At 63.5% G+C, this 113032-nt stretch carries 106 protein-coding genes and 2 tRNA genes (2 of these 108 only partly in view); 47 read left to right on the forward strand and 61 right to left on the reverse strand.

Annotated features, from left to right (window positions below; all coding sequences use genetic code 11):
* On the reverse strand, positions 1–1151 hold the 5' portion of the coding sequence (locus IEW63_RS06260; protein WP_188635752.1) for a DUF1302 domain-containing protein. It extends 652 nt beyond the left edge of the window; 1151 of the gene's 1803 nt are visible here — the first part of the coding sequence; its start codon is at positions 1149–1151; its stop codon lies off the left edge, out of view.
* 478 nt (positions 1152–1629) lie between these two features.
* On the opposite strand from IEW63_RS06260, the gene IEW63_RS06265 reads away from it, so the two are divergent.
* Positions 1630–2679: a helix-turn-helix domain-containing protein gene (locus tag IEW63_RS06265; protein ID WP_188635753.1), complete on the forward strand. Its 1050-nt coding sequence runs from the start codon at positions 1630–1632 to the stop codon at positions 2677–2679.
* Between the two features lie 260 nt (positions 2680–2939).
* Here the strand turns inward: IEW63_RS06265 and IEW63_RS06270 are convergent, their stop codons facing one another.
* The 4 genes from IEW63_RS06270 to smc form a co-directional block, all read right to left on the reverse strand.
* On the reverse strand, positions 2940–3908 hold the full coding sequence (locus IEW63_RS06270) for a tRNA dihydrouridine synthase (protein ID WP_188635754.1): 969 nt from the start codon (positions 3906–3908) through the stop codon (positions 2940–2942).
* Positions 3905–6277: an NAD-dependent DNA ligase LigA gene (ligA, locus tag IEW63_RS06275; protein WP_188635755.1), complete on the reverse strand. Its 2373-nt coding sequence runs from the start codon at positions 6275–6277 to the stop codon at positions 3905–3907. Before ligA ends, IEW63_RS06270 begins: the two co-directional genes overlap by 4 nt.
* Before the next feature lie 377 nt (positions 6278–6654).
* Complete coding sequence (gene zipA / locus IEW63_RS06280) at positions 6655–7518, reverse strand: cell division protein ZipA (protein WP_188635756.1); 864 nt, start codon at positions 7516–7518, stop codon at positions 6655–6657.
* Positions 7519–7598: 80 nt separating this feature from the next.
* The gene (gene smc, locus IEW63_RS06285) at positions 7599–11102 is read right to left on the reverse strand and encodes a chromosome segregation protein SMC (protein WP_188635757.1); all 3504 of its coding nucleotides are present in this window, start codon (positions 11100–11102) and stop codon (positions 7599–7601) included.
* 239 nt (positions 11103–11341) lie between these two features.
* On the opposite strand from smc, the gene IEW63_RS06290 reads away from it, so the two are divergent.
* Complete coding sequence (locus tag IEW63_RS06290; protein WP_188635758.1) at positions 11342–12793, forward strand: SLC13 family permease; 1452 nt, start codon at positions 11342–11344, stop codon at positions 12791–12793.
* A 49-nt stretch (positions 12794–12842) separates the two neighbouring features.
* Here the strand turns inward: IEW63_RS06290 and IEW63_RS06295 are convergent, their stop codons facing one another.
* The 17 genes from IEW63_RS06295 to flhA form a co-directional block, all read right to left on the reverse strand.
* Positions 12843–14642, reverse strand: coding sequence for an ABCB family ABC transporter ATP-binding protein/permease (locus IEW63_RS06295; protein ID WP_229710367.1), 1800 nt, complete (start codon positions 14640–14642; stop codon positions 12843–12845).
* Between the two features lie 66 nt (positions 14643–14708).
* Positions 14709–16100 carry a hypothetical protein gene (locus tag IEW63_RS06300; RefSeq protein WP_188635759.1) on the reverse strand — a complete coding sequence of 464 codons (1392 nt, stop codon included), beginning with the start codon at positions 16098–16100 and terminating at the stop codon, positions 14709–14711.
* A gap of 162 nt (positions 16101–16262) precedes the next feature.
* Positions 16263–17042 carry a dienelactone hydrolase family protein gene (locus IEW63_RS06305; RefSeq protein ID WP_188635760.1) on the reverse strand — a complete coding sequence of 260 codons (780 nt, stop codon included), beginning with the start codon at positions 17040–17042 and terminating at the stop codon, positions 16263–16265.
* A 216-nt stretch (positions 17043–17258) separates the two neighbouring features.
* Complete coding sequence (locus IEW63_RS06310; RefSeq protein WP_188635761.1) at positions 17259–17657, reverse strand: DUF2802 domain-containing protein; 399 nt, start codon at positions 17655–17657, stop codon at positions 17259–17261.
* A 5-nt stretch (positions 17658–17662) separates the two neighbouring features.
* Positions 17663–18142, reverse strand: coding sequence for a chemotaxis protein CheW (locus IEW63_RS06315; protein ID WP_188635762.1), 480 nt, complete (start codon positions 18140–18142; stop codon positions 17663–17665).
* A gap of 63 nt (positions 18143–18205) precedes the next feature.
* Entirely contained in the window at positions 18206–18868 is a 663-nt protein-coding gene (locus IEW63_RS06320; RefSeq protein ID WP_188635763.1) for a CheW domain-containing protein, read from the reverse strand.
* 74 nt (positions 18869–18942) lie between these two features.
* A complete protein-coding gene (locus tag IEW63_RS06325; protein WP_188635764.1) occupies positions 18943–19737 on the reverse strand; it encodes a ParA family protein in 795 nt (264 codons plus the stop codon).
* 53 nt (positions 19738–19790) lie between these two features.
* Complete coding sequence (motD, locus tag IEW63_RS06330; protein WP_188635765.1) at positions 19791–20624, reverse strand: flagellar motor protein MotD; 834 nt, start codon at positions 20622–20624, stop codon at positions 19791–19793.
* A 3-nt stretch (positions 20625–20627) separates the two neighbouring features.
* A complete protein-coding gene (locus IEW63_RS06335) occupies positions 20628–21368 on the reverse strand; it encodes a flagellar motor protein (protein WP_188635766.1) in 741 nt (246 codons plus the stop codon).
* Positions 21368–22480 carry a protein-glutamate methylesterase/protein-glutamine glutaminase gene (locus IEW63_RS06340; RefSeq protein ID WP_188635767.1) on the reverse strand — a complete coding sequence of 371 codons (1113 nt, stop codon included), beginning with the start codon at positions 22478–22480 and terminating at the stop codon, positions 21368–21370. Before IEW63_RS06340 ends, IEW63_RS06335 begins: the two co-directional genes overlap by 1 nt.
* A 9-nt stretch (positions 22481–22489) precedes the next feature.
* A complete protein-coding gene (locus IEW63_RS06345) occupies positions 22490–24583 on the reverse strand; it encodes a chemotaxis protein CheA (protein ID WP_188635768.1) in 2094 nt (697 codons plus the stop codon).
* Between the two features lie 11 nt (positions 24584–24594).
* Complete coding sequence (locus IEW63_RS06350) at positions 24595–25392, reverse strand: protein phosphatase CheZ (RefSeq protein WP_188636063.1); 798 nt, start codon at positions 25390–25392, stop codon at positions 24595–24597.
* Positions 25393–25406: 14 nt separating this feature from the next.
* On the reverse strand, positions 25407–25784 hold the full coding sequence (locus tag IEW63_RS06355; protein ID WP_188635769.1) for a chemotaxis response regulator CheY: 378 nt from the start codon (positions 25782–25784) through the stop codon (positions 25407–25409).
* Between the two features lie 97 nt (positions 25785–25881).
* Positions 25882–26619 carry an RNA polymerase sigma factor FliA gene (locus IEW63_RS06360; RefSeq protein ID WP_188635770.1) on the reverse strand — a complete coding sequence of 246 codons (738 nt, stop codon included), beginning with the start codon at positions 26617–26619 and terminating at the stop codon, positions 25882–25884.
* Entirely contained in the window at positions 26619–27440 is an 822-nt protein-coding gene (locus IEW63_RS06365) for a MinD/ParA family protein (RefSeq protein ID WP_188635771.1), read from the reverse strand. Before IEW63_RS06365 ends, IEW63_RS06360 begins: the two co-directional genes overlap by 1 nt.
* 75 nt (positions 27441–27515) lie before the next feature.
* Positions 27516–28868, reverse strand: a complete 1353-nt coding sequence (gene flhF / locus IEW63_RS06370) for a flagellar biosynthesis GTPase FlhF (RefSeq protein ID WP_188635772.1) — start codon at positions 28866–28868, stop codon at positions 27516–27518.
* Between the two features lie 20 nt (positions 28869–28888).
* Positions 28889–31015, reverse strand: a complete 2127-nt coding sequence (gene flhA / locus IEW63_RS06375) for a flagellar biosynthesis protein FlhA (protein WP_188635773.1) — start codon at positions 31013–31015, stop codon at positions 28889–28891.
* A gap of 167 nt (positions 31016–31182) precedes the next feature.
* On the opposite strand from flhA, the gene IEW63_RS06380 reads away from it, so the two are divergent.
* The 3 genes from IEW63_RS06380 to IEW63_RS06390 all read left to right on the forward strand — a co-directional run bounded on the left by IEW63_RS06380 (position 31183) and on the right by IEW63_RS06390 (position 35994).
* The gene (locus IEW63_RS06380; protein WP_188635774.1) at positions 31183–32325 is read left to right on the forward strand and encodes a tetratricopeptide repeat protein; all 1143 of its coding nucleotides are present in this window, start codon (positions 31183–31185) and stop codon (positions 32323–32325) included.
* 8 nt (positions 32326–32333) lie between these two features.
* Entirely contained in the window at positions 32334–34643 is a 2310-nt protein-coding gene (locus tag IEW63_RS06385; RefSeq protein WP_188635775.1) for an EAL domain-containing protein, read from the forward strand.
* Positions 34644–34737: 94 nt separating this feature from the next.
* Positions 34738–35994, forward strand: a complete 1257-nt coding sequence (locus tag IEW63_RS06390; protein WP_188635776.1) for a cytochrome P450 — start codon at positions 34738–34740, stop codon at positions 35992–35994.
* On the opposite strand, the gene IEW63_RS06395 is transcribed toward IEW63_RS06390, so the two are convergent.
* The 3 genes from IEW63_RS06395 to msrB all read right to left on the reverse strand — a co-directional run bounded on the left by IEW63_RS06395 (position 35983) and on the right by msrB (position 37361).
* Positions 35983–36056, reverse strand: a tRNA-Gly gene (locus IEW63_RS06395). The two genes, IEW63_RS06390 and IEW63_RS06395, sit on opposite strands and share 12 nt — an antisense overlap.
* 13 nt (positions 36057–36069) lie before the next feature.
* Complete coding sequence (locus IEW63_RS06400; RefSeq protein WP_444542578.1) at positions 36070–36969, reverse strand: ATP-binding protein; 900 nt, start codon at positions 36967–36969, stop codon at positions 36070–36072.
* Entirely contained in the window at positions 36969–37361 is a 393-nt protein-coding gene (gene msrB, locus IEW63_RS06405) for a peptide-methionine (R)-S-oxide reductase MsrB (protein WP_188635778.1), read from the reverse strand. Before msrB ends, IEW63_RS06400 begins: the two co-directional genes overlap by 1 nt.
* A 120-nt stretch (positions 37362–37481) precedes the next feature.
* Between msrB and IEW63_RS06410 the strand changes: the two genes are divergently transcribed.
* The 3 genes from IEW63_RS06410 (at position 37482) to IEW63_RS06420 (ending at position 40328) form a co-directional block, all read left to right on the forward strand.
* Entirely contained in the window at positions 37482–38693 is a 1212-nt protein-coding gene (locus IEW63_RS06410) for a pyridoxal phosphate-dependent aminotransferase (protein WP_188635779.1), read from the forward strand.
* A 367-nt stretch (positions 38694–39060) separates the two neighbouring features.
* Positions 39061–39954 carry a protease HtpX gene (gene htpX, locus IEW63_RS06415; RefSeq protein ID WP_188635780.1) on the forward strand — a complete coding sequence of 298 codons (894 nt, stop codon included), beginning with the start codon at positions 39061–39063 and terminating at the stop codon, positions 39952–39954.
* A gap of 185 nt (positions 39955–40139) precedes the next feature.
* Positions 40140–40328, forward strand: coding sequence for a PA1571 family protein (locus IEW63_RS06420; protein ID WP_188635781.1), 189 nt, complete (start codon positions 40140–40142; stop codon positions 40326–40328).
* On the opposite strand, the gene pdxB is transcribed toward IEW63_RS06420, so the two are convergent.
* Positions 40311–41468: a 4-phosphoerythronate dehydrogenase PdxB gene (pdxB, locus tag IEW63_RS06425; protein ID WP_188635782.1), complete on the reverse strand. Its 1158-nt coding sequence runs from the start codon at positions 41466–41468 to the stop codon at positions 40311–40313. The genes IEW63_RS06420 and pdxB overlap by 18 nt on opposite strands.
* Positions 41469–41533: 65 nt before the next feature.
* Positions 41534–42073 (reverse strand): elongation factor P hydroxylase, encoded by a 540-nt coding sequence (locus IEW63_RS06430; protein WP_188635783.1) that lies wholly within the window; start codon positions 42071–42073, stop codon positions 41534–41536.
* A 64-nt stretch (positions 42074–42137) separates the two neighbouring features.
* On the opposite strand from IEW63_RS06430, the gene IEW63_RS06435 reads away from it, so the two are divergent.
* The gene (locus IEW63_RS06435) at positions 42138–43547 is read left to right on the forward strand and encodes an MATE family efflux transporter (RefSeq protein WP_188635784.1); all 1410 of its coding nucleotides are present in this window, start codon (positions 42138–42140) and stop codon (positions 43545–43547) included.
* Between the two features lie 48 nt (positions 43548–43595).
* Here IEW63_RS06435 and tusA read toward each other — a convergent pair whose 3' ends face one another.
* Entirely contained in the window at positions 43596–43841 is a 246-nt protein-coding gene (tusA, locus tag IEW63_RS06440; RefSeq protein ID WP_188635785.1) for a sulfurtransferase TusA, read from the reverse strand.
* A gap of 169 nt (positions 43842–44010) precedes the next feature.
* The gene (gene rlmM, locus IEW63_RS06445; RefSeq protein WP_188635786.1) at positions 44011–45087 is read right to left on the reverse strand and encodes a 23S rRNA (cytidine(2498)-2'-O)-methyltransferase RlmM; all 1077 of its coding nucleotides are present in this window, start codon (positions 45085–45087) and stop codon (positions 44011–44013) included.
* Positions 45088–45248: 161 nt separating this feature from the next.
* On the opposite strand from rlmM, the gene IEW63_RS06450 reads away from it, so the two are divergent.
* The 3 genes from IEW63_RS06450 (at position 45249) to IEW63_RS06460 (ending at position 48130) form a co-directional block, all read left to right on the forward strand.
* Entirely contained in the window at positions 45249–46187 is a 939-nt protein-coding gene (locus IEW63_RS06450; RefSeq protein ID WP_188635787.1) for a LysR family transcriptional regulator, read from the forward strand.
* Between the two features lie 230 nt (positions 46188–46417).
* Complete coding sequence (locus IEW63_RS06455) at positions 46418–47278, forward strand: alpha/beta hydrolase family protein (RefSeq protein WP_373288213.1); 861 nt, start codon at positions 46418–46420, stop codon at positions 47276–47278.
* A gap of 231 nt (positions 47279–47509) precedes the next feature.
* On the forward strand, positions 47510–48130 hold the full coding sequence (locus tag IEW63_RS06460; protein ID WP_188635788.1) for a QsdR family transcriptional regulator: 621 nt from the start codon (positions 47510–47512) through the stop codon (positions 48128–48130).
* Between the two features lie 25 nt (positions 48131–48155).
* Here the strand turns inward: IEW63_RS06460 and IEW63_RS06465 are convergent, their stop codons facing one another.
* The 6 genes from IEW63_RS06465 to apbC form a co-directional block, all read right to left on the reverse strand.
* Positions 48156–49751 (reverse strand): ATP-binding protein, encoded by a 1596-nt coding sequence (locus tag IEW63_RS06465; RefSeq protein WP_188635789.1) that lies wholly within the window; start codon positions 49749–49751, stop codon positions 48156–48158.
* The gene (locus IEW63_RS06470; protein WP_188635790.1) at positions 49748–50464 is read right to left on the reverse strand and encodes a response regulator; all 717 of its coding nucleotides are present in this window, start codon (positions 50462–50464) and stop codon (positions 49748–49750) included. Before IEW63_RS06470 ends, IEW63_RS06465 begins: the two co-directional genes overlap by 4 nt.
* A 98-nt stretch (positions 50465–50562) precedes the next feature.
* A complete protein-coding gene (locus IEW63_RS06475) occupies positions 50563–50742 on the reverse strand; it encodes a CsbD family protein (protein ID WP_188635791.1) in 180 nt (59 codons plus the stop codon).
* A 63-nt stretch (positions 50743–50805) separates the two neighbouring features.
* Complete coding sequence (locus IEW63_RS06480) at positions 50806–51234, reverse strand: universal stress protein (protein WP_188635792.1); 429 nt, start codon at positions 51232–51234, stop codon at positions 50806–50808.
* 144 nt (positions 51235–51378) lie between these two features.
* Positions 51379–51945, reverse strand: coding sequence for a dCTP deaminase (gene dcd, locus IEW63_RS06485; RefSeq protein ID WP_188635793.1), 567 nt, complete (start codon positions 51943–51945; stop codon positions 51379–51381).
* A gap of 126 nt (positions 51946–52071) precedes the next feature.
* Positions 52072–53163, reverse strand: coding sequence for an iron-sulfur cluster carrier protein ApbC (gene apbC / locus IEW63_RS06490; protein ID WP_188635794.1), 1092 nt, complete (start codon positions 53161–53163; stop codon positions 52072–52074).
* Between the two features lie 228 nt (positions 53164–53391).
* Between apbC and IEW63_RS06495 the strand changes: the two genes are divergently transcribed.
* The gene (locus tag IEW63_RS06495; RefSeq protein WP_188635795.1) at positions 53392–55092 is read left to right on the forward strand and encodes a methyl-accepting chemotaxis protein; all 1701 of its coding nucleotides are present in this window, start codon (positions 53392–53394) and stop codon (positions 55090–55092) included.
* On the opposite strand, the gene IEW63_RS06500 is transcribed toward IEW63_RS06495, so the two are convergent.
* On the reverse strand, positions 55080–55721 hold the full coding sequence (locus tag IEW63_RS06500) for an alpha/beta family hydrolase (protein WP_229710368.1): 642 nt from the start codon (positions 55719–55721) through the stop codon (positions 55080–55082). The genes IEW63_RS06495 and IEW63_RS06500 overlap by 13 nt on opposite strands.
* 415 nt (positions 55722–56136) lie before the next feature.
* Here IEW63_RS06500 and ccoN point away from each other — a divergent pair, with 415 nt between their 5' ends.
* From ccoN to IEW63_RS06565, 13 genes are all read left to right on the forward strand, one after another.
* Complete coding sequence (gene ccoN / locus IEW63_RS06505) at positions 56137–57564, forward strand: cytochrome-c oxidase, cbb3-type subunit I (RefSeq protein WP_188635796.1); 1428 nt, start codon at positions 56137–56139, stop codon at positions 57562–57564.
* Positions 57565–57576: 12 nt separating this feature from the next.
* Positions 57577–58188: a cytochrome-c oxidase, cbb3-type subunit II gene (ccoO, locus tag IEW63_RS06510; RefSeq protein ID WP_188635797.1), complete on the forward strand. Its 612-nt coding sequence runs from the start codon at positions 57577–57579 to the stop codon at positions 58186–58188.
* A gap of 6 nt (positions 58189–58194) precedes the next feature.
* Positions 58195–58383 carry a cbb3-type cytochrome oxidase subunit 3 gene (locus IEW63_RS06515; RefSeq protein ID WP_188635798.1) on the forward strand — a complete coding sequence of 63 codons (189 nt, stop codon included), beginning with the start codon at positions 58195–58197 and terminating at the stop codon, positions 58381–58383.
* Positions 58380–59267 carry a cytochrome-c oxidase, cbb3-type subunit III gene (gene ccoP / locus IEW63_RS06520; protein ID WP_188635799.1) on the forward strand — a complete coding sequence of 296 codons (888 nt, stop codon included), beginning with the start codon at positions 58380–58382 and terminating at the stop codon, positions 59265–59267. The genes IEW63_RS06515 and ccoP overlap by 4 nt, the downstream gene beginning before the upstream one ends.
* Before the next feature lie 138 nt (positions 59268–59405).
* Entirely contained in the window at positions 59406–60818 is a 1413-nt protein-coding gene (gene ccoG, locus IEW63_RS06525) for a cytochrome c oxidase accessory protein CcoG (RefSeq protein WP_188635800.1), read from the forward strand.
* A gap of 3 nt (positions 60819–60821) precedes the next feature.
* Positions 60822–61337 (forward strand): FixH family protein, encoded by a 516-nt coding sequence (locus tag IEW63_RS06530; RefSeq protein ID WP_188635801.1) that lies wholly within the window; start codon positions 60822–60824, stop codon positions 61335–61337.
* A 3-nt stretch (positions 61338–61340) separates the two neighbouring features.
* The gene (locus IEW63_RS06535) at positions 61341–63794 is read left to right on the forward strand and encodes a heavy metal translocating P-type ATPase (RefSeq protein WP_188635802.1); all 2454 of its coding nucleotides are present in this window, start codon (positions 61341–61343) and stop codon (positions 63792–63794) included.
* Positions 63791–64015: a cbb3-type cytochrome oxidase assembly protein CcoS gene (gene ccoS, locus IEW63_RS06540; RefSeq protein ID WP_188635803.1), complete on the forward strand. Its 225-nt coding sequence runs from the start codon at positions 63791–63793 to the stop codon at positions 64013–64015. The genes IEW63_RS06535 and ccoS overlap by 4 nt, the downstream gene beginning before the upstream one ends.
* A gap of 2 nt (positions 64016–64017) precedes the next feature.
* Complete coding sequence (locus tag IEW63_RS06545; RefSeq protein WP_188635804.1) at positions 64018–64746, forward strand: sulfite exporter TauE/SafE family protein; 729 nt, start codon at positions 64018–64020, stop codon at positions 64744–64746.
* 93 nt (positions 64747–64839) lie between these two features.
* On the forward strand, positions 64840–65568 hold the full coding sequence (gene fnr, locus IEW63_RS06550) for a fumarate/nitrate reduction transcriptional regulator Fnr (protein WP_188635805.1): 729 nt from the start codon (positions 64840–64842) through the stop codon (positions 65566–65568).
* Between the two features lie 22 nt (positions 65569–65590).
* On the forward strand, positions 65591–66136 hold the full coding sequence (locus IEW63_RS06555; protein ID WP_188635806.1) for an adenine phosphoribosyltransferase: 546 nt from the start codon (positions 65591–65593) through the stop codon (positions 66134–66136).
* A 4-nt stretch (positions 66137–66140) separates the two neighbouring features.
* Positions 66141–67340, forward strand: a complete 1200-nt coding sequence (locus IEW63_RS06560; protein ID WP_188635807.1) for an MFS transporter — start codon at positions 66141–66143, stop codon at positions 67338–67340.
* 85 nt (positions 67341–67425) lie between these two features.
* Entirely contained in the window at positions 67426–68070 is a 645-nt protein-coding gene (locus IEW63_RS06565; protein ID WP_188635808.1) for a response regulator, read from the forward strand.
* Here the strand turns inward: IEW63_RS06565 and IEW63_RS06570 are convergent.
* Positions 68060–69850, reverse strand: coding sequence for a hybrid sensor histidine kinase/response regulator (locus IEW63_RS06570; RefSeq protein ID WP_188635809.1), 1791 nt, complete (start codon positions 69848–69850; stop codon positions 68060–68062). The two genes, IEW63_RS06565 and IEW63_RS06570, sit on opposite strands and share 11 nt — an antisense overlap.
* 183 nt (positions 69851–70033) lie before the next feature.
* Between IEW63_RS06570 and curA the strand changes: the two genes are divergently transcribed.
* Together curA and glpK are read left to right on the forward strand one after the other, a co-directional pair.
* Complete coding sequence (gene curA, locus IEW63_RS06575; RefSeq protein WP_188635810.1) at positions 70034–71068, forward strand: NADPH-dependent curcumin/dihydrocurcumin reductase; 1035 nt, start codon at positions 70034–70036, stop codon at positions 71066–71068.
* A 13-nt stretch (positions 71069–71081) separates the two neighbouring features.
* Entirely contained in the window at positions 71082–72593 is a 1512-nt protein-coding gene (gene glpK / locus IEW63_RS06580; RefSeq protein ID WP_188635811.1) for a glycerol kinase GlpK, read from the forward strand.
* Here glpK and IEW63_RS06585 read toward each other — a convergent pair whose 3' ends face one another.
* Positions 72594–73778, reverse strand: coding sequence for an AI-2E family transporter (locus tag IEW63_RS06585; protein WP_188635812.1), 1185 nt, complete (start codon positions 73776–73778; stop codon positions 72594–72596).
* A 154-nt stretch (positions 73779–73932) separates the two neighbouring features.
* Between IEW63_RS06585 and IEW63_RS06590 the strand changes: the two genes are divergently transcribed.
* Positions 73933–74250, forward strand: coding sequence for a PA2433 domain-containing protein (locus tag IEW63_RS06590; RefSeq protein ID WP_188635813.1), 318 nt, complete (start codon positions 73933–73935; stop codon positions 74248–74250).
* A gap of 50 nt (positions 74251–74300) precedes the next feature.
* Here IEW63_RS06590 and IEW63_RS06595 read toward each other — a convergent pair.
* Positions 74301–74377: transfer RNA gene (locus IEW63_RS06595), tRNA-Pro, on the reverse strand.
* A gap of 88 nt (positions 74378–74465) precedes the next feature.
* Positions 74466–74786, reverse strand: coding sequence for a Grx4 family monothiol glutaredoxin (grxD, locus tag IEW63_RS06600; protein ID WP_188635814.1), 321 nt, complete (start codon positions 74784–74786; stop codon positions 74466–74468).
* 226 nt (positions 74787–75012) lie between these two features.
* On the opposite strand from grxD, the gene argF reads away from it, so the two are divergent.
* The 4 genes from argF (at position 75013) to IEW63_RS06620 (ending at position 77957) form a co-directional block, all read left to right on the forward strand.
* A complete protein-coding gene (gene argF / locus IEW63_RS06605; protein WP_188635815.1) occupies positions 75013–75918 on the forward strand; it encodes an ornithine carbamoyltransferase in 906 nt (301 codons plus the stop codon).
* Between the two features lie 5 nt (positions 75919–75923).
* Positions 75924–77030: an ABC transporter ATP-binding protein gene (locus IEW63_RS06610; RefSeq protein ID WP_188635816.1), complete on the forward strand. Its 1107-nt coding sequence runs from the start codon at positions 75924–75926 to the stop codon at positions 77028–77030.
* Between the two features lie 77 nt (positions 77031–77107).
* Positions 77108–77590: an FKBP-type peptidyl-prolyl cis-trans isomerase gene (locus IEW63_RS06615; protein ID WP_188635817.1), complete on the forward strand. Its 483-nt coding sequence runs from the start codon at positions 77108–77110 to the stop codon at positions 77588–77590.
* 118 nt (positions 77591–77708) lie between these two features.
* Entirely contained in the window at positions 77709–77957 is a 249-nt protein-coding gene (locus tag IEW63_RS06620; protein ID WP_188635818.1) for a PFL_1563 family small protein, read from the forward strand.
* Between the two features lie 23 nt (positions 77958–77980).
* Here the strand turns inward: IEW63_RS06620 and IEW63_RS06625 are convergent, their stop codons facing one another.
* The 5 genes from IEW63_RS06625 to IEW63_RS06645 form a co-directional block, all read right to left on the reverse strand.
* A complete protein-coding gene (locus IEW63_RS06625) occupies positions 77981–78469 on the reverse strand; it encodes a GDYXXLXY domain-containing protein (protein WP_188635819.1) in 489 nt (162 codons plus the stop codon).
* Positions 78459–79520 (reverse strand): DUF4401 domain-containing protein, encoded by a 1062-nt coding sequence (locus IEW63_RS06630; protein WP_188635820.1) that lies wholly within the window; start codon positions 79518–79520, stop codon positions 78459–78461. The genes IEW63_RS06625 and IEW63_RS06630 overlap by 11 nt, the downstream gene beginning before the upstream one ends.
* Positions 79517–80497 carry a DUF2157 domain-containing protein gene (locus IEW63_RS06635; protein ID WP_188635821.1) on the reverse strand — a complete coding sequence of 327 codons (981 nt, stop codon included), beginning with the start codon at positions 80495–80497 and terminating at the stop codon, positions 79517–79519. Before IEW63_RS06635 ends, IEW63_RS06630 begins: the two co-directional genes overlap by 4 nt.
* A complete protein-coding gene (locus IEW63_RS06640; RefSeq protein ID WP_188635822.1) occupies positions 80494–81810 on the reverse strand; it encodes an acyl-[ACP]--phospholipid O-acyltransferase in 1317 nt (438 codons plus the stop codon). Before IEW63_RS06640 ends, IEW63_RS06635 begins: the two co-directional genes overlap by 4 nt.
* A 78-nt stretch (positions 81811–81888) precedes the next feature.
* A complete protein-coding gene (locus IEW63_RS06645; protein ID WP_188635823.1) occupies positions 81889–83328 on the reverse strand; it encodes an MFS transporter in 1440 nt (479 codons plus the stop codon).
* A gap of 363 nt (positions 83329–83691) precedes the next feature.
* On the opposite strand from IEW63_RS06645, the gene IEW63_RS14700 reads away from it, so the two are divergent.
* The 8 genes from IEW63_RS14700 to IEW63_RS06685 all read left to right on the forward strand — a co-directional run bounded on the left by IEW63_RS14700 (position 83692) and on the right by IEW63_RS06685 (position 90413).
* Positions 83692–83901, forward strand: coding sequence for a bacterioferritin-associated ferredoxin (locus IEW63_RS14700; protein WP_188635824.1), 210 nt, complete (start codon positions 83692–83694; stop codon positions 83899–83901).
* A 117-nt stretch (positions 83902–84018) separates the two neighbouring features.
* Positions 84019–84489 (forward strand): bacterioferritin, encoded by a 471-nt coding sequence (gene bfr / locus IEW63_RS06655; RefSeq protein ID WP_188635825.1) that lies wholly within the window; start codon positions 84019–84021, stop codon positions 84487–84489.
* Between the two features lie 254 nt (positions 84490–84743).
* Positions 84744–85592 carry a CbbQ/NirQ/NorQ/GpvN family protein gene (locus IEW63_RS06660; RefSeq protein WP_188635826.1) on the forward strand — a complete coding sequence of 283 codons (849 nt, stop codon included), beginning with the start codon at positions 84744–84746 and terminating at the stop codon, positions 85590–85592.
* Positions 85593–85630: 38 nt separating this feature from the next.
* Complete coding sequence (locus tag IEW63_RS06665; protein WP_188635827.1) at positions 85631–86077, forward strand: c-type cytochrome; 447 nt, start codon at positions 85631–85633, stop codon at positions 86075–86077.
* 40 nt (positions 86078–86117) lie between these two features.
* A complete protein-coding gene (locus IEW63_RS06670) occupies positions 86118–87521 on the forward strand; it encodes a cbb3-type cytochrome c oxidase subunit I (RefSeq protein WP_188635828.1) in 1404 nt (467 codons plus the stop codon).
* A 193-nt stretch (positions 87522–87714) separates the two neighbouring features.
* Entirely contained in the window at positions 87715–89553 is a 1839-nt protein-coding gene (locus tag IEW63_RS06675) for a nitric oxide reductase activation protein NorD (RefSeq protein ID WP_188635829.1), read from the forward strand.
* Complete coding sequence (locus IEW63_RS06680; RefSeq protein ID WP_188635830.1) at positions 89553–90158, forward strand: cytochrome c oxidase subunit 3; 606 nt, start codon at positions 89553–89555, stop codon at positions 90156–90158. Before IEW63_RS06675 ends, IEW63_RS06680 begins: the two co-directional genes overlap by 1 nt.
* A 9-nt stretch (positions 90159–90167) precedes the next feature.
* Entirely contained in the window at positions 90168–90413 is a 246-nt protein-coding gene (locus IEW63_RS06685) for a cytochrome C oxidase subunit IV family protein (RefSeq protein WP_188635831.1), read from the forward strand.
* Positions 90414–90707: 294 nt separating this feature from the next.
* Here the strand turns inward: IEW63_RS06685 and ubiT are convergent, their stop codons facing one another.
* The 4 genes from ubiT to IEW63_RS06705 form a co-directional block, all read right to left on the reverse strand.
* Positions 90708–91208: a ubiquinone anaerobic biosynthesis accessory factor UbiT gene (ubiT, locus tag IEW63_RS06690; protein ID WP_373288214.1), complete on the reverse strand. Its 501-nt coding sequence runs from the start codon at positions 91206–91208 to the stop codon at positions 90708–90710.
* The gene (locus IEW63_RS06695) at positions 91202–92092 is read right to left on the reverse strand and encodes a U32 family peptidase (protein ID WP_188635832.1); all 891 of its coding nucleotides are present in this window, start codon (positions 92090–92092) and stop codon (positions 91202–91204) included. The genes ubiT and IEW63_RS06695 overlap by 7 nt, the downstream gene beginning before the upstream one ends.
* Positions 92093–92102: 10 nt before the next feature.
* Positions 92103–93098 carry a ubiquinone anaerobic biosynthesis protein UbiU gene (gene ubiU / locus IEW63_RS06700; RefSeq protein WP_188635833.1) on the reverse strand — a complete coding sequence of 332 codons (996 nt, stop codon included), beginning with the start codon at positions 93096–93098 and terminating at the stop codon, positions 92103–92105.
* A 151-nt stretch (positions 93099–93249) separates the two neighbouring features.
* Entirely contained in the window at positions 93250–94509 is a 1260-nt protein-coding gene (locus IEW63_RS06705) for an acyl-CoA dehydrogenase family protein (protein ID WP_188635834.1), read from the reverse strand.
* Positions 94510–94826: 317 nt separating this feature from the next.
* On the opposite strand from IEW63_RS06705, the gene ahpC reads away from it, so the two are divergent.
* The gene (ahpC, locus tag IEW63_RS06710; protein WP_188635835.1) at positions 94827–95390 is read left to right on the forward strand and encodes an alkyl hydroperoxide reductase subunit C; all 564 of its coding nucleotides are present in this window, start codon (positions 94827–94829) and stop codon (positions 95388–95390) included.
* 134 nt (positions 95391–95524) lie between these two features.
* Complete coding sequence (gene ahpF, locus IEW63_RS06715; protein ID WP_188635836.1) at positions 95525–97102, forward strand: alkyl hydroperoxide reductase subunit F; 1578 nt, start codon at positions 95525–95527, stop codon at positions 97100–97102.
* 76 nt (positions 97103–97178) lie between these two features.
* Here ahpF and IEW63_RS06720 read toward each other — a convergent pair whose 3' ends face one another.
* On the reverse strand, positions 97179–97598 hold the full coding sequence (locus IEW63_RS06720) for a CBS domain-containing protein (protein ID WP_188635837.1): 420 nt from the start codon (positions 97596–97598) through the stop codon (positions 97179–97181).
* A gap of 52 nt (positions 97599–97650) precedes the next feature.
* Positions 97651–98502 (reverse strand): formyltetrahydrofolate deformylase, encoded by an 852-nt coding sequence (gene purU / locus IEW63_RS06725; RefSeq protein WP_188635838.1) that lies wholly within the window; start codon positions 98500–98502, stop codon positions 97651–97653.
* Between the two features lie 259 nt (positions 98503–98761).
* Here purU and mvaT point away from each other — a divergent pair, with 259 nt between their 5' ends.
* Positions 98762–99127: a histone-like nucleoid-structuring protein MvaT gene (gene mvaT, locus IEW63_RS06730; RefSeq protein WP_188635839.1), complete on the forward strand. Its 366-nt coding sequence runs from the start codon at positions 98762–98764 to the stop codon at positions 99125–99127.
* Between the two features lie 56 nt (positions 99128–99183).
* Here mvaT and sbcB read toward each other — a convergent pair whose 3' ends face one another.
* Positions 99184–100635, reverse strand: a complete 1452-nt coding sequence (gene sbcB, locus IEW63_RS06735) for an exodeoxyribonuclease I (RefSeq protein WP_188635840.1) — start codon at positions 100633–100635, stop codon at positions 99184–99186.
* A gap of 50 nt (positions 100636–100685) precedes the next feature.
* A complete protein-coding gene (locus IEW63_RS06740; RefSeq protein WP_188635841.1) occupies positions 100686–101084 on the reverse strand; it encodes a PilZ domain-containing protein in 399 nt (132 codons plus the stop codon).
* A gap of 233 nt (positions 101085–101317) precedes the next feature.
* On the opposite strand from IEW63_RS06740, the gene IEW63_RS06745 reads away from it, so the two are divergent.
* Positions 101318–102253: a universal stress protein gene (locus IEW63_RS06745; RefSeq protein WP_188635842.1), complete on the forward strand. Its 936-nt coding sequence runs from the start codon at positions 101318–101320 to the stop codon at positions 102251–102253.
* On the opposite strand, the gene IEW63_RS06750 is transcribed toward IEW63_RS06745, so the two are convergent.
* Genes IEW63_RS06750 through edd form a run of 3 tightly spaced genes read right to left on the reverse strand, consistent with a single transcriptional unit; the run spans position 102213 to position 105429 of the window.
* Positions 102213–102878, reverse strand: coding sequence for a bifunctional 4-hydroxy-2-oxoglutarate aldolase/2-dehydro-3-deoxy-phosphogluconate aldolase (locus IEW63_RS06750; protein WP_188635843.1), 666 nt, complete (start codon positions 102876–102878; stop codon positions 102213–102215). The genes IEW63_RS06745 and IEW63_RS06750 overlap by 41 nt on opposite strands.
* On the reverse strand, positions 102878–103600 hold the full coding sequence (gene pgl, locus IEW63_RS06755) for a 6-phosphogluconolactonase (protein ID WP_188635844.1): 723 nt from the start codon (positions 103598–103600) through the stop codon (positions 102878–102880). The genes IEW63_RS06750 and pgl overlap by 1 nt, the downstream gene beginning before the upstream one ends.
* A complete protein-coding gene (edd, locus tag IEW63_RS06760) occupies positions 103597–105429 on the reverse strand; it encodes a phosphogluconate dehydratase (protein WP_188635845.1) in 1833 nt (610 codons plus the stop codon). Before edd ends, pgl begins: the two co-directional genes overlap by 4 nt.
* A 93-nt stretch (positions 105430–105522) precedes the next feature.
* On the opposite strand from edd, the gene pyk reads away from it, so the two are divergent.
* The gene (gene pyk, locus IEW63_RS06765; RefSeq protein ID WP_188635846.1) at positions 105523–106974 is read left to right on the forward strand and encodes a pyruvate kinase; all 1452 of its coding nucleotides are present in this window, start codon (positions 105523–105525) and stop codon (positions 106972–106974) included.
* Between the two features lie 22 nt (positions 106975–106996).
* Here pyk and IEW63_RS06770 read toward each other — a convergent pair whose 3' ends face one another.
* Positions 106997–108517, reverse strand: coding sequence for a fumarate hydratase (locus IEW63_RS06770; RefSeq protein ID WP_188635847.1), 1521 nt, complete (start codon positions 108515–108517; stop codon positions 106997–106999).
* Between the two features lie 259 nt (positions 108518–108776).
* Here IEW63_RS06770 and IEW63_RS06775 point away from each other — a divergent pair, with 259 nt between their 5' ends.
* The gene (locus IEW63_RS06775) at positions 108777–109904 is read left to right on the forward strand and encodes a GGDEF domain-containing protein (RefSeq protein WP_188635848.1); all 1128 of its coding nucleotides are present in this window, start codon (positions 108777–108779) and stop codon (positions 109902–109904) included.
* Between the two features lie 9 nt (positions 109905–109913).
* Here the strand turns inward: IEW63_RS06775 and IEW63_RS06780 are convergent, their stop codons facing one another.
* From IEW63_RS06780 to IEW63_RS06795, 4 genes are all read right to left on the reverse strand, one after another.
* On the reverse strand, positions 109914–111068 hold the full coding sequence (locus tag IEW63_RS06780; RefSeq protein ID WP_188635849.1) for a phospholipase D-like domain-containing protein: 1155 nt from the start codon (positions 111066–111068) through the stop codon (positions 109914–109916).
* 65 nt (positions 111069–111133) lie between these two features.
* Positions 111134–111769, reverse strand: coding sequence for an acyl carrier protein phosphodiesterase (locus IEW63_RS06785; protein ID WP_188635850.1), 636 nt, complete (start codon positions 111767–111769; stop codon positions 111134–111136).
* Positions 111769–112695, reverse strand: coding sequence for a coiled-coil domain-containing protein (locus tag IEW63_RS06790; RefSeq protein ID WP_188635851.1), 927 nt, complete (start codon positions 112693–112695; stop codon positions 111769–111771). Before IEW63_RS06790 ends, IEW63_RS06785 begins: the two co-directional genes overlap by 1 nt.
* Before the next feature lie 85 nt (positions 112696–112780).
* On the reverse strand, positions 112781–113032 hold the 3' portion of the coding sequence (locus tag IEW63_RS06795; protein WP_188635852.1) for a LysR family transcriptional regulator ArgP. Its footprint extends 642 nt past the window's final position; 252 of the gene's 894 nt are visible here — the last part of the coding sequence; its start codon lies beyond the right edge, outside the window — the gene reads right to left on this strand; its stop codon occupies positions 112781–112783.

A 113032-nucleotide genomic window follows, 5' to 3' on the forward strand; every position in this document is an offset into this window, starting at 1 on the left:
TGCATGGGCATGTTGGGGCGGTAGCTGATCTCCCCCGCCACGGACATACCGGCGATATCGGTACCGAAGCTGATGCCATACAGGCGGATATCTTCCGGATGCTCGAAGAAGTAACCGGCGCCGCCGAGCGTCCGGCCATCATATCCGGGCGTCAAGTCTCCGGTGACAAGCAGCGAACCCACTTCGTTGGAGTAGATCGGGCTGCGGCTGTGATAGTTCATCGCGTAGAAGCCGAACTCGGTATTATTCAGAGCAGGGGCGAACCAGCGGAAAGCTACACCGAACTGGCCACTGTCGCTGGCTTCCTTGTCTTTGCGTACGCGCGCGATATAAGAGCCTAAATCCTGCTCGCCGAGCGCCTGATCATCTCCAGCAAAGGCGAGGCGGTCGTTACAGCCACGGGCTACGACGTCAGTAGTGGAAAAGAATGTGCCGCAGTTGTCAGCGATAGTCCCGCGCCACTTGAGCTGGTAGAAAGCTTCCATACTCAGGTTTTCGGTGAGACCCTGGGAAAAATACAACATTTCCACCGGCAGCAGACCTTCCTTCAGCTCGGCACCCGGGCGGCGGAAAGCAGAGGCATCGATCGGATTGATCGCGTTGATGCCGTTCTGAATGAAGACACCTTCACCCCAGCTGACAACCTGGCGACCCAGGCGGATGTTGCCGGGGTTATTGCCGATAGAGTAGTTGTGATAGACAAAGGCGTCGAGCAGTTGAACGCCTGCGCCCTTCTGCAGCGGGTGGCGACCGGAATCACTGATGTCGTAGAATTCCTGGCTGCCGTCCTTTGTTTCAAAGTCGTACCAGTAGTTACCACGGATGAAAGCGCCGGAATTACCGTAGCGCAGCTCAAGATCGTGGGAGCCCTTGAAGATCTTGGAGAATACGTCGCCCTTGTCATAGTTCAGGCGACCATCATCGGAGGTCCGAGCGGTTGCTTCGCCGTAGCCCAGCTCCGCATTACCGTAGTACAGCCGCTTGTCGCGACCGGCAGTAGACATGCTCGCGCCGATCGACAGCTGCGAATCCAGTTGCGCTTCAACCTCCCCGATATTGAAGCTCAGGGCGTTGGCAGATCCCGAAAAACTGGCCAATCCGATAGCCAGAGGCAAGGCCGCAAGCGACCAAGCATGCATTTTTTTTGTCATTGTGCTGCTCCGTTTGGGTAACATGAACCTGTGTATCAAAAGACACCTGCAGGACACTGCCGAGTCTGTCATGATGCACGCCCAAACCACCTGCCCTCAATGGCCAATTCGCTTGTCCCAAGCGGCCATTCACAGACTAAATGCGCTCAATAAACGAGGTGAAGTCAATTTGCCACTTGACCCCTGGATGTGGGTCTGCAGGTTTGCAAACAACCGGGATGTTTGTTAAAAATCGCGATGTAGACGGACCCCTGAGGCAGTTCAAGATCCGCGTTTTTCAACGATCCGCATTGAAAGCAAAGCAGGCTGCTGCATCACCCTTATGAGTGACTTACTCTAGAGGTAGCGCCTTCGGGGAAAGCCGGGTTTCGCATGGCGGAATGAAGTTTTACCTTTCTCCTGCGCTGAGTCGAGAATCTCGCAGCGCGGGATGAGACAGACTCCGAGTCTGTCATGGAAAGGTCATCAAGGGAGCCGTATGCCGGGAAGCATCAGAGACAGGGCCAGACACCGGGTGCGCGAGCACAGCCACTGGGTAGCGGCAATCGACCGCGCGCTGGGTCATTACGGCGTGGATCTGACCCATTCCAGCCTGGCCCTTGGATTGACCTCCAGCCGGCTGCCGAGTACTCCCTTCATAGAACAGGCCAATGCAAACCTGCTGTGGATTGAAGCCTCACGCCTGTCGGGCGATGAGTTTTTTGGTCTGCGTCTGAATCGGGCCCATTTCCCCTCGGCCATCAACCTCCTTGCATTGGCAGCCAGCACCACCGTCACCGTGGGCACCGCCATCGAACACCTGATCCGCTTCTTCCCTATCGTCAGCACCCAGGTGCGGCTGGACCTGACCCGTGAGGTCAGCGAGGCGACCCTGACGATACATCCGGTAGGCGAACCCCACGGTCAGCATATAGATGCGGTGCTGGGCTATCTGGGGCGCATCCTCAATCAGCTGGACGACGCCGGCAAGGGCCTGTTCCGGCGTGCGACATTGCGCAGGCCTCATGCGGACATGGAAACCTGCCATAGGCTGCTGGAATGCGACGAGGTGATCAGCGGCCCCTTCTATACCCTCGCTATTCCCCTTGCGCTGCTGGACCGGCCGCTGGCCACTGCTGATGCCTTCATCTGTACCCGGCTCACCGATACGCTGCAGGACATGCTGGCCAACCAGCCATCCCATGATCTGGTGGAGCAGGTCAAGCGCCGGGTGCAGCTGCTGCTCGGCTCCGGGGATATCAGTGTGGAGCGTATCGCCACCCCGCTGAACATCAGCCCGAGGCATCTGCGGCGCAAGTTGAGTCAGGAGGGGACTTCCTATGAGCAGCTGGTCGACGAGGTGCGACGGGAAACAGCGATCCGCATGATCGGCGAGGGTGAGCTGTCGCTGACCAGCATTGCTTACGAGCTGGGCTTTCTCGACCCGAGCAGCTTTACCCGTGCCTTTCGCCGCTGGACCAACATGAGCCCGACCAGCTTCCGTCAACAGGTGAACAGCGCGCCGGAGGCCGATGCTGGCGGGGGTTGAAGCAACGGCCCCTTCCCGCCTCTATCTCCGCTCTCGCAGGAGCCCTGACTCGGGGCGATTGATGATGGTCTCGACGCCGTTGCTGGCCCCCCGGGGCGCGCTTTGCGCGCCTATCGCCCCGGGGTCGGGGCTCCTACAAAAAAACCGTCGCCATGGAGCAGGCCGCCCCATCTCCAAACTGTAGGAGCCCCGACCTCGGGGCGATGGCGGCGGGCACGGTGCCAACTCAATCGCGGCCGGGAGGTCCGGCGCTCTGGCGATCACCCCACCGCCGGTACGCGTCCGGTGAGGATCGCCTGTAGCACGTCGGCACAGGTTTCGCGTCGGATGCGGTCGAACAGGGCGCGGGCTTCGGGGTAATTGCCGGAAAGCAGCACCAGCCACTGCTTGAGGCGGCCGGGGACGTGACGGTCCTGCACTATCCGCTCGCGCACCTGGCCGTAGAAGTCGATCATCCAGGGTTGCAGCGCCGACCAGCTCATCGCCTGCCCTGCTCCATCCAGAGCGGACTGCTGGATGCGCAGCGCAAGATCCGGGCAGGCCACCAGTCCCCGGCCGATCATGACCTGCTCGCAGCCGCTGATCTCCACAATTCGCCGATAGCTCTCCAGGTCGGTCACGTCACCGTTGGCCACCACCGGTACGCTCACTGCTTCGCGTATCCTGGCCAGCCACTCCCAGTCCGCGGGCGGCTTGTATCCCTGTTCACGGGTGCGGGCATGAACCGCAATCTCCGCGGCGCCGGCGCAGGCCAGTGCGTCGGCACACTCCAGCGTCTGACTGGTATCGCTGTAGCCCAGACGCATCTTGGCGGTCACCGGCACATCGGGAGGGAGCGCGGCGCGCACCGCTGACACAATCTGATGCAGGGTATCCGGCTCACGCAGCAAGGTCGCCCCGCCCCGGTGGCGGTTGACGGTCTTGGCCGGGCAGCCGAAGTTGAGGTCCACTGCAGGCGCGCCGAGCTCTGCCAGCAATGCGGCATTATGGCCGAGCCAGTGCGGGTCGGAGCCGAGCAACTGCGGATGCACCGGCACGCCTGTGGCGGTCTTCCAGCCGTGCAGGCTTTCCGGCACGATCCGCCGGATGCTGCCGATATTGAGCTGCCCTTGCGTCACGCGGATGAATTCGCTGACACAGCGGTCTACGCCGCCGATGCGGGTGAGGATGTCACGCATGGGGGCATCCACCAGCCCTTCCATGGGCGCGAGAATGATGCGGTGCTTCATGGCCTGATGCCGTGCTCGGCAAGCAGAGCCAGAAGCCCTGCTTCATCCATGACCGTGACACCCAGCTGCTCCGCCCTGGCCAGCTTGCTGCCGGCCCCGGGGCCGGCCACAACGCAGTGCGTTTTCGCGGAAACGCTGCCAGCCACCTTGGCGCCGAGGCCTTCCAGATGCTCCTTGGCAACATCCCGGGAAAAGGCCTCCAGCGTACCGGTCAGTACCCAGGTCTGGCCGCTGAGCGGCAGCTCGCTGCTGCTGGCCCGGGGGCTCTCCCAGTGCATGCCGAAATCTCGCAGCTGCTGTTCGATGTCCAGCACCCGCTGGCGCTGCTGCTCGTCAGCAAAGTAATCCCGCAGGCTGCTGATGGCCCTTTCGTTCAGGCGCTCGACCTGCTTCAGATCCAGCCAGTCGGCCTCGATGATGGCGGTCAGACTGCCGAAGCGGTCGGCCAGACGCTGCGCGCTGGTGTTGGCTACCGAGGGTATCTCCAGCCGCGCGATGAAGCTGCCGAGACTGACACTGGCGGCAAACTCCGGCGCCAGCGCGCCCTCTTCCTGGAGCTGAACGCCGCGCTCGAGCAACTGACGGATGACGGTCTGGTTATGTTCGTCCTCGAAGAAGGCGGTTATCTCATGGGCGGCTTCCGCGCCGATGTCGGGCAGAAATTGCAGCACCTCGGCCCGGGCCTGACTTATACGCTCCAGCGAACCCAGTGCCCGGGCCAGCAGCTTGGCCGTTTCCTCACCGACATCGGGAATCCCCAGAGCGTAGATGAACCGCGCCAGGCTCACCTGCTTGCTCTGCTGGATGGCCAGCAGCAGGTTGTTGGTGGATACCTCGGCAAAGCCCTCGAGCGTGATGACTTGCTCGTAGGTCAGGGCGTAGAGGTCCGCTGGCGAGGCGATCATTTCCCGCTCGATCAGCTGTTCGACGATCTTGTCGCCGAGGCCGTCGATATCCAGCGCACGGCGGGAAACGAAATGAATGATCGCCTGTTTGAGCTGAGCCTTGCAGGCCAACCGGCCGACACAGCGATAAACCGCCCCCTCGGCGACGGTCTGCCTGCCGCGACCACGCTTGATCAGCTGGGTGCGTTCCACCGCCGAGCCGCACACCGGGCACTGTTCAGGCACCTGTATCGGACGGGCATCGGCGGGGCGCATGTCGGTTATGACCTGCATCACCTGCGGGATGACGTCCCCGGCACGGCGGATGATGACGGTATCACCGATCATCAGACCGAGGCGCTGGACCTCGTCCATGTTGTGCAGGGTGGCATTGGAGACGGTCACGCCGGCCACCTGTACGGGCTTCAATCGGGCGACCGGCGTTACCGCGCCGGTACGGCCGACCTGGAATTCCACGTCCAGCAGCTCGGTCATTTCCTCGCTGGCAGGAAACTTGTGGGCGATCGCCCAACGCGGCTCGCGGGCGCGGAAGCCGAGCTCCCGCTGCCAGCCCAGGTCGTTCACCTTGAACACCACGCCGTCGATCTCGTAGGGCAGACTGGCACGCCGCTCGCCGATGTCGCGGTAGTAGTCGAGACAGGCATCGATACCTTCCACCAGCTGGAGCTCGCGGCTGATCAGCAGGCCCCAGCCCCGCAGGCGATGGAGGATGCCGACCTGGTTGTCCGGCAGCTCGCCCTCGAAACGGCCAATGCCATAGCAGCAGAATTCCAGGGGCCGCTGGGCGGTGATGCTGGCATCCAGCTGACGAAGGGAGCCGGCAGCCGCGTTGCGCGGGTTGGCGAATGTCTTGCCGCCGGTTTCACGGGCGCTCTCGTTCAGACGCTCGAATCCGGCCTTGGTCATGTAGACCTCGCCGCGCACCTCGAGCACGGCGGGCCAGTCATTGCCCCGCAGTTTGAGGGGGATGTTGCGTACCGTGCGGACGTTGGCGGTGATGTCCTCACCGGTGGTGCCGTCGCCCCGGGTGGCGCCCCGGGTAAGCACGCCGTTCTCATACAGCAGGCTGATGGCAAGACCATCGAGCTTGGGCTCGCAGCAATAGGCCACGTTGCTGCCTTCTCCGAGCAGGTTGCCTTCGGGGAGGTCCAGTGCGCGTCGAATGCGGCGGTCGAAGTCGCGCATGTCGTCGTCCGCGAAGGCATTGCCCAGGCTCAGCATGGGTACGTCATGACGCACCGGGGCGAAGGCGCTGGAGGCCATGCCGCCTACCCGCTGGGTGGGCGAGTCGGGCGTGACGATGTCGGGGTTGGTTTCTTCCAGTGCGCGCAGCTCATTGAACAGGCGGTCGTACTCCGCGTCGGGCACCGTGGGTTCGTCGAGCACGTAGTAGCTGTAGTTGTGCTGGTCGATCAGTTCACGCAGCTCTTTGGCGCGCAGGGCCGGGTCGGGTTGTACGGTCATGGTCGATAAGGTCGTCACGCTGAAACAGGGGGTGTGATTGTAGCAGGGATGGGAGCGGGCTCCGAGTTGGGCACGGAGGCCCGATCGCCCCGAGGTCGGGGCTCCTACAATCTGGAGAGTGCGGCGAAGCTGGAGAGTGTGGCGAAGTTGGAGAGTGTGGCGAAGTTGGAGAGTGTGCGAAGCTGGAGGGCGCGGCATGTTTTTTGTGGGAGCGCCGACCTCGGCGCGATCGGGCTGCGCAGCAGCCCCGCCGGAAGCACGTGATATCAACCGGGCGCGCTATGCACGCCATCGCGCCGAGGCGGTCCGGCGCTCCGGCGGCGCTCATACAACGCGGTGGGCGTGAAGGGGCCGAACAGTCCGTGGGGTCCGAGCAGCTAGCGCCGCTGGCTCATGCGTTTGCGCTCGAATTCGGCGATGCGCTGGCGGTAGTGTTCGATGGTCTGGGCGGTGAGAACGCTGCGGTGCTCATCCTTCAGGTCGCCGCCCAGTTCCTGGGCCAGCTTGCGCGCGGAGGCGATCATCAGGTCCAGCGCCTGTTTGGGGTGGCGCGGGCCGGGCAGGCCCATGAAGAAGCTCACGGCACGCACATGGCTGTGTTCGAGTTCATCAGGGTTGAATATGCCGGGTTTGAGGGCGTTGGCCATGGAGAACAGCACATCGCCGTTGCCGGTCATGCTTTCATGACGATGGAAGATGTTCATCTCACCGAAGCGAAGGCCACTCTCCATGATGCTCTGCAGCATGGCGCCGCCGGGGAAGCCTTCCTCGCTGCGCGCCACCACATTGATGATCAGTACCTCTTCAGGCGCCGCGGGCTCCCGGGCAGGGGCAGGCTCCGGCTCGGTTGTGGCGGTGGCGGTGGCGGTGATGGGCTCGGGCTCACGCTGTTTGCGCACGGCACGTTTGCGCTCGGGCTCCGGGGCGGGAGCAGCCACCGGTACCGGCTCGTCAAGATCCAGCCCTACCTGCTCGGGCTGATGCGCCGCGCTCGGCTCGGCTTCCTGCACACCAGAATCGAGGTCGCCAAAGGACGGCTCTTCCCGCTCGGCGCGCCCTACCACACGGACCGGCCCGAGCAGCTCGTCATGCTCGCCGCTGTCCGGCAGGTTCTTGAGATTGCGTTCCAGCTTGAACCGTATGCGCGAGCGGCCGCCCATGCGCCTCCAGCCATCAAAAAGTATGCCCGCAATCACCAGAAGGCCAATAACGATCAGCCATTCACGCAAACCAAAATCCATGAATATCGTGTTCCCGTCTGTTATGCCTTAGCCCGCGTACGACAGTACCATGGCTGCATGGCACTTTGCACCGGGCGATTCTACACCTCTGCCAGCGCAGCCGCCTCTTCGACATTGACTGTGACAAGCCGTGAGCACCCAGGTTCATGCATGGTCACCCCCATCAGCTGGTCCGCCATTTCCATGGCGATCTTGTTGTGGGTGATATAGATGAACTGCACCTTGTCCGACATCTCCTTCACCATGCGCGCATAGCGACCGACGTTGGCGTCGTCCAGCGGGGCGTCCACTTCGTCCAGCATGCAGAAAGGTGCTGGATTCAGCTTGAAGATGGAGAACACCAGGGCGATGGCCGTCAGCGCCTTCTCGCCCCCTGAGAGCAGATGAATGGTGCTGTTCTTCTTGCCCGGCGGACGCGCCATGATGGTCACACCGGTATCGAGCAGGTCATCGCCGGTCAATTCCAGCCAGGCGCTGCCGCCACCGAACACCTTCGGGAACAGCTCTTGCAAACTGCCGTTAACCTTGTCGAAGGTATCCTTGAAACGACTGCGGGTTTCCCGGTCGATCTTGCGGATGACCTGCTCCAGCGTCTCCAGCGCCTCTTCCAGGTCGGCATTCTGTGCATCCAGATAGCGCTTGCGTTCGGATTGCTGTTCGTATTCCTCGATGGCGGCGAGGTTGATGGCGCCCAGGCGCTGGATCTGGGTGTCCAGGCGCGCCAGCTGCTGCTCCCATTCGGTCTCGGTGGCTCCCTCGGGCAGAGTGGCGATCACGCCGTTCAGGTCGTAGCCGGCTTCCAGCAGCTGCTCCTGCAGCCCTTGACGACGGGTCTGCATGTCCCGAGCCAGCAGACGCTGTTCGTCGAGCTGGCCCCGGATGACCTGCGCCTGCTGTTCGGCCTGGTTGCGGCGGCGGTCCTGCTCGCGCATCTGCTGGTCGACCTGCTCAAGCGCCTGGCGGGCAACGCCCAGATCCTGCTCGGCCTGCACCCGGCGCTCAAGCAGCTCTTCCAGCTCGAAGCGCTGATCCTCTTCCGGCCCCTGGGCCTCTTCCAGCTGCATCTGCAGCTGCGCGCGGCGCTCGGCCAGGCGTTCGGCCTGCGCCTTCAGCCGCTCCAGCCCCTGGCTGGTGGAATCTATCTGGGCTCGCAATGATTGCACACGCAGCGCAAGCTGGTGGGCACGGTCTCGGTTCTGCCGCGATTGCTGGCGGGCGGCTTCCAGCTGTTCTCGCACCTGCTCGCGTTGGGCGGTGAGTTCTTCCCTGCGGGCGCTGTCCTCGGCCATGCGATCCAGCGCGTGCTGCAACATCAGGCGGGATTCGCCGAGCTGTTCAAGCTCGTCGCTGCGCTGGGCGCGGATGTCTTCAAGGTCGGCCTGGATGCGCTCGCGGCGCGCGTGGATCTGTTCCAGTCGCACCTGACGGGCAGAACTCTGCGCCTTGAGCTCGCCCTGCTCCCGGCCGATCCGGGCCAGGCTCTGCTGCAGCCCATCGCGTTGCTGCTCCAACTGGTGAATGCGCTCGCGCAACGTGGCGATTCGCTCTTCGTCGGCAGCCAGCTGCTCCTGCTGCAGCTCCAGACCGGCCTGCAGCTCCTGGATCTCCTGCTGCCGCGCCAGCACGCCCGACTCCTGCTCGGCGCCGGCCCGGTAGCGCAGCCAGTTGCGACCAAGCCAGTGGCCCGCCGGGGTAACCAGAGATTCATGATCGGCCAGCGTGCCGCGCAGGGCCAGTGCCTGCTGTAGATCACTAGCCGTCCGCACACTGGCCAGCCAGGGCGACAGGTCCAGTGCCGATCGAACCTTGCTCAGCAGCGATTCAGCGGCCGTAGAGGATGCCGCTCCGGCATCCGCTCTGCCAATCAGCCGGAGCTCGCCCTGCTCGAAGCCATCGATCATCTCTGCGATGCCTTCCAGGCTGTCCAGACTGACTGCCTGAAGGTCCGCCGCCAGCACCGCTTCGACCGCCTGCTCCCAGCCCGGCTCAACCTGCAGCTGGGCAGCCAGCACCTCGGCATTCTCCAGACCCTGCTCGCGCAGCCACTGCTGGACGCCGGCGCCCTGATCCAGAGCTGCCTGCTGCAGGGCTTCGAGAGAGGCCAGACGGCCGCCGTGACGCTGATACTCGCCGCGACGGATATCCAGTTCCTGGCTCAGCGCGGCAAGGCTGTCACGCTCCTGCTGCAGGTGGTCGACGACGTCATCCAGTTGCTGCTGGTCGGTCTCGCTGCGCAGCTCCAGCTCGGCAAGCTGCTCGGCCAGTTCCGCTACCTCGTCCTCCAGCCCGTCGGCAAACAGGCCGGCGCCCTCCTCTTCCAGCCGCTGGATGCGCTCACCGAAACGCTCGACGCTCTGCTCCAGATGACGGATGCGCGACTGTTCCACCTCCGCCTGCTGACGCGGTTCATTGGCCTGCAGGTTGAACTCGTCCCAGGCGCTCTGCCACTGCTGCATGGCCTCTTCGGCCGCCAGGGTGGCCACAGCAGTGTCTTCATCGGCCGCGCCGGCCATCTCGAGCTCGGGCTCGGCCTGGGCGAGCTCGGCACTGAGATCAGCCAGCAGCGCCTGATCCTGGGTCAGGTGACTCTGGGCCTCCTGCCAGGCCTGTTCGGTCTGCTGCAGATCTTCCTGCAGCTGGCGCTGGCGGTCGCGGCTGAACTGCAGGGTCTGCTCGATGCGACTGATATCAGCGCCGATGCTGTAGTAGCGGGCCTGCACCTGATTGAAGCTGTCGTTCAGCTCGGTGTGCCGGTCGCGCTGCTTCTCGATCTCGCTGTCGGCGTTGCGCTGGTCGGCAATGATGGCTTCCAGCGCCACTTCCAGGCTGCGCACCTGATGCTCGCGCTCGCTGGTGCGGGCATCCAGCGTCTGCCAGCGCAGGGCCTGCAGCTGGGCCTTGAGGTGGCGCTCATCGGCCTTCCACGCCTTGTATTTTTCCGCCGCCTGGGCCTGGCGGTGCAGATGAGCGAGCTGACGTTCGAGCTCCTCGCGCAGGTCGGTGAGGCGTTCCAGGTTTTCATGGGTGCGGCGGATGCGGTTCTCGGTTTCCCGGCGGCGTTCCTTGTATTTGGAGATACCCGCGGCCTCTTCCATGAACAGCCGCAGCTCGTCGGGCTTGGCCTCGATGAGTTTTGAAATCATGCCCTGCTCGATGATTGAGTAGCTGCGCGGCCCCAGGCCGGTTCCAAGGAAGATGTCGGTGATATCCCGCCGGCGGCACTTGGTGCCATTGAGAAAGTACTGGTTCTGGGCGTCCCGGGTTACCCTGCGGCGAATGGAGATCTCGCTGTAACCCGCATACTCGCCCTGCAGGGTGCCGGCGCTGTTGTCGAATACCAGCTCGATCGACGCCTGGCCCACCGGCTTTCGGGTATTGGAGCCATTGAAGATGACATCGGTCATCGACTCGCCACGCAGGTTCTTCGCCGAGCTTTCGCCCATCACCCAGCGTACCGCATCAATGATGTTGGACTTGCCACAGCCGTTCGGCCCCACCACAGCCGCCATGTTGCTGGGAAAGTGAACGGTGGTCGGGTCGACAAACGACTTGAAGCCGGCCAGCTTGATGCATTTCAATCGCATTGAATGGGTCTTTCCTTGGGCGAAGCAGCCATGAAAGCTGCCTTTTTACCCCCTATGCCCTGCAAAGAGAAGCCCCGCATAAAAATCCGCCCCTGTCTACTAGACTAAAAGCGCGGCACCACTGTGGTTTTATACCAGCCGAGTCCGGCACAATTTCCCGCTTGCTGAAAAGTGCAGCATGCGGGAGGCGCTGTGCCCTCTGCTCTGCCGGATTTCAATCCCTGATACGGAACTTTTAGATGCTTGAACTCGATAACACCCAACCCAGCGGCATTCCCGTCACACGGATAGTCGGTCTGCTGGTGGGCATTGCCCTTCTTCTGGCGACACTTGTCCTGCCTGCGCCCAGCGGCATGAGCGATGCGGCCTGGAAGGCAGCCGGGCTGATGTTCCTGCTGGCGGCCTGGTGGTCAACCGAGGCAATTCCGATCCCGGCCACCTCCCTGGTGCCTATCGTGCTGGTTCCTGCCCTCGGTCTGGGCACCGTGGCGCAGGCGACCTCGCCCTATGCCAACCCCATCATATTCCTGTTCATGGGCGGGTTCGTGCTGGGTCTGGCAATGCAGCGGTGGCATCTGCACAAGCGCATCGCCCTCACCGTGCTGCTGGCGGTGGGCAGCAAGCCCAGCCATCAGATCGGCGGGTTCATGATTGCCACCGCCTTCCTCAGCATGTGGGTCAGCAACACCGCCACTGCCATCATGATGCTGCCCATTGGCCTGTCAGTGGTCAGCATGTATGAAAGCGAACAGCCCGAGGCCGTGCGCAAGTATGCAGTGGCCCTGTTGCTGGGTATTGCCTATGCCGCCAGCATCGGTGGTATAGGCACATTGATCGGCACCCCGCCAAACGCGCTGCTCGCGGGCTTTCTGGCCAGTGAATACGACATCCAGATCGGCTTCGGCCAATGGATGCTGCTTGGCGTGCCGATTTCCCTGACCATGCTGCTGGTGGTCTGGGCCATGCTCGCACGCAGGGATTTTGGTCTCGCCGGCACTAACAGCCGTGACCTGCTGCGTCAGCAGCTGGCTGATCTCGGCCCCATGAGTCGCGGAGAAAAGCTGGTCGCCGTCGTGTTCCTGCTGACCGCCGCGGCCTGGATCTTCCAGCCGGTACTGTCCAATACCTTCCCCTGGTTGAACGACACCGTGATTGCCATCGCCTCGGCGATCATCATGTTCATGATTCCAGTGAATCTGAAGAAGCGCGAGTTCCTCATGACCTGGGAAAGCGCGTCGGTCATGCCCTGGGGCGTCCTTCTGCTGTTTGGCGGCGGGCTGTCACTGGCAGCAGCGATCAGCTCCTCGGGGCTGGCTGTATGGATTGCCGAGAGTCTGGGCATATTCGGCACCCTGCCGGTGCTGGTAATGGTGCTGTTGATCACCTCGGTGATCCTGTTCCTGACCGAGGTCACCAGCAACACGGCCACCGCTGCCGCCTTCCTGCCACTGGTTGGCGCGCTGGCGCTGGCTCAGGACGTATCACCGCTGCTGTACGCGGTACCTGCTGCGGTAGCCGCCAGCTGCGCCTTCATGATGCCGGTCGCCACGCCGCCCAACGCCATCGTGTTCGGCACCGGGCACATGAAGATCAGCGACATGATCAACGCCGGGTTCAAGCTGAACCTCGCCGGCGTGGCCATTGTCGGCATCATGGCGTACTACCTGATGTTCTGGGTGTTCGGACTCTGAGCCGAAACCTGCGTACCACCAAAAACCGCCGTACCTTACGGCGGTTTTTTTATGGCAGCGGACTGTCCATATCGCTTGCACGCTGTTGCTCGGTCCATAGCCGGGCATAGGCGCCGTTGGCCGCAAGGAGCTGCTGGTGGCTGCCCTGCTCCACGATCCGGCCATGGTCCAGCACCAGAATCTGTTCCGCGTGAACGATGGTGGACAGGCGATGGGCAATGGCCAGGGTGGTGCGGCGAGCGGATACGAGGTTGAGGGCATCGAGGATTCGCCGTTCCGAGTGGGTATCCAGGGAGGCGGTGGCTTCGTCGAGGATGAGCACCGGCGGGTTCTTCAGCAGTACCCGGGCGATGGCTATGCGCTGCTTCTCGCCGCCGGAGAGCTTCAGCCCGCGCTCGCCTACCTGGGTATCCAACCCCTGCGGCAGACGCCGGACGAAGTCTTCCAGCTGGGCCATGCGCAACGCCTGCCAGATCTCCTCTTCGCTGGCGCCGGGTCGACCATAGGCGATATTGAAGCCGATGGTATCGTTGAACAGCACGGTATCCTGCGGCACAACACCGATGTGCTGGCGCAGGCTTTCCTGGCTGACGCTGCGGATGTCCTGCCCGTCGATACTGATGCTGCCGCCATCCACGTCATAGAAGCGGAACAGCAAACGCGCCAGGGTAGACTTGCCAGCGCCGCTGGCACCTACCACCGCCAGCGTATGCCCCGCCGGGATGGTGAAGCTGACCCCATGCAGGATCGGTCGATCCGCCTGATAGGCAAAGGCCACATCGTCGAAGCTGACGCTGCCTCCGCTGACCTCGAGTTCCGGCGCTGCCGGCAGGTCGCGCACCTTTACCGGCGCGTCCAGCAGGCCGAACAGCCGCTCGATGTTGATAAGCGCCTCGCGGATCTCGCGGTAGATGAAGCCGAGGAAGTTGAGTGGGATAAACAGCTGGATCATGTAGGCATTGATCATCACCAGCTCGCCCAGGGTCATGGCGCCACTGGCGACCTGATTGGCGGCCATGACCATCAGCAGTGTCACCGAGCCGGCAATGATCAAGGCCTGACCCGAATTCAGCGCGGCCAGTGACAGCCGACTCTTCATCCGCGCCGATTCCCAGCCCTCCAGATGCTCATCGTACTGGCGGGCCTCGAACTGCTCGTTGCCGAAGTACTTGACCGTTTCGTAGTTCAGCAGGCTGTCCACGGCTCGGGTATTTGAGCGGTTGTCGAGTTTGTTGGTCTCGCGCACGAAGCGGTTGCGCCACTCGGTGAAACTGATGGTGAACAGGCCGTAGAGCACCACCGAACCCAGTACCGCAAGAGCGTACATCGGGCTGAAGTTGATCAGCAGGATCCCCGCGATCAGCGCGATTTCCAGCAGGGTCGGGATAATGTTGAACACCATGAAGCGCAGCAGAAAGCTGATGCCGCTGGTGCCGCGCTCGATATCCCGGGCCAGGCCACCTGTGCGCCGGGAAAGATGAAATCCCAGATCCAGCCGATGCAGGTGTTCGAACACCTTCAACGAGATGCGCCGCATGGCGCGCTCGGCGACCCGGGCGAACACCGCGTCACGCAGCTCGGAGAAGAACACGGTGGCAAAGCGCAGCAGCCCGTAACCGACCAGCAGCGCCACAGGCACCAGCACCAGCGCGTCGGTAGCGTTCTCGAAGTGCTCGACAATCAGCTTGAGCGCCCAGGGCACCGCCACACCGGCGACCTTGGCCAGGATCAGACAGGCCATGGCCAGCATCACCCGGCCAGGGAATTCGCTCAGATAAGGCAGCAGACTGCGGATGATCCGCCAGTTGACCGGACCACCCGCATAGGAGTTATCACTTCTTGGGCGCACTCATTACCTCGAAATGCCATTCAGCCGAGCCGGCAGTCTAGCATCCGGGGGGCATTGGACGCGCGCTCACCTCTCGCCTTGCAGGCCGCCCGCCACCGGCTCTATGACCTTGGCCTCATCGCTGGCGGGCCGCGGCGCGGTGTCCCAACCCACCAGCAGCAGCGTGGTGACAACACCGAACACCAGCCCCACCCAGGGTTCGAAGAACGCCAGCCCCGCCCCGATCATCAGCACCGCGCCGCGGGAAGCGTTGCTGGTGGGAATGGCCATTGCGATGTAGGCACAGGCGAAGCCGGTCAGCACCAGGGTCAGCGACAGGGCGATGCCCAGCAGCGGCTGCAGCCCGGTCAGCAACGGCAGGATGAAGAACAGGACAGGAATGCCCATGCCGTAATAGGAGATCAGACCGCTGTGCAGGCTGTCCATGGCCTCCCGGCCCTGCTTCCAGCGCTGCACGATGATCACATGCACACCGGTCCACATCGCACCCTGGGTGGGGAAGAAAGGTGCGATGAGCCCCATCAGCCCGTTGCGAATTGCCAGGGATACGTGTGACCGGGTCGGGTTGATCTCGATGTGGTCGTCAGGACGGCTTTTCTGCCCGTCGAGGATCATCTCGTTGCCGGTCACCAGATCACCGAACAGGATGATGTAGGTGATCAGCGCCAGCGGCATGGCCTCGACCATCATGCCGATACTGGGAAAGCCGATGGCGAAGGGCGACATCTTGGCCCACATGTCCGCCACAGGCGGCACCAGAATGCCCCACTGGATGTCATAGCTGACCTCGCCGACCATCGGACCGACGATGGCCGCAACCAGAAAGCCCGGCAGCAACCCCAGCGCGGCGATCAGCGCGACCCAGCGGTATTTCTCCCGCCAGCGCTGCATGGGCAGGGAGAAGGCAAAGATCAGACAGACAGCGCAGGCCAGCCCGGTGGCAATCGGCTGCTGCAGCAGGAAGCGCTCGGCATCATCGATGAAGACACGCTTGAGCGCGGCCAGCGCGGCCCCGAGAATGATCCCGGCCTTCAGGGTTTCCGGCAGCCAGACGATGAACTTCCGACCCAGCCCGGTGACACCCAGAACGAAGAGCAGCAGGGCAAAGTCCAGCGACAGCGCCGCCATTGCCTGCAGACGCAGGGTGGGGTCATCCCCCGCACCGATGGCGAACGCCAGAACCAGCGGCAGCGCTGGCGTCAGCCAGCCGGGCGCGTAGGGCTCGCCGAATATGATCAGCGCGGTGCTGAGAAGAATGGAGTGAATCATCGAGGCCGCAACCGCTTCCTCGAACGTCAGACCGAAGAACATGGTCATCAACGGGATCAGCGACAGGCCGGTGGCAGCGGCAATGAAGATGCCCTGCAGCAGTTCCGGCCAATACAATCGCGTGTGATAGAACGGCAGGCGGAAGGTAAAGGGTCCCCAGCGCCAGCCTGGCAGTTCCGGTCTCGACATGGTCATCTCCTTTGATCTCTTTGTTGTTGGTATTCGCGAGAGTATCAACCGTGGCCCGATGGCGCGCCAGCCGCCTCACCTCATATACATTCCCTGAATATCACCCATTCTGGCGAGCCGGTACGAGGGGGCTGGCCAAGCCACTGAAATGACCTGTTGCGCCTAGTCCATGTGCTTCTGGAAGAACCTTCTCATCTCCCCGAACGCCCGTTCGGCCACCTGCTCGTCATACTGCGCCTGTCCGGGTATGTTGGCAGTGGGGTCGGTAAAGGAGTGCACGGCGTTGCCGTAGCTGACCAGTTGCCAGTCCGACACATTGCCACCACGCATCTCGTTCTCGAAGGCTGCCACCTCTTCCGGCGGGACATAGGGATCTTCGGCGCCGTGCAGCACCAGGATCGGCGAACGGATGGCCCTTGCGGCGCTCGTATCGGGCGTATCGAGATTGCCGTGGAACGAGACCACGCCGGCCAGTTGGGTGCCTGAACGGGCCAGTTCCAGCACCGAGGTGCCACCGAAACAGAAGCCGACGGCGCCAAGGCGGCTGGTGTCGATCAGCCCCGCTGCTTCACGCCGGAAGACCTCAAGGGCAGCATTGGCCCGCTGGCGCATCAGAGCGCGGTCGCCCTTGACCAGCCCGGCAGCGGCGCCGGCTTCCTTTGCGTCGGCGGGGCGTATGTCGCTGCCGTACATGTCGGCGACGAACACCACATAGTCACTGCCAGCGACGCGTGAGGCCTTCTTCGCCGCGTTGTCGGTCACGCCCATCCAGTTGGGGACCATGAGCAGGCCCGGCCGTGGTTCGCTGATCGCGTCGTCGAAGACCAGAGCCCCCTGAAAGGGCTCACCGTCGATCTGGTAATCCACCTGTTTCGTGATCATGTCTGCCTGTACCAGTCCGGCGCAGGCGACCATCGCCAGCGCTGTGAAAAGTCTGTTCATCCGCTTGCTCCCTGTGGCGAGAATGCAAGTGAGAAGGATAGACCATGGGCAACGGACGCGAAGGGGCGGCGGGATAGACGTTGGTGGCATGGCGCGCGTTGCGCGCCAATCGCGGCGAGGTCGCCGCTCCTACCAGTACGGGGCGTGGGATGATTTTTCTGTAGGAGCCCCGACCTCGGGGCGATGGCGGCGGGCACGGTGCGGGTCGGGCCCGGATCAGCCCTTGTTGCCGTGCAGTTTGAGCATGAGTTCGGCTTCGCTGCGGCTCAGACCGCAGGCCTGCATGAGGTCATCGAGGCTGGCGCCCATGCTGACCAGACGGCTGGCCTGGTTGTAGGGCATGGTCTGGACGTCCTGCTGTTCCAAGCGCTGCTGCTTGTTCTCCAGCTGGTTGAGCTTTTCGCGCAGGGCCAGCACCTCCTCACCCATGCGGATATTGCTCTGCTGATACTCGGCGAGCTTCTGCGACAGCTTGTCGATACGCCCGTCGAGCCGCTCCTGCATTGTTATCTGCTGCATGGCCACTCGCCGCTGGGCCATCAGCGCGCCGATCTGGGCGGCTACCAGCACCCCCAGAAACAGCCCCAGCATCAGCAGCAGCGAGCGTTCATCCATGGGCGTCAGATGTCCTGCAGCTCGGCCCACTCATCGTCGGTCATCATCTTTTCCAGATCGACCAGAATCAGCAGCTCGTCATTCTTGTTGCACACGCCCTGAATGAACTTGGCGGATTCATCGGTGCCGACGTTGGGAGCGGTTTCGATTTCGGACTGGCGCAGGTAGACCACCTCGGCGACGCTGTCGACCAGGATGCCGACCACCTGGCGGTCCGCCTCGATGATCACGATGCGGGTCTGCTCGGTGACCTCTGCCGATGGCAGGCCGAAGCGCTGGCGGGTGTCGATGACCGTCACCACGTTGCCGCGCAGGTTGATGATACCCAGCACATAGACGGGCGCACCGGGTACCGGGGCGATATCCGTGTGCCGCAGCACTTCCTGCACCTGCATCACATTGATGCCGTAGGTCTCGTTATCCAGACGGAAGGTCACCCATTGCAAGATGGGATCATCGGTACTCTGCGCAGTGTTGTTCTTCATCCTGTCTCATTCCAGATGGTGTTGTTGCATCCTAAACGGGCGTCAGCATCTTTACCAGTACGCTCAACGCCCGCGCTTGATCATCGCCGCAAGGGCTTCGACATCCAGCAGCGCGCACATGTGTTCGATCACGGTGCCGGCAAGCCAGGGCCGTCTGCCCTGCCCCGAGCGCCATTTGACCTGTTCCGGACGCAGGCGGATCGACTCGCTGACACCATGCACCGCCATGCCCCAGTCATGCCCCTGTACCGAGATGACGAAGCTGATGGTATCGCGCAGTGCCGGCTGGTACCGCTCGGGCATGACCCAGCGGGCGGTATCCAGCACCTTGAGGTTGCCACGCTCGGTGGGCAGCAGGCCGAGAAACCAGTCCGGCTGACCGAACAGCGGGGTGATGGCCCCGTCCAGGCGGTGGATCGACCCCAGGGACACCAGCGGCACCGCCAGCGTCAGCCCACCGACGTCGAACAGCAGGGCTTCGAAGGGCGCGCTGCGCCAGCCCGGCTGCTCCACCGCCGGCGGTTCGGACGGTGGCTGCAGCGCCGCAGCCGGCACCTCGACGGCGACCGGTTCCCGTTCCGGCGCGGGCGCGGAGACCGGCTCCGGCGCTGCGGCTACGCTCTCGGCCAGCGCCAGCTCGGCGGCTGCATCCTGCAGCAACGCATCCAGATAGCACTGGATGGTCTGCTCGGGCACGAAGTGCTGTACGGGCAGTGAATCGCTCATCGATCGTCCTGTATTCGTTGGTTCGCTTTCAGTGTATCGGCCGCCGGCGGGCGGGCATTAGGGCCACAGTCGGATCAGGCTACTTCCCGGCCCCGGGACAGACTCTGCACCAGCAGGTAGCGCAGCAGCGCCCGGTAGGCCAGCACCCCACGGGAGTTGGCCTCCAGCCGCGAAGGCACCACCCCGGCAAGGCTGGCATCACGCAGCTTGGTGTCGATCGGGATGTAGGCCTGCCACAGCTGCTCGCTGTAATCGTTGCGCAGCTTGCGCAGCGTACTGAGGGACGCCTGAGTGCGCCGGTCGAACAGGGTCGGCACGATGGTGAACGGCAGCGCCCGCTTGCGCGAGCGATTGACCATGGTCAGTGTATGCACCATCCGCTCCAGCCCCTTGAGCGCGAGGAATTCGGTCTGCACCGGCACCACCAGCTGCTCGCAGGCGGCCAGCGCGTTGATCATGGACACGCCGAGCAGCGGCGGGCTGTCGATGATGGCGAAGTCGAACCGGCTCTCCAGTTGCTCAAGCGCCCTGGAGATGACCAGCCCGAATCCGCCCTGGGCGGCGGACTGGCGTTCGAGGGTGGCCAGCGAGGTGCTGGACGGCAGCAGGCTGATCTGCTCGTGGGAGGTCTCCAGCAGCAACGCGGCGGCCAGTCCTGCCGGCACCTGCCCCTTGTGCTGGAACAGGTTGAACACGCTGCTGGTCAGCCGGTCCGGGTCATGGCCGAAGTAGCTGGTCATCGAGCCATGGGGGTCAAGATCCACCACCAGCACACGCTTGCCCTGGTCAGCAAGCAGACCGGCAAGCGCTACCGCGGTCGTGGTCTTGCCCACTCCGCCCTTCTGATTGGCTACTGCCCAGACTCTCATTGCACTGCTCCTGAAACTGTTTCGACGACCTCCGCTGCACCCCGTGGCGGGCATCAGCCCGGTCCGGCGCTCTCCGCCGCCTCCGCGCGGGCCTGGCGCATGCTCGGCAGGCTTTCCTGGGAGGCGGGCTGGTGACGATTGTCGGTGTAGCGCGACACCAGCAGCACGACGCGGCGGTTGGCGCGGCGACCCTCTGCCGTACTGTTATCGGCCACCGGCCGATGTTCTCCATAGCCAACCGCTGCCAATCGACCTGCGTCGATGCCTCCGCCGCTGAGCATGCGCACCACGGTGGCGGCGCGGGCGGCGGACAGCTCCCAGTTGGTGGGGTAGACCCGCGAGCGGATCGGCAGGTTGTCGGTGAATCCTTCCACATGGATCGGGTTGTCATAGGGCGCCAGGATCGCGGCAATCCGGTCGATCAGGTCAAAGGCACCGTCCAGCGGCAGCGCATCTCCGCTGGGGAACAGCAGCCCGGAGCTGAGCTCGATCTCTATCCACAGTTCGTTGGCATGCACCCGCAGGTCACCGACGCTGATCAGATCGCCGAAGGCGGCCTGCATGGCCTCGGCAATGCTCTCCAGCGGATCCTGCGTTTCACCTTCACCCTGAGCGGAGCCGCTGCTGCTGGCCGCCTGCAGCGCCTCGGGCGGCTGTGCGACCGTGGTGCGCGGAATGGCCTCGCCCAGCTGGATGGGGTCGATGGTCCGGGGGTTCTGACTGAAGGCGCCCATCAACGACTCGGTGAGCACCTTGTACTTGCCTTCATTGACCGAGGAGATGGAATACATGACCACGAAAAACGCGAACAGCAGGGTGATGAAGTCCGCGTAGGACACCATCCAGCGTTCATTGTCTGCCTGTTCCTCTTCCCGAAGGCGACGCATGCGCTAATCCAGGAAGCCTTCAAGCTTCATTTCGATGGACCGGGGATTTTCCCCCTCGGCAATGGACAGCAGCCCCTCCACCAGCATTTCCTGATACCGGGACTGCTCCTGCACCACCGATTTGAGCTTGGCCGCGACCGGCAGCAGGAACAGGTTGGCCAGGGCAACACCATAGATGGTGGCGACGAAGGCCACCGCGATGCCGCTGCCGAGCATGGACGGATCGGCCAGATTGCCCATGACATGGATCAGCCCCATCACCGCGCCGATGATGCCGATGGTGGGCGAATAGCCGCCCATGCTCTCGTAGACCCGTGCAGCCCGCAGATCCCGGTTCTCCCGGTTGATCAGCTCGACTTCAAGGATGCTGCGCAGGGTATCGGCCTCGCAGCCATCGGCCAGCAGCTGCAGCCCCTTGCGGGCGAACAGGTCCGGCTCCATCTCGGCAACCGCTTCCAGCCCCAGCAGTCCGTCCTTGCGGGCGGTGTTGCTCCAGTTGACGACCTGGCCGATGCCTTCGTTCAGGGGCACCTTCGGCGAGCGGAATACCCAGCCGAACATGCCCAGCGCGCGCTTGAAGATCGGCAGCGGTGTCTGAATGAAGGCCGCGCCCAGGGTGCCGCCGATGACGATCAGCGCGGCGGGGCCATTCATCAGCGCCTGAATGTGCCCGCCCTCCAGATAGTTGCCACCGATGATGGCCACCACCGCCAGCAGCATGCCGATGATGCTGAGGATATCCATCAACCCAGCTCCGTCAGATAGCGGGCAATCTCGTCGAGGTCGTAGACACCGTCGGCAAGATTGGCCTTGACCACCGCCATGGGCATGCCATAGATCACGCAGCTGGCCTCGTCCTGGGCCCAGACGGTACTGCCAGCCTGCTTGAGCATGCGCGCGCCTTCCCGGCCGTCCGCGCCCATGCCGGTGAGCACGATGGCCAGCACCTTGTCCTGGAATGCGCGGGCGGCGGAGCCGAAGGTGACGTCGACACTGGGTTTGTAATTCAGCCGCTCATCGCCGGGCAGGATGCGCACGGCGCCACGGCCGTCGACCATCATCTGCTTGCCGCCCGGGGCCAGCAGCGCCAGTCCTGGGCGCAGCTGGTCCCCGTCCCGGGCTTCTCGCACGCTGATCTGGCAGAGCTTGTCGAGTCGCTCGGCGAAGGCGGTGGTGAAGGCGCCGGGCATATGCTGGATGAGCAGCAAGGGCGCCGGAAAACTGGCCGGCAGACGGGTCAGGATGCGTTGCAGGGCCACCGGTCCGCCGGTGGACGTACCGATGGCAACCAGCTTGCAGCCGCGCTTGCGCGGCGGCGCGCTGCGCCGTGCCGGCGGCTCCGCACTGGCCGGAGCGGGGTCCGGCTGTGGGGTGGCCACTCTGCCCTGCGCCGGCGGCACGGCGGGGGCCGGCGCTGGGGTCGGCACTGCGACGGCCTGGCTCAGACCCAGCGAGCGGCGGTTGCTGCGCGCCAGCGCATGCACCCGCTCACACAGCAGCTGGCGGACCTTGTCCGGATTGCGCGAGATGTCCTCGAAGTTCTTCGGCAGGTAGTCCGCGGCGCCGGCGTCCAGCGCATCCAGACTCACCCGGGCGCCTTCATAGGTCAGCGACGAGAACATCAGCACCGGTGTCGGCTGGCGCTGCATGATCTGACGCACCGCGGTGATGCCATCCATGACCGGCATCTCGTAGTCCATGGTGATGACATCAGGCTGCAGGGCGAGCGTCTGCTCCACCGCTTCCCTGCCGTTGGTCGCGGTGCCTACCACCTTGATCTGCGGGTCCCCGGAGAGGATTTCAGCCACCCGACGGCGAAAGAATCCGGAGTCATCTACCACCAACACCTTGATCAACTGGTTCTCCTAACCACGCCGAGCGTAGCGCCTGAGTAACCCGGGGATGTCCAGAATGAGCGCGATGCGCCCGTCCCCGGTGATGGTCGCACCGGCCATGCCGGCGGTGCCCTGCAGCATGCTGCCCAGCGGCTTGATGACCACCTCTTCCTGGCCGACCAGCTGGTCGACGACAAAGCCGACGCGCTGGGTGCCGACCGACACGATGACCACACTGGCGGAGGCCCGGTCGATCGCCCCGGCCTGGGACGGCACCAGCCAGCGCTTGAGCCAGAACAGCGGCAGCGCCTTGTCCCGTACCAGAATGACTTCCTGACCATCCACCACGTTGGTGCGTGACAGGTCCAGGTTGTAGATCTCGTTGACGTTGACCAGCGGCAGGGCAAAGGCCTGATCGCCGAGCATGACCATCAGCGTCGGCATGATGGCCAGGGTCAGCGGCACCTTGATGGCGATGCGGGTGCCGACACCCTTGGTCGACTCGATGCCGATGGTGCCGTTGAGCTGACTGATGCGGGTGCGGACCACGTCCATGCCGACGCCGCGGCCGGAGACATCCGATACCTCGGTCTTGGTCGAGAAGCCGGGGGCCAGGATCAGGTTGAAGCATTCGGATTCGCTGAGCCGCTCGGCGGCGTCCCGGTCCATCATGCCCTTCTCCACGGCCTTGGCGCGCAGCACTTCGGCATCCATGCCCTTGCCGTCATCGGTGATGGTCAGCAGGATATGGTCGCCCTCCTGACGGGCAGCCAGCACCATGCTGCCGCTGCGCGGCTTGCCGGCGGCCTCGCGCTCGTCGGGCGTCTCGATACCGTGGTCCACCGCATTGCGCACCAGGTGCACCAGCGGGTCGGCCAGCGCCTCGACCAGGTTCTTGTCCAGATCGGTGTCCTCGCCGATCAGCTCGAGGGTGATCTCCTTCTTCAGGCTGCGCGACAGGTCACGCACCACCCGCGGGAATCGGCCGAAGACCTTCTTGATCGGCTGCATGCGGGTCTTCATCACCGAGGCCTGCAGGTCGGCGGTGACCATGTCCAGGTTGGCCACGGCCTTGGCCAGCTCCTCGTCTTCGGTGCTGAGGCCCAGGCGGGTCAGGCGGTTGCGCACCAGCACCAGCTCGCCGACCATGTTCATGATCTCGTCCAGCCGTGCGGTATCGACCCGCACGGTGGTCTCCGCGGCAACAGGCTCACCGCCGGCCTCGGTCTTGCGCTCGACGCGCGCCGGCTTCTTCTCGACCGGGGCGGCAGCAGAGGGTGCCTCGGCAGCCGCTTCGCGGGCCGGTACCGGTGCAGGCGGAGTGGCAGGCGCAGCGGCGGCGGGTGGTGCCGCCACCGGCGCATCGCCGACGCCCGGGGCCTTGCCGGCTCCATGCAGTTCGTCGAGCAGCGACTCGAACTCGTCGTCGGTGATCAGGTCGTCATCGCCGCTGGCGCTCTCCGGTACAGCAGCGGGCGCCGCCCCGGGGCCCTTGCCGGTGCCGTGGAGCTGGTCCAGCAGGGCTTCGAATTCATCATCGGTTATCTCGTCGGAGGAAGACGCCGCATCGTCATCCTGCCCGTCGCCCTGGTCCTGCTCGGGCAGCACATGCAACGCCTCGAGCAGCAGCTCGAACTCGTCATCGGTAATATCGCCGGGTTCCGAGTCGCTCTCTGCCGGCGCTTGTACCGTATCGATAACGGGAGCGCTCTCAGCGGCCGGTGCGGCATCTGCGGCGGGCTCGGCGAGCGCTGCGAGGGCTTCGAGCAACTGCGGATCGGCGGGGGTAGGCTGTTCGCCCTCGCGCACCTGGGCGAACATGCCATTGATGCTGTCCAGCGCCTGGAGGACCACGTCCATCAGCTCGGCATCGACCTGACGCTCGCCCTTGCGCAGGATGTCGAAGACGTTTTCGGCAATGTGACAGCAGGCAACCAGCGGATCGAGCTGAAGAAACCCCGCCCCGCCCTTGACCGTGTGGAAGCCACGGAAAATGGCATTGAGCAGGTCGGCATCGCTGGGACGGTTTTCCAGATCTACCAGCTGTTCCGACAGCAACTCCAGTATTTCCCCGGCCTCGACCAGGAAATCCTGAAGAATTTCTTCATCCGCTTCAAAGCTCATTTGCCACTCCCTCAGAACCCCAGACTGGACAGCAGGTCGTCGACCTCATCCTGCCCCGACACAACGTCATCCCTCTTATCGGCATGAATCTGCGGACCTTCACCCTTTGATGCGGTTTTTTTATCCGTCGGCGCCGGCAGCTCGTGTTCGATGCCGGCAATGCGGTCGACCTGACCGGCCATGCGCACCAGATTCAGCAGGCTCTCTTCCACGTCGTGGACCAGCGTGATGACCCGCTTGATCACCTGCCCGGTCAGGTCCTGATAGTCCTGGGCCATGAGGATGTCATTGAGGTTGCGCGAGACCTCCTCGCTCTGCTGCTCGCTGCGCTGGAGGAAGGCCTGAATGTTGCGCGACAGTTCGCGGAACTCCTCTGCGCTCAGCTCGCGGCGTTGCAGCCGTTGCCATTCGGCCCGCAGGGCAGCGGCCTCCCTGCCCATTTCGGCGACCACCGGGGCACTGTTCTCGACCAGGTCCATGGTCCGGTTGGCGGCCTTGTCGGTCAGCCGCACCACGTAGTCCAGGCGGTCGGAAGCGTCGGCGATCTTGGAATGCTCGGCACTGTCGGAGCCGAACGAGCGCGCTGTATCCAGCTGAAAACTGATGATCGAGTTGTGCAGTGCGCGGGCGAGCTTACCGACCTCGTAATAGAGGCCGCGGTCCCGGGCCTGGTTGATCTCGTGGATCACCATCACCGCTTCCCGGTAATCACCCTCTTCCAGGTAATCCACCAGCTTGCGGGCGTTGCTCTTGAGTGAATGCTCGAATTCCTCGGCGGTCGTCTGACCGGGATTACCACTCAGTACCATGTCTGCCCCCGGTTTCACCTGGCGTCGATCCTTTCGAAGACCTTCTCGATCTTCTCCTTGAGCGCCTGGGCGGTGAACGGTTTGACCACATAACCGTTGACCCCCGCCTGGGCTGCCTCGATGATCTGGTCGCGCTTGGCTTCCGCGGTGACCATCAGTACCGGCAGGTGCTTCAGGCGCTCGTCCGCACGCACCGCGCGCAGCAGCTCGATCCCGCTCATGCCCGGCATGTTCCAGTCGGTCACCAGGAAGTCGAAGTTGCCGCTCTGCAGCATCGGCAGTGCGCTGGTGCCGTCATCCGCCTCGGCGGTATTGGTGAAGCCAAGGTCGCGCAGCAGATTCTTGATGATGCGCCTCATCGTCGAGAAATCGTCGACGATGAGAATTTTCATGTTCTTGTCCAATTAGACCTCCGTACAGACCTGAAGGAGTGCATCCATGGTGCACTCCACGAAACTGCCGCATGACCAGCAAAGGGATTGCAAAAAATCAGTTGTCGAGCCAGTCCGCCATGCGTGCTCGCAGACGTGCGGCGCACTGGCTGTGCAGCTGACTGACCCTGGACTCGCTGACGCCGAGAACGGCGCCAATCTCCTTGAGATTCATTTCTTCGTCGTAATACAGCGAGAGCACCAGCTGCTCGCGTTCCGGCAGCCGCTCTATCGCTTCGGCAAGCGCTTGGCGAAAACGTACATCCTGCAACCCCTCGAAGGGCTCCTCGTCGGTACCCAGCTCTCCCGGCGCGCCCCCTTCGAGCAGATCATCGAAGCTGAACAGCTTGCTGCCGGCGGTATCGTTGAGAATCGCGTAATAGTCCTCGAGGCTCATCTCCAGTTCGGCAGCAACCTCGTGATCTTTAGCATCACGGCCAAGACGGGCTTCAACCGTGCGGATGGCACCGGAGACAAGACGGGTATTGCGATGGACCGAGCGGGGGGCCCAGTCGCCCTTGCGCACATCGTCCAGCATGGCTCCGCGGATACGGATGCCGGCATAGGTCTCGAAACTCGCCCCCTTGCCGTGATCGAATTTGCGCGAGGCTTCCAGCAGGCCGATCATGCCGGCCTGGATCAGGTCATCGACCTGCACGCTGGACGGCAGGCGCGCCAGCATGTGATAGGCGATGCGTTTGACCAGCGGAGCGTATTCCTCCACCAGCCGATCCTGCGCGCTGGCAGCTCCCGCTGCCCGGGCGTAGGTGTTGGCGCCGCTTGAAACACTGCTCATCAGTCGTTCCCGGTCCGTTGTACCAGCCGTTCGATGAAGAATTCGAGGTGACCCCTGGGGGTGGTCGGCAATGGCCAGGCGTCGACCTTGCGGGCGATGGTGCGCATGGCCAGCGACATCTTGCTGCGCGGGTAGAGATCGAAGTTGGCACGCTGCTTCTGGGCCGCCTTGCGTACCGACTCGTCGTAGGGCAAGGCCCCTACATACTGCAGGGCGACGTCAAGGAAGCGGTCGGACACCTGCAGCAGCTTGTTGAAGACGTTGTGCCCCTCCTGGGGGCTGTGAACCATGTTGGCCAGCACCCGGAAACGGGTTACGCCATGGTCGCGGCTGAGCAGCTTGATGAGGGCGTAGGCATCGGTGATCGAGGTGGGCTCGTCACATACCACTACCACCACCTCCTGAGCAGCCCGGACGAAGCTGACAACCGAGTCGCCGATCCCCGCTGCGGTGTCGATCAGCAGCACATCCAGCTCGTCGCCGATGTCACTGAACGCCTGAATCAGACCGGCATGCTCGCGCGCCCCGAGATTGACCATTTCCGCGGCCCCGGAAGCGGCCGGCACGATGCGGATGCCACCCGGCCCGGTGACCAGCACATCACGCAGTGAACAGTTGCCGGCGAGCACGTCGGCAATGGTGGCATTGGGCCGCAGGCCCAGCTGGACATCCACGTTGGCCAATCCGAGGTCGGCATCCATCAGCACGACCCGGCGGCCAAGCTCGGCCAGCGCCAGGGCAAGGTTGACCGAGACATTGGTCTTGCCCACGCCGCCCTTGCCGCCGGTGACTGCGATTACCTGAACCGATTGATTGCCCATCTATCTTTTGCCCTTGATCTGATCATCACGGAGTCGCTGGAAGACACCAGCACTCGCCGGTTTTCCAGTGTGCCCCTAACCTGCGCGCTGAGAGTGGAGTATACCGGCAAATACGTCCGCCATGGTCTGGTCCTCGGCCATCTCGTTGCCCACCAGACCTACGGCACGACTGACCAGCTGGTGGCCGACACCGCGGGAAATGTCGTCGGGAATGCGCTGGCCATCTGCTATATAGGCTACCGGCAGACGCTGCTCCATGGCCAGCCCGATTGCCTCACCGAGACTGCCGGCTTCGTCGACCTTGGTCAGGATGCAGCCGGCCAGGTCGCAGCTGCGGTAATTGTGCCAGGCGGCCTTGAGTACCCGGTACTGGCTGGTGGCGGCCAGCACCAGCAGGGTACGCAGCCGCGCACCCTGGGCCGCCAGCTCCGCCAGCTGACCACGCAGCTGCGGGTCACGAGCCTGCAGGCCGGCGGTATCGACCAGTACCAGACGCTTGCCAGCGAACTCGTCCAGCACATCCTGCAGGCTGTTCTGCTCGTCGACCACGCGCACCGGCACATTGAGGATGCGACCAAGGGTACGCAGCTGCTCGTGGGCACCGATACGGAAGGTGTCCATGGTCACCAGCGCCACATGCTGGCTGCCGTGCTTGAGCACGTAACGGGCCGCCAGCTTGCCGAGGGTGGTGGTCTTGCCGGCGCCGGTCGGGCCGACCAGGGCAATCACTCCACCCTCGTCGATCAGCTCCTCGCGCATCACCGGGATACCCTGGGCCAGGTGGGCCAGCAGCATGCGCCAGGCCTGGCGGGGCTCGGTCACCTCTTCCACCCGGGCGAGCAGATCCTTGCACAGCTCCGGCGGCAGGCCCAGCTGCACCAGCCGGCGCCAGAGACTGGCCTGGCGCGGCTGGGTACGGCTGACCTGGCCCCAGGCGAGCCCGCCCAGCTGGGATTCCAGCAGATCCCGCAGACCGGCGATTTCGGAACGCATGTCATCCAGATTGTCCATACCTGCCGGCGCAGCATTCCGGGAGTCCGGCGCAACAGCGGCCGGCGCCGCCGGAGCTGCTGCTTCGCTGTTGAGGCGGTCCAGCAGATCGCGCGCCACCGGCGAGCCCTGTTCGGCGGCCTGACGCATGCTGTCACCGAACAGCTGGCGGTTGACGCTGGGGCCCTCGCTGGGACGCTCGCCGGCCTGCAGGCTGGCGCGGGCGCTGAGAATGCGCTCCTGGGTCTTCTTCAGCTCGGTATCCAGGCCGGGGGTCGGCGGCGTCAGGCGCGGCGCTTCATAGTCCAGCGCAGCGGTCAGCTCGATACCACCGGCCACCCGGCGGTTGGCGATGATGGAGGCTTCCGGGCCCATTTCATCGCGCACCAGTTTCATGGCAGAGCGCATATCCGCTGCAAAAAAACGCTTCACTCTCATGGCCTGACCTCACCTGTTAATCAATTCTGTCCGACAGTGGCAACGATGGTGACCTGCTTGCTGTCCGGAATTTCCTGGTACGACAAGACATTGGCGCCGGGGGCGGCGTAGCGCACGAACTTCGCCATCATGTTGCGAATCGGCCCTGCCACCAGCAGGATGGCCGGCTTGCCCTGCATTTCCTGACGCTGAACCATGTCCGCCAGCGAACGTTGCAGTTTCTCCGCCATGCCCGGTTCCAGAAGAATGCCGTCATCGTTGCCCTGTCCGGCCTTCTGCATGCTCTGAAGCAATATCTGTTCCAGTTTCGGGTCAAGGGTGATCACAGGCAGCTCCGCCTCAAGCCCCACGAGGCTCTGGACGATGGAACGGGACAGCGCGATGCGCACCGCCGAAATCAGCGCGCCGGTATCTTGACTCTTGCCCGACTGGTTGGCGATGGCCTCGGCAATGGTCCGGATGTCGCGCACCGGCACCTGCTCCTGCAACAGCCCCTGCAGCACCTTGAGCAGGCCGGACAGGGAAATGATGCCTGGCACCAGCTCCTCGGCCAGCTTCGGCGAGGCCTTGGCCAGCACCTTGAGCAGCTGCTGAACCTCCTCGTGTCCCAGCAGCTCATGGGAATGCTTGAACAGGATCTGATTCAGGTGGGTGGCCACCACGGTGCTGACATCCACCACGGTATAGCCCAGCGACTGGGCCTGGTCCTTCTGGCCCGGGTCGATCCAGACCGCATCCAGGCCGAAGGCCGGGTCCTTCCCGGGGATGCCCTTGATCTCGCCGAACACCTGGCCGGGGTTGATCGCCAGTTCCCGATCGGCATACACCTCGGCCTCGGCTACCCCCACGCCCATCAGGGTGATGCGGTAGACGTTGGGCGCCAGGTCCAGATTGTCGCGGATATGCACCGAAGGCATGAGAAAGCCCAGATCCTGGGACAGCTTCTTGCGGATACCCTTGATCCGCGCCAGCAACTGACCGCCCTGGCTGCGGTCCACCAGCGGGATCAGCCGATAGCCGACCTCCAGCCCGACCATGTCCACCGGGGTCACGTCATCCCAGCCCAGCTCGCGGTTTTCCGGGCGCTGCAGCGCCGGCAGCTGCGCCTTCTGCTCTTCGGCGGCCTTCTCCTCGGCGGCCTTGATCTTCTGGCGCTGGGCAATGAACCAGGCACCCCCGGCGGCCAGCGCGCCCAGACTGATGAAGGACAGGTGCGGCATGCCGGGAATGAGCCCCATGATGACCAGGATAGCGGCAGCAATACCCAGCGCCTTGGGCGAGGCGAACATCTGGCGCTTGACCTGCGAGCCCATGTCCTCGGAGGTGGACACCCGGGTCACCATGATCGCCGCGGCGGTTGACAGCAGCAGCGAGGGAATCTGCGCCACCAGACCGTCACCGATGGTCAGCAACACATAGATGTGCCCGGCTTCGGTGAAGCTGAGACCGTGCTGCCCCATGCCGATGGCCAGACCACCGATGACGTTGATGAACAGAATCAGCAGACCGGCGACAGCGTCGCCGCGCACGAACTTGCTGGCACCATCCATGGAGCCGTAGAAGTCCGCCTCCTGGGCAACTTCCAGACGCCGGCGCTTGGCCTCGTCCTGATCGATCAGCCCGGCGTTGAGGTCCGCGTCGATAGCCATCTGCTTGCCGGGCATGGCATCCAGGGTGAAGCGGGCACTGACCTCGGAAATCCGCCCCGCACCCTTGGTCACCACCACAAAGTTGATGACCATCAGGATGATGAACACCACCAGACCGACAACGAAGCTGCCGCCGACCACCACCTCGCCGAAGGCCTGGATCACCTTGCCGGCGGCTTCCGGCCCCTCGTGACCGTAGAGCAGCACCACCCGGGTGGACGCCACGTTCAGCGCCAGTCGCAGCAGAGTGGCAACCAGCAGCACGGTGGGGAAGGCGGCAAAGTCCAGGGGACGCAACGCATAGGCGCAGACCAGCAGTACTACCAGCGACAGGGCAATATTGAAGGTGAAGAAGACATCCAGCAGAAAAGGCGGAATCGGCAGCATCATCATGCCGAGCATGGCCAGCAGCAGGATCGGCACACCAAGACTGCCATGGCGCAATCCGGCGAGGCCGCTGCGCATGTTGGTCAATATCTGATTCGGATTGGCGGCCATGTTACGAGAGGTCCCTGAAACAATTAATTGACGTATAAGTTCCACTACGGAGTGTCAAAGCAAGAACTGTTCCACAAATCTGGCGGATGAATCCGCGCGCACGGCAGGATTGCCGTAACATCGCCGGAGTGACCGACCCGAGTAGTTCTCATTCCTGTGAGATTCACATGCGCGCCATCCCCGTACTGCTTCTGACGACCTGTCTGGCTGGTTGCGCTGGGCTGCAAGGCGGCCTTTCCGGCGCCAATGACGCTGCCGGCCCGCTCCACGACGAAGCGGAACGCCTGCTGGATCAGGCCCGCATCGATCCGCTTACCGACTTCCTTCAGCGGCATGCCAGCCACTCCCGGGACCGCGATTACCAGCGCATCGCCCGGGAGCGGGACAGTCGCTGCCGGGCGATCGGCACCCGCTACGCCAGACAGCCAGCCAGCATCGAAACCCTGAATATGTTGCGCCGCGGTTACGCCCGTTCCTGCCCGGAGCAGGTGGAAGCCTTCGCCCGCCGGGTAGCGAGCCGTCCCGCTGAGCCGGAAACCGAATCGACGCGCACTCCCATTGCGGCGCAAGCTCAGCCCGAGCGGTCGCCCGTGGCGCCCGGCACCGGCGATTGCTATCTGCTGTACGCCATCCGCAACTATCAGCAGGGCATCCCCGCCTGTGAATCCGCAGCCGCCACCGGCGATCCCAAGGCCCAGCACCACCTTGCGACCATGCTGCGCAACCACTCCCCTGCAGATTCACTGCGCTGGGCCCGTCAATCCGCTGACCGCGGCCACGCACCGGGACAATTGCTGCTGGCCGAACTCTACCAGCAGGGCCAGGGGGTGGAAGCCGACCCGGCCCGCGCGCTCGAGCTGCTTGAGGCTGCGGCCCGGCAGGGTCTGGCCGAGGCCCAGTATCAGACCGGGATGGCCTGGCTGGAGGGCGTGGGTACCGAAGCCGACGCGGAGATGGCGCTGCGCTGGCTCGAGCGCTCAGCGGGGCAGGATGAAACCCGCGCCCAGCTGCAGCTGGCAAAGATGTATTTCGGCGTATCCGGGCCGCAGCAGGCCGCCGCACGCCAGTGGCTTCGCCGAGCAGCCAGCCGAGGCTCGGCCAGCGCCCAGTACCAGCTCGGCATGAGCTATCTCGAAGGTACCGGCGGGCCTGCCGATCCGCTTGAGGCCTACGTCTGGCTGAGCCATGCGCTGCTCAACGGGGAGCGCCGGGCGGCGGCCGGGGTGGAACAGCTCGCCGGCCAACTCAGCGCCCGCCAGCTGGAGATTGCCCGCCAGCGGATCAACGATGGCACCCAGGGGCGCTACTGAGGAATCCCATGCGCGGACGCAAGAGCTCCATCATGCTGGTCCTGCTGTTGCTGGTGGCGCTGTTCATCGCCGGCATGTGGCTGATATCGGGGTTGAACCTGAACTTCGCCCAGCAGGCGATGAGCGAGCAGCGCCAGCGCCAGATTGCTGACACCTTCCACGCCAACCTCGCGCGGATCAACGCCCATCACTTCATGATGGAGCGCAACACCGCGGCGCTGGCGCGCACCGGCGAGTTCCTGCTGCGCCAGCACCGCCAGCTCAGTCCGACCGGACTGGCGGAGCTGGAAAACAACATCGCCGCCATCGTCAGAGACCTGCCGGACGTGCACGGGGGCAGCATCCTGTTTCATCCGGGCAGCTACCGCCCTACCCCCTTCGCGATTGTCGCCCACCACGAGCAGGCAGGGTTGCAGGTCAGCAGTCAGAGCAGCGATTTTGCCAACCAGCCCTGGTACCGCAGTACCAGCGAGGCGCTGCGCCGGCAGCCGGGTCCCGGTCGCCCGTTCCACTGGAGCGCCGCCTATTACAAGCCGCAGATCGAGGAGGTGGTGATCAGCATCAGCACTCCCCTGCGCGATGCCCGGAACCGCCATGCCGGGCTGGCCGTCATCGACTGGCGCGCCGATGAGATCATCCGGCTGGTCAGTGGCGTACGCGTCACGCCAGGCACTTTCGCCTTCCTGCTCGATCGCGAGAACCGCAACCTGTCGAGCCTGGCCGAAGCCAACGATGAAGACCGGGCACAGCGCCTGATGGAAAGGATCATCGGCCTGCAGCTGCAGCGCAGCGGGGAGCCCGGCATGCCGCCACCGGAGCTGCTGCAGCACTACCCGGCCTCGCCCATGCAGAACCGCCGGATCCTGGTCGATGATGCCGAATATGCCCTGTTCCACGCCCCCACCGACGCAGGCCTGGTCTTCGGCATCGGTATCCCCCAGGCGGAGATCGACGCCGTGCTGGCGCCCATGCGCGCCAGCAACATGCGCATCGTTCTGGGCGCGGTCGGCATCATGCTCCTGCTGTCAGGATTGTTTCTGTATCTGGTAGCCAATATCCTGCGCCAGCTCAACAGCCTCTACACCGACGCCATGACCGGCCTGCCGAACAGGGAGAAACTGCTGCTGGATCTGCGCCGGGATCGCCCGGCCACCCTGATCCTGCTGAACATCGACGCCTTTCGCGAGATCAATGACTTCTACGGCAGCGCCTGTGGCGACCATGTGATCCGCGAGGTGGCCGCCGCGCTGTCTGCTCATCTGGCGCGCTCCGCCCAGGGCGAGCGGGCCACGCTCTATCACATGCACGCCGACGAGATGGCCGTGCTGTTGCCGCTGCCCGCACATCCCAACCAGTTCACCCAGTGGTTGGAAAGCCTGCACGGCTGCATCGGCTCGCTGGCAGTGGAATGGCAGGATCAGCCCATTCCCCTGCAGGCAACCCTGGGGCTCGCCGCCACCCGCCAGCATGGCAATGCGCGGCTGAGCAGCGACCAGCTGGTGGCTTCGGCCAATATCGCCGTCAAGACGGCCCGCCTGCAGAAGCTCAACTACCTAATCCATGACCCGTCCCACGGGCTGCGCAAGACCTACGAGCAGAATCTGATCTGGGCCAACCGTCTGCGCCAGGCACTGGATGAGGAGCGGATCGTGCCCTGGTTCCAGCCTATCCTGAACCTGCGCACCGGCCAGGTGGAGAAGCACGAATGTCTGGTACGGATGCTGGATGAGGAAGGCGAACCGGTCAGTCCGGCGACCTTCCTGCCGGTGGCGCGCAAGATCCGACTGTACCGGATGATTACCCGGAGCATGGTGGACCAGTGCCTTGCCCGTTTCGCCGAGGGCCGGCAGCAGTTCTCGCTGAACCTGTCCTGCGATGACCTGCTGGACGAAGAGCTGAGCGATTACATTCTCTCGCGGCTGCGCAACCGCCAGCTGGCCGAACGGGTCACCTTCGAGATCCTCGAGTCCGAGGGCATCGAGAACTACCGGCAGGTGCGCGCGTTCATCGATCGGGCCAAGGCGCTGGGCTGCCGCATCGCCATCGATGATTTCGGAACCGGGTACTCCAACTTCGAGCATCTGATGCGGCTGGATGTCGACCTGATCAAGATCGACGGCTCGCTGATCAAGCGGCTGGACCGGGACCCCACCGCCCGGGTGCTGACCGAGGGCATTGTTCGCTTCGCCGGAGAGCTGGGCCTGCAGACCGTGGCGGAGTTCGTCCACAGCGAGGCGATTCTGCGCCAGGTCCAGGCCCTGGAGATCGACTTTGCCCAGGGCGCCTATATCGGCATGCCCAGGCCCCAGCCGATATAAACCGAACTTTGCCGTCGACGCTGGCCTCCAAAATCATGAGCCCCGCCCGGCAGCGTCCCGCCTGCTGCCATCCATAAAAAAACGGAGTCCTGGCATGCAGACGATTCCCCATACCGAGACCTTCGACAGCACGCTGGCCTTCCTGCAGAACGGCTACGAATTCATCTCCTCGCGCTGTCGGCAGCTGGACAGCGACGTCTTCCGCACCCGCATCATGCTGCGCCCGGTGTACTGCGTCACCGGGGCGGATGCTGCGCAGATGTTCTACGAGCCCGGCCGCTTCACCCGTGTCGGCGCGATGCCGCCGACCACCTTGTCCCTGCTCCAGGACCATGGCAGCGTACTGACCCTGGATGACGAAGAGCACGCCAGACGCAAGGAAATGTTCATGGCCCTGATGGGGCCGTCACGCTTGGCCGAGATGGTCGAGCTGTTGGAAGCGGAATGGTCCAGGCGGCTCGCACAATGGAGCCAGCGCGGTCGCGTCCGGCTGCAGGATGAGGTGGAGGAAGTGCTGTGCGCCAGCGTCTGCCGCTGGGCCGGGATCGAGCTGGACGAGCGGCGGACGCATCTGCTGACCCTGGAGCTGCGGGCCATGATCGAAGGCGCCGGCAGCGTCGGCCCGCGCAACTGGAACGCCAACCTGCTGCGCCAGCGCACCGAGCACTGGGCCCGCGAACTGATCCGCAAGGCACGGCAACAGGCCGACCACTGGCCGCATACACCGCTGGAGGTGATTGCCCGCCACACCGGCCCGCGTGGCCACATACCGGATATTCGCACGGCCGCGGTGGAGCTGCTCAATCTGCTGCGACCGGTGGTGGCCGTGGGGCGTTACATCGCCTACCTCGCCCACGCCCTGCACCAGCGCCCCGACCTGACCGCACGCATGCGGGCAGGCGACCAGGAACTGGCTGCGGTGTTTGTTCAGGAGGTTCGCCGCTACTACCCCTTCTTCCCGGTGGTCGGCGGCATCGCCCGGGAGGATTTCAGCTGGCGAGAGTATCGCTTCAGCCGCGGAGACTGGCTGCTGCTCGATCTGCATGGCACCAACCACGACCCCCGGCTCTGGTCACATCCCGATCAGTTTCATCCCGAACAGTTCGCCACCTGGAACGTCAGCCCCTTCACCTTCATACCCCAGGGTGGCGGCCGGTTCTCCAGCGGCCACCGCTGCGCCGGCGAATGGCTCACCATCGAGCTGCTCAAATCGGCACTGCGGATGTTGCTGGGGATGGATTACCGGGTACCGCCACAGGATCTGCGCATTCCGCTGTCGCGGATGCCGGCGGGGATCAGGAGTCGGTTCATTGTCGAGCAGCTCGGGAGCGCGGAGAGATGGAGCGGGTGAAGGGAATCGAACCCTCGTCTTAAGCTTGGGAAGCTTCTGCTCTACCATTGAGCTACACCCGCAACGGCGTGCATCTTACCCTTCCCGCGCCGCTTCCAGCAATGCCTTTCCCACCCATGAGCGGGCAAACTGCCAGGCGCAGCGCCCGTTGCGGTTGCCTCTGGCGGTGGCCCAGCGGATGGCCTCGCGCTGCAGCTCCTCGCTCCACTGCCATTGCAACCCGTACTGGTCAGCCATGCTGGTCAACCAGTGACGCACCACCTCCAGGTAATGATCCTGGCTGAACGGGTAGAAGGATACCCACAGTCCGAAGCGATCGGACAGGGCGATCTTCTCCTCTATGGCCTCACCGGGATGCAGCTCGCCATCGACCATGCTCGCGCCGAGGTTGTCGCTGCGCTGCTCGGGCAGCAGGTGACGACGGTTTGAAGTGGCATACAGCAGCAGATTGTCCGGGGTGGCTTCCACCGAGCCGTCGAGCACGGTTTTCAGGGTCTTGTAGGCGCTGTCGCCCGCTTCGAAGGCCAGATCGTCACAGAACAGCAGGAAGCGCCAGGGCTGGTCACTGATCAGGGCAACCAGTGCCGGCAGGTGGACCAGTTCATCCCGATCGATCTCGATCAGTCGCAGGCCGCTGTCCTTCCAGGCGTTCAGCAGGGCGCGGACCAACGATGATTTGCCGGTGCCCCGGGCGCCCCACAGCAGCGCGTTGTTGGCCGGCAGACCTTCGACAAACTGCCGGGTGTTGGCCTCGAGCAGCTGCTTCTGCCGGTCCACCCCGACCAGGTCGTCCAGGCTGTGTTCACCATCAATCTCCAGCGGCTTCAGCCAGCCGCCCCCGCCCTGCCCGACCCAGCGGGCCGCGTATACCCTGTGCCAGTCGATAGCCGGCGGTACCGGCGGCAGGTTCTGCTCGTAACGGTCGAGAAAACGCACCACCCGCTGCATGAAGTCACTGGTGGACATCTCCGCCATCATCTGGGCTCCAGCCGCAGGCACACCGAGTTGATGCAGTAGCGCAGGCCGGTGGGTGGCGGGCCGTCAGGGAAGACGTGCCCCAGGTGGGCGTCGCAACGGGCGCAGAGCACCTCGATGCGGTGCATCCCGTGACTGAAGTCCTCTTCGGTGGTGACCGCGCTCTGCTCCACCGGCGCGTAATAGCTCGGCCAGCCGCAGCCGGCATCGAACTGGGTGTCGGTGTCGAACAGCGGGGCGTCGCAGCATACGCAGTGGTAGACCCCCGGCTCGCCCTTCTGATAATAGGCGCCGGTAAAGGGCCGTTCGGTGCCACCAAGCCGGCAGACCTGATATTGTGCCTCGGTCAGCTGTGCGCGCCAGGCATCCTCGGTTTTGCTCACTTTGTCCACAATTTCCTCCGGGAAGTTGTCGTGCGGGCTTTCTTCGCCGCAACCGCAGTCGTATGATGCTCGCTTTGCTTCGGCAGTCCCAGCCCATTTCTCCTCACCGATGATTTACAGGTAAGTATCATGCAGGTTAGCAAGTCCAACAAATTGGCCAATGTCTGTTATGACATTCGCGGGCCGGTCCTGCGCCATGCCAAGCGCCTCGAAGAAGAAGGTCACCGGATCCTCAAGCTGAACATTGGCAACCCGGCACCCTTCGGCTTTGAAGCGCCTGAGGAAATCCTCCAGGACGTGATTCTCAACCTGCCCACCGCACAGGGCTACAGTGACTCCAAGGGGCTGTTCTCGGCGCGCAAGGCGGTCATGCACTACTGCCAGACCAAGCACTTCCAGGGTGTCGGTATCGAGGACATCTACCTGGGCAACGGCGTGTCCGAGCTTATTGTCATGGCCATGCAGGCCCTGCTCAACAACGGTGACGAGGTACTGATCCCGGCACCGGACTATCCGCTGTGGACCGCCGCGGTGAGCCTGTCCGGTGGCAAGCCGGTCCACTATCTGTGCGATGAGCAGTCGGACTGGTACCCGGATCTGGCCGATATCCGCAGCAAGATCACTCCCAACACCCGGGCGCTGGTGCTGATCAACCCGAACAACCCTACCGGCTCGGTGTACCCGCGTGAAGTGCTGGAGCAGCTGGCCGAGGTCGCCCGCGAGCACAACCTGCTGGTACTGGCCGACGAGATCTACGACAAGATTCTCTATGACGGTGCCGAGCATGACTCCTTTGCGGCGGTGGCGCCGGATCTGCTGTGCCTGACCTTCAACGGTCTGTCGAAGTCCTACCGGGTGGCGGGCTTCCGTTCCGGCTGGATGGTCATCAGCGGCCCCAAGCAGCGCGCGGCCAGTTACATCGAAGGGCTGGAGATTCTGTCCTCCATGCGCCTGTGTGCCAACGTGCCGGCCCAACATGCGATCCAGACCGCGCTGGGGGGCTACCAGAGCATCAATGACCTGATCCTGCCCGGCGGCCGGCTGCTGGAGCAGCGCGACATCGCCTGGGAGCTGCTCAACGAGATTCCGGGGGTGAGCTGCACCAAGCCCAAGGGCGCGCTCTACCTGTTCCCGAAGCTGGACCCGAAGGTCTACCCGATCCATAACGATGAGAAGATGGCGCTGGATCTGCTGCTGCAGGAAAAGATCCTGATCGTGCAGGGCACCGCCTTCAACTGGCCCTGGCCGGACCACTTCCGCATCGTCTCGCTGCCGCGCAAGGACGAGCTGGAGATGGCCATCGGGCGGATTGCGAATTTCCTCAAGGGGTATCGGCAGTAGGCTGATCCGGGGGTGCGGGCCGGGCGCGCTGCGCGCGCCAATCGCGCCGAGGTCGGCGCTCCTACAGCTGAGGAAGTGGCGTAACCCACCCCTGCAGGAAGCCCGCCCTCGGGGAGATGGTTGGACCGCATGGCCACCCGCCGCGAGGCTTCAATGTAGGAGCCCCGCCCCCGGGGCGATTGGCGGCCGCAGGCCGCCCGGGTCCACACACGGAGCACGACGCCTGACCGATGCGATCGGGCTGTGTCAGAAGCCTGGGCCCGGAGCACCACGCGCCGACACGCTTTGATACAGAGTGCCGATTGAATCGCGGCGGGCCAACCCCAAATATACGCGTAGCTTTCCAAATCTTAGGAGTTTCATCTACATGATGCGCATTCTGCTTTTCCTGGCGACCAACCTGGCTATCGTTCTGGTCGCCAGTATCACGCTCAGCGTGCTTGGAGTGGGTAATATCCATGATGGTCAGGGCGGCATGAATCTTCAGGCGCTGCTGATCTTCTGTGCGGTGATCGGTTTCGCCGGCTCGTTCGTTTCGCTGTTCATGTCCAAGTGGATGGCCAAGCGCGGCACCGGTACCCGGGTGATCACCCAGCCCCAGACCCGTCAGGAACAGTGGCTGGTGGACACCGTCGCCGAGCTGGCCCGTGATGCCGGTATCGGCATGCCGGAGGTGGGCATATTCCCGTCGCGGGCGTCCAACGCCTTCGCCACCGGCTGGAACAGGAACGCCTCGCTGGTTGCGGTTTCCGAAGGCATGCTGCAGCGCTTCAGCCCCAACGAGATCCGTGCGGTGATGGCCCACGAGATCGGTCACGTGGCCAATGGCGACATGGTCACGCTGACGCTGATCCAGGGGGTGGTCAACACCTTCGTGATGTTCTTTGCCCGCATCATCGGCAATATCGTCGACCGCGTGGTATTCAGAAACGAGGAAGGTGGCCCGGGTATCGGCTACTTCATCGCCACCATCTTCGCCGAGCTGGTGCTGGGTATCCTGGCGAGCATCATCGTCATGTGGTTCTCCCGTCAGCGGGAATTCCGCGCCGACGCCGCCGCGGCCCAGCTGACCGGCAGTGGCAACATGATCGCCGCGCTGGAACGCCTGCGCGCCGAACAGGGCATTCCGGTGGAAATGCCCGGCGAGATGACCGCCTTCGGCATCAACGGCAACCTGAAAAATGGTCTGGCCGGCCTGCTGATGACGCACCCGCCACTGGAACAGCGGATCGCTGCACTGCGTGCCGGCAACTACCGCTGAATCAACAGCCGCCTGTTCCGAACCCCCGCTCTGCGGGGGTTTTTTCTTCCAGCTCGAAAGGTACGTTTGCCGCTTGGGATATTTTCTGTCATCCCGCAGTCATAACGGTTGTCTATGCTTTGATACGTGCCAGGCATCGCAGAGTTGCCGGCGCTTACCGATTGGAACCTGATCTGGAGAACGTCATGACTCAACGGGTACAGCAGAAGCAGCGCCTACTGTCCGAGAACCTGCCGCGTCCCTCTCTGCAGGCGCGGGGATACCTGGTCGATGAACAGGGCCGGGAGATCGCCATCACGGAACGCATGATCCAGCAAGCCTGCCACGAGCTCGACCAGCAGTGGGTGGCACCTCGCTCACTCAACGCCTCCTGAATCGAACCCCGCCGCCAGCACTCTCCGGGCCACCTGCGGCTCGGACGCGGCGGTGATCACACGCAACAGATTGCACTCGCGCCGCAGGGGATAATCCTTGCGCAACCGGTCGAACCCTTCCCGACTCGCCTGTTCCGATGAGGCCGCCGCCAGCATGGCGCGCAGCCGTGCGTCATCATCCCGAACGTCGTAGACCAGCCGCAGTGCGCGGGTCAGCGCCCAATCCTCGGGTGTTCCCGGCTCCACCAGCCATTCACCGGCCCCGCTGCGGGGCGCCAGCTGCTCCAGCGTCATCGTGGCGGGTACGTCGAGGAAGCGGCACAGCGCCTGATAGATCTGCGCGGTGCCACGCAGCTTGCCGTCGAGGCTGTAGCCGGCGATATGCGGGGTGGCCAGCGCACACAGGGCGGCCAGCTCAGGGGTCACCAGCGGCTCGTGCTCCCAGACATCCAGCGCTACCAGCAGGTCGCTTCGCCGTTGCAGCACGTCCAGCAGGGCCGTGTTGTCTACCACCGGGCCACGACTGCTGTTGATCAGCCAGGTGCCGGGGCGCAGCCTGGCGAGCCGCGACCCATCGAACAGGTGACGGGTCTGATGGGGGCCATCCATGGTCAGGGGCACATGGCAGCTGATCACGTCACAGTGACGTATCAGTTCTTCGATATCAGCAAAGCCGGGTTCGCCGCGCTCGGCGCGGGGCGGGTCACACAGCAGGGTCTTCACCCCCAGTGCCTGAAGCACGGTTGCCAGCCGACTGCCGACCTCCCCTACCCCGACGATGCCCACCACCCGGTCCTGCCAGCGGCTGGCTGAACGCTCGGCGAAGGTCAGCAGGCAGCTGAGCACATACTCCACCACGCCCCGGGCATTGCAGCCAGGCGCGCTGGCGACCTCGATGCCGGCGGCGTCCAGACCGGCCAGATCCAGATGATCCGTGCCTATGGTGCAGGTACCGACAAAGCGCACCGGGGTGCCGGCGAGCATCTCTGCGCTCACCCGGGTGACGGAGCGGACCAGCAGCACATCCGCATCGGCTATCGAGGTATGGTCGATAAGACGCCCCGGCAGACGGGTCAGACGGCCGAACTCACCGAGAAATTCGTCAAGCAGGGGGATGTTTTCATCAGCAACGATATGCATGGCAGCTCCGAGTCGGGTAATGGAGTGATTGTCGGAGCCGATCCGGCTGCTGTCCAGCTTCCGGGTTATCCCAGCCGGTCCAGGCTGAAGCGTTCGGCGTCCAGCTGCTCTCCGGGGCGGTAGTGATTCAGCAGCGCATCGAGGAACCGGCCGGCCCGTTCGGGAATGCCATCGCGCAGATAGACCCGGACCTGGTCCACCACCCTGCGCTTGAACGGCATGGGGTCGGTGGGCTCGCCGCTCAGATTGTCCAGACTGACCCGGAAGCGGTGGCCCGCGGCCTCGCAGAACAGCCATTCCAGCGCCTGCGGCTTGACCTCCACCCGCTCGAAGGCGGCCTGCTGCTCGGCACTGCGACCGTCGGCAGCGTACCAGTAGCCGTAATCCACCTGCCTGCGCCGCTCCTCGCCCGCCACGCACCAGTGGGCGACCTCATGCAGCGCACTGCGGAAGTAATCCAGGGTGAAGATGATGCGGTGCACTGGCTCCTGCTCGTCGGCAGGCAGGTAAACGGGCTCGCTCCCGCCGCCCACCAGACGGGTATTGCAGGAAACGGCAAAGCATCGGTCGAACAGGCGGATCAGGTCCTGGCAATCATGGATCATGGGACAGGTGAACAAACATGGGCGAATTGGTAGGATGAGCGGCTTTTCTTCAGAAGTAATCCCGATGACTACCAGTGAAACCCCCACCCGCTGGCGGCGCAGTGTAACAGAATTGCGCGCGCTGATCTGGCTGGCCCTGCCTATCCTGGCGGCGCAGCTGTCGCAGACCCTGCTGGGCTTCGTCGATACCGCAATGGCCGGACGGGTAAGCGCCGTCGACCTGGCAGCGGTGGCGCTGGGCAATTCCTTCTGGCTGCCGACCTTCCTGTTTCTCTCCGGCGTGCTGATGATCGTCACCTCCAAGGTCGCAGCCAGCAATGGTGCCGGCCGGCCGGAGCAGATTGGCCCGCTGGTAAGACAGGGGCTGTGGCTGGGGCTGGGGCTCGGCGGCCTCGCCGGGATGGTACTCTGGTTGGTGGAGCCGGCGTTGCATTGGGCGAATATCGCACCGGAGCTGATGCCCAAGACGGTTGATTACATCCAGGCGGTGGCGCTGGGCTTCCCGGCGATCGGTATGTACCAGGCCCTGCGCGGCATGACCGATGGCCTCTCACGGACCAAGCCGGGCATGGTGATCGGACTGCTCGGGTTGATCCTCAACGTGCCGGCCAACTACGTGCTGGTGTACGGCAAGCTGGGTTTCCCGGAGATGGGGGGTGTCGGCTGTGGCTGGGCGACGACGCTGGTGATGTGGTTCATGCTGGCCTGCATGGTGATCTATCTGAAACGCTCGAAGATCTATGCGGCCTGCAGACTGTTCGAGCGTTTCGAGTGGCCGAGATGGTCCGTGCAGCGCGGGTTGCTCGGGCTCGGGTTGCCGATTGGTATTTCGCTGTTTTCCGAAACCAGCATGTTCGCGCTTATCGCATTGCTGATCGGCAGCCTCGGCGCAGTGGTGGTGGCAAGTCACCAGATCGCCCTGAACCTCACTTCGCTGGTGTTCATGGTGCCGTTCAGTCTCGGCCTGGCCATCACCGTGCGGGTCGGTCACAACCTGGGTATGCAGGGCGCGCGGGCGGGGCTGTTCGCCGCCAAGGTGGGAATCGCCGCCGCGCTGGCCGGGGCCACGGTGTCGGCTACCTTCCTGTTCGTGCTGGCCGACTGGCTGCCGCATATCTACACCACCAATACTGCAGTACTGGCACTGGCAAGCAGCCTGTTGGCCTATGCCGCCCTCTACCAGTTCTCCGATTCACTGCAGGTGGCCTGCGCCGGTGCGCTGCGCGGCTATCAGGACACCCGTATGCCGATGCTGCTGACCATGATCGCCTACTGGCTGATCGGTCTGCCCAGCGGTTATGTGCTGGGGCTTACCGATGTGCTCGGCCCGGCCCAGGGGCCCGCCGGCTTCTGGAAGGGGCTGATCATCGGCCTGAGCGCGGCAGCGCTGTTCCTGTCGGTCCGCCTGGCCATTGTCGGCGGCAGGCGCAAGCGGCGGTTTCCGCAGGACAGCAGCCATCTGGCGCCGCCGTGAGTCATTGAGGGTGCCGCCTTGTGCTTCATGCGGCGCGCGGAAAGGACCTCAGCCGCCCTTGCGGATCAGGTAGCGGAACTCGCCTCCGGCCTCTTGCTGCGCAAGCAGCGCATGGCCGAGAAAACTGCAGAAGCGCGGGATATCGCGCTGGGTGGACGGGTCGGTTGCCAGCACCTGCAGACACTCGCCCTCCCCCAGATCACGCACCGCGTTATGCAGCAGCATCACCGGCTCCGGGCAGAACAGCCCCCGGGCATCCAGCTGGGCATCGGGTGAAGGTAAGGCATCTGTCATGGTGTGGTGATCCTGCAGAAGAGAAGCCGCCATTATCCCCCAACAGCCGGCCGGGTTCCATTCCCGGCGTCGAGGCGGAGCTCCACGCTCCGGGGAGGAGCGCCCGCCCCGGGGGGCCGGGTTCCATCCCGGCAATGGGGCTGGCTGCACCCTCGCACGTCTCTGGCTTTTATTGCACCTTGTAGCTTCCGGCGTGCAGCACCCGCACGTGGCAGGTCACTTCCTCCCGGTCGGTATACAGCTGCTTGCAGGCAATGGTCGCCCTGATGCCTGCCGCGTCCAGCGCGTCCTCGACATGCTCCAGGCACTGCATCACTTCCCGATACCGCTGTTTCATCGGCAGTTTGAAGTTGATGATCGCCTCCCTGCACCAGCCGCGGGTGATCCAGCGGGCCAGCAGCGAGCTGCTGCGTGCGGGCTTGTCCACGATGTCGCAGACCATCCATTGCACCGGGCGTGAGGGCTTGAACAGGTAACCGTCCGCCTGCACGTGCTCGACCTGGCCGCTGTCCATCAGGCTGCGGGCCATCGGCCCGTTATCCACCGCGATGACCTTCATGTGCCGGTTGACCAGTTGCCAGGTCCAGCCGCCGGGCGCTGCCCCCAGATCCACCGCAGTCATGCCCGGGGCCAGGCGGCTGTCCCATTCGTCCCGCGGAATGAAATGGTGCCAGGCTTCTTCCAGCTTCAGCGTGGACCGGCTGGGCGCTTCCCGGGGGAACTTCAATCGTGGGATGCCCATCGGCCAGGCCGCGGCGTTATCCATCCAGGACCAGCCGACAAAGATCCGCTGACCGCTTTCGAAGAATACGTGCAGCCTCGGTGCCTCGCTGTTCTTCGGCCGCACGAAGCGGGTCTTGGTCAGGGCGCTGTGCAGCGGGCGCTCGAGCTTCTTTGTCAGTGCGGCAAGCGCCTTGCCGTCATTGGTGTCGGCGGTTTCCAGCCACAGTACCGAAGCGATCGGGCCGGCAGCACAGGCGCTGATGATGGGCGACACCCGGTCTTCAGCGGACACATCCAGCCAGCTGCCCAGCGCCCACTGGCGGGCAAAGATCAGCTGACGGAAGTCCAGCCCGCGCATCAGCCGCTCGGCGTCGCCCGGCTCCGGACAGACGAAGCGCACCACGGCGGCGCCCTCCCGGGTGACCACATATCCGCTGATCCCGCCCTGCGCAGCCAGCGTCTGGATTTCCGCGGCAGCTTCGCTTTCAAAGCCCGGCCGACAATGTAGAAGCAATTCGTTCATGGGGTGGTTCCCGATCTGGACAGAGGCGCGTTTCAAGGGCGCTACTCTACAACCGCAGCCCGGGCGACACCAGCGGCCGACCTCACAGACCGTCTCACTGAAACATACTCAACCAAAGCGTGATAAACTTCGATCTCGCTCATCATCCATGGAGCTTCGCCATGCTCGAACTGCGGCATCTACGCACACTGGTCACCCTGCGCGAGGCAGACAGCCTGGTGGAAGCCTCCGAGCGGCTGCATCTGACGCAATCGGCGCTTTCCCATCAGATGAAGGATCTCGAACAGCGTCTCGGCACGCCGCTGTTCGTCCGCAAGACGCGCCCGGTACAGTTCACCAGCGCCGGGCTCCGGCTGCTCCGACTCGCGGACAACCTGCTGCCCCAGGTGCGCCAGGCCGAGCGGGACCTGCAGCGTCTGGCCGGCGGTCAGGCAGGGCGACTGCACATGGCCATCGAATGCCACAGCTGTTTCCAGTGGCTGATGCCGACCATCGATCAATTCCGCAACGTCTGGCCGGAGGTGGAGGTCGACTTTGCCTCGGGACACTTCTTCGCGCCGCTGCCAGCCCTGGCCCGCGCGGAACTGGACCTGGTGATCACCTCGGACCCGCAGGATATTGCCGGCCTGAGCTATGTGCCCCTGTTCACCTACGAGGCAGTGCTGGCCATCGGCAACCAGCACCCGCTGGCCGCCCGCCCCTTCATCGAGCCGCAGGATCTCGCTGACCAGACACTTATCTGCTATCCGGTGGAGCGTGATCGTCTGGACATCTTTACCCGCTTTCTGGACCCGGCCGGCGTCGAACCGGCTGCGGTGCGCAACGCGGAACTGACGATCATGATGATGCAACTGGTGGCCTCGGGACGGGGCGTGTGCTGCCTGCCCAACTGGGGCATGAGCGAGTATGTGCAGCGCGGCTACGTCAGCGCCCGGCGTCTGGGCCGTGAAGGACTGTTCGGCACGCTCTACGCTGCGGTGCGCGAGGACATGCTGGAGATGCCCTACATGCAGGACTTTCTGCTCACGGCCAAGGACATTTCCTTCGCCACACTCGAAGGGGTGAGTGCGCGAAACCCAGGCGCAGGAGTCACCAGCTGAAGCGGAGACCGGCGTCGCAGACGCCTCGAATCGTCTCGAAATAGCACTTGGACAGCATGTGATACGGCTTCGTGCAAACTGTGAATTCCTTCTCCCTGTCTCAAAATCCACCCTAATAGGGGAGTGTCTCTCTACACATTTGGATACAGGATCTGTCTCGATCCGGGCGTGGTAGCGGGTTCCCGTTGCCCGGCGATATCCCTACAAGACCAACAAGAAGAGAACTCCCAATGAAAGCACCTGCATTGAAACTCACTGGTATCGCTCTGGGCATGATGCTGTCTGCCGGCGCCATGGCTACCAACCCGGGCACCCCCGGCGGTGAACAGCCCGGCACCGGTTTCCCGGCCGTGTCCGACTTCGCTGCCAGTGGCCCCTTCGCCACCACCAACAGCAACGTCAATACCACCTGCGCCGTGTATCGTCCGCGCACCCTCGGTGAGAACGGTCTGCGCCACCCCATCATTCTCTGGGGTAACGGCACCGGCGGCTCGCCAAGCACCTACGGGCGGTTGCTGGAGCACTGGGCCAGCCATGGTTTCGTGGTAGCGGCCGCGCGCACCTCCAACGCCGGCAGTGGCGAGGAGATGATCTCCTGCCTCAACTATCTGGTAACCGAGAACGGCCGCAGCACCGGCACCTTCGCCGGCAAGCTGGACGTCAACCGTGTCGCCACTGCCGGCCACTCGCAGGGGGGCGGCGGCAGCATCATGGCCGGTCAGGACAGCCGTGTCACCGTGACTGCACCCTTCCAGCCCTACACTCTGGGCCTGGGCCACCGCAGCTCCTCCCAGAGCAACCAGAGCGGTCCGATGTTCCTGATGACCGGCGGCAGCGACACCATCGCCTCGCCGAGCCTGAACGCCCGCCCCGTCTTCAACCGCGCCAACGTGCCGGTATTCTGGGGTGAACTGCGCGGTGCAGGCCACTTCGAGCCCGTGGGCAATGCCGGCGGCTACCGTGGGCCTTCGACCGCGTGGCTGCGTTATCACCTGATGGAGGACTCCAACGCCGAAGGGCTGTTCTACGGCAGCAACTGCGGCCTGTGCAGCGACCGTAACTGGGACGTCAACCGCAAGGGTATCAACTGAGTCTGAACCTCGCTTCATGACCTGAGTCGAACCGGCCACCTCTGGGTGGCCGGTTTGCGTCTGGGCAACCGCTTCTGCCGCTTCGCTGTTTACATTTCTGCCTCGCCGGTTAAACTCCCGCGCTGACCGATCAGTCGTTCCTGCAATATCACGCACGGGACACTTTTAACCTCGGTATCATTTCGCTACTATAGGCGACAAGAAATACAAAATGCTAAAGGCGTTTATCCAATGAGCACTCAGACCCCCCTCTCCATGGCCCTTTCCCAGCGTCAGGCTGACGAGCGAGCCACTCCCCTCACTGCCTTCCGCATGGCGCGGCGCTGGTGGTTGGAAGGCCGCAGGTTGAACCTCTCCCAGCTGGCCGAAGAACTGGGCATCGGCCGCGCGACGCTGATGCGCTGGGTGGGCAACAAGGACCTGCTCATGGGTGAGATTCTCTGGTCACTGTACAAGGGGATCTACGATCAGGTCATCGAGAAGGCCAAGGCGGACCACCCCGAGCGGGGCATCGAGTTTCTCGGGCAGATCTATGATGAAGTCAATCTGCAGCTGATCAATGCCAAGCCCATGCACGACTTCCTCGCCTCCGAGCCGCAGTGGGGGCTTCAGCTGCTGACCTCCAATGTGTCCGGCCTGCAGAAGCGGCTGATCGACGAGTGGGAAGCACTGTTTCAGGAAGAGATCTCGGCCGGACGCATCAATCCGGAGATGGACGCCAACAGCCTGGCCTATTACATCATCCGCATAGGTGAAGGGGCGGTCTACTGCGACCTCATCTGCGGTCGCACGCCTGAACCGGAACGGGCCGGCCAGGCCTTCCGCCTGCTGGTCAACGGCCACAGCCGCTGACCAGCGTACCGTTGCGCCGGCCTGCTCAACGCCGGCGCAGCGGCCATTCCATGATGAAGCAGGCCCCACCCAGCGCCTGCGAATGCTCGGCCCGGGCCCGACCGCCGTGCCAGAACATGACCCTCCGCACGATGGACAGGCCCAGCCCGTATCCGCCTGACGCCCGCGTCCGGCTGACATCCATGCGCATGAAAGGGGTGAATATCCGTTCACGGTAGGCCTCCGGGATGCCGGGGCCGTCATCCTCCACCGATATCCGCACCATGCCGTGCTGGATGCGCGTGGTTATCCTCACCTCGGCGCTGGCGTGGCGCATTGCATTGCTGATCAGGTTGGTGATCGCCCGTTGCAGGTAGCGCGGCTCGGCATCCACATGCCGCCCCAGCCCCCAGGACTGGTCGATATGGTGCAGCGTGATCGAGGCGTTGAGCGGCGCCAGTTCGGCAATCACCTGCTCGACCATGCGCGGCACGTTGGTGCCTTTCATGGTAATGGCCGGCGCGCCCTGCTCCAGACGGGCATAGGTGAGAATCTCATCCACCAGCCGGTCCAGTTCGTTCAGGTCCCCGTCCATGCCCTCAATGAAACGCTGACGGTCTTCCGGGCCCTCGGCGGTGTCGAGCATTTCAAGGCCGAAGCGCAGCCGTGCTACCGGCGTGCGAAGCTCATGGGAGACAGCACCCAGGGTTTCGCGCTGGATACGCATCAGCCGCTGGATGTGCCCGGCCATGTCATTGAACGCCCGCGCCAGCCGTCCGACCGAGTCGGGACTATCAATGTCCACTCGATAATCCAGATTGCCGTTGCTGATATTGACCGCTGCGGTCTCCAGCACCATCAGGCGCTGTTCCAGCTGTCTCACCAGCAGGTAGATCAGCAGGCCGGTGAGCATCAGGGCCAGCAGTCCGATGACCAGTAGCAGCTGTGGCGGATACAGGCTCATCTGGAAGAGCGGGCCGAGCTGCAGGATCCACTCGGTGCCCGGAATCTTCAGGTACAGCAGGATGGAGTCGCCCCGCGGCCCCAGCGCCATGACGGTATCGATTTCGTCGAGACGGCGCAGCTGGTCGGAATCGAGCCCCGATTCACGCACCCGTATGAGCTGCAATGGATAGCCGAAGCCCTTCTCCCTGCGCAGCTGCTGTAGCCGCGCAGGCATGTCTCCTTCGGGATGGCGTACCAGCTCATCGGCGATGAGGAACAGCGTAGCGCGGCCCAGCTGCTCGGAGACCCGCTGGATATCGGCAACCAGTACCAGCTCCTGCCGCGGGTCGACCATGGCCATCACGCGGACTTCACCGTCCTCGGTGGGACGCACCAGCACCGCCCCGTGGAGCAGCCTGGACCAGTAGGCCGATTCCAGCGCCAGATCCGACAGGTTGTGCATTTCCAGCGGCACGCCTAGCAACCGCTGCCAGACATTCATCACCTGGCGCCGCTCGAAGGCATCCATGGGCTGCAGATTGTCTGCCATCAGCCGGAAGGTACCGCTGGCGATCCGCTCGCGGTAATCCTCGGCGCGGATGCCGTTGATCTGGTGGATCACCAGCATCGCCAGCAGCAGCACGGCGACCAGCACCAGCAGCATGCCGCCGTAGATGCGCAGGAATATGGAATTCACTGAGCGTCGGGCTCCGGCGCGACGAACAGGTAGCCCTTGCTGCGGACGGTCTTGATAAGCCTGGGCATGTCCGGATCGTCTCCGATCTTCGGGCGGATACGGGAGATGCGCACATCGATGGAGCGGTCCTGACCGTCATACTCGATACCGCGCAGAGCGACGAATGTCTCCTCCCGACTGAGAATGCGGCCGGCGTTGCTGGCCAGCAGCCACAACAGATCGAACTCGGCACCGGTCAGATCGATGAGCTGCCCGTCCAGCCAGGCCTCGCGACGGGAGTTGTCGATCACCAGCGAGCCGAAGGTCAACCGCGAGGCCGCGCGCGCCCCGTTCTCCGACTCGGTCCTGCGCAGCAGCGCGCGAATGCGCGCCAGCAGAACCTGTGGTCGGACCGGCTTGTTGACAAAATCGTCAGCGCCCAGCTCCAACCCCTTGATATGGTCCTGGTCATCGCTGCGGGCGGTCAGCATGAGGATCGGCCGGGCAAAGCCGCTCTCGCGCAACCGCCGGCAGACGGTCAGCCCGTCGACACCCGGCAACATGAGATCAAGCACCACCAGCGACGGCGGATTGGCCAGGATGCTCTCGATGGCCTGGCGGCCATCTTCGATCAGATCGACTGTCAGGCCCTGGGACCGGAGGTACTCCCCGATCAGGGCGGCCAGTCGGGCATCATCTTCAACTATGACGATTCGTTCGTTCTCTGCATGCATTCCGTTACCCTTGGGTTACTGCCGGAGCGGAGCTGCAGATTGTATCATCCGAAAATGAAAAGGCCGGCAAATCGCCGGCCTTTCGTTGCTGAACAGGATCAGGTCCTGTCGACCCGATCCTTGATGTTGTCCTTGACCTTGCCCTTGAGCTGCTGAGCTTCGCCCTTGCGCTCCTGCATACGACCTTCAGCGCGGGTACTCGGCTTGTCGCTCGCCTGCTTGGCCTTGCCGACAACCTCGTTGGCCTTGCCTTTTACCTTGTCTTTGGTGCTACCCATGGTGTTCGCCTCTTGTTGTCTGCTACATGACTTCTGACCGGGCGAAGCGGGAAACGTTGCAATTTATTTGACCAGCAACACCGGCACCGGCACCTCGTGCACCACACGGGTGGCCACCGACCCCATCACCAGGTTACCCAGGCTGCTCATGCCTCTCGTACCCATGACCACCGTGTTGCAGCCCAGCCGCTTGACCGCCGCGACCACTTCGGTCACCACATCACCGACCACCTCGTGCAGTTCGTAACTGATGCCCGCCGCGTCCAGCATCCGCGCCGCGTCAGCGTTCAGTTTCTTCGCATGGTTGATCGCGCCATTGCGCAGGTCGTTGAGCATGGTCGCCGGCACATAGTTGCCGTACAGGTTCGGCTCACGCTGCACGTTCAGCACGTGAACCTGGATATTGGGGAAAACCCGTGAGAACTCGACCAGATACTCGATCGCACGCTTGGCCGATGCCGATCCGTCAAATGGAACCAGTACATTCTGCATAGCTATTCCCTTTTTCTCGTTGATTTCATTCAGAGCATAGCCGCTCTGCGCTTCGATGCACATGATCTGCATCAACCGGACGCAGCATTGCTGCTACCCCGAAGGTGCCAGCGCCATCAACTGCCAAAGGGAACAGCCATCTGCTCAGGCGCGCGGCAGGGTAACGCCGCGCTGCCCCTGGTATTTGCCGCCACGGTCCTTGTAGGAAACCTCACACTGCTCGTCGGATTCGAAGAACAGCATCTGCGCCACGCCTTCGTTGGCGTAGATCTTCGCCGGCAGCGTGGTGGTATTGGAGAACTCGAGAGTAACGTGCCCTTCCCACTCGGGCTCCAGCGGCGTCACGTTGACGATGATACCGCAACGGGCATAGGTGCTCTTGCCCAGGCAGATGGTCAGGACATTGCGCGGGATGCGGAAGTACTCGACAGTGCGGGCCAGGGCAAAGGAATTCGGCGGGATGATGCAGACGTCGCTCTTGATATCGACGAAGCTCTTCTCGTCAAAGTGCTTGGGGTCGACGGTGGCCGAGTGGATGTTGGTAAACACCTTGAACTCGTCCGCACAGCGCACATCGTAGCCGTAGCTGGAGACCCCATAGGAAATCACCCGCTCCCCTTCCGCGCCGCGCACCTGACGCTCGACGAAAGGTTCGATCATGCCGTGTTCCTGCGACATCTGACGTATCCAGCGATCCGATTTGATAGTCATGGGTGAATCCTGATTCAAGGGGTTGAAAAGAGGGCTGCATATTACCGGTTATTCAGCGCGCACTGAAGCCCGGGCGGATGGTGGCGGAACAGGCCTGTGAATCGCAGGCCTGTTGCAAGGAGTTGATCAGTCGTCGCTGATGCTGATGTTCGGTACGCCGGATTGCCCGGCACCGCTGGCCAGGCGCGCCGCCACATGGCGGGCCATGTCCTGATACAGCAGGCTGATCTGACTTTCCGGCTCGGCGATCACGGTGGGCCTGCCGCCGTCGGCCTGTTCGCGGATCATCATCGACAGCGGCATGGAGCCCAGCAGCTCGACACCGTATTCCTCGGACAGGCGAACGCCGCCACCCTCGCCGAACAGGTGTTCGGCATGCCCGCAATTCGAACACACGTGCACCGCCATGTTCTCCACCACACCCACCACCGGAATGTTCACCTTGCGGAACATCTCGATGCCCTTGCGCGCGTCCAGCAGAGCGATGTCCTGCGGGGTGGTGACGATGACCGAGCCGGTCACCGGCGCCTTCTGGGCCAGGGTCAGCTGGATATCGCCGGTTCCCGGCGGCATGTCCACCACCAGATAGTCCAGATCATCCCAGGCGGTCTGGGTCAGCAGCTGCATCAGCGCGCCGGACACCATCGGTCCACGCCAGGCCATGGGCGTCTTGTCCCCCGCCAGGAAGGCCATGGTCATCACCTGCACGCCGTGCGCCCGGGGCGGCACGAACCACTTTTCGTCACGCACCTCCGGCCGGGTGCCTTCCGGCACACCCAGCATCAACCCCATGCTGGGTCCGTAGATGTCCGCGTCCAGCACCCCTACCCGCGCGCCTTCTCCGGCCAGTGCCAGCGCCAGGTTCACCGAGGTGGTGGACTTGCCCACACCGCCCTTGCCGGAGGCCACGGCAATGATGTTCTTCACGTTGGCCAGCCCGGGCACGCCGCCCTGGGTAGGCGCAGCACGAACGGTCCAATCCACCCTGACCGTCGCGCTGTCGACACCGGCCACGTCCTCCACAGCCACGGTCAGCATCTGCTCGATCCCGCGAACGATGTTCCCCGCCGCATAACCCAGCGTCAGCTGCGCGCTTACACGCCCGCCGTCGATATCCAGCGATTGCAGACAACCGGCACTGAGCAGGTCGGTCTTGAGGTAGGGGTCCTGGTAACGGGCCAGGGCCTGTTCTACGGCGGAACGGTCGATCGCGGTCATAAATCCATCCACTTAAGCTGAAAACCCCGACATGCTAATGCCTGGTTGGAGAATTGACCATGCCACGGCCCGTGACCCGTAAGCGCATGCGGACCGCAGGGGCATGGATAACAAAAGTTTTCAGTCAGCCTCTACAGTATGGCGCGACAATGCCGATAAGCTACCAGGCGTGGAAGCACGTCCAAGGATAAAAACACGGCTCGAATTGCGAGCACTGAGGGAATCGCCATGCAGGATACGTTGACACCCCCCTCCCCCGCAGCGGCAGCGTCTGTCGATGGCGGCCGGGCCAATCAATTGGCCGTCACGCTGGGCATCCTGATCCTCACCGGTCTGCTGCTCTGGGCCGGCGACACCTGGACCCGTGCACTCGGGCTCGGGCTGGGGACCATTGCACTGTTCCTGGCCTGGCAGCTGACCCAGCAGTCCGCTGCCGGAACCAGCGCTCTGCGGCACCGGTTCAGCGGAGCCGACGCACTGCAGGTCGACCTTTCGCCACCGGCGGGCCCCGAACAGAGCGATCCGGACTTCGTCGCCTTCAGCGACCGCCTGCGGGACATGCTGCTCGGACTGCAACAGCAGAACCTGCGCATCGCCGTGGACTCGGCGAAGAACCGCGTGCTCGCCGAGCGCACCGAGCAGGCCGCCCGAGCCCAGCAGAACCTGTCAGAGCTGATCTTCCAGGCCAGTGACCAGACCAGCAGCGCGTTGCAGGACATCAGCGCCCGGACCAGCAATATCTCGGGCATGACCGCCCGCAACCTCGATGCGGCCCGCTCCTCGCAGATCCGCCTGACCGAAGCCTGCGACCACATGCAGCAGATCAGTCAGGTAATGCACGGCTTCCAGGGCAACATGGAGGCGCTGGATGCCAGCTCCGGGCAGATCATGAAGATCCTCACCACGGTGCAGAATTTCTCCGCCCAGACCAACATGCTGGCACTCAACGCGGCCATCGAAGCCGCCCGCGCCGGTGAACAGGGTCGGGGCTTTGCGGTGGTGGCCGATGAGGTGCGCAGCCTGTCCATCCAGGTCGGCACCGCAGCGGATCAGATCGGCGAGCTGATGGAGCAGATGCTCGGCGCCATGACCGGGGCAGAACAGCAGTCCCGGCAGATGCGCCAGCAATCCGAGGAAGCCGGCGAGGCGGTGCGTGGCGCCGCGGACCAGTTCGGCCAGATGGTCGAGGATTTCCAGCACACCAACGACGACCTGCTGATGGTCAGCAGCGCGCTGGAGGAGCTGGCGGTCGGCAACCAGGAGACCCACCAGCACAGTATCGCCATCCGTGACAGCAGCCGCAGCATCAGCGCCAACATGGAGCAGAACTTCGCGCTGGCCGACCGTCAGCGCGATGACAGCAACCTGGCCCTGCAGACCCTCAGCCTGTTCCGTCTGGGCAATGGCCAGATGGAGGCGGTGACCGACAGACTGATGGAGTACCGCGCTGCGGTGGAACGCGAACTGGAAGCCCTGGCCGCCAGCGGCGTGGACATATTCGACCGGCGCTATACCCCGATCCCCAACACCAACCCGCCCAAGCATGACGTCAGCTGGGCCGATGCCTGCCGTCCGCGGATCCAGCCGCTGCTGGACAAGTGGGATCACCAGGGCAAGGACGGCATCCTCTACATCGCACCGGTCGACGACCACGGCTACCTGCCGGTAGCCCGCACCGCTGCCTCCCAGCCGCCCACCGGCGACCCCAAGGTGGATGCGGTGAAGAGCAACTACAAGCGCTTCGTCGTGCCCAGCAAGGTCGAGCTGGAGAACCTCAACAAGTGCAAGTACGTGAGCCTGGGGACCTTCGTTCTGCCCGGCACGGATACGGTGATCTTCGTGCAGTTCGTGCCCCTGATGGTCAACGGACGCCACTGGGGCAGCCTGAGCGCCGGCATCCTGCCCCAGGCACTGATTCAGCAGCTCTGAGGCGCGCCGGGAGTCAGGCCCATCATGAAGCGACAGGCCGCATCAGCGGCCTGCTCCACCAGCTGCGCCTGGGTCAGGCCCGTGCGTCTGAGCGGTTTGAAATCATGATCTCCCGATTCCAGCCAGTGCACCCGCAGCTGCGCTGACAGATCATAGCCGGCGACCTCCTCCGGCTTACCGAAGGGATCACGGGTGCCCTGCACCACCAGCCCCGGCCTGACCAGCCCGGCCAGATGCCCGGTACGGGTACGCTCCGGCCTGCCGGGCGGATGGAAAGGATAGCCGAAGCAGAGCACACCCAACGCGTCCAACTCATCGGCCACCATACTGGCGACACGCCCGCCCATGGACTTGCCGCCGATGAACGCCGGCTCGCCCAGCGATGCATACCGCTCGAGAAAATGCGCACGCAGCACCGGCATCGGATTGGGTGGGCGTTTGCTGCCACCTTCTCGGCGCTGGGCCATGTAGGGAAACTCGAAGCGCAGCACGCGGATGCCCCGCCGGGCGAGCGCCGTCGCGAGCAGGTTCATGAAATCGCTGTCCATCGGCGCGCCCGCGCCGTGGGCCAGCAGCAATGTGGCCCGCGCCGTTCCGTCAGGCCGGGTTTCGAGAAAATCCTGTATCACTGCAACTCCAGGCGAAATCGGTGGTCCCTAGGATATCGCCACTTCGATGGCTTCCCCAGCCCGCAACGGGTACAACAGGAATTTTCCGCAGGCCTTGATCCAGGGCAAGTGCGACATCATGTCACAGCCGTTCACAGTGCCTGCTCTTCACAGTCAGGAGCCTGAGGCTTATCCTTGCATGCATCGGTAAGCCGGCCCATGGGGAGGCCGTACGGAAACAGCCACGGAGCTGTTGTAGCCGACAGTTCTACCGGCGCAACCTTTCCCCTGCAAGTAGATTTCTCGCAGCCACCTCCGTCGTCCAACCCTTTGCCGGCCATTACATTGACATGAGTCATTGCAAACAGTGGGGTCTTTTCTCATACTGCGCGCGCTTTGACCACCTATTAACCTTCGCTATCCGTGGGAATCTCGCATGAGCACAGCTACCACTCCGACAGCCTATAACTACAAGGTGGTACGTCAGTTCGCCGTCATGACGGTCGTCTGGGGTATCATCGGTATGGCTCTAGGTGTCTTTATCGCAGCCCAGCTGGTCTGGCCTGCACTCAACTTCGACCTGCCCTGGACCAGCTTCGGACGCCTGCGTCCGTTGCACACCAACCTGGTCATCTTCGCCTTCGGCGGATGCGCCCTGATGGGTACGTCGTTCTACGTGGTGCAGCGCACGACACAGGCCCGCCTGATGTCGGACAACATGGCTGCGTTCGTGTTCTGGGGCTGGCAGGCGGTTATCCTGCTCGCGATCATCACGCTTCCGCTCGGCATGACGTCCACCAAGGAATACGCGGAGCTCGAATGGCCGATCGACATCCTGATCACGGCCGTCTGGGTAGCCTATGCCACGGTGTTCTTCGGCACCATCGCCAAGCGCAAGATGAAGCACATCTACGTCGCCAACTGGTTCTACGGCGCGTTCATCATCACCATCGCCGTGCTGCACATCGTCAACAACATGGCGATGCCGGTCAGCCTGTTCAAGTCGTACTCCATGTACGCCGGCGCCACCGATGCGATGATCCAGTGGTGGTACGGCCACAACGCCGTAGGTTTCTTCCTGACCGCCGGCTTCCTGGGCATGATGTACTATTTCGTGCCCAAGCAGACCGAGCGTCCGGTGTACTCCTATCGCCTGTCGATCGTCCACTTCTGGGCGCTGATCGGCCTGTACATCTGGGCCGGCCCGCACCACCTGCACTACACCGCGCTGCCTGACTGGGCGCAGACCCTGGGCATGGTGATGTCGCTGATCCTGCTGGCTCCGAGCTGGGGTGGCATGATCAACGGGATGATGACCCTGTCCGGCGCCTGGCACAAACTGCGCACCGACCCGATCCTGCGCTTCCTGGTGGTGTCCCTGGCGTTCTACGGCATGTCCACCTTCGAAGGCCCGATGATGGCGATCAAGACCGTCAACGCCCTGTCGCACTACACCGACTGGACCATCGGCCACGTACACGCCGGCGCACTGGGCTGGGTTGCCATGATCTCCATCGGTGCCATCTACCACATGCTGCCCAAGGCCTTCGGCCGCGAGCAGATGTACAGCATCGGCCTGATCAACGCGCACTTCTGGCTCGCCACCATCGGTACCGTTCTTTACATCGTTTCCATGTGGGTCAACGGCATTACCCAGGGCCTGATGTGGCGTGCAGTGAACATCGACGGCACCCTGACCTACTCCTTCGTCGAGGCGCTGGAAGCCAGCCACCCGGGCTTCATCGTCCGCATGATCGGTGGCCTGTTCTTCGTGGCCGGCATGCTGCTGATGGGCTACAACTCCTGGCGCACCATCCGGGCCTCCAAGCCGGCTGAAGCGCAAGCTGCTGCCCAGATCGCCTGAGGATTATGATCGATGAAACAACACGATATCGTTGAAAAGAACATAGGCCTGATGATCGTGCTGATCGTGGTTGCGATCAGCTTCGGTGGCCTGACCCAGATCGTCCCGCTGTTCTTCCAGGACGAGACCACCCAGCCGGTGGAGGGCCTGCGGCCCTACACCGCGGTGGAACTGGAAGGCCGCGACATCTATATCCGCGAAGGCTGCGTGAGCTGCCACTCGCAGATGATCCGCCCGTTCCGCTCCGAGACCGAGCGTTATGGTCATTATTCCGTAGCCGGTGAAAGCGTCTGGGAGCACCCCTTCCTGTGGGGCTCCAAGCGTACCGGTCCGGACCTGGCCCGCGTCGGCGAGCGTTACTCCGATGACTGGCACCGCGCCCACCTGATCAACCCGCGTGACGTGGTGCCCGAGTCCAAGATGCCCTCCTACCCCTGGCTGCAGGAGAACGTCCTGGATGGCAAGAACACAGCCCGGAAGATGGAAGTCCTGCGCAATCTGGGCGTTCCGTACACCGATGATGACATTGCAGGTGCCCGCGAGGCCGTACGTGGCGTGAGCGAGATGGACGCGCTGATTGCCTATCTGCAGCACCTTGGCACCGTCATCTCTGACCGCCGGTAAGCAAACATGGACATCAATACTCTCCGCGGCATAGCCACCATCTTCGCGATGGTGGCATTTATCGGCATCGTGATATGGGCCTACAGCTCATACAAGAAGAAGGATTTTGACGAAGCCGCCCAACTTCCCTTCGCCGACGACGATAAAGACAAGGCAACGCGTGAGCAGAAAGATACCCGGAGTAATGAAAAATGAGTGATTTCTGGCATTGGTACATCATCGTACTCACCGTTGTCTTCCTGGTTCTGATCACCTGGCTGCTGTTCGCTACCCGCAGGGGTCAGCGTCCCGACCAGACCAGCCAGACCACCGGTCACGCGTATGACGGCATTGAAGAGTATGACAACCCCCTGCCCCGCTGGTGGTTCATGCTGTTTGTCGGCACCCTGGTGTTCACCGTCATCTACCTGATCCTGTATCCGGGCATGGGCCGGTTCCCGGGTGTGCTGGGCTGGACCCAGGTCAACCAGTACGAGCGTGAGGTCGAGCGCGCCGAAACCCGTTTCGAGCCGATCTTCGCCAAGTACCGCGACCTACCCATCGAGGAAGTGGCCCGTGACGAAGAGGCACGCCGTATCGGTCAGCGTCTGTTCGCCACCAACTGCTCCGTCTGTCATGGCTCCGACGCCCAGGGCTCCTTCGGCTTCCCCAACCTGACCGACGACGACTGGTTGTGGGGCGGCGAGCCCGAGCAGATCCTGACCACCCTGCGTCAGGGCCGTCAGGCCACCATGGCGGCCTGGCTGCCGGTGATCGGTGAGGAAGGCGTGCGCAACACCGCCGGTTATGTACGCAGCCTGTCCGGCCTGGAAACCGAGGGTGTGGACATTGAGGCAGGCAGAGAGGTATTCGCTACCAACTGCGTGGCCTGTCACGGCCCGGACGGCAAGGGCAACCACCTGCTGGGCGCGCCGAACCTGACCGACGACGTCTGGCTGTACGGCTCCAGCATGCTGCAGGTGTCGCACAGCATCCGCGCCGGCCGTAACGGTAACATGCCGTCACAGGCTCACCTGGGTGAGGACAAGCTGCACATGCTTGCTGCCTACGTCTACAGCCTCTCGCTGGAAGACGAGTAACACCCGCGCGACCCTGTGTCGCATGGTTCGCTCCGCCCGGTCAGCGTATGCTGATCGGGCGGAGCCCGTTATGGCTGCCGCCATTGTCTGACCTGCCATGGCCAGGCCTTCCCTCCTAAAACTATATGGCAGCCTGAAATGAGCGATAAGATTCCCGTCAAAGATGTCACTACCGAGAAGATCGAGACGATCGATCTGTACGCCAAGCGCGAAGCCATCCACACGCGCTCGTACAAGGGGTTCTTCAAGAACATCCGTCTCGCTGGTGTGACGTTTCTGTTCCTCCTGTTCTTCGGCACCGCGTGGCTGAACGTGGATGGGCGCCAGGCAGTCCTGTGGGACCTGCCTGCCCGCCAGTTCCACATCTTCGGCGCGACCTTCCAGCCGCAGGACTTCTTCCTGCTGTCGTTCCTGCTGATCATCTGCGCCTTCGGCCTGTTCTTCATCACCACCTTCGCCGGGCGGATCTGGTGCGGCTATACCTGCCCGCAGACGGTCTGGACCTGGATCTTCATGTGGGCCGAGCGCATTACCGAGGGTGAGCGCAACGCGCGCATCAAACTGGATGCCGCCCCCATGAGCCTCAATAAATTCATGCGGCGCAGCGCCAAACATGCGCTCTGGGTCGGCGTCTCGCTGATCACCGCCCTCACCTTCGTCGGCTATTTCACCCCCATCCGCGGCCTGCTGGTGGACCTGGTCACCTTCGACCTGAACGGCTGGGCGGCGTTCTGGATTTTCTTCTTCACCGCTGCGACCTATATCAACGCCGGCTGGCTGCGCGAGCAGGTGTGCTTCTACATGTGCCCCTACGCACGCTTCCAGAGCGTGATGTTCGACAAGGACACCATGGTGGTGACCTACGATTACAACCGTGGCGAAAACCGCGGCCCGCGCAAGAAGGGCGTGGACCCGGCGGAGCTGGGCCTGGGCGACTGCACCGACTGCACCATGTGCGTGCAGGTCTGCCCCACCGGCATCGACATCCGCGACGGCCTGCAGCATGAGTGCATCCAGTGCGCTGCCTGTATCGATGCCTGTGACGAGGTCATGGACAAGATGGGTTACGAGCGCGGTCTGATCCGCTATACCACCGAGCAGAACATGGCCGGCAAGAAGACTCGCATTCTGCGGCCGCGCCTGATCGGCTACGGCGCTGCCCTGCTGATCATGATCGCCATGTTCATCTTCACCCTGGGCAACATGGCCCAGGTCAGCCTGGACATCCAGCGCGACCGAAATGTCCTGTATCGCGAAGCGCGTGGCGGCAATATCGAAAACGTGTACATAATCAAGGTCATGAACAAGGGTCAGCAGCCGCGGACGTTCAACCTGACGGTGGACGGCCACCCGGAGCTGAGCCTGGAGATTCAGGCCAATCGCCTGACCGTTGAGCCCAGCAGCCTGTTGCAGGTGCCGGTCAACGTCCAGCTGGATCCCGCTTACATGCAGGGTACCAACATGCCCATCACCTTTACTGTTACAGCGGCAGATGACGAGAGCATTTCGGCCACCGCCGAAAGCCGGTTCATGGGCCCCAGCCTGAGGTAATCCATGCAGCAAGACAACAACATACCCCCCTGGTACAAGCAGTTCTGGCCCTGGTTCCTGATCGGCATCCTGGTATTTGCCGTGGTCATCGGCATGGGACTGCTGTGGGTGTCCCTGCTCAACCCCGACAGCATGGTGCGCGACAACTATTACAAGGAAGGTCGCGCCATCAACATGCACCTGGGCCGGGATCAGATGGCCAGGGAACTGGACCTGTCCGCCAGCTTCACCATCGACGAGCTGACCGGCGGCATGACGCTGCAGCTGGACGGCAACCTCGAGCCGCTGCCCGAACAGCTGCTGATGGATATCATGTCGCCTACCCATGCCGAGCGCGACCGCAGCGTCATGTTGCGCCACATCTCCGGCAACCAGTACACCGGTGAACTGGATTTCACCATCCAGGGCCGCCACTACATCGACCTGAGCGACCCTCTCCTGCCCGGTCAGGATGGCTGGCGCCTCACCGGTGAAGTCACGCTGCAGATGGGACAGCAGCATCAGCTCAGCGCTGACTGATCCATGACCCAGCCCCTGCCCTGCTACCACTGCGGCGAACCGGTTCCGGCCGGTTCGCGCTGGTGCGTGACCATCCTCGGCGAGCAGCGGGACATGTGCTGCCCCGGCTGTCAGGCGGTGGCCGAGGCCATCGTTGCAGGCGGCCTGGCGTCCTACTACAGCCACCGCACCGAGCACTCGGTGAATCCCGAAGCCCTGCCTCGCACACTTCAGGACGAGCTGGAAATGCTCGATCGCAGTGATGTGCAGGAGCGTTACGTGCAGAGCGAGGGTGACCGTCAGAGCATTCAGCTGCTGATCGAAGGCATCAACTGCGCGGCCTGCGGCTGGCTGATCGAACGCCGGCTCAGGCAGGCTCCCGGCGTGGTCGAGGCCAGCCTGAACCTGGGCAACAATCGCCTCAGTCTGAGCTGGGATCGCAGCCTCACCCGGCTCTCCGCGCTGCTGGCGGAAATCAAACGCATCGGTTATGTCGGCCATCCCTACGAGCCGGATCAGGCCAGCGCACAGATTGCCGCCGAGAACCGCCGCTATCTCCGCCGCCTCGGCCTGGCCGGCCTGATGTTCATGCAGGTGATGATGGCGACCATGGCGCTGTGGGATGGATTCAACCGGGACGTCACCCCCGAGATGGCCATCACCCTGCGCTGGACCGCTCTGCTGCTGACCACGCCGGTGGTCCTGTACAGCTGCATCCCGTTCTTCACCGGCGCCTGGCGCGACCTGAAGAACCGTCGGCTGAGCATGGACGTATCGGTGTCACTGGCCATCGGTGCGACCTACCTGGCCGGCATCTGGGCCATTCTCACCGACTCGGGCGAGATCTATTTCGACTCGGTGGTGATGTTTGCCTTCTTCCTGCTTGCCGGGCGCTATCTGGAACGGCGGGCGCGACAGCGCACGGTGGAAAGCACCGCCCGACTGGTCAACCTGTTGCCGCCCAGCACCCTGCGCATCGACGAAAATGGCCAGACCCAGCGGATCATGCTCGACGAGGTACGTCAGGGCGACCGGCTGGAGGTCAAGCCCGGCGAGAGCATTCCTGCAGACGGTGTGATCATCACCGGGGTCAGCAGCATCGACGAATCAGCCCTCTCCGGCGAGTATCTGCCGCTGGCCAAGCGCCCCGGGGACCGGGTCACCGCCGGCACGCTGAACGTCGAAGGGCCCCTGCAGATCGAGGTCAGGGCCGTGGGCGAACAGACTCGCCTGTCCGCCATCGTGCGCCTGCTGGACCGTGCCCAGTCCGATAAACCCCGGCTGGCGCGGCTGGCCGACCAGGTGGCCCAGTACTTCCTGCTCGGTGTGTTGCTGTCTATCGTCGTGGTCGGCGGCCTCTGGTGGTGGCTGGTCAGTGGCGATCGCGCCTTCTGGATCATCATCGCCATGCTGGTGGCGGCCTGCCCCTGCGCCCTCTCACTGGCCACGCCCACCGCGCTGACCACCGCCACCGGCAGTCTTCACAAGCTGGGCCTGCTGATCACCCGTGGTCACGTGCTTGAGGTGCTGAACAAGATAGATACCGTGGTGCTGGACAAGACCGGCACCCTGACCGAAGGCCGCATGACCCTTGAGCGCGTCGAGCCTTTCCCCGGGCAGGATGGCGACCTGGCCCTGCAGCACGCACGGATGATCGAGTCCTGCTCGGAGCACCCCATCGCCCGCGCCTTCGGCCGCAGCGCCAGCCAGGCGCAGGATGTGGTCAACCACCCCGGTCACGGCATGGAAGGCCGCTGCGACGGGCGCCTGCTGCGCATCGGCAAGCCCGGCTTCGTCGCCGAACTGGGTGAGTGGACCGCTCCGGAGGTGCCCTCCGCCCCCGGGCAGTGGTTGCTGCTGGGCGACGCGTCGGGCCCGATTGCCTGGTTCGTTCTCAATGACCGGTTGCGCCGGGACGCCGGCGAGCTGATCAACTCGCTCAGGCGCCGTGGCATGCGCATCGTACTGCTGTCCGGGGACCATGCGCCGGTGGTCGAGCGGATGGCCGCCCAGCTGGCTATCGATGAGGCCATCGGCAATGCCGCCCCCGACGACAAGCTGGCATTCGTGCAGCAGTTGCAGGCCGAGGGGGCCCGGGTACTGATGCTTGGCGATGGGGTCAATGACGTGCCGGTACTGGCCAGTGCCGACATCTCCATCGCCATGGGCGAGGCTTCCGACCTGGCCAAGACCAGCGCCGATGCGGTGCTGCTGGGCAGCCGCCTGGAAGCGATCAACGAGGCCTTCGACGTCGCCGGACGCACCCGGCGGATCATGATCCAGAATCTGTTCTGGGCCAGCGCCTATAATTTCGGGATACTGCCGCTGGCCGCCATCGGCCTGGTAACCCCGGCCATTGCTGCGGCCGGCATGTCCGCCAGTTCGCTGCTGGTGGTACTCAATGCCCTGCGCCTGACCCGGCTGCCGCGCCACCGGCAGCCGGCCCCCGGCGCCCCCTTACAGGAGCAGCCCGCATGACCGTACTCTACATTCTCATCCCCGTGGCGATCGTGCTGGTGGCCATTGCCATCGTGGTGTTCAACTGGGCCGTGAACAGTGGTCAGTACGACGATCTGGACGGCCCAGCGCACAGCATCCTGTTCGATGACGAGGAACCGCTGCCGCCCACCTCCGATGAAGCTGCTGCAAAGCCGTCCGCTGTCGAACAGCCGGAACAGAAGACGGACGACCCCCGCTGAGCATGGAACTGCTGCCCCTGTTTTTCACGGCGCTGGCGCTGGGCCTGCTCGGCGGCGGGCATTGCATCGGCATGTGCGGTGGTCTGATGGGAGCCCTGACCATGGCCATTCCTGCCGACCAGCGCCACGGCTGGCCATTATGGCGGGTGTTGCTTGGCTACAACGCCGGACGCATTGCCAGTTACACCCTTGCCGGTGCGCTGCTGGGAAGCCTGGGCTGGCTGATCCAGGACCTCGGGCTGGGCAGCGGCCTGCGGGTTCTGGCCGGCCTGCTGATGATTGCCATGGGCTTGTATCTGGCCAACTGGTGGTCCGGCCTGACGCGTATCGAGCGTCTGGGGCGTGGACTGTGGCAGCACATCGAGCCCCGCGCCCGCCGGTTGCTGCCGGTCACCCGACTGCCCCAGGCGGTGCTGCTCGGCACGCTGTGGGGCTGGCTGCCATGCGGGCTGGTGTACAGCATCCTGGTCTGGGCCAGCAGCCAGGGCGATGCTGGGTTGTCAGCCGCGCTGATGGCTGCCTTCGGCCTGGGTACGCTGCCTACCCTGCTGGCAACCGGGCTGCTGGCCAACCGGATGATGGCCATGCTGCGCCGGCGAGCGGTACGGGTGACCGCCGGCCTGCTGATCATCCTGTTCGGCATCTGGACCATCCCCGGGCCCCACACCGCCTGGATCTGGGGCGGCCATCACGGGCATCATGCCCAGAGCGGCACGCACGCCGAGCATTGAGCGGCTGGCCCGTGCTAGAATCGCCGGACGTTCCGCCCCAACGGGGCGATCCACGCGCAGGTCAGTCCGTCGCCAACGAGGATTCGAGTTACCATGTCCAACGCCATTCCCCTGCTTCAGCGAGAAGCGCACTGCAAGGATTGCAGCCTGGCTTGCATGTGTCTGCCGATTGCCCTGCACGCCGATGAAATGGATGCGCTCGACCGCATCGTCAAGCGCGGTCGCCCGCTGCGCCGCGGCGATGTGCTGTTTCGTCAGGGCGAGGAGTTCACCTCGATCTACGCGCTGCGTACCGGAGCAATCAAGACCTACAGCCTGTCCGACAATGGCGATGAGCAGATCACCGGGTTTCACCTGGCCGGTGAGCTGATCGGCATGTCCGGCATGGACTCGGGTTCTCATACCGTTTCCGCCGTCGCGCTGGAAACCACCTCGGTGTGCGAGATTCCCTTCGACAATCTGGACGAATTGACCGCGGTACTGCCGCAGCTGCGCAAGCAGCTGATGCGGCTGATGAGCCGGGAGCTGCGCGAGGACCAGGAAATGATGCTGCTGCTGTCGCGCAAGAATGCCGACGAGCGCATTGCCACCCTGCTGATCAACCTGTCCGCACGCTTCCGCGCCCGCGGCTACTCGGCCCGATCCTTCCGCCTGGCCATGTCCCGCAACGAGATCGGCAATTATCTCGGCCTGGCGGTGGAAACGGTGTCCCGGGTATTCACCCGCTTCCAGCAGCAGGGATTGATCACCGCCGACGGCAAGCAGATCGAGATCACCGACTATATTCAATTGTGCGCGCTGGCTGGCGGCCAGAACGAGTAATCCACTTCAGGAATTCCATCCCATGATATTCGACGAGTTCACGATCAAATCCCTCATCCGCCCGGTTCCAGGCTTCCCGAGGGAGGGCGTGACCTTCCGTGACATCACTCCGCTCTATCAGTCGCCGCGCGCCGTACGCATGGTGACCGACAGCATGATCCAGCGTTATGTGGAATCCCCGGTGACCCACATCGGCGCCATTGACGCCCGTGGCTTTCTGCTCGGCTCGGTGCTGGCCTACGAGCTGAACAAGCCGCTGATCCTGTTCCGCAAGGCGGGCAAGCTGCCGGCCGACTGCATCAGCGCCAGTTACAACACCGAATACGGCGAAGCCCGTATCGAGATCCACCGCGATGCACTGTCCGCCGGCGCCCAGGTACTGCTGGTGGATGATCTGATCGCCACCGGCGGCACCTTCATTGCCGCCGCGCAGCTGGTCGACCAGCTCGGTGGTGAAATCTACGAGGCCGCCGCCATCATCGATCTGCCTGACCTTGGCGGCAGCCGTCTGATGCAGGAATCGGGGATAGCCACCTTCACCCTGTGCGCCTTCGCAGAGAACGAGTGACCGCATGAGCGGCGCAGCCCCTGCTGCCGGACTCATCGGACGGGGCACGCCGGAGTTTCGGCGGGCCAGCCTGGCGCTGGTAATTGCCTCGCTGGTGATCTTCGGCAATCTGTACGCCATCCACCCGCTGCTGCCGCTGATCTCGGCGCATTATCAGGTCAGCACGCTGCAGGCGAGTAATGCCTTTACCCTGACCAGTCTGACGCTGGGCCTGTCGCTGCTGGTGCTGGGCCCATTGTCCGACGCCTTTGGTCGTCGCGCCCCGCTGATCATCGGCATGACGGCGACCAGCCTGCTGACCCTGGCCATGGCTCTGGTGGACAACTTCACCGCGCTGATCGTCCTGCGCGCCCTGCTCGGCATCGCCCTGGGCGTGCTGCCGGCCACCGCCATCGCCTACCTCGGCGACAGCATGCAGCGCACCGCACTGATCAGTGCGGTGGGACTGTACATCGGCGGCAACACCGTGGGCGGTGCCGGCGGGCGGCTGCTCGGCGGGTTCATTGCCGATCACCTTGGCCTGCATGCGGTATTCTTCATCATCGGCGGTGCCAGTCTGCTGGGTACGCTGCTGGTATTCCTGCTGCTGCCCCCGGCCCGGGCCTTCCAGCCGCAGAAGCTGTCGCTGACCGGCAGTCTGCTCACCTTCGCCAGCCACCTGCGCAACCCGGCGCTGCTGCCGGCCTTTCTGGTCGGCGGCCTGAGCTTCATGGTGTTCATCAATCTGTACACCTTCATCACCTTCCGTCTCAGTGCGGCGCCCTGGCAGCTGGGTGCCACCAGTCTGGGCATGCTGTTTCTGACCTATCTGGCCGGTACCTTTTCCGCCAGCCTGTCCGGTCGGGTCAGCGCACGGTGGGGGGCATGTCAGGGGATGGCGCTCGGCGTGATGCTGTTCGCGCTGGGGTGCCTGGTTACCCTGAGCGACCAGCTGTGGCTGATCATCGCGGGACTGGTCTGCAATGCGTTCGGCTTCTTCCTTACCCATTCGCTGGCCAACAGCTGGGTCAACCAGCATGCCAGCCACGGCAAGGCCAGCGCCTCCTCGATGTATTCGGTGCTCTACTATCTGGGGGCGGCGGTGGGCATCTACTATCTCTCACCGTTCTGGCGATCGGGGGGCTGGGGCGCGGTGATCGGCGGCAGCCTGGCGATACTGGTCGTCAATCTGGGACTTATCACCCGGTTGCGCCGCCGCCAATAACTGGACTCGGCGCACCGGCTTACATATCATCCGGGCATAACAAATAAAAACATCCACATGGATGCAACATGCAAGGAACCCCGGCATGCCCATCGCTACCCTGCCCCCCGACACTCGCCTGTTGCTGATCGACGACCATCAGATCTATCTCGACGGGCTGACCCTGACACTCAACAACCTCTGCCAGGGCATTACCCTGGACCATGCGCGCACCAGCAGCGAGGCGCTGGAGCAGGTTGGCCAGCACACCTATGATCTGGTTCTGCTGGACCTGCACCTGCCCGATGGCAATGGTCTGCATCTGCTGGAGAAGCTCCAGGCGGCGGACTCGCTCACCCCGGTCGCCATCCTCACCGGCAGCAACAACCCCAGCGACATGGAGGCTGCCCTGAACAAGGGCGCGGCGGGTTTCATCAGCAAGACCGCCGATGGCCCGACGCTGATCAGCGCGGCGCTGCGACTGCTGTTCGGTGAGCAGGTGCTGATTGCCGACGAGAGCCAGCAGGTGGACCGCCGTACGCTGGCCCGGGAGTTCGGCATCACCCCGCGACAGCTGGAGATCCTCGACCTGCTGGCCGAAGGTCTGCCGAACAAGGTCATCTGTCAGCGCCTGTCGCTGTCCGAGGATACGGTCAAAACCCACCTGAAGGCGGTATTTGCCGCACTGGGCTGCCACAACCGCACCGAGTGCGTGAATACCGCACGCAAGAAGGGCCTGGTCAGCAGCTGACTGGCGCCAGCAGCCCCTGCACCACCCGCCGCAGACGGGCCGGCAGCACCGGCTTGTAGATCACCTGTACATCCGCCTGTCTGGCGATCTCGCTGAGAGTGTTGGCGGTATCGGCGGTGACCAGCGCCGCCGGCCCGTCATACAGCCCGCGTTCACGCAGCGTGGTGATCAGATCCAGACCGTTCATCTCGCCCTCCAGGTGGTAGTCGCTGAGCAGCAGGTCCGTGCCGCTTTCCAGCCCCTGCTCCAGCAACGAGCTGGCTTCGGCATGACTGGTCACCTGCAGGCCCCAGTGGCGCAGCAGCGTCTCCATGGCTTCGCGGTTGACCAGATCGTTCTCCACCAGCACTACCCGCCCGCTGAGCGGCGCCCCCTGGCTGGTCAGCGGCATCTCGGCCTCGGCCTGCCAGCGACCCAGCGGCACCTCCACCCAGAAGCAGGCGCCTTTGCCGGGTGCGGAGGTGACACCGGAGGGGTATTCCAGCAGATGCTGCAACTGGCGACAGATCGACAGCCCCAGCCCCACGCCCTTCTCCAGCGTCCGGGCAGGGTTGCGCAGCTGAGTGAACTCCTCGAAGATCCGCTGCTGATCGGCGATGCTCAGCCCGCAGCCGTTGTCGATGACCTCGATACGCGCCTGGTCCTCCCGCTCGGTAACCCGCACCAGCACAGCGGTGCCCTCCGAGTGCATCAGCGCATTGTTGAGGTAGTTGCGCACCAGCCGCTCGAGCAGCACCGGGTCGGTCTGCACGGCGCAGCGCGGCGGGCACTGCAGCTCCAGGCGGATGCCCTTTTCGCTGGCCGCCTTCTCCAGCGTGCCGGTCAGCCGTGCGAGCCAGCCGTGCAGGTTGATATGCCGCAGCTGCGGTCGCACCATGCCGACCGACAGGCGCGAAATATCCAGCAGGGAGTTGAGCATCGCCTGCAGCAGCTGGGAGGACTCGGCCAGTCGCTGTACCGTCTTGCGGGCCTCGGCGTCGCTCACTTTTTCCTGCAGGTGCTCGATGAACAGCGACATCGCGTGCAGCGGCTGACGCAGGTCATGGCTGGCGGTGGCCAGAAAGCGCGTCTTGCTCTGGCTCTCCTGCTCCACCCGCATATGGGCAGCGCGCAACAGTTCCTCGTTGAGATAGGCCCGGCGCAGCATGTATTCGTAGGCATAGGCCACCACGCTGCCCATGAGGGTGAAACTGCACAGGTACAGGCTGATGCTGATGATCATCTCCCGTGGCGCACCAAGCGCGATCTCGCCCGCCAGATAGCACAGCAGGATGACCCATGAGCAGTACACCGAATGGCGCGCCGGCAGCCCGAGCAGGAAGGTGCCGGACAGCAGTACCAGATACAGCCCGTCGTGGGTAACCGGCACGCTCAACGGCTCGGTTCGGCACAGCAGAATGATTACCGCCACGGCCAGACCCACGGAGAGGTAGGCCAGGGTCGCGAAGGCAAAGGCCTTCTGCGGGCTGACCCGGTCAGGGCGATTGACGAACCACAGTGAAAAGGCCACCAGCACCAGCACCACGGTGCGGATGGGTATGGTGATCTCGTGGATCTCCGGCGGCAGATAGCGGTAATCCACCCAGAAGAACAGCAGCATGAAACCGATGCTGGATAACGCCACCGGCACCAGGCGGCCCCGCATCTTGCGGTGCATGTAATTCTGAAAATCCTGCTCGACGAGCCGGGTGAACCGCAGGCGGCCGAGGCGGTGGCGCTGCGCCAGCAGTGCAGGTTCATCCAGCGAGTCGGTCCGAGAGGCAGCGGCGGCATCAATCATGTTGTTATTTTCCCTGATCTGCGCTTGGCAAGAGCCTACGCCCTTTATGCCTTCCGGGCCATACCCCTGCTGTTGATGCCCTGCCATCAGCGCGGAGTGGGCCGGTTGACCAGCCCGGCGTGGCTCTGCATGCTAAAGTCCAATCAGCATTCAGCTTTCCCCTTGCACACAGGAGACCCCAGCATGCCCCAGACTCAGGACCGCAACCGCCAGATACTGCTTGCCTCCCGCCCGGTGGGCGCGCCGGTGCCCGAGAACTTCCGCCTGGTGGAATCGGCGGTACCTTCGCCAGGACCGGGCCAGATGCTGCTGCGTCATATCTGGATGTCCCTCGACCCCTACATGCGCGGTCGCATGAGCGATGCCAAGTCCTATGCCGAGCCGGTGGCGATCAATGACGTGATGCCCTGCGGGGCGGTCGCCTGGGTCGTGGAGTCCAATCTGGAGGGCTATCAGCCGGGTGATCTGGTAATGAGCTATACCGCCGGCTGGCAGGATTACAGCCTGTCCGACGGCAGCATGGTGTTCAGGCTTGACCCGAACATGCCGCACCCCTCGCAGGCGCTGGGTGTACTCGGCATGCCCGGTTTCACCGGCTACATGGGGCTGCTGGATATCGGCCAGCCGAAACCCGGCGAGACCGTGGTGGTGGCCGCCGCAACCGGCCCGGTGGGCAGTGTCGTGGGCCAGGTCGCCAAGCTCAAGGGCTGCCGCGTGGTAGGCATCGCCGGGGGGCCGGACAAGTGCGCCTACGCCGTGGATGAACTGGGTTTCGATGCCTGCCTGGACCACAGGCTCGACAGCCTGCCGGAGGACCTGGCCAATGCCTGCCCCGACGGCATCGACGTGTATTTCGAGAACGCCGGCGGCAAGGTGTTCGATGCGGTCATGCCGCTGCTCAACCCCCATTCCCGGGTGCCCGTGTGCGGCCTGATCGCCCAGTACAACGCCACCGAATTGCCGCCCGGCCCGGATCGGCTGCCACAACTCATGCGGCTGCTGCTGAGTCAGCGCATACGCATGCAGGCCTTCATCATCTTCGACAACTACGGGCCGCACTATCCCGAGTTTCTTGCCGAGATGACCCCCTGGGTGGCCGAGGGTAAGGTGAAGGTTCGCGAGCATCGGATCGAAGGGCTGGAAAACGCGCCCCAGGGCCTGATCGGCCTGCTAGAGGGGCAGAACTTCGGCAAGGTGGTAGTGAAGATCGCCGACTGATTGAGGGAACGCCATGCCGGATTACATCCTCGCCATCGACCAGGGCACTACCAGCAGCCGAGCGATGATCTTCGACGCCCGACTGCAGCCGGTGAGTGTCGCCCAGCAGGAGTTCGACCAGCACTTCCCGCAGGATGGCTGGGTGGAGCACGACGCCGAGGATATCTGGCACAGCGTGATTTCGGTGGTCCGCCGCGCGCTGGGTGACGCCGGGCTGACTGCGACGGCTATCAGCGCCATCGGCATCACCAATCAGCGCGAAACCACGGTACTCTGGGACGCCGCCACAGGCGAGGCGGTGCATCCAGCGATCGTCTGGCAGGACAGACGCACCGCGGAGTTCTGTGACCGGCTGCACGCCGCCGGGCATGAGCCCCTCATCAACGAACGCACCGGCCTGCTGATCGACCCCTATTTCTCCGGCACCAAGCTGCACTGGCTGCTGGATAACGTGGCCGGCGCCCGCGAGCGCGCCGCACGGGGCGAACTGCGCTTCGGCACCATCGACAGTTTCCTGCTCTGGCGCCTGACCGGCGGCAAGGTGCATCGCACCGATGCGACCAACGCCTCGCGCACCCTGCTGTTCAATATTCATACCCAGCAGTGGGACGACCAGTTGCTGGAGCTGCTGAACATTCCGGCCAGCCTGTTGCCGGAAGTGCTGGATAATACCGCCGATTTCGGCATCACCGACCCGTCGCTGTTCGGCGCCGGCATTCCCATATGCGCCATGGCCGGCGACCAGCAGGCGGCGCTGGTCGGCCAGGCCTGCTTCCACCCCGGCAGCGTCAAGAGCACCTATGGCACCGGCTGTTTCATGGTGATGAACACCGGTACCACTCCGGTGCAATCCGGCCATCGGCTGCTGACCACCGTAGCCTACCGGTTGGCAGGCGAGACCACATATGCCCTGGAAGGCAGCATTTTCGTTGCCGGCGCGGCCATTCAGTGGCTGCGTGACGGGCTGAAACTGATCCGCCACGCCGATGAAACCGAAGCGCTGGCCGAACAGGTTGGCGATCAGAGCGGCGTATATCTGGTGCCGGCCTTCACCGGCCTGGGCGCGCCCTACTGGGACCCGCTGGCGCGGGGAGCGATCCTCGGGTTGACTCGCGATACCGGCATCGCCGAGATCGTCACCGCCGGGCTGCAGTCGGTATGCTTCCAGACCCGCGACCTGCTGGAGGCGATGCAGGCCGACAGCGCCATGCCGATGTCCACCCTGCGGGTCGATGGTGGCATGGTCGTCAACAACTGGATGGTACAGGCGCTGGCCAATACCCTGGGCGTACCGGTGGACCGGCCGCAGGTGACCGAAACCACTGCGCTGGGCGTCGCCTGTCTGGCCGGGCTGCACGTCGGGCTGTTCACCGGGCTGGAGGATCTCGCACGGCACTGGGATTGCGAACGCAGCTTTGCCCCGGTGATGCCGGAGGCCCGGCGCGAGGAACTCTACGCCGGCTGGCTGGACGCAGTGGAGCGGGTGCGGCGCCCGGCCCATGCCAACCGCACCGGCGAAGGCTGACTACGGCGTCCTGTCCTCGCTGCCGCTATTCTGTCCCGGCTCAACTACCGGCACGACGGCCGGCTCGGCGACGCCGTCCTCGTGGATCAGCTCCGGCTCGATCGGCAGTTCCTCTGCCGGTACCGCGACTACCTCATGCTCCTCCCGCGCCTCGGCATACAGGCTCCAGGCGGCCATGAACAGGGCAGCAATCAGCGGGCCGATGACAAAACCGTTGAGTCCGAACAATGCCAGCCCGCCGAGGGTGGATATGAGCACCACGTAGTCCGGCAGCTTGGTGTCCTTGCCGACGAGTATGGGGCGCAGTACGTTGTCCGCCAGACCGATGACGACCGCCCCGAAGGCGGTCAGGATGGCCGCTTCCCACAACGCGCCGGTCGCCAGGAAGTAGATCGCCACCGGGCCCCAGATCAGACTTGCCCCTACCGCCGGCAGCAGTGACAGCACCGCCATCAGCACGCCCCAGAGCAGGGCCCCCTGGAGACCCAGGACCCAGAAGATGAAACCGCCCAGCGCGCCCTGCACCGCCGCAACAGCGATATTGCCCTTTACCGTGGCCTTGACCACGGTGGTGAATTTGGACAGCAGGTGCTGCTTGTAGATCTCGCCCAGCGGGATGGCGCGGCGCACGCTGGCAGCCACCTGGCGGCCATCACGCAGCAGGAAGAACAGCAGATACAGCATGATGGCGAAGCTGATCAGGAACTGGAAGGTGTTCTGCCCGATGCTGAAGGCCTTGGTCGCCAGGAACTGGCTGCCGGTCATGGCGAACTCGGATATGCGTTCCTGCACATCGGCCAGATCGGTAAGGCCGAACCGCTCCAGCAGGCTGCGGGCGAATTCGGGCAAGGCATTGATGACCTGTTCCAGGTAGTCACCGAAATTCAGCGTGCCGCTGCTCACCCGCTGATAGATATTGGTGCCCTCCTGAACCAGTGCGCCGGCCATGAGACTCAGAGGCAGGATCACGATCACCAGAATGATGACCAGGGTAACCGCAGCGGCCCAGCCGCGCCGACCGTTGAAACGGTTCTCGAAACGCCGCTGCATGGGATAGAAGATGATTGCCAGGATAGTGCCCCAGAACACCGCTCCGTAGAACGGCAGCAGGATTGCCACGAAGGCGATGGATACCAGCGCCAGCAGCAACACGAAACTCTTGTTTTCCATATTGGTATTGATCATGGCTTGCCTGTGTTCATCCAGTCGTCGGGTGAGACCGGAAGAATACCAGCGCCGGATGAAAGCAGATAGCGGGCGACCCGCCGTCAAAACATTCAACACTCCCGGCAGTACGTGGTCTCAATCTGGTGTCACCCCCATTCCACGGAGACAACCCATGAAGATCATTACCAGAACCCTGCCCCTGATCGGTTTCGCCGCCCTGCTCGCCAGCCCGGCCGTGATGGCACAACAGGAAGATGTCACCTGCGAGTCCAACATGGCTTCGCTGTCCGAGAATGCCGACTATGACCGCGAGAGCCTGACCGAATCGGCCCGGCAGCAGATAGACGAACATATCCGCATGGCCGGCGAAGCGCAGTCGCAAGGCGATGAAGAAGGGTGTGTGGTCCACTCGAGCAAGGCCCTGCAGGAAATACGCGGCGCCGGCTCCAGCGAGAATGCCCAGGATACCGAGGGCAATGAAGAGCAATAGGCCGGAAACAACAGAGCCCCTGACCTTGAGGGGTCAGGGGCTCTGGAAATTGGTCGGAGCGACTGGAATCGAACCAGCGACCTTCTCGTCCCGAACGAGACGCGCTACCAGGCTGCGCTACGCTCCGTATTGGTGAGGCGGCATTTTACATAATCGTTATTTTTTCACAAGTGCAAAGATGAAAAAATCTTTAGCCGCCCGGCGCTTAGGCCACCTCAGCCCTCGGCCGCGGCAGTCAGCATGGTCTGCAGTTCACCGGATTCGGCAAGCTCCAGGATGATGTCGCTGCCACCTACCAGCTCACCCTTCACCCACAGCTGCGGAAAGGTCGGCCAGTTGGCGTACTTGGGCAGCTCGGCGCGGATGTCCGGGTTCTGCAGGATATCCACATAGGCGAACTTCTGTCCACAGGCCATCAGCGCCTGAACCGCACGGGCGGAGAAGCCGCACTGCGGCGCATTCGGCGCGCCCTTCATGTAGATGAGGATGGGGTGGCTGGCGATCTGATCTTTGATGGTGTCGATGGTGGTGCTCATGGTGATCCCCTGAAGCGGTGAATGGGCAGAACGATTGGCGCCATTGTATCGCAAAGCCCCCTTTCTGCCCATCGGCCCACCCGCGGTTGGGGCATTTGCCTTGCGCTGGATTTTACCTATAAGATGCCTGCTTCTCACTCTCGATGGATGGCTTGTACCGAGCCAATAGGCTGCGGTACGGGCTCCCATTTCCGATCGGCAGCCGATCGCAATCAGGTAGCACAACATGACAGTACGGCATTTTCTTTCGTTGATGGATTGTTCCCAGGCAGAGCTGGCCGGCCTGCTCAAGCGCGGCATCGAGCTGAAGGACCTGCACCGCCGGGGAGTGGTCTACGAGCCGCTGAAGAACCGCGTACTGGGCATGATCTTCGAGAAGGCCTCCACCCGCACCCGGGTCTCCTTCGAGGCGGGCATGGTGCACCTTGGCGGTCAGGCCATCTTTCTTTCGCCGCGGGATACCCAGCTGGGACGCGGCGAGCCGGTGGAGGACAGCGCACGGGTACTGTCGAGCATGTGCGATGCCGTCATGATCCGCACCTTCGCCCATGCCACGCTCGAGACCTTCGCTGCCTACTCCCGGGTGCCGGTGATCAATGGCCTGAGTGACGATCTTCACCCCTGCCAGCTGCTGGCAGACATGCAGACCTACCTTGAGCACCGCGGCAGCATCAAGGACAAGGCCGTGGTCTGGGTCGGCGACGGCAACAACATGTGCAACACCTACATCCAGGCTGCCATCCAGTTCGAGTTCCAGCTGCGCGTGGCCTGCCCCGAAGGCTACGACCCTGATCCGGCGCTGCTCGAGCAGGCCGGTGACCGGGTGAGCATCGTCCGCGATCCGCGCGAGGCGATGGCCGGGGCGCACCTGGTCTGCACCGACGTCTGGGCCTCGATGGGTCAGGAAGAGGAAGCAAGGGAGCGCAGAAAGACCTTCGCACCCTATCAGGTGACATCGCAATTGCTGGATCTGGCCGACGAGTCGGTGGTGTTCATGCACTGCCTGCCAGCGCACCGCGGCGAGGAGGTCTGCGCCGAGCTGATGGATGATCCGCGCAGCCTGGTCTGGGATCAGGCGGAGAATCGCCTGCATGCGCAGAAGGCACTGATCGAATTCCTGCTGGCGGTGTGACGGCCATGTCCGAGATCGTGCTGGAGCTCAACGAACTGGCCTGCGGCTACGACGACACGCCTATCGTACATGAGCTGAGCCTGCATCTGCGGGCCGGCGATATCGGCTGCCTGCTGGGACCATCCGGCTGCGGCAAGACCACCACCCTGCGCAGCATCGCCGGCTTCGAGGCGGTCACCGCAGGCGAGATCCGGTTGCGCGGCGAGCTGCTGTCCAGCCCCACCACACGGGTGCCACCGGATCGCCGCCGCATCGGCATGGTATTCCAGGATTACGCGCTGTTTCCGCATCTCACCGTCAGCGAGAACATCGCCTTCGGCATCAGCCGGCACCCGCAGCGCCGGCGCATCGTCAGCGAACTGCTGGAGCTGGTCAATCTGGACCGGCTGGGCAACCGCTATCCCCACGAACTGTCGGGGGGCCAGCAGCAGCGGGTGGCGCTGGCCCGGGCGCTGGCGCCGGAGCCTGCCCTGCTGCTGATGGACGAACCCTTCTCCAACCTCGATGGCGACCTTCGCCGACGCCTGTCGGCCGAAGTGCGGGACATCCTCAAGGCCCGTGGCATCAGCGCCATGCTGGTCACCCACGATCAGAGCGAGGCCTTCGCCATGTGTGACCAGGTCGGCGTTCTGCGCGAGGGCCGGCTGCAGCAATGGGATACGCCCTACAACCTCTATCACGAACCGGCCACGCCCTTTGTCGCCAGCTTCATCGGCCAGGGCTATTTCCTGCGTGGCCAGCTGCTCACTCCGGATACGGTGCAGACCGAGCTCGGCGTGATCCGCGGCAACCGTGCCTATCAGCTGCCCACCGGCAGCGCAGTGGATGTGCTGCTGCGCCCGGATGACATCGTCGGCGAGGATGGCAGCGCGCTGACCGCGACCATCACCGGCAAGGTGTTTCTCGGCGCCACCACCCTGTATCGCCTGCAACTGCCTACCGGCAGCACGGTGGAGACCCTGTTTCCGAGCCATGATGATCACCCGCTGGGCGAGGTACTGGGCATCCGCGTGGCAGCCGATCACCTGGTCATCTTCGCCGCCCAGGGCAGCGTCAACGTCAGCGCCACGCTGCCGCTTGAGCAGATGCTTGCGCAGGGTGATTCCGCCTGAGCGAGCGCGCGCTCTTGGCAAGCGGCTGACGGCTCCGGATAATGGCGGTTTTTCAATCCAGCCTGACGAGTCCATTCATGCAGATAGCCAAAGACGCCGTGGTCCAGTTCCACTACACCCTGTTCGACGCCAAGGGCGAACAGATCGAAACCTCCCGCGATCACGAGCCGGTTCTCTACCTGCACGGTCAAGCGGGCCTGCTGGACGGGCTGGTCGAAGCGATGGAAGGTCGCTCCGCCGGTGACAGTTTCAGCATCGAGCTGCCGGTGGACAAGGCGTACGGTCCAGTGCGCCCCGACGCGCTGCAGAAAGTCCAGATCAAGCACCTGCAGGGTGCCAGAAAGTGGAAGCCCGGCATGCTGGCGGTGATCCAGACCGAACAGGGTCCGCGCCAGGTCACCGTGGTGAAGGTCGGCCACTCCCAGGCAGTGGTCGACAGCAACCATCCACTGGCCGGCCGCGATCTGAAGTTCGACGTGGAAATCCTGGCCGTGCGCCCCGCCACCGAGGACGAACTGGCCCACGGTCATGCTCATGGGGCAGGCGGCCATCAGCACTGAGCCAGACCGCTCCCGCCCCGGATTCTGGCGATGTCCGGGGCGCGACAAAAAACAACCCAAGCATTATTGACAGAAAAAGTGTATTATGGTTGTTTTTCATCACAAGGGAGCAGATTTGATGTCAGCAAAACCCGCTGTTACGGTTACCGCCAAGAAACCCACCAGGGCCGCAGCCAAACGCAAGCCGGAGCCGGCCGTCGCTACCAGTGAATCCATCGACGACCAGATCCAGGCGTTCCTCGCCGCAGGCGGAAAGATCCAGAGCATCCCCACCGGCACCAGTGGCCAGACCTATGGCGGACCACGGGGCAGAACCGCCGTCAAGAGCGCTGCCAAGCCAGCAGCCAAGACCGCCAGCAAGGCCTGATACACCCACCCCTGATCAGGGCGTCAGCGACGATTGCCACCGAGCAGTTGCAGATTCTCGTCATACAGCGCAGCCAGTAACGCTGTGCCATTACCGGCCACACGAAACCCGCCCCAGCGAGCCCGCTCGTAGACAGCGGCGGAGCCTTCTTCGAAGAAGAATGCGTTGGGTCCGATACTAGCGCCCCAATCACCCCGACGAATGCGCATGGAAATCACCCCCGGCTCGACGGCCGGCTGACTTCCGGTGCCCGCCAGCACCGCCCTGCCTTCCGCCCCCACATGCATATAAGCATAGGCGGGTTGTGGCTCGCCGGCGGGCAGCTGCGCGTCCACGGCAAAGCGCAGGGCCATGTAGTCGCCCTGCATCAACGAACGCGGATCAACTGGTGCCAGCTCAAGCAGCACCAGTTGGCCGTCCCGCAATGTACGCTCGAATCCCAGCACCGCGTGAACCACCACCACGCCCACCAGCAGCCAGGCGGCCACGATCCCGCCACGCTCAATGCTCATTTTCGCCCTCCCATTGCCGCAGCAGATATCCGCGCAGGCCGAGCAGCAGCAGGCCACTGATCACCAGCAGCAGGGATTTGTGCAGCAGACTGATATGCAGCCCGTAGTAGAAATCACCCAGGTAGAGCAGCGCGCCCAGGCCCACCAGGACCGCCCAGAAACGTTCGCAGGCATGAAACAGTGCCAACCAGAGCGCAGCAGCAACCAGCAACCCGGGCGCCTGCAGCCCCAACCCGCCCAGCAACAGCACCGCAGCGACCGCGGCGATACGCATCGGAGCGCTCAGCCCGCGACTCAGGCGCAGGGTGACACCGAGCAACAGAGCGCCGGCGCCCAGCGGGTACAACCAGCTCAGCACGAATGCCATCCGCTGATCGACCAGCATGCCGAAGGACTCCATCCAGTGTCGCTGGGCAATCAGCGGCAGCCCCAGCGCGAGCAGCGTCGCTCCCCCGCCCGCCGCACGGTACAGCGCTGCCCATCGGGACCCCGCCCAGCGATGCCGCTGCCACCAGATCCAGGTCGCAGCCACCGCCAGCAGCAGGCCGTAGCATGCCAGACCCGGATTCAGGCCCACCAGGGCGGCCCCGGCTGCCAGCGCTATCAGCGCGCACACCAGACGGTGGCTGCCGGCAGCCGGGGTCCACAGCATGCCACTGGCCAGCAGCATGGCCGCCAGCGCAGGGGGCCGATGCTGCCAGGTCTGCAGGGCATCAAGCTGAGCGACCGCCAGTACCAGCATGCCCTGCCCCGCGAGGGAAAGTGCCAGCCCCAGCTGGCCGGCAAATACACCTGAACGGCGCAACAGCCAGATGGCGGCTCCGAGCAGCAGCGCCCCAGCCGCGGCGGCCGTCGCCGGGCTGTCACCCAGCAGAGTGACCAGCGTACTGCCGATCAGCAGCGCGGCCGCCAGCCAGGCCGCAAGCCCCGCCAGCAGCACTACGAACCAGGGCACCCTGTCATGTCTGGCCAGCCGCTGCATCGCAGCCTGGTCGAGAATCCTCCGCTGATACAGGTGCTCCAGCAACCCCTGCTTCCACGTCCCGTTCACTGTCTGGACTCCCTGTACAGATGATGCAGCCACAACGTAGCCAGCGCACTGCCCACCAGTACCACCAACCCCAGCAGGTTGAGCAATGTGAAGTGGTCCACCCGATCCGCCAGCCAGTGCCCGAGCCCGGCGCTGCCCACCGCCACCAGCGAATAGGCCAGCAGCGCAAGCATGAGCAGGTCTCGCCGCAGTTCCAGATAGGTCGGGATGGCCAGCAGATAAACCAGGCCCAGGCCCACGAGAAAGCCCCGATAGCCGCCCTGCTCCCAGCCAATGCCCGCGCCCAGGCTCAGCACCGCGAGCGCCATCAGCCCCGCCAGACGGGGCAGGATCCGCCCGGCGTTCGGTGCCAGATGGCGGCCCGCCAGTTCGAACAGCAACAGCATCACCAGGTTGCCGAACGCCATACCGAACAGCGCACGGGCGCTGAAGGGGCCGACACCGGGCCAGCCCCGGGGCACGGCAAGGTAGAGCGCCAGGGCCAGGTTGGCGACCAGCCAGAACAGCAGCCAGCCGGCGGTGGATCTCGCCAGCAGCACCCAGGGCAGCATCAATACCGCCCAACCGGCGAACAGCTGCCAGATATCCGCTCCGGTCTGGTAAATCTGCCCGACCACCGCCAGCGCCGCTCCGGTGGTCAGCGCCGCGCCCACCAGACTGGCCCGGTACAGGGTCGACCCCGCCTGCAGAAACAGGGCTGCACCGGCAAAGCCGCTGAGCACCAGCAGCACGAGAGCCACCTTGTGCAGGCGATGCATGTCGTCCCAGTTGAAGGCGAAGAAGAAGATCACACCCAGCGCCAGCAACAGACAGCCGAGAAACCCCAGCAAGCGATCCAGCGCCCACCGCCAATGCGCCGCGGTAGGCTTCGGTTCTGCCGGCGCCAGCGCCTGACCGGCCTGGCCGGGTGATAACAGACCCTGCTCCACCCAGCCCAGCAACTGGTCGCGCTGACGCAGCTCATCCAGTCGGTTCATCTGCTTGCTCCCAGTCGCAGGCGCTGGACGAACTCCGGCACACTGGTGAACAGGTAGATGGCGAAAGCCACGTTGAGCAGAGAGATGATCAGGAACAACTGGGGGATACTGACACCGGCCACACCCAGCATGAACATGGCAAATACCGCAGAGATCACCATCAGCAACGAGTTGAGAATATTGTTCGCGGCGATCACCCGGGACCGCTCGTGATCATCGGTGCGGGCCTGGATCAGCGCATACAGCGGCACTATGTAGAAACCGCCGAACGTGCCCAGTCCGAGAATGCATCCCATGACCCACCAGGCCGCCGGCTGATGCAGCAGTTCCCGCCAGCTCAGCTGATCCAGCCCGACGGCGATCTGCCCAGCCCCGGCCCAGAGCAACAGCCCGAACAGCGTCAGTCCGGCTGCGCCAACCGGAACCAGCCCGAGACTCACTACCCTGCCCGTCAGCCGTTCGCAGAGCAGCGAGCCGGTCGCGATACCGATCGAGAAGACCGCCAGGATCAGGGTAACCACCGACTCGTCCCCGTGCAGATATTCATGGGTAAAGCCCGGTATCTGCGCCAGATAGGTCGCGCCGAGGAACCAGAACCAGGAGTTGGCCAGCAACGAACGGGATACCGTCTTCGACTGCCTGACCAGCCCCAGATGCAGGGTGCGGACCGACTGCCGCAGGATATTCCAGTCCAGCTGCAGCGAAGGCAGCGCAGCGGCGGTAGCGGGAATGCCCAGGCTGGCAATGAAGCCGGCCAGCGCAAAACCCAGCACCGCAAGCGACACCCACCAGGCCCACTGGTCACTGCTCATCAGCAATCCGGCGAACAGTGTGCCGCCGAGTATCGCCAGAAAGGTGCCCATTTCCACTAGGGCATTGCCGCCCAGCAATTCACGCTCCGCCAGATGCAGCGGCAATATCGAATACTTGACCGGGCCGAACAGGGCGGACTGCGAGCCCATGGCAAAGAGCACGGCAAGCATCATGGGAAGATGGCCGAGCAATACGCTCGCCGACCCGAACAGCATGATCAGGATCTCGCCGAACTTGATCAGCCGGATGAGCCGATGCTTGGGGTACTTCTCACCCAGCTGGCCGCCGAGAGCGGAAAAAAGGAAGAACGGTAGAATGAACAGCAACGCACTGAAATTGATCAGCACGTTGGGGTCCATGGTACTGCCCACCCGGAACAGGATAGCCAGCACCAGTGCCTGCTTGAACACGTTATCGTTGAATGCGCCGAGAAACTGGGTCACGAAATACGGCAGAAAGCGCCTGCTGCCCAACAACCTGAACTGCGAATGGTCCGCCATCGCTGTCATCCTTCTGATGGGAGTGCCGAAGGATGACAGCATAGCGGAACAGGGCGCGAGTTACGCCCCTCCGTCAATTCAGCGCTCGGCCAGCCCGATGGATTTCAGCCGCAGGTCGCGCCGCTCGATCCAGGACTGGATGCGCTCCTGCCGGGCTGAAGTCAGCGGGTAGCGCCTGGCCAGAAGGAACGCCGCCATGTACATGAGCACCGGACCGATGATGTACAGAACCCGCAGCGACATCAGCGAGCCGTCCGAATGGTCGGTCTGGGTGGCATCGAAACCGACCAGCGCCAGCATGCCCAGCGACAGGCCCAGCCCGATCGCCATGGCCGACTTCTGCGCCATGCCGGACATCGCAAAGAACAGTCCGGTGCGATGCTCCTTGCTGCGCGCGGTATCCAGATCCACGATATCGGCGAGCATGGACAGCGGCAGGAACTGGAAGGCCGCGAAACAGAACCCCTTGAGCGCGAACATGACGGCGAAGGGCACCAGTTGACCGGCCTGCAGGAAGAACATGCCCAGGATGCTGGCACTGGACACCGCCACCGCCACACAGAACGCATGGTGCTTGCCGATACGCCGTCCCAGCAGCAGCCAGAACGGGATGCCGAGGATGCCGATACCGAAATAAAGCAGGTACATCAGCCCTATGTAGGCCTGGATCTGAATGACATGCTGCATGAAGAACACCGACATGGCGTTGCGGAAGGACTCGCCGGTGATGACGATCAGCAGGATCAGCATGAGCCGCTTGAACGGGCCGTTGTTCTTCAGGACGCGCAGCCCCTTCTTCCAGTCGGTCTTCTGTACCGAGCGGGGCGGCGCTTCCGGGACACGTGTCACCACCAGCAACACGGTGATCGGCAGCAGGACCAGCAGCAGCCAGCCCATGCCGGCGAGAATCGGGCCGTACCCCATGCCCAGCTGCCCGTCCCGACCGACCAGCCAGATCATCGCCTGCATCAACGCACCTTCGGTTTCCCCTTCGGCAAACCGGCGGGCCATGGCCTGGACGACGGCAGGCGCCAGCGCCGCGACGAACAGGCCGACCAGAACAAAACCCTCGCGGGAAGCCGTCACCCGGCTGCGCTGATGATAGAGCGGTGAGAGTTCGGCCCCCCAGGCACCGTAAGGCAGGGTCACCATGGTCCAGCCTATGTACATAAGTACGGTCCATATCGTCAGGTGCCAGAGCCCGGCCCCCTGCGGCGGCATGAAGATCATTACTGTACTGATCAGCATCACCGGCGTACCCAGCACCAGCCACGGCTTGCGCCGCCCGAAGCGGGTCTGCCAGCGATCACTGATCATCCCCATGAGCGGGTCGGTGACCACGTCGGTCAGGCGGGCGAATACCAGAACCAGCGCCATCAACGCCATGTTGAGGCCCATTTCCTGGGCATAGAACGGCGGCAGATAGACCGCCAGCGGGTAACCGATGATGGCCAGGGGCATGCCCACCGATCCATGGATGAGGATGGTAGACCGCTTGAGAATTCCGGGCTCGCTCATTGACGCCACTCCACTGAGATTGGCAGGCGCGGCACCTGCCTTGTTGTAATTGTTCTCATCAACCGCCCTGCGCAGCGGTTATCCCGAGTCTATGTCAGGACGGGTTGCCAGGTCCTACCCATTTCTTGGGAGGCCGCGCTGTCGCCGCTCGCCTGCGGCCTCAGCCGTCGCGGCACCCGCGCCGCGAGCGGCCTGAAGACATTATAAAAGCCGAACATGGCCGGCATTCAGGCTGCTGATGACCCGCTAGCCGTACCGCTCTTCGCCCATTCCTCCCAACACGAATGCTACCGAGAATTGTTTGACAATCATTCTCATTGCGTTTAACGTGCAGTCATCGACTTCAAACCGGAGCAAGCGCCCATGTATGTATGTCTTTGCAAGGGAGTTACCGACACCCAGATCCGCGATGCGGTAACCGACGGTGCCTGCAGCATGCGCGACCTGCGCGAGCGCCTGGATGTAGCCACCCAGTGCGGCAAGTGCGGCCGGGAATGCAAATCCATCATCAACGAATACCGCCAATCCGCCGGCGTGGGTTTCGTCAACCCAGCTCAGTTCTCGATGGCGTGAATGCGTCCCGCATGCATTCGCTACTGCTTCCTATCTTCTTGATTTTCCTCCCGATTTGACAGCCCCTCCGGTGCAGATCACACTCTGTTGATAATCTGCACTCTGAGGAATACCGTCATGAAAGGCGACGCACAGGCTATCCGTCATCTCAACATCCTGCTCGGCAATGAGCTTGTGGCCATCAACCAGTATTTCCTGCACGCGCGGATGTTGCAGGACTGGGGTCTGGACAAGCTCGGCAAGCACGAATACGAAGAATCCATCGATGAAATGAAACATGCCGATGAGCTGATCAAGCGCATCCTGTTTCTTGAAGGCATTCCCAATCTCCAGGATCTGGGCAAGCTGATGATCGGTGAAAACACCCGGGAAATTCTCGAGTGCGACCTGCGCCTGGAGATCCAGGGCATAAAGGACCTCAAGGAAGCCATTGCCTACTTCGAGAGCATTGGTGATTACATCAGCCGGGAGCTGGCCGAGGACATCCTCGAATCCGAGGAAGAGCACGTTGACTGGCTGGAGACCCAGCTCAGCCTGATCGACAGGATCGGCATTGAAAACTATCACCAGTCGCAGATCAGCAACTGACAGATGCGCCTATCGGGAACGGGAGCTTCGGCTCCCGTTTTTCATTCTGGCGTGCGCATCCGTCGAATATGAGCTGGGTGCGACATACCATCGCAGGCTAATTCAGGTATATAAGACCCACACAGTAAGATTTACCCTCAGGCTTCATGGTTCAAAACACCCACTCTCCAATATATCTATAAATATCAATGAGTTAGCTATTGGCACGATCCTTGTTACGCAATGTGTATACATCGCTACACGAGGACCTGCCAATGGATACAGCCCGGATCGGCTCGAATCCTGAACCACAGCCAGAACTGTTCTATCAGGCTACTGGCTCCGAAGTACAGTTATTTGAGCAGGCTGACCGCTTCGGCATGCCGGTGCTCATCAAAGGCCCCACGGGCTGTGGCAAGACCCGCTTCATCCAGCATATGGCCCAGCGCCTCGGTCGCAAGCTGTATACCGTCGCCTGTCATGATGACCTGACCACTGCCGACCTCGTGGGCCGCCACCTGATCGGGGCCGACGGCACGTTCTGGCAGGACGGCCCGCTCACCCGCGCCGTGCGCGAGGGCGCCATCTGCTATCTGGACGAGGTCATCGAGGCGCGCAAGGACATTACCGTTGTCCTGCACCCGCTGGCTGACGACCGCCGTATCCTGCCTCTGGAGGCCACCGGCGAAGAGCTGCAGGCGGCACCGGGCTTCATGCTGGTGGTGTCCTACAACCCGGGCTATCGCAACCTGTTGAAGGGGCTCAAACCCAGTACCCGTCAGCGCTTCGTGGCCATGTCCTTCGATTATCCCGACGCCGCCACGGAGAGCCACATCATCCAGCACGAGTCTGCTCTGGACCCGGCCCGCGCCGACCAGCTGGTCGCGCTGGGCAATGCTGTCCGCCATCTGGGCCAGCACGACCTCGAAGAGGCACCGTCCACCCGCCTGCTCATTCATACCGCACGCCTGATCGCAGCCGGAATGGACCCGCGCCAGGCCTGCGAGGCCTGCATGGCGCAGCCGCTGACCGACGAGCCCACAGCCCAGGCAGCGATCATGGACATCGTCCGTCTGCATTTCGCCGAACCCGGACAGGTCGAGGCCAGAAAGAAAATCGCCTGAACGGCGAATACGCATCCGCATAACCCGAGGAGATCAACATGTCGGAGCGCTTTACCAAGGGCATGGCCCGCAATATCTACTACGGAGGCGGCATGTTCTTCATGCTGCTGTTCATCGGCCTGACGGTGGATACGGTCACGGCAATCCCGGAACGGGAGAACCGCGATCAGCTCACCGCCTCGGTCGCCCATGGCAAGGAGCTGTGGGAGACCAACAACTGCGCGGGCTGTCACTCGCTGATGGGGGAAGGTGCGTATTTCGCGCCGGAACTGGTCAACGTATTCAACCGTCGCGGACTGGATAACGAAGCGGCATTCCGCGCCTATTTCGGCGCCTGGATGAGTGCCATGCCCACCAACGTGCCGGGCCGACGCCAGATGCCCCAGTTCAACCTGAGCGAAGAAGAGCTGGATGCCATGTCGGATTTCCTGATCTGGTCCTCGCGTATCGATACCAACGACTGGCCGCCGAACAAGGAAGGCTGAGCAGCACCGGGCTTACTCTGACAGCATAAGGAATCACATCATGAAATACGCTTCACAGGCGGTGGCAAAGCCCTACTTCGCTGTTGCCATGCTCTTGTTCGTTGGCCAGATCGTCTTCGGGCTGATACTCGGCACCCAGTACATCATCGGCGACTTCCTGTTTCCGGAAATCCCCTTCAACGTGGCTCGTATGGTGCACACCAACCTGCTGATCGTCTGGTTGCTGTTCGCCTTCATGGGCGCGACCTACTACCTGGTGCCCGAGGAAGCCCAGACCGAGCTCTGGAGCCCGAAGCTGGGCTACTGGCTGTGCGGGATCTTCGCCGTGGCCGGGGTACTGACGATCCTCGGCTACCTGCTGGTGCCCTACTCCACCCTGGCGGAAATCACCGGCAACAAGTACTTCCCGACCATGGGTCGCGAGTTCCTCGAGCAGCCGACGATCACCAAGATCGGCATAGCGCTGGTGGTGGTGGGCTTCATCTTCAACATCCTGATGACCATCCTCAGAGGCCGCAAGACCGTGGTCAACATGGTACTCATCACCGGCCTGATCGGTCTGGGCGTGTTCTGGATGTTCGCCTTCTACAACCCGATGTCGCTGGTCATGGACAAGTACTTCTGGTGGTGGGTAGTGCATCTGTGGGTGGAAGGCGTGTGGGAGCTGATCCTTGGTGCGATCCTGGCCTTCATCCTGATCAAGACCACGGGCGTGGACCGTGAAGTGGTCGAGAAGTGGCTGTATCTGATCATCGCCATGGCGCTGATCTCCGGGATCCTGGGTACCGGTCACCACTACTTCTTCATGGGTGCGCCGGACTACTGGCTGTGGATCGGCTCGATCTTCTCCGCCATCGAACCGCTGCCTTTCTTCCTGATGGTGCTGTTCGCCTTCAGCATGCTCCGGCAGCGTCGCCGGGAACACCCGAACAAGGCCGCCGTCACCTGGGCCCTGGGTTGCACCATCATGGCCTTCCTCGGTGCGGGCGTCTGGGGCTTCCTGCATACCCTGGCTCCGGTGAACTACTACACCCACGGCACGCAGCTCACTGCGGCCCACGGCCACCTGGCGTTCTTCGGCGCCTACGCGATGATTGCCATGGCCATCATCTCCTACGCCTGGCCTAAGCTGCATGGCCGCGAGTGCAACAGCCCGCAGGCACAACGGGTGGAAATCTGGTCCTGCTGGATCATGAGCATCAGCATGCTGGCCATCACCCTGCTGCTGACCTGGGCCGGCTGGATCCAGATCGAGCTGCAGCGGCTGCCGGGCGATGCAGGCGCAATGGGCTACATGCAGACCCAGGACGCCATCATGCACGTGTACTGGATGCGTCTGATCGCCGGCTTCGGCTTCGCCATCGGGCTGGGCATGTATCTGTACAGCTTTCTGGTGGCACGCAGCACCCGCGAAGAGTCTCCGGTACTGATTCAGGCCGCTTGAGGGAGGCGTTGTTGTTGGGGCTGCCATGCAGCCCCATCGCCCCGAGGTCGGGGCTCCTACAACACCATCCGAGCCAAACAGAACGATTTTTGCAGGAGCGGCGCCGGAGCGCCGGACCGCCCCGCCGCGATTGGCGCGCAAAGCGCGCCCCGGCAGCCGCGCCAACATCACACAAGCCACTGGGAGCAACGCAATGGAAGAAGCCGTAGGTATCCGCTGGCACCGGCTGATCACCCGTCTTGCCGGCAGCGGGTTTCCCGACGCCGCGGTCAGACTGGAGGACGAAGGTCCGCGTCTGGCCATGGTTTTCCGCGCACTCAGCGGTGATCCCGGGCTGGCCATCAAGGCCAGCACCGATCGCAATATCAATACCTGGCGCCCCCTGGCTCACCGTCTGGCCGGCACCGGTCGCCGCCACGCTCTGGCCTGGCGAGAGGCCGATGCGCTGCGAGTGCCCGAGTCGCTGGCAGTCTTTCCGGACAGCTCCCTGAACCGCGACCTTTACCTGTGGTTGACCGCCATGGCCAGTCAGGCGAGCGCCCTGCCTGCTGGTGACTGGCTGCAGGGCAACCAGCAACTGGTGCTGAAAACCCTGGCCGCCTATCCGGGACTGGGGGATATCTACCGCACCCTGGCCGAGTGTCTGGTCACCCTGCGCCAGACACGGCGCATGCCGGCAGAGCAGCGCCAGCGCGAAGCCGCTCTGCAGCGTGCGCTGCTGTCGCCGGGGAGCCAGCCGGCCCTCCCCGCCGCCCCGGGTCAGCCCTGGCCGGTGGCGCTGTGGCTGTACCCCTTGCCGGAACAGCCGCCGCACCTGCCCCGCGCCGCCAATGACGACGGCAGTGGCGAATCCGGCGGTAACGGCAAGGTGCGCCAGAGCCGCCAGCGCAAGCAGGCAAAGTATGTCGACGATAGCCAGAACCGCAACGGCATGATGATCTTCCGGCTGGAAAGCCTGTTCTCCTGGTCCGAATTCGTGCCGGTTGACCGCTGTGAAGACGACAGCGATGACGAGGACAGCGAGCAGATCGCCGAGGACCTCGATTATCTGAGCCTGTCGCGCAGCCCCAGTACCAGTGCCTCGCGCATCAAGCTGGATCTCGACCTGCCCTCGGCAGCGGAAGACGACATACCCTTGACGGAGGGCTGCCTGTTCCCTGAATGGGACTGGAAGAAGCAGCAACTGCGGGACAATCACTGTCGGGTCATTCCGATGCTGCCCCGTGATGCCACACCCGCCCCGCTGCCCGAGCGCCTGCAACCGCTGGCGCGCACTCTGCGCCAGCGCTTCGAGGGGCTGCGCCCCCAGCGGGTCTGGCAGAAGCGTCAGGCCACCGGCACCCTGCTGGATCTGGACGCCTGCCTGCATTTCGCCGCCGAGCGCCAGCGCGGCTCCGCCAGCTCCCAACCCGCTCTGTGGAAGCGTGAATCGGCGCAGCACAGGGATCTGTCCTGCCTGGTTCTGGCTGACCTGTCGCTGTCCACCGAGGCCTGGGCGGACAACAGCCACCAGGTCATCGATGTGATCCGTGACAGTCTGCACCTGCTGGGCGAGGCGCTTGATGCCGGGCATGACGATTTCGCCATGTACGGCTTCTCATCCCGTCGCCGCGACCATGTGCGTTTCAATCTCATCAAGAACTTCGCCGAGCCCTGGGGCGACACCATCCATGGTCGCATCAGTGAACTCAAGCCCGGCTATTACACCCGCATGGGTGGCGCCATCCGCCAGGCTACCGAGATTCTCCGGGACAAACCGTCGGAACAACGCCTGTTGCTGCTGCTCACCGACGGCAAGCCCAATGACCTGGATATCTACGAAGGCCGTTACGGCATGGAGGACACTCGCCAGGCCCTGCTGGAAGCACGCAAGGCCGGCATCCAGCCGTTCTGCGTCACCATCGACCAGCAGGCCGCTGACTACCTGCCTTACCTGTTCGGCCAGCAGCGTTACCAGCTGATTCGCCAGGCGGCAGAGTTGCCCAGCCTTCTGCCGAAGCTCTATCTGTTACTCACCGGGAGGTCCAGTTGATGCGCAGTCCCGATTCTGCCCTGCCATACGATAGCGCCACCCGCACCGCACGCCTGCCCGGTGACCTGGCGATGTGGTGTTTCATCCTCGCCGAGCTGCTGGCATTCTTGTTCCTGCTCGGCAGCATGGCATTCGCCCGCGGCCACTGGAGCGAGATGTTCAGCCAGGGCATCGCCACCCTGCATCCTGAAGCCGGGCTGACCAATACGCTGATCCTGCTGACCGGCAGCTACTTTGCCGCACGGGGCGTACGCCGCGCCGCGACTGGTCGGCACAGGGCGCTGGCCCGGGGCTTTGTATTGGCGGCGCTGTGCGGGCTGGCCTATGTGGTGATCAAGATCACCGAATACGGCCTGCTGTTCGGTGACGGCTACAACCTGCGGACCAGCACCTTCTATTTCTTCTACTTCTTCACCACCTTCTTTCACATGGCCCATGTATTGATCGGTATGGCCATTCTATTGGTGGTAGCCCGACGCTTTCACAGCGGCCATTACCCCAACCGGGAAAAGGCCCGCATGGCCGGCGAGTCGGCCGCCAGCTACTGGCATATGGTCGATCTGGTCTGGCTGGCCCTGTTTCCGCTGTTGTATGTACTGCCATAGGAGCTGCGCATGAGACGCTACATGCTGGAAATCGGGCTGGCCGCCCTGCTCGGCCTGACCCTCGGCGCCTGGCTGATCGGGCATAACGTCAATGCCGGCTGGGTGGTCGGCGGCGTACTGGCCATGACCTTCGTGAAGGGGCAATGGCTGATCGACGAGTTCATGGAGCTGCGCCCCGCACCCCGATGGCTGCGCTGGGTGGTGAGCGGCTGGCTGGTGCTGGTGGTCGGGATGACGGCGCTGTTCAATATGTAAGTGGCTTTTTCCCCCTCTCCCCCGGCCCCTCTCCCGCGAGGGGAGAGGGGTGACTGCTGTGCAAACCGGCAACATGGGTAACAGATCAGACCGGCAACATGGGTTACACAGGTTACGGTATGGGCGAGGAGGACCAGCGCATGTCCTGACAGAGACTTGTGTAATGGGTCTGATTGCCGACTGGCTGCGGGATGAGTACAGCGCAAGCGTGCAAGGTGAGACACCCATGGGGTCGGCACCGCTTGCCCCCCTCTCCCCTTGCGGGAGAGGGGTCGGGGGGAGAGGGGGGAAGGGTCAGCCCAGCGGTCGCGCCTCTGCCGGCCCGCCCTGCTCCTTCACTGCCGCCCCAAGCCAGCTGATCAGTTGCCACAGGCGTGGCGGCATCAGTTCCGAATCCAAGCTGTCCACCAGATTCTTCACCGCCAGGCCCAGATCGGTATCGCCCTCGATCACCAGCCGCCGACGGAAGAACAGGGTGTCCGGGTCCTCCTGACGACTGGCCAGCAGCAGAAACTCCTTCCAGTTGCCGCGGATCAGCACATCCACCGGCGAGTCCTTCGCCACACGCAAGCCGATGCGATCGCGGGTCAGACTCCAGGCCATGCCCAGGTCGCTGACCTCGATGCGCAGCCAGCGCCCGGCAAGCACATCGAACTCGCCATCTGCCAGCGGCTCGGTGAACAGCCGCTTCATCGCCTGCTCCAGCACCAGCTTCTGCAACCCGAACGGCACGTGCCGCCCCAAAGGCAGCAGCGGCCCGCCGGCGCGCAATACCAGGTGACCGACCCTCAACACAGCCCTGCCTCCTCTACCGTGACCATGCCCGGCTGGCCATGCCAGTATCCGTTGCAGCCATCCAGCGCCAGCGGGGGTGGGCTGCCACGGCGTACCCGGTCGAACATCTGCACTATCTCACCCATATCCTGCGAGCGCGGGCTCAGCCGCAGGGCGCCGATGCCCATCTCCCGCATGCGCGGGTATTCGGCCAGCAGGTTGCTGACGCCCCCGGACATGGTCTGGATGCCATTGAGAGTAAAGAGCACCTGGCCCTCCTGGGTAGTCATCGGTATGCCATCCGGGTAGTTCTGACAGATGAAGCCGCAATCGTCCTTGGGCAGGTTCTCGGCCCGGGCGGTGAAGCAGCGCGCCGAATAGGCCAGCGGCAGATGCCCCCAGGCGAAGACCTCGATTTCCGGCAGACCGATACCCGCCTCCCGGGCCTGCTCCATCAGCGCGGCCAGCAGGTCGGCGGAGCACTCCACCGGAGGTACCCAGCGGCCCATGCCGCGGCTGACCAGCTCGTTCAGGGTATGAGCGTTGTAGATATTCAGGGCAGGGCCGCCAACGAACTCCACCCCCTGGCTGGTCAGGAACTGCACCGCAGCCATGTCATTGGCCTCAACCTTGATCTCGCCGTTCTCGCACAGCCTTCGCAGACTGCCGAGTTCCGAGGCCGCTTCGATCAGAGTCAGCCCCGACAGCACCACCTCGGCCCCGCTGGCCTGGCGCAGATCCCTCGCCAGGCCGATCCAGTCATCCAGCGACAGCGCGCGCCGCTTGGAACAGACGGTCTCGCCCAGATAGATGGCATCCAGGGGCTGCTCCACCATGTCCGCATAGAAATCCATGATCGCCTGGCGCTGCCAGTAGAACAGGATCGGACCCAGTGTCAGTTTCATCATCACTCTCCTACTGCCAGGCACGGTGGTACGCGCCGAGGGTGGTCTGGCTGCCTTCGGAAACGTTGCCCAGCGCTGCGTTCCACGCCGGGTCGACGGAGAACTGCGCCGGGTTGGCACGGTACCTGTCCAGCGCCTTGCGCCAGACGCCGGCAACCTGTTCGACATACGCCGGACTGCGCTGGCGACCTTCGATCTTCACCGCAACCACGCCGATCTCGGAAAGCTGGGGAATCAATTCGATGGTATTCAGGCTGGTCGGCTCTTCCAGGGCGTGGAAACGCTTGCCGTGCACCATGAAGCGCCCCTTGCACAGGGTCGGGTAGCCTGCGGGCTCACCGGGCTCGTAGTGGTCGATCAGGACGTCGTTGAGCCTTGATATCAGCCCCCTGTCATCCTCGCTCCAGCGCACCGCGCTGGCCGGCGAGCAGACGCCGCACAGATTGGGAGACTCACCGGTGACGTAGGAAGACAGGTGACAGCGCCCTTCGGCCATGATGCACAGACTGCCGAAGGCGAAGACCTCCACCGGGACCGGACTGGAGGAAGCCACCTGCCGCACCTGATTGAGTGAAAGCACCCGGGGCAGCACGGTGCGGCTGATGCCGTACTGTTCGTGATAGAAGCGCAGCGCGGCGGCGTTGGTAGCCGATCCCTGCACGGACAGATGCAGCGGCAGCCGGGGGTATTTTCTGCTGGCATAAGCGAGAAGGCCGGGATCGGCAGCGATCAGCGCGTCCGCCCCCAGGTCCGCAGCGCGGTCGACCGCCCGTTGCCAGCGCGCCCAGCCGTCCGGCAGGGCATAGGTGTTGACCGCAATGAACAGCTTGCGGCCCTCCCGGCGAATCAGTTCCAGGCCGGCTTCCAGCTGTTTATCGGTGAAATTCAGACCGGCGAAGTGGCGGGCGTTGGTATCGTCGCGAAAGCCGGTATAGATCGCATCGGCGCCCTGACGCACCGCCGCCTTGAGAGCAGGCAGGCTGCCTGCGGGACAGACCAGTTGCATGGTGACTCCCTCGGAAACATCAGCCGGAGACTGTGCACTCTGGGAGTGAAAAGATCATTGATCAGGGTCAAGGAGCACTGCAGGCGCCAGGTACCTCATTGCAGGAGCCCCGACCTCGGGGCGAGGCTGGCCGCCAGGCCAGCCAATGATCTCACCCCCGCCGCAATACATCGGGCGGGGTCAGGTAGTCGCTGCTGCTGCCGCGGCGCTCCTGGCTGCCGTTGATTTCCAGCCGGGCGATGCTGCGCAGGTGCACTTCATCCGGGCCATCGGCTATCCGCAGGCAGCGGGAGCTGATCCACAGATCGGCCAGCGGGGTATCCGGGGTCAACCCCATGGCGCCGAACACCTGCATGGCGCGGTCCACTACCCGGTTCAGCATACCCGGCACCACCGCCTTGATCATGGCGATTTCCTTGCGAGCTTCCTTCGCACCCACGTTGTCGATCATCCAGGCGGTCTTGAGCACCAGCAGCCGGGCCTGCTCTATTTCCATCCGCGAGCGGGCAATCCATTCCGAGATGCTGCCGTGCTGGTGGAGGTAGCGGCCGAAGGTCTTGCGTTCCTGGGCCCGGTCGACCATCAGTTCCAGGGCCAGCTCGGCCATGCCGATGGCGCGCATGCAGTGGTGCACCCGCCCCGGTCCCAGTCGGGCCTGGGCCATCATGAAACCGTCCCCCTCCCCGCCCAGCAGATTGCTCGCCGGCACTCTCACGTTGCGGAACACCAGCTCACTGTGGCCCTCCGGCGCGAGGTGGTGCATCACCGGAATGTTGCGCACCAGTTCCACGCCGGGCGTGTCGAAGGGCACGATGACCATGCTCTGCTGGCGTCTGGCATCACCATCCGGGTCGGTCTTGCCCATGACGATGAGAAACGCGCATTCAGGATGGGATGCGTTGGTAATGAACCACTTGCGCCCGTTGATGACGTACTCGTCCCCTTCCCGGCGGATCAGCGTCTGGATATTGCTGGCATCGGATGAAGCGACATCCGGCTCGGTCATGGCAAAGGCCGAACGGATCTGGCCGTTGAGCAGCGGCTGCAGCCAGCGCCGGTTCTGTTCGGGAGTGGCAAACATGTGCAGCAGCTCCATGTTGCCGGTATCCGGCGCGTTGCAGTTGAACACCTCGGAAGCCCAGCTGACGCGCCCCATGATCTCGGCCAGCGGGGTGTACTCGAGGTTACTCAGACCCTGCCCGGGCTCGTCCGCCTTCAACGAGGGCAGGAACAGATTCCACAACCCCTCGTCCCTGGCCAGGGCCTTGAGGTCAGCCATGAAGGACACCGGAAAGGCGCCCGCACTCACCTCACGCTGCCACTGCCCCAAACGTGGTACAATGTGCTGGTCAAGAAAACCTCGAACCTGCTCGCGCAATGCCTGGGTGCGGGGACTGTAGGAAAAATCCATGCTCTGCTCCTGAATCATGAGGGGAAGGCGATGTGATTTCATGAAACCAACACATGCCGTGCTTACTCTGAAGGCTAGGCGGATGCGGCAGTTCTGGCTATCTTGCATCAGGGGCTGAATCACTCGTATTCACCCCATGAATCCTAAATTTGATCCAGATCAATTTTAATGATTCCAGTTGAAATTCGATCGACCGACCCAAAATAGGCAAAAGCTATCTGGTTGTTAGGCTAAATTTATTTTAAGTATTTAGCCCGACCACCTAAGATAGTCACTGCTTTCCAACCAAAGACACAAAAACTCAGTAAGGAGTCCCAATGTCCGTTATCAATACCGAAATCAAGCCTTTTACCGCTCAGGCGTTCAAGGACGGCGAGTTCATCACCGTTTCCGACACTGACGTCAAAGGCAAGTGGGCTGTATTCTTCTTCTACCCGGCCGACTTCACCTTCGTTTGCCCCACCGAGCTGGGCGACGTTGCTGACCACTACGAAGAGCTGCAGAAGCTGGGCGTTGAAGTGTACTCCGTATCCACTGACACCCACTTCACCCACAAGGCATGGCACGACAGCTCCGAGACCATCGGCAAGATCAAGTACACCATGATCGGCGACCCGACCATGCAGATCAGCCGTAACTTCGAGGTTCTGCGTGAAGATCAGGGCCTGGCCAACCGCGGCACCTTCATCGTTGACCCGCAGGGCATCATCCAGGCTGTGGAAATCACTGCTGAAGGCATCGGCCGTAACGCTGCCGACCTGCTGCGCAAGGTCAAGGCTGCCCAGTACGTAGCTGCCCACCCCGGCGAAGTCTGCCCGGCCAAGTGGGAAGAAGGCGAAGCCACTCTGGCGCCCTCGCTGGACCTGGTTGGCAAGATCTAAGTCAGCCTGAAACCCGGCCCGCTGCGGTGCTTGCGCCCAGTCGGCGGGCTGGGTTTCTTTTCTTTGACTGTCGGCCCGGCAGCTAAAGAAAAGAAACCCCTCCCCATTCACCTTATTTTCCAGGACACGCACATATGTTAGATGCCAATCTGAAGAAGCAACTGGACACCTACCTGCAGAACATCGCCAAGCCGATCGAAGTCAGCGTGTCCGTAGACGACAGCCCCAAGGGCAAGGAACTGCACGAGCTCGCGGCCGAGATTGCCGAGATGTCGGGCAAGATCACCCTGAAGGACGCCGCTGACAAGCGTACCCCGAGCATGGGCGTCGCCCCTGCCGGCGAAGAGGCCCGGGTCCGTTTTGCCGGTATTCCGATGGGTCATGAATTCACCTCGCTGGTACTGGCGCTGCTGCAGGCCGGTGGTCACCCCTCCAAGGCCGATCCGGCTCTGCTGGAGCAGATCCGCAACCTGCAGGGCGAGTTCCATTTCGAGACCTATATCTCGCTGTCCTGTCAGAACTGCCCGGACGTGGTCCAGGCGCTGAACCTGATGGCCACCCTGAACCCCAACATCACCCACGTGATGATCGACGGTGCGCTGTTCAAGGACGAGGTCGAGAGCCGCCAGATCATGGCTGTGCCCACCGTGTTCCTCAATGGTGAACACTTCGGTCAGGGCCGCATGACGCTGGCCGAGATCGTCAACAAGGTCGACAGCGGCGCCGCCGAGCGCAAGGCGGCCGAACTGAACGAGAAGGCCCCCTATGAAGTGCTGATCGTCGGCGGTGGCCCGGCCGGTGCCTCGGCAGCCATCTACGCTGCACGCAAGGGCATCCGCACCGGTCTGGTTGCCGAGCGTTTCGGCGGCCAGGTAATGGATACCGTGGGTATCGAGAACTTCATTTCCGTGCCCTACACCGAAGGCCCGAAACTGGTTGCCAGCCTGGAGCAACACGTCAAGGAGTACGACATTGACGTGATCACCGAGCAGAGCGCGGCCAAACTGACCAGCAATGGCCTGATCGAGATCGAACTGGCCAGCGGCGCTACCCTGCGCAGCAAGTCGGTCATCCTGGCTACCGGTGCCCGCTGGCGCGAAATGAACGTGCCCGGCGAGCAGGAATACCGCGGCAAGGGCGTGGCCTACTGCCCGCACTGTGACGGTCCGCTGTTCAAGGGCAAGCGTGTTGCGGTCATCGGCGGCGGTAACTCCGGTATCGAGGCGGCCATTGACCTGGCTGGCATCGTTGAGCACGTGACCGTGCTGGAGTTCAGCGACACCCTGCGTGCCGACGAGGTGCTGCAGCGCAAGGCCCGCTCGCTGCCGAACGTGAACATCATCATGAACGCGGCAACCACCGAGGTTCGCGGGGATGGCAACAAGGTCGTAGGCCTGACCTACACCGACCGCAAGACCAACGAAAGCCACCAGGTGGACGTGGCCGGTATCTTTGTCCAGATCGGTCTGATTCCGAACACCGACTGGCTGAAGGACAGCGAAGTGAAGTTGACCCGCTTCGGCGAGATCGAGATCGACGCCCGCGGCGCGACATCGATACCGGGTGTATTCGCAGCCGGTGACGTGACCACGGTGCCGTTCAAGCAGATCGTCATTTCGATGGGTGCCGGCGCTACTGCGTCACTGGCCGCCTTCGATCACCTGATCCGCACATCCGAAGGGGCGCAGGAGCAGGAGAAGGCCAGCGCCTGATCCTCGGCAGCAGGCAACGAAAACCGCACCCTCGGGTGCGGTTTTCGTGTTTCTGGGCCTGCGTGCGGAATAATGGCTAACGACGCCTGGGCGTGCCGTGTTCGTTGTAGTTTTTCAGCACCCTGAGCAGATCGCGACGGCTGATCTGGCCGACCAGCCGGCCTTGCTCGGTGACCGGAAGACGCCGCCGGCCCCGCTTCACGAAATGTGCCGCCGCCTCGAGAATGTCCGCATCGGCATCGATGGTTTCCACCACCTGGCTCATGATCGACTTGACGCTTCCACAGGTTTCCTCGAAGTAGGCTTCGTTGAGAATACCCTTCAGGCAGTCGCTTTCGGACAGCACACCTACAAGGTGGCCTCCGGCATCCACTACCGGCGCCCCGGAAACACGATGCGTCAGCAACACATCAATAGCGCTGAACAGGTGCGTGTCCGGATTGAGGGTGACAACTTCCCTGTTCATGTAATCCCGCACTTTCACAGTCTTGATCATGCCGCTTCGCTCCCCTGCACAGGCAATTGGGGTGCGCCGCACGATCTACTGTCTAACTGAAAACGACGGTCTTGTTATCGTGCACCACCACCCGGTCTTCCAAGTGATAGCGCAATCCGCGGGAAAGTACCATTTTTTCCACATCTTTACCGAGGCGAACGAGGTCTTCGACATTATCGCGATGACTTATGCGCACCACGTCCTGTTCGATGATCGGACCAGCGTCCAGTTCTTCGGTTACATAGTGGCAAGTTGCACCAATGAGTTTGACCCCGCGAACTGCAGCCTGGTGATATGGACGGGCTCCAACAAAGGACGGCAGAAAGCTGTGATGAATATTGATCACCCGGCCCGCATATTGCTCGCAGAGGCTGGCGGGCAATATCTGCATATAACGAGCCAGGACAATACAATCTGCATTCTGTTCCTGCACCAGACGAGTAACCTCGTCAAAAGCCGGAGCCTTGTTCTGCGGGTCGACCGGAACATGATGGAAGGGAATACCATGCCACTCGACCATGCTGCGCAGATCTTCATGGTTGGAAATAACACTGGTGATTTCACAGTCCAGTTCGCCACTGTGAAAACGATGCAGCAGATCTGCCAGGCAGTGGGACTCCCGGCTGGCCATGAGCACCACTTTTTTGCGCTCGGCCGAGTCGCTTACACGCCATTCCATCCCGAATTCACGTGCAATCGGCGCAAATACGGTGCGCAGGCCGTCCGCATCGAAGGGCAGCGAGTCGGCACGGATTTCATGTCGCATGAAGAACCAGCCGGACAGGTTGTCAGAGTGGTGACTGGCTTCGGTAATCCAGCCGTTGTAGGTTGCCAGCAGGTTACTGACCTTGGCCACTATTCCCACGCGGTCGGGGCAGGCAATCACCAGGCGAAAGGTACGCATCAGATCAACTCCAGAGATGTACGGTAGTCACGCACCACGGCGTGCTGCGCTTGTCGCGCCTGTCGGCGGAACGGGTACGTTTCAAAGCGGCGTATTCTACTCCGACTGCGGGAAAATTTCAGTAGGCCGTGTTGCCTGCTCATCGGCGGTTAAGGCAACTCTGAAAGTTGCGTTTGGTTACTTATCCTTCTTGTACAACTAACGTAATTTAAACTATTATAACTGCCACTATTCAGACACCTTTAAAGGGGCCTTTATCATGTCCATGCTGCATCAATATCGACAAATTGAAGATACCATCCGCGACCTGACCGAGAAACTGAAGTCACTGTCGAATGATGACAAGCTGAAGAAGGAACTCGAGTTCGAGAAAAAGCTCACGGCGCTGATGGAGCAATATGGCAAGAGCACTCGCGACGTAATGGTCATTCTTGATCCGGACAGCAAACTTGCCGCACCGGCCAAGGCCGCTCCGGCAAAACGAACCCGCCGCGTCAAGCGTTACAAGAATCCCAATACCGGCGATGTTATCGAGACCAAGGGTGGCAACCACAAGGTACTCAAGGCATGGAAAGAGAAGTATGGTGCCGATACCGTAGAGAGCTGGGCTACTATTCTCGATTGATTCGGAACATGAGCAGCACGTGGAAAAAGCCCCGGAACTGATCCGGGGCTTTTTCATTATGCGCCAATAATACTCAGTTCGGCTGCCAGATCCATGGCGTATTGCTGCCACTTCGCGAGCAGTTGTCGCTGCCTGTCATCCGCCTGTTGTTGCAATTGCTGTAATTCCTGCATGAAAGTTTCAAGCGTCATCGCTGTATGGCCGTCAGCCCCGGTCAGCCTGTCCCGGCAATAGGCCCGCCATTCCGCGCGCTCCGCTGTATCAAGGGAATCGGGATAGTTGCGCGCCCGGTAGCGCTTGAGCATATCGGCCAGCCGCTGATCTTCCAGCGGCCAGCGTGCCGCCGTCAGCTCCGCGCCTGCCGCCTGGCGGATGCCCGGCAGAAACTGGCGGTCCCGGTCGGAGGTGAAGCCTTCATACAACATCGTTTCAGCGTCCGGCTGCAGCGCCATCGCTGCATCCTCCCGTTCGCTGTAGATCGCCATCAGCTTGCCCTGCCCCACCGACCGCCATTCAGCCAGTTGATCGGCCCGCCGAAGCAGCAATGGCATGTCCAGCTGCAGCCTCTCCGTGTCAGCAGTCCGCAGCACCTTCACATCCGCCAGTACCGGACACTTGTTGATATGCACCAGCTTGAGCCCGGGACGCACCATGCCGGGCTCAAGTTCGTCAGCGCGTGTGTACAGCAGTTGCCGCAACTGCTCAGCGTCGAGATCCTGCAGCAACCCGGGGTCGACCGACAGGTCCCAGACAATGACGGCATTGCGATTGCGGGGATGCCAGGCCAGCGGCAGAACTACACCCAGCCCCTGCCGCTCCCGCCCGAAGCGCCCTGACACGTGCACCAGCGGCCGCACGGACTGCAGGTCGATCAGCGCGCTGACGCGGTGCTTGTCGCGCAGCCGGTAGAGGTAGTCGAACAGCCGCGGCTGGGCTGCCCTGAGTAGCCGGGCCATGGCAATGGTGGCGCGCACATCTGCCAGCGCATCATGGGCCTGGCCGTGATCGATGCCGTTGGCCTCCGTGAGAAGCTCCAGGCGCAGGCTGGTGAAACCCTCCTGTTGCGGCCAGTTGATGCCTTCCGGCCTCAGCGCATGGGCGGTCCGCAGGGCGTCGAGCAGGTCCCAGCGACTGTTGCCCCCCTGCCACTCGCGGGCGTAGGGGTCGAAGTAGTTGCGAAATAACGCGAAACGCGTCATTTCGTCATCGTATCTCAGGTTATTGTAACCCGCCGTGCAGGTGCCTGGCTGAGCCATCTGTTCATGCAGCAGGTGCATGAACTGCGCTTCGGGGAGCCCCCTGCGTACCCGCTCCGGATCGATGCCGGTGATCAGGCAGGCCATGGGGTGGGGCAGGATGTCCTCGGGAAGACGGCAATCAATGCAGAGGGGCTCGCCGATCTCCTGCAGGTCCTCGTCGGTGCGCACACCTGCCACCTGCAATGGTCGGTCCCGCCGGGGATCTACACCGGTCGCCTCGAAGTCATACCAGAAAATGCTGTTGCCCATTGATATCTCCGTTCCCTGTTCAGCGGGTCAGGGTACTCCAATGGGCACCGTCAGGCATCTACCGGGTGCATGAAGGAGAAGTAGCGCTTCAGCGCTATGGATAATCCGGCAAAAACCTGCTGGTTCTCGGAAATGCTGAAGCCGACATCGAAATGGCCGGGGGTCTGGTCCGCTCTGCACCAGCGGGCGACTGCACGAAACGGCAGCACGTTCTCTTCATCGCCCAGTGGCGGCAGGTGAAGCTGCATCTCGTATTCCTCGTCCAGCATGACCGGCCAGGGGCTGATCAGCATGAAGCCGTAACAGGACACATTGCTCATGGTACCCATGAAGCGCCCTGTGTGGCTGTTGTAGACATTGAGATAAGCATGCAGCTGGTGACGGGTGATGCCTCGCTTGAAACGCTCGTCAGCCTTGTTTGTACGGCTGCGGTCAGCCATGCCCGACATGATGATACTCCTGTATCGATTGGGTGGACTTGCAGGAGCGGCATGACCTCTACAGCAATCACATGTCGGCTCGATCCCTGAACTGCAGGTGCCAGAATAGACCAGTGCATTTTCGCAGTCCAACCCCCTCGGACAGAATGCCGCCTGGTCCGGATTTTGACCTGCATCAGCAAGACAGCGCGCGAAACTGCATTACCCTGTGGTAAGGACCATAACGACGAGAGGCAGCGACAATGGATATCCGGCACATCATGGTGATCATTGATCCAACCAGCGAGACCGTTCAGCCATGCCTGCAGCGGGCCGAACAACTGGTCGAACATTACCCCGCAGCACACATCACCCTGTTCCTCTGTGATCACGTTCCCGCGCTGGAAGGCGGGATGCTGTTCAGCAGCGCCCTTCTGAGCCAGGCGCGACATACCTATCTGGGCCACCGTGATCAACAGCTTGACAGGCTCGCCGGCTCGCTGCGCGCCCGCGGCCATACGGTGAACACGATGGCCGTGTGGGGCAAGCGGTTCGAGCGGCACATCCTGAAAGCCATCCAGGATCAGAGACCTGATGTCGTGCTCAAGACCGGCCAGCACCACAGCGTGATGAAGCGCCTGCTGCTGACCAACAGCGACTGGTTTCTGATTCGTTACTGCCCGGTACCGCTGTGGCTGGTAAAGCAGCCTGAAACCCCGCTGCGCAACCTCTGCGCCGCAGTGGACCCGTTACACGAAACGGACAAGCCCGCCGCGCTGGACAGAAAGCTTGTCGAAACCGCCCGCAGCCTGGCGTCCGTTACCGGCGCCGCAGTGCACGCGGCGCACTGCTACAACCCCCTGCCCCATACCCTGGCATTTGATACCGGACTGGTCGCCGACTACGACGGCTACGCAGCGCAGATCGAGCATCAGCACGCCGATGCCCTGTCAGCCTTCGCCGACGAGCTTGGCCTGACATCAGCTCGGCGGCATCTGCTGCGCGGCTTCCCGGAGCAGGCGATCCCCGAGTTCGTCACGCAGAACGGTATCGATCTGTTGGTCATGGGCGCCATATCCCGCTCACGGCTGGAAAACGCGCTGGTGGGGCATACTGCCGAGCGCCTGCTGGAGGAGGTGCCCTGTGACATGCTGATCATCAAGCCAGACGGTTTCGTCGATCCTTCCCGTCCAGCCTGACCTGCTGGCAAAGGCGGGTGATGGCGTCCCAGTCGCCCGTCTCCACCAGTGTCGCCGGCAGCATCCAGCTGCCGCCCACGGCGACCACATTGGGCTGCGCCAGATAGGCGGGCATCAGCTCGGGGGTGATCCCGCCGGTCGGGCAGAACTGCACATCATGAAAGGGCCCGGCCAGCGCCCTGAGCAGCGGTACCCCTCCGCATACCTCCGCCGGGAACAGCTTGAAACATCGATAGCCCAGCCGGTATCCGCGCATGATCTCCGACGCGGTGGCCACGCCGGGCAGCAAGGGCACCGGGCTGTCGAGCCCGAGGGTCAGCAGCTCATCGGTACTGCCGGGGCTGACGATGAACCGGGCGCCTGCATCCAGCACCGACTGGAACTGGCGACCGTCGAGCACCGTTCCGGCGCCCACGCACAACTCCGGCCGCTGGTCCGCCAGCAGGCGGATCGCGCCGAGACCCAGCGGGGTGCGCAATGTCACCTCCAGATTGGTGATGCCGCCGGCGGCCAGGGCGTCGGCCAGCGGCAGGATGTCGTCCTGCCGCCGGATGCTCAGCACCGGCAGGATCGGCTGCTGCTCGAAGATGTCTTTCAATATCCGGCTGTTGTCTGCCAGTCTCATCAGCTGTCCTGCGCCCCCTCGGGGCTGTAGAAGATATCCATCGGTGCGCTGAGAAAGGCCTCTATCGGCATGCTCATCGGGTCAGCCTCCTCCAGGGCTCGGTTCAGGGTCCGGCGCTTGTCCTCTCCGGTGATCACCAGCAGCTTGTGCCGCGCGGTCAGGATCATCCTTGCCGTCATGCTCAGCCGCGCCAGCCGCTCGCCCTCGGCGGGAACCGGTACACACAGAGGCTCACACTCGGCAGAGAGATAGTGCGCCAGCCCCGGCATATGCGGAAACAGCGATGCCGTATGCCCATCCGCTCCCATGCCCAGCACCAGCACATCCACCGGCAGCAGCGTCTCGAAGACGCGGTGAGCGGTGTCGGCATCCACCTCCAGCCCCTCGCCCCGGTACAGCGGGACCCAGCTGGCCCGCTGCAGCGCACCCGGCATGCAGCGCAGAATGAGCGCGGCGTTGCTCTGCTCATGCTCTACCGGCACCCAGCGTTCATCCACCAGGGTTACGGTCACCCTGGTCCAGTCCAGCGAGGCCTTTTCCAGCTCCCGCAGAAACAGCTCGGGGCCGCGGCCACCGGACAGCGCCAGGCTGGCCCGGCCACGTTCATCAATGGCCTGCTTCAGGGCCGCCTCGATATGGCCCGCCACCGCAACAGCCTGGGCCTGCGGGCTGGCGTCCGCACGCCAGTTCAGGTCCCGCGCCCGGATGTGTGATTCACTCATATCCTGCCTCCATCGCTGTATCGCAGACTCTCAGTAAAGCAGCTGGCCCCCTGCTCCGCCGGGCTGACCTGCCCGCGGGCAAAGCCGAACAGCTCGCGCCCCCAGCCGCGTCGCACCGGCTGTGCATGTTTCGCTGCCGAGCGCGCGGCCCACTGCGTGGCATCCATCTGCACGTCCAGACTGCCCCGGCGGGCATCAAGCCGCAGCCGGTCACCGTCCTGCAGGCGGGCCAGCGGACCGCCATGGTCGGCTTCCGGGGACAGGTGTATCACCGCCGGCACCTTGCCCGACGCGCCGGACATGCGCCCGTCGGTTACCAGCGCAACCCGCAGACCGCGGTCCTGGAGGATACCCAGATAGGGGGTCAGCTTGTGCAGTTCCGGCATGCCGTTGGCCGCTGGCCCCTGAAACCGCACCACGACGATCACGTCCTGCTGGAACTCGTTATTCTCGAAGGCACGGACAAAGACCGATTGTTCGTCGAATATCCGGCAGGGTGCTTCGACCTGCCAATGCGCCTCGTCGACCGCCGATACCTTGATCACGCCCCGCCCCAGGTTGCCCTCCACTACCTTCAGCCCGCCGTCTTCGCGGAACGGCTCCCGGCAACCGCGCAGTATGGATGCATCCAGGCTGGCGTTTGGCCCTTCGCGGTAATGCAGCCGGCCGTCCTGAAGCATCGGCTCACGGGTGTAGTGTTGCAGCCCCGGTCCGGCGATGGTGGCGACGTCCGGGTGCAGCAGTCCGGCATCCAGCAGCTGGCGGAACAGGAACGCCGTACCGCCGGCAGCCTGGAAGTGGTTCACATCCGCCTGCCCGTTGGGATAGATCCGCGCCAGGGTCGGCACCACGTCGGACAGCCGAGCCATGTCGTCCCAGTCCAGCTGCAGACCGGCGCATTGCCCGATGGCCACCAGATGCAGGGTCAGATTGGTCGAACCGCCCGTGGCCAGCAGCATGACCAGCGCATTCACCAGCGCCCGCTCGTCCAGTATCGATGCCATGCTGCCCTGGTCCGCGCGCGCCAGGGCCGCCACCCGCTCCGCTGCGGCCACAGTCAGCGCTTCGCGCAGCGGTGTGCCGGGGTTGATGAACGAAGCACCCGGCAGTTGCAGGCCCATGGCTTCCAGCAACATCTGGTTGGTGTTGGCGGTGCCGTAGAAGGTGCAGGTGCCCGGCGCATGGTAGGCGCGGCTCTCGGCATCCAGCAGGTCTTCCCGGGTGGCCAGACCCTCCGCATAGCGCTGGCGGATCCGTGCCTTCTCTTCGTTCGGCAGGCCCGATGGCATCGGGCCTGCCGGCACAAAGACCACCGGCAGATGGCCGAACCGCAGCGCGCCCATCAGCAGTCCGGGGACGATCTTGTCGCAGATGCCCAGGCACAACGCACCATCGAACATGTTGTGGGACAGCGCGATTGCGGTGCCCATGGCGATCACATCGCGGCTGATGAGCGACAGCTCCATGCTCGGCTCACCCTGGGTGATGCCGTCGCACATGGCCGGCACCCCGCCGGCCACCTGGCCTGTCGCGCCCGTCGCGCGCAGCGCCTGGCGGATCTGTTCGGGATAGGTCTCGTAGGGCTGGTGGGCGGAGAGCATGTCGTTATAGGCGGTAACGATGCCGATATTGACCTCATCGGGCAGGCGCAGCCGCTGCTTGTCCCCGGCCGGACAGCCCGCCATGCCATGGGCGAAGTTGCTGCAGGACAGGTCCCGCCGCCCGCGGGGGCGCGCTGCCGCCTCGGCCATCTGCTGAAGATAGGCTGCGCGCGACTGCCGGCTGCGCAGGCGCAGCCGCTCGGTGACCTCAACAACCCTGGGATGCATGCACGGTTTCTCCTGTCTGCTTCTGGCTGTCATAAGGAACGGGTATCATCTATTGTAAGCCAACGAAATATCACTCAAGGGGAAAAACCCGCAATGACCCTGCGTCGTACCAAGATTGTCGCCACCCTCGGACCGGCCAGCAGCACACCGGAACGCATTGAAGCCCTCATCAAGGCCGGCATGAACGTCGCCCGCCTCAACTTCTCCCACGGCAGCCATGACGAACACCGTGAACGGGCGCGACTGGTACGCGAGATAGCAGAAAGGCTGGGGGTGCACGTTGCCCTGCTAGGCGATCTGCAGGGCCCGAAGATCCGCATTGCGCGCTTCACCGACGGCAGGATACATCTGAATGTCGGCGACCGCTTCCGGCTCTCCACCACCCATCCGCTGGATGAGGGCAATCAGCAGGTGGTCGGCATCGACTACCCCGCGCTGGTGACCGACTGCCACCCCGGCGACGAGCTGCTGCTGGATGACGGACGTATCGTGCTGCAGATCGACAGCATCGCCGATGGTGAGGCTGTCTGCACCGTTACCGCCGGCGGCGACCTGTCCAACCATAAGGGCATCAACCGCCGCGGCGGTGGGCTCTCCGCTGCTGCCCTGACCGACAAGGATCGCGCCGACATCGTGCTGGCCGCCGAACTGGAGATGGAATATGTCGCCGTGTCCTTTCCGCGGGACGCGCGGGATATGGACCAGGCCCGTACGCTGCTGGTCGACGCCGGTTCCCAGGCCTGGCTGGTAGCCAAGATCGAGCGGGCCGAGGCGGTCGCTGACGAGGCCGCACTGGACAGCCTGATCGACGCCAGCGATGCGGTGATGGTGGCCCGGGGCGACCTGGGTGTCGAGATCGGTGACGCCGAGCTGGTGGGCATCCAGAAAACCATCATCGATCGCGCCCGGCGCAAGAACAAGGCAGTGATCACCGCCACCCAGATGATGGAGTCGATGATCAACAGTCCGCTGCCCACCCGTGCTGAGGTCTCCGACGTGGCCAACGCTGCGCTGGACTATACCGACGCGGTGATGCTTTCAGGCGAGTCCGCAGCAGGCGACTTCCCGGTGGAAGCCGTGGCGGCAATGCATCGTGTCTGTCTGGGCGCGGAGAAACACCCGACCAGCCAGCAGTCCGGCCACCGTCTGCACATTCCCTTCAGCCGCTGCGACGAGACCATTGCCCTGGCCGCCATGTACGCCGCCAACCACTTCCCCGGCGTCACCGCAGTGGTGAGCCTGACCGAAAGCGGCTACACCCCGCTGATCATGTCGCGCATCCGCTCGCACCTGCCGATCTTCGCCCTGTCACCCAACCGCCAGACCCTGGGTCGGGTGGCGCTGATGCGCGGTGTGCACAGTATCGCCTTCAACCCGGCGGATCTGCCGTCCAGCGACGTCAACCAACGGGCCATCGACACCCTGCTGGATGGCGGACATGTGAAACCGGGGGACTGGGTGATCATCACCAAGGGTGATGTGTACAACTCGCGGGGCGGCACCAACTCGATGAAGTTGCTGCAGGTGGGAGAGCAGCTCGTCTGAGACGAGCTGCTGTACGGCTTCCTTACACTTCTACTGCCAGGCTCTCGGCAATCTTCTTCTGCCAGATCTGCGGGCCGGTGATGTGTACCGACTCGCCGCTGCTGTCGACCGCGACGGTGACCGGCATGTCCACCACCTCAAACTCGTAGATCGCTTCCATGCCCAGCTCGGGGAAGGCCAGCACCTGGGCCTTCTTGACCGCCTGGGACACCAGGTAGGCGGCGCCACCCACGGCCATCAGATACACCGCCTTGTTGTCGCGGATCGCCTCGATGGCCATCGGGCCGCGCTCGGACTTGCCGATCATGCCCAGCAGGCCGGTCTGCTCGAGGATCTGACGGGTGAACTTGTCCATCCGCGTGGCAGTGGTCGGGCCAGCCGGGCCAACGGCTTCGTCGCGCACCGGATCAACCGGGCCAACGTAGTAGATGAAGCGGCCCTTCAGATCCACCGGCAGCTCCTCCCCCTTGTTCAGCATGTCCACCATGCGCTTGTGCGCCGCGTCACGGCCGGTGAGCATCTTGCCCGACAGCAGCACGGTTTCACCGGTCTTCCAGTCCAGCACGTCTTCCGGCTTGAGTGTGTCCAGATTGACCCGGCGCACGGCACTGCCGACTTCCCAGGTAATGTCCGGGTACTCATCCATGGAAGGCGGAGCCAGTTCGGCCGGGCCGCTGCCATCCAGCACGAAGTGCGCATGGCGGGTGGCTGCGCAGTTGGGGATCATGCACACCGGCAGGCTGGCTGCGTGGGTCGGATAATCCTTGATCTTGATGTCGAGCACGGTGGTCAGGCCACCGAGGCCCTGGGCACCGATGCCGAGCGCGTTCACCTTGTCCATGATCTCCAGACGCAGCTCCTCGACCCGGTTCTGCGGACCACGCTGGCGCAGTTCGTGGATATCGATCGGGTCCATCAGCGATTCCTTGGCCAGTACTGCCGCCTTCTCGGCGGTGCCACCGATGCCGATACCGAGCATGCCCGGCGGGCACCAGCCGGCACCCATGGTCGGTACGGTGTTTACCACCCAGTCGACGATGGAATCGGAAGGGTTGAGCATGACCATCTTGGCCTTGTTCTCGGAGCCGCCGCCCTTGGCCGCCACCTGGAACTCGATGGTGTCGCCGGGAACCATCTGGTAGTGGATGACCGCAGGCGTATTGTCCCTGGTGTTGGTGCGCTTGCCGGCCGGATCAGCGAGGATGGACGCACGCAGCACGTTGTCAGGCAGCTGATAGGCCCGGCGCACCCCTTCGTTGATCATGTCGTCGAGCCCCATGGTGGCGCCATCCCAGCGCACATCCATGCCCACCTTGACGAACACCGTGACGATTCCGGTGTCCTGACAGATGGGGCGGTGACCGGTCGCGCACATGCGCGAGTTGATCAGGATCTGGGCCATGGCGTCGCGGGCCGCCGGCGACTCCTCGCGCAGGTAGGCCTGGTGCACTGCCTGGATGAAATCGATCGGATGATAGTAGGAGATATACTGCAACGCATCGGCGACGCTCTGGATCAGATCATCTTGCTTGATAACGGCCATTCTCGGACAGGCTCCTCTTTTGACTGACTGGCCGCAGAGTTGCCGGGCAACAGGCGAGACGGCCAGATTCACGGAATGCTCAGGTCAGACGCGGACTCGCCGCAGCTGAAGGCAGGGGGCGAAGTATACCCGAGCCGAGGTTGGCCGGTCAGCCGTTGGGTCGATAGGCTGCGACTATATGATGAACCTTCAGTGTGAAACCGAGTCGGATTGGCGTAAAATGACATCACATGGCCACCATAAAAAGGATGATAATGTCGTGACCGAACCGGATCCCGCCCAGCAGGCTCGTTATCAGGCGCTGCGGTTGCAACGCTTCTATCTGGCCCAGGCCACCTACCTCATCTCCTATGTGGTAATCGCGGCGGCCTGGGCCAGTGGCAATTACCTGGGCACCCATGCCATGGCACTCAGTCACTTCGTGCTGGGTGCAGTTACCCAACTGGTCTTTTTCTTCCTTTTCAAGACCGGGCTCAACCTGCGCGCGCGGGACCCGAGTCTGACCAGCTCCCAGACCATCGTCGCGCTGCTGCTGCTGACCTATCTGCTGGCCTACATCGGCGAGATCCGCGGCAGCATCCTGGTGGCCTACTGCCTGATCCTGATGTTCGGTGCGTTCCAGATGTCACGCCGCGCCTACCTGCTCCATGCGATGCTGGCGCTGGGCTGTTATGCCGCTCTTGTAGTCATCAACCAGCAGGTACACATCTATCCCCAGACATTGACCTCTGCCTCGCTGGAGCTCTTCGTACTGGCCTGCTTCCTGCTGTGGGTGAGCATGGTCGGCAGCTATATCCGCGAGCTGCGCGATCGCCTGCTGCAGCGCCATGCCACCCTGCAGCAGCACCAGCAGACCCTGCGCAGCATGATGGACCAGCTGCAGAACCTGGCTTCCACCGATGCCCTGACCGACCTGCCCAACCGTCGCCATTTCATCGAGGAGGCGCAGCGTCGCATCACCCTGCTGGGTCAGGGGCAGACGATGGGCCTGGCGCTCATTGATCTGGACCACTTCAAGCGCATCAACGATCTGTATGGCCACTCAGCCGGGGACAAGGTACTGCAGGATTTTGCCCATATCGCCCGCAACAACCTGCGCGGCAACGACATGGTGGCCCGCTTCGGCGGTGAGGAATTCGTGCTGCTGCTGGACAGGTGCGACCTGGCCACCCTGCACCACTGCGTCGAGCGCATACGTCAGGGGCTGGCCAGCCATTCATTCGACGCACTGCCCGATACGGTGAAGTGCACCCTGTCAGCAGGCATCTGCCTGATCCATCCGGAGGACAGTCTGGAATGGCGCATCAGCCAGGCGGACGAGGCGCTCTACCGAGCCAAGCGCGAAGGCCGCAACTGCACCCGTGCCCACGAAGCAGCCTACGCCTGAGTCACCCGGTCAATGGATACCCATCCAGAACATTGCACGGCGGCTGATGGCGCCCCATAGCCGCACCTTGAACTTGTGGCGCAGAGGCAGGCCCAGCCAGTCCCCGAGGGTCCACTCCCGGGATTCGGCAAAATCGGTCCGGAAGCTTTCCTCCACCGCGCGGGTCATGCCACTGTCGATGATGTTGAGGTTGGCCTCGAGGTTCCAGTGCAGCGTCCAGCGGTCGAAATTGGCCGAGCCCAGACTGACCCAATCATCCACCAGTACCGTCTTCAGATGCAGGAAGCGCGGCTGGTACTCGTGGATGCGCACTCCCGCCGCCAGCAGCCGACGATAGAAACGCTGGCCGGCATAACGCACCGCAGGATGATCGGTGATCTCGCCGCACAGCAGCAGGCGCACATCCACTCCGCGCCTGGCCGCGCGCATCAATGACCGACGCAGCCGCCAGCCGGGGACGAAGTACGGCGTCGCCAGCCACACCTTGTGCTGCGCACCGGCAATACTTGCCAGCAGCGCATGCGCCAGTTCCCGGTGGGCACGGCCATCGGTGAGTGACACCCGGGCCCATCCCTCACCGCCCGGCGGGCGCGGCGGCACCTTCACCCGCTGACGAAGCGGTGGTGGCCGACCCCGGCGGCTGTGGGCTGCCTGCCATTGCTGTTCGAATACCACCACCCAGTCGTCTACCACCGGCCCCTGCACTTCCAGCATCTGCTCGTGCCACAGACAGTGGCCGGAATCATCGGATATGCAGAAATCATCGGTAAAGCCGGCGCCGCCGATGTAGGCGCGCTCCCCGTCGACGATGATCAGCTTGCGGTGGTCCCGATGCAGGTTGGCGCGACCGCCCCAGAGGTTCAGCGGATTGTAGAGATGCAGTTCGACACCACCGTCTCGCAGTTGCTGGCGATCCGCATCGCTCAGATTGCGGCTGCCTGCGCCATCGAACAGGCAGCGCACCCGCACTCCACGTTGCACGGCATGCAGCAGTATGCGCATCACCCGCTCCAGACTGTTGCCCGACTCGACCAGATACAGCTCGATATCGATGCTGATCCGGGCCTGCTGCATATCCTCGAGCAGCCGGGGGAAGAAGCGGTCCCCGTCCATCATCAGTTCAAATGTATTGCCTTCGCGCCAGGGGTAATGAGGAGCTGCCATGAAAAGACCCAGGGATATCGACACTCCTGATCATAGCAGGCAAGGCGGTCAGGAAAAGAACGTTCTCAGGCCCTGGAGCCGGAAGCCAGAACACCCTGCCAGTACGCCGGATCCCTGAGCGCGGTGGCCTGCGCCGCGGCAAAATCGATGACCTCCGGCATGAAGGCGAGGAAGTCGGCCTCGAAACGGCCGTATTCGCGCTCCAGTTCATCGACCGCGCCGGGCAGCCGGTTACCGGGCCGCAGGCGGCGAGCCATGTTGTCCAGCGCCATGTGCAGGTTGTCCAGCTCGGCATAGCTGCACAGCCAGTCCTCTTCGGCCATGCGCACCAGAACCCGGCGGGCGCGCTCCGGCATCAACGCCTGCTGGGCCAGCACTGCGTTGTACATCCGGCCGGTAAACGCCGTCAGGGACTGATCGGCGAAATGATTCCAGTGCCGTGCCAGCAGGTGGTCGTAGAACATGTCGACCATGATACCGGCGTAGCGTCGACGCTCATCGGTGACCCGCGCCTTGCTGCGCGCCACCACCGGATGGCGATCGGTGAACGCGTCGATGCTGCGGTGCAGCCAGATGCCCTTGCGCACCGCATCCGGCAACTCGATGGCGGCCACGGGCCCCTTGACGAAATCGCCGAGCAGGCCGCCAAGGGCCGGCTGCGGTTCGTGGGGCCCCAGGCGCAGGTGGGCGAGGAAATTCATCAGCGCTGGCTCATCTGCTGTTGCAGATTGCCGATCTGGGTCTGCAGGGTGGAGAGAGTGCGATTGGTCTGAACCCGGAAACTGTCTATTGACCGCAGCGCATCGTCCACTGCATCCAGCCGCTGCTGCTCGACGCTGGTGGCCGTCGAGGCGTCCAGCAGGGCCTGTAACTGGCCCCGCTGGCGTGCCAGCTGGGTCTGCTGCTCCGCCAGTTGTTCCTTGATGGTGGACAACTGCTCAAGTTGCCGGAGCTGCTCACCCGCCTCGGCCAGCCCGCTGACCAATGCCGCCCGCTGCTGTTCGGCCCGCTCGGATTGCTGCTCAAGCCCGGCAATGCTCCGGTGCTGTTGTTGCTGGCGGTCGTCCAGCTGGGCTATCACAGCTTCCAGCCTGTCAAGCTCGGCCAGACGCTCACTCTGCGCGTCGGTTGCCTGCCTCAGCTCCTGCAGATGCTGCGTTGCGGTCTGCAGCGTCTGTTGCTGTCGCTGCTGCAATTGCTCCTGCTCCTGCAGCGCGGCGGCCAGTTGCCGGACCTTTTCCTCAAGCTCGTTGATCTGGCGAATGCGTTCCTTCTCGCGCTCGCTCAGGCTGGACTCGGTGGCGATGACCTTGCCGCTGATATCCTGCAGCCGGCCAGCCGCGTCTTCGCTGATGCGGGCAAAACTTTCCTGGGTCGCTACCAGCTGCTGCTGCAGCAGACGCTGCTGCTGGTGACTCCAGTAACCCAGGCCGATCAGCGCCAGCAGCAGGCAGACACATACCGCCCAGAGGGCGCCGTTGCGCTGGCGCTGGATGACCGGCTCACGTACCGCCCGCACCAGCGGCGGTTCCGGGGCCGATCCCGGGCGGCCCGGCGAAACGGCGCCTACCCGGTCCTCATCGGTAGCCCGGATACCCGGTAAATCGCCCTTGAAATCATCCCGCATGGTTTCCCCCGATTGGCAAAGCCAGTAGAACAAGTGGCCTATTCTGCGCGCCAGGTCGTCAGCTGAACACCCCCGGCCGGCCCTGTCAGGTCAGCGAAGCCAGCCACTGCGGCGCCTGACGCTGCAATTGCCCGGTCAGCTCATCCAGCAGTCGCCCGCCGTTGCGCCAGTAGTGCCAGTACAGAGCAACATCCACACCCCGGCCGGGCAGCAACTCGCGCAATCTGCCGCTCGCCAGTTCGGCCTGTATCTGCAGAGCCGGCACCATACCCCAGCCCAGGCCGGCATCAAGCATGCGCACGAACCCTTCGGACGAAGGGCACAGGTGATGGGGAAA

The organism is Halopseudomonas pertucinogena, from assembly GCF_014646575.1.
GTDB lineage: Bacteria > Pseudomonadota > Gammaproteobacteria > Pseudomonadales > Pseudomonadaceae > Halopseudomonas > Halopseudomonas pertucinogena.

What these genes read in the sequence shown, in the direction of transcription:
- zipA (WP_188635756.1), bottom strand. Translation starts at nt 7,518, where the DNA reads ATGGATTTTGGTTTGCGTGAATGGCTGATCGTTATTGGCCTTCTGGTG.
- IEW63_RS06355 (WP_188635769.1), bottom strand. Translation starts at nt 25,784, where the DNA reads ATGAAAATTCTCATCGTCGACGATTTCTCGACGATGAGGCGCATCATC.
- argF (WP_188635815.1), top strand. Translation starts at nt 75,013, where the DNA reads ATGACAGTACGGCATTTTCTTTCGTTGATGGATTGTTCCCAGGCAGAG.
- IEW63_RS06660 (WP_188635826.1), top strand. Translation starts at nt 84,744, where the DNA reads ATGGATACAGCCCGGATCGGCTCGAATCCTGAACCACAGCCAGAACTG.
- IEW63_RS06560 (WP_188635807.1), top strand. Translation starts at nt 66,141, where the DNA reads ATGAGCGGCGCAGCCCCTGCTGCCGGACTCATCGGACGGGGCACGCCG.
- mvaT (WP_188635839.1), top strand. Translation starts at nt 98,762, where the DNA reads ATGTCCATGCTGCATCAATATCGACAAATTGAAGATACCATCCGCGAC.
- IEW63_RS06390 (WP_188635776.1), top strand. Translation starts at nt 34,738, where the DNA reads ATGCAGACGATTCCCCATACCGAGACCTTCGACAGCACGCTGGCCTTC.
- IEW63_RS06455 (WP_373288213.1), top strand. Translation starts at nt 46,418, where the DNA reads ATGAAAGCACCTGCATTGAAACTCACTGGTATCGCTCTGGGCATGATG.
- ccoP (WP_188635799.1), top strand. Translation starts at nt 58,380, where the DNA reads ATGAGTGATTTCTGGCATTGGTACATCATCGTACTCACCGTTGTCTTC.
- htpX (WP_188635780.1), top strand. Translation starts at nt 39,061, where the DNA reads ATGATGCGCATTCTGCTTTTCCTGGCGACCAACCTGGCTATCGTTCTG.
- IEW63_RS06325 (WP_188635764.1), bottom strand. Translation starts at nt 19,737, where the DNA reads ATGAGAGTCTGGGCAGTAGCCAATCAGAAGGGCGGAGTGGGCAAGACC.
- IEW63_RS06400 (WP_444542578.1), bottom strand. Translation starts at nt 36,969, where the DNA reads ATGGCGGAGATGTCCACCAGTGACTTCATGCAGCGGGTGGTGCGTTTT.
- IEW63_RS06535 (WP_188635802.1), top strand. Translation starts at nt 61,341, where the DNA reads ATGACCCAGCCCCTGCCCTGCTACCACTGCGGCGAACCGGTTCCGGCC.
- IEW63_RS06475 (WP_188635791.1), bottom strand. Translation starts at nt 50,742, where the DNA reads ATGGGTAGCACCAAAGACAAGGTAAAAGGCAAGGCCAACGAGGTTGTC.
- IEW63_RS06590 (WP_188635813.1), top strand. Translation starts at nt 73,933, where the DNA reads ATGAAGATCATTACCAGAACCCTGCCCCTGATCGGTTTCGCCGCCCTG.
- IEW63_RS06515 (WP_188635798.1), top strand. Translation starts at nt 58,195, where the DNA reads ATGGACATCAATACTCTCCGCGGCATAGCCACCATCTTCGCGATGGTG.
- IEW63_RS06680 (WP_188635830.1), top strand. Translation starts at nt 89,553, where the DNA reads ATGCGCAGTCCCGATTCTGCCCTGCCATACGATAGCGCCACCCGCACC.
- IEW63_RS06430 (WP_188635783.1), bottom strand. Translation starts at nt 42,073, where the DNA reads ATGATCCATGATTGCCAGGACCTGATCCGCCTGTTCGACCGATGCTTT.
- pgl (WP_188635844.1), bottom strand. Translation starts at nt 103,600, where the DNA reads ATGAGTGAATCACACATCCGGGCGCGGGACCTGAACTGGCGTGCGGAC.
- flhF (WP_188635772.1), bottom strand. Translation starts at nt 28,868, where the DNA reads ATGAGAGTGAAGCGTTTTTTTGCAGCGGATATGCGCTCTGCCATGAAA.
- IEW63_RS06780 (WP_188635849.1), bottom strand. Translation starts at nt 111,068, where the DNA reads ATGGCAGCTCCTCATTACCCCTGGCGCGAAGGCAATACATTTGAACTG.
- purU (WP_188635838.1), bottom strand. Translation starts at nt 98,502, where the DNA reads ATGCGTACCTTTCGCCTGGTGATTGCCTGCCCCGACCGCGTGGGAATA.
- grxD (WP_188635814.1), bottom strand. Translation starts at nt 74,786, where the DNA reads ATGAGCACCACCATCGACACCATCAAAGATCAGATCGCCAGCCACCCC.
- IEW63_RS06695 (WP_188635832.1), bottom strand. Translation starts at nt 92,092, where the DNA reads ATGAAACTGACACTGGGTCCGATCCTGTTCTACTGGCAGCGCCAGGCG.
- IEW63_RS06545 (WP_188635804.1), top strand. Translation starts at nt 64,018, where the DNA reads ATGGAACTGCTGCCCCTGTTTTTCACGGCGCTGGCGCTGGGCCTGCTC.
- IEW63_RS06270 (WP_188635754.1), bottom strand. Translation starts at nt 3,908, where the DNA reads ATGAAGCACCGCATCATTCTCGCGCCCATGGAAGGGCTGGTGGATGCC.
- pyk (WP_188635846.1), top strand. Translation starts at nt 105,523, where the DNA reads ATGACCCTGCGTCGTACCAAGATTGTCGCCACCCTCGGACCGGCCAGC.
- ccoO (WP_188635797.1), top strand. Translation starts at nt 57,577, where the DNA reads ATGAAACAACACGATATCGTTGAAAAGAACATAGGCCTGATGATCGTG.
- IEW63_RS06740 (WP_188635841.1), bottom strand. Translation starts at nt 101,084, where the DNA reads ATGTCGGGCATGGCTGACCGCAGCCGTACAAACAAGGCTGACGAGCGT.
- IEW63_RS06570 (WP_188635809.1), bottom strand. Translation starts at nt 69,850, where the DNA reads ATGATTGATGCCGCCGCTGCCTCTCGGACCGACTCGCTGGATGAACCT.
- IEW63_RS06360 (WP_188635770.1), bottom strand. Translation starts at nt 26,619, where the DNA reads ATGAGCAGTGTTTCAAGCGGCGCCAACACCTACGCCCGGGCAGCGGGA.
- IEW63_RS06750 (WP_188635843.1), bottom strand. Translation starts at nt 102,878, where the DNA reads ATGAGACTGGCAGACAACAGCCGGATATTGAAAGACATCTTCGAGCAG.
- IEW63_RS06435 (WP_188635784.1), top strand. Translation starts at nt 42,138, where the DNA reads ATGACTACCAGTGAAACCCCCACCCGCTGGCGGCGCAGTGTAACAGAA.
- IEW63_RS06290 (WP_188635758.1), top strand. Translation starts at nt 11,342, where the DNA reads ATGCTTGAACTCGATAACACCCAACCCAGCGGCATTCCCGTCACACGG.
- sbcB (WP_188635840.1), bottom strand. Translation starts at nt 100,635, where the DNA reads ATGGGCAACAGCATTTTCTGGTATGACTTCGAGGCGACCGGTGTAGAT.
- IEW63_RS06310 (WP_188635761.1), bottom strand. Translation starts at nt 17,657, where the DNA reads ATGGATGAACGCTCGCTGCTGCTGATGCTGGGGCTGTTTCTGGGGGTG.
- IEW63_RS06720 (WP_188635837.1), bottom strand. Translation starts at nt 97,598, where the DNA reads ATGATCAAGACTGTGAAAGTGCGGGATTACATGAACAGGGAAGTTGTC.
- dcd (WP_188635793.1), bottom strand. Translation starts at nt 51,945, where the DNA reads ATGACTATCAAATCGGATCGCTGGATACGTCAGATGTCGCAGGAACAC.
- IEW63_RS06610 (WP_188635816.1), top strand. Translation starts at nt 75,924, where the DNA reads ATGTCCGAGATCGTGCTGGAGCTCAACGAACTGGCCTGCGGCTACGAC.
- IEW63_RS06770 (WP_188635847.1), bottom strand. Translation starts at nt 108,517, where the DNA reads ATGGCCGTTATCAAGCAAGATGATCTGATCCAGAGCGTCGCCGATGCG.
- ahpC (WP_188635835.1), top strand. Translation starts at nt 94,827, where the DNA reads ATGTCCGTTATCAATACCGAAATCAAGCCTTTTACCGCTCAGGCGTTC.
- IEW63_RS06670 (WP_188635828.1), top strand. Translation starts at nt 86,118, where the DNA reads ATGAAATACGCTTCACAGGCGGTGGCAAAGCCCTACTTCGCTGTTGCC.
- ccoS (WP_188635803.1), top strand. Translation starts at nt 63,791, where the DNA reads ATGACCGTACTCTACATTCTCATCCCCGTGGCGATCGTGCTGGTGGCC.
- IEW63_RS06555 (WP_188635806.1), top strand. Translation starts at nt 65,591, where the DNA reads ATGATATTCGACGAGTTCACGATCAAATCCCTCATCCGCCCGGTTCCA.
- ligA (WP_188635755.1), bottom strand. Translation starts at nt 6,277, where the DNA reads ATGACCGTACAACCCGACCCGGCCCTGCGCGCCAAAGAGCTGCGTGAA.
- IEW63_RS06685 (WP_188635831.1), top strand. Translation starts at nt 90,168, where the DNA reads ATGAGACGCTACATGCTGGAAATCGGGCTGGCCGCCCTGCTCGGCCTG.
- pdxB (WP_188635782.1), bottom strand. Translation starts at nt 41,468, where the DNA reads ATGCATATCGTTGCTGATGAAAACATCCCCCTGCTTGACGAATTTCTC.
- IEW63_RS06365 (WP_188635771.1), bottom strand. Translation starts at nt 27,440, where the DNA reads ATGGGCAATCAATCGGTTCAGGTAATCGCAGTCACCGGCGGCAAGGGC.
- ccoN (WP_188635796.1), top strand. Translation starts at nt 56,137, where the DNA reads ATGAGCACAGCTACCACTCCGACAGCCTATAACTACAAGGTGGTACGT.
- IEW63_RS06665 (WP_188635827.1), top strand. Translation starts at nt 85,631, where the DNA reads ATGTCGGAGCGCTTTACCAAGGGCATGGCCCGCAATATCTACTACGGA.
- IEW63_RS06345 (WP_188635768.1), bottom strand. Translation starts at nt 24,583, where the DNA reads ATGAGCTTTGAAGCGGATGAAGAAATTCTTCAGGATTTCCTGGTCGAG.
- IEW63_RS06625 (WP_188635819.1), bottom strand. Translation starts at nt 78,469, where the DNA reads ATGAGCATTGAGCGTGGCGGGATCGTGGCCGCCTGGCTGCTGGTGGGC.
- IEW63_RS06495 (WP_188635795.1), top strand. Translation starts at nt 53,392, where the DNA reads ATGCAGGATACGTTGACACCCCCCTCCCCCGCAGCGGCAGCGTCTGTC.
- ubiU (WP_188635833.1), bottom strand. Translation starts at nt 93,098, where the DNA reads ATGCAACTGGTCTGTCCCGCAGGCAGCCTGCCTGCTCTCAAGGCGGCG.
- IEW63_RS06585 (WP_188635812.1), bottom strand. Translation starts at nt 73,778, where the DNA reads ATGATCAATACCAATATGGAAAACAAGAGTTTCGTGTTGCTGCTGGCG.
- IEW63_RS06420 (WP_188635781.1), top strand. Translation starts at nt 40,140, where the DNA reads ATGACTCAACGGGTACAGCAGAAGCAGCGCCTACTGTCCGAGAACCTG.
- IEW63_RS06385 (WP_188635775.1), top strand. Translation starts at nt 32,334, where the DNA reads ATGCGCGGACGCAAGAGCTCCATCATGCTGGTCCTGCTGTTGCTGGTG.
- IEW63_RS06470 (WP_188635790.1), bottom strand. Translation starts at nt 50,464, where the DNA reads ATGCATGCAGAGAACGAACGAATCGTCATAGTTGAAGATGATGCCCGA.
- IEW63_RS06530 (WP_188635801.1), top strand. Translation starts at nt 60,822, where the DNA reads ATGCAGCAAGACAACAACATACCCCCCTGGTACAAGCAGTTCTGGCCC.
- IEW63_RS06785 (WP_188635850.1), bottom strand. Translation starts at nt 111,769, where the DNA reads ATGAATTTCCTCGCCCACCTGCGCCTGGGGCCCCACGAACCGCAGCCG.
- motD (WP_188635765.1), bottom strand. Translation starts at nt 20,624, where the DNA reads ATGCGTCGCCTTCGGGAAGAGGAACAGGCAGACAATGAACGCTGGATG.
- IEW63_RS06790 (WP_188635851.1), bottom strand. Translation starts at nt 112,695, where the DNA reads ATGCGGGATGATTTCAAGGGCGATTTACCGGGTATCCGGGCTACCGAT.
- IEW63_RS06745 (WP_188635842.1), top strand. Translation starts at nt 101,318, where the DNA reads ATGGATATCCGGCACATCATGGTGATCATTGATCCAACCAGCGAGACC.
- IEW63_RS14700 (WP_188635824.1), top strand. Translation starts at nt 83,692, where the DNA reads ATGTATGTATGTCTTTGCAAGGGAGTTACCGACACCCAGATCCGCGAT.
- IEW63_RS06635 (WP_188635821.1), bottom strand. Translation starts at nt 80,497, where the DNA reads ATGAACCGACTGGATGAGCTGCGTCAGCGCGACCAGTTGCTGGGCTGG.
- tusA (WP_188635785.1), bottom strand. Translation starts at nt 43,841, where the DNA reads ATGACAGATGCCTTACCTTCACCCGATGCCCAGCTGGATGCCCGGGGG.
- ccoG (WP_188635800.1), top strand. Translation starts at nt 59,406, where the DNA reads ATGAGCGATAAGATTCCCGTCAAAGATGTCACTACCGAGAAGATCGAG.
- IEW63_RS06620 (WP_188635818.1), top strand. Translation starts at nt 77,709, where the DNA reads ATGTCAGCAAAACCCGCTGTTACGGTTACCGCCAAGAAACCCACCAGG.
- IEW63_RS06565 (WP_188635808.1), top strand. Translation starts at nt 67,426, where the DNA reads ATGCCCATCGCTACCCTGCCCCCCGACACTCGCCTGTTGCTGATCGAC.
- fnr (WP_188635805.1), top strand. Translation starts at nt 64,840, where the DNA reads ATGTCCAACGCCATTCCCCTGCTTCAGCGAGAAGCGCACTGCAAGGAT.
- smc (WP_188635757.1), bottom strand. Translation starts at nt 11,102, where the DNA reads ATGCGATTGAAATGCATCAAGCTGGCCGGCTTCAAGTCGTTTGTCGAC.
- IEW63_RS06480 (WP_188635792.1), bottom strand. Translation starts at nt 51,234, where the DNA reads ATGCAGAATGTACTGGTTCCATTTGACGGATCGGCATCGGCCAAGCGT.
- IEW63_RS06305 (WP_188635760.1), bottom strand. Translation starts at nt 17,042, where the DNA reads ATGAACAGACTTTTCACAGCGCTGGCGATGGTCGCCTGCGCCGGACTG.
- IEW63_RS06640 (WP_188635822.1), bottom strand. Translation starts at nt 81,810, where the DNA reads ATGGCGGACCATTCGCAGTTCAGGTTGTTGGGCAGCAGGCGCTTTCTG.
- curA (WP_188635810.1), top strand. Translation starts at nt 70,034, where the DNA reads ATGCCCCAGACTCAGGACCGCAACCGCCAGATACTGCTTGCCTCCCGC.
- IEW63_RS06615 (WP_188635817.1), top strand. Translation starts at nt 77,108, where the DNA reads ATGCAGATAGCCAAAGACGCCGTGGTCCAGTTCCACTACACCCTGTTC.
- IEW63_RS06335 (WP_188635766.1), bottom strand. Translation starts at nt 21,368, where the DNA reads ATGGATATCCTCAGCATCATCGGCATGCTGCTGGCGGTGGTGGCCATC.
- rlmM (WP_188635786.1), bottom strand. Translation starts at nt 45,087, where the DNA reads ATGAACGAATTGCTTCTACATTGTCGGCCGGGCTTTGAAAGCGAAGCT.
- IEW63_RS06450 (WP_188635787.1), top strand. Translation starts at nt 45,249, where the DNA reads ATGCTCGAACTGCGGCATCTACGCACACTGGTCACCCTGCGCGAGGCA.
- IEW63_RS06705 (WP_188635834.1), bottom strand. Translation starts at nt 94,509, where the DNA reads ATGGATTTTTCCTACAGTCCCCGCACCCAGGCATTGCGCGAGCAGGTT.
- IEW63_RS06675 (WP_188635829.1), top strand. Translation starts at nt 87,715, where the DNA reads ATGGAAGAAGCCGTAGGTATCCGCTGGCACCGGCTGATCACCCGTCTT.
- IEW63_RS06265 (WP_188635753.1), top strand. Translation starts at nt 1,630, where the DNA reads ATGCCGGGAAGCATCAGAGACAGGGCCAGACACCGGGTGCGCGAGCAC.
- glpK (WP_188635811.1), top strand. Translation starts at nt 71,082, where the DNA reads ATGCCGGATTACATCCTCGCCATCGACCAGGGCACTACCAGCAGCCGA.
- IEW63_RS06410 (WP_188635779.1), top strand. Translation starts at nt 37,482, where the DNA reads ATGCAGGTTAGCAAGTCCAACAAATTGGCCAATGTCTGTTATGACATT.
- IEW63_RS06380 (WP_188635774.1), top strand. Translation starts at nt 31,183, where the DNA reads ATGCGCGCCATCCCCGTACTGCTTCTGACGACCTGTCTGGCTGGTTGC.
- bfr (WP_188635825.1), top strand. Translation starts at nt 84,019, where the DNA reads ATGAAAGGCGACGCACAGGCTATCCGTCATCTCAACATCCTGCTCGGC.
- edd (WP_188635845.1), bottom strand. Translation starts at nt 105,429, where the DNA reads ATGCATCCCAGGGTTGTTGAGGTCACCGAGCGGCTGCGCCTGCGCAGC.
- IEW63_RS06320 (WP_188635763.1), bottom strand. Translation starts at nt 18,868, where the DNA reads ATGAGCGATTCACTGCCCGTACAGCACTTCGTGCCCGAGCAGACCATC.
- IEW63_RS06460 (WP_188635788.1), top strand. Translation starts at nt 47,510, where the DNA reads ATGAGCACTCAGACCCCCCTCTCCATGGCCCTTTCCCAGCGTCAGGCT.
- IEW63_RS06300 (WP_188635759.1), bottom strand. Translation starts at nt 16,100, where the DNA reads ATGTCGAGACCGGAACTGCCAGGCTGGCGCTGGGGACCCTTTACCTTC.
- IEW63_RS06315 (WP_188635762.1), bottom strand. Translation starts at nt 18,142, where the DNA reads ATGAAGAACAACACTGCGCAGAGTACCGATGATCCCATCTTGCAATGG.
- apbC (WP_188635794.1), bottom strand. Translation starts at nt 53,163, where the DNA reads ATGACCGCGATCGACCGTTCCGCCGTAGAACAGGCCCTGGCCCGTTAC.
- IEW63_RS06645 (WP_188635823.1), bottom strand. Translation starts at nt 83,328, where the DNA reads ATGAGCGAGCCCGGAATTCTCAAGCGGTCTACCATCCTCATCCATGGA.
- IEW63_RS06350 (WP_188636063.1), bottom strand. Translation starts at nt 25,392, where the DNA reads ATGGTACTGAGTGGTAATCCCGGTCAGACGACCGCCGAGGAATTCGAG.
- ahpF (WP_188635836.1), top strand. Translation starts at nt 95,525, where the DNA reads ATGTTAGATGCCAATCTGAAGAAGCAACTGGACACCTACCTGCAGAAC.
- flhA (WP_188635773.1), bottom strand. Translation starts at nt 31,015, where the DNA reads ATGGCCGCCAATCCGAATCAGATATTGACCAACATGCGCAGCGGCCTC.